This window comes from Martelella mediterranea (genome assembly GCF_004342225.1).
GTDB classification, from domain to species: domain Bacteria; phylum Pseudomonadota; class Alphaproteobacteria; order Rhizobiales; family Rhizobiaceae; genus Martelella; species Martelella mediterranea_B.
The window spans coordinates 56,951-165,251 of sequence record NZ_SMAR01000006.1; the positions used below are offsets into that span (position 1 = coordinate 56,951).

Genomic DNA, 108,301 nt, shown 5'->3' on the forward strand with positions numbered 1-108,301 from the left:
CCTTCGCCAATCCTAATTTTCTGACGGTGACCAACCTGATGAATGTTGCCACGCGGTCGGCTTTCATTGCCATTATTGCAGTTGGTGCAACGTTCGTTATCTCGTCTGGCGGACTGGATCTTTCGGTTGGTTCGATGGTTGCCTTTGTCGCCAGCCTGATGATCATGTTCATCAACACCGCCATCATTGGCGATCCTTTGATGTTGTTGATAACAGCCATGGTTCTGGCAGTACTGATTGGCGCAGCCTGCGGACTCGCCAATGGACTCATCACAACTGTCGGGCGGATTGAGCCATTCATCGCCACCTTGGGCACAATGGGCATTTATCGTGGCCTGACGACCTGGCTTTCGCAGGGTGGCGCCATCACAGTTCAGGATTTTGATGTTCAGGGGCTTTACAGACCTGTCTATTTCGGGACCGTCTTTGGTTTACCTGTTCCCGTGATTGCCATTATCGTGACAGCCTTGATCGGCGCTTTCGTACTATACCGAACGCGATACGGTCGCCATGTCATTGCTGTTGGCTCGAATGAGGAGGTCGCGCGCTATTCCGGGATCTCCGTAAAAAAGGTCAGGATCGTTGCCTATCTCATTCAGGGCGTTTGCGTTGCTGTGGCGGTATTGTTCTATGTTCCGCGTCTCGGCTCGACCTCGGCAACCACCGGCATGTTGTGGGAATTGCAGGCTATTACCGCCGTTGTGGTTGGCGGCACTGCGCTGCGGGGCGGGGTCGGCCGGATCTGGGGTACCATATGCGGCGCATTCATTCTGGAAATTGTTGGCAATATCATGCTGCTTTCAAATTTCATCAGCGAATACCTGATCGCTGCCATACAAGGTGCAATTATCATCATTGCCATGCTGGTTCAGCGTTCACTGGTTCGCAAATAGCCAGGCTTGCGGGATCAAAGAACCGCCCGCCGCCCGATGCCGGGCAAAACTGGTTCGCCACTTGGGAGGAGTGAGAATGAAACATTTTATATTGGGTGCAACACTTGCGGCCACAACAGCGCTGGCTGGTGCAGCCAACGCAGAAACTCTAACTGTCGGCGTATCCGTTCCAGCCGCCGATCACGGCTGGACGGCAGGCATTGTCTACCACGCCGAGCGTGTCGCCGAAAAGCTGATGGATGAGTATGATGATCTCAATGTCATCGTCAAAACCTCACCGGATGCCGCCAGCCAGGCCAATGCTGTTCAGGACCTTGCTGTTCAGGGGATTGATGCCCTGGTGATCCTGCCGACAAACCCTGATCCGCTGGTCAACGCCATCATGCAGGTCAAAATGCAGGGCACATTCGTAACCCTTGTTGACCGTGCACCGTCGAATAATTCAAGCGAAGTGCGTGACCTTTATGTCGCCGGCAATAATCCGGCACTGGGCGCTGTGGCCGGTGAGTATATCGCCGAAACCACGCCTGATGCAGACGTGGTTGTCATTCGCGGGCTGCCGATTCCGATTGATCAGCAGCGACAGGATGGCTTCGATTCCGCGTTGGAAGGTACAGACGTGAATGTTCTGGAAAAACAGTTCGGCAACTGGAACCGCGATGACGCCTTCCGGGTGATGCAGGACTTCCTGACCAAGTACCCCAATATCGATGTTGTCTGGGCACAGGATGACGATATGGTCGTAGGCGTTTTGCAGGCGATTGAACAATCCGGCCGCGATGACATTCAGTATGTGATTGGCGGCGCGGGTTCAAAAGACATGATCAAAAAAGTGATGGATGGCGATCCGATGATCCCGGTCGATGTCCTTTATCCACCGGCAATGATTGGTACGGCCATGGAACTGACAGTCGCGGGTATGAAGGATCAGGTTCCGATCGCCGGAAACTATATTCTGGATGCCACTCTTGTGACGCCCGAAAATGCCGAAAGCTATTACTTCCCGGATTCACCCTACTGAGCCGGTAGATCAAACCTTCGCGCCCCGCCGTTCAGGCGGGGCGTAAGCAGCTTGCTGACGGAACTATCTGGCAATACTCTCGCCAAAACTCACCATTTCGAACGCTTTCCGGGAGGATTTTATCATGAAGACAATCAAGGGACCGGCTATTTTTCTCGGTCAGTTTGCAGGCGATGAAGCACCGTTCAACAGCTGGGATGCAATCACGAAATGGGCCGCAGACTGCGGCTATAAAGGCGTTCAGGTACCCACATGGGCAAACCAGCTGATCGACCTTAAGAAGGCTGCTCAGTCGAAAGACTATTGCGATGAATTCAAAGGGCAGGCCCGCGACAATGGCGTCGAGGTAACCGAGCTCTCAACCCACCTGCAGGGCCAGCTCGTTGCAGTGCATCCGGCCTATGACGAAGCTTTCGACGGTTTTGCAGCGCCGGAAGTGCGCGGCAACCCGAAAGCCCGGCAGGAATGGGCCGTCGAACAGGTCAAAATGGCGATTTCTGCATCGCGTCACATGGGCATCAATGCGCTTGCCAGCTTTTCCGGCGCGCTGGCATGGCCATTTCTTTATCCATGGCCGCAGCGTCCTGCCGGACTGGTTGAAACGGCTTTTGCCGAACTTGCGAACCGCTGGAAACCGATCCTTGATCATGCCGACGAGAACGACGTTGATATCTGCTATGAAATTCATCCCGGTGAAGATCTCCATGATGGTGCAACCTTCGAAATGTTTCTCGACCACCTGAGGGGCCATCGCCGGGCCAACATGCTTTATGATCCGTCGCACTATGTTCTGCAGTGCCTCGATTACATCGACAATATCGACATCTACAAAGACCGGATCAAAATGTTCCACGTCAAGGATGCCGAGTTTAACCCGACGGGCAGACAGGGCGTTTATGGCGGCTATCAAAGCTGGGTGGACCGGGCCGGACGTTTCCGCTCACTCGGCGATGGCCAGGTCGATTTTTCCGCAGTCTTCTCCAAAATGGCCGCCAATGATTTCGATGGCTGGGCTGTGGTTGAATGGGAATGTTGCCTGAAACATCCTGAAGACGGGGCACGCGAAGGCGCTCAGTTTGTGCGGGATCACATCATCCGCGTGACCGAACGCGCCTTTGATGATTTTGCGGGTTCCGGCACGGATGAAGCCGCTAACCGCCGTATGCTCGGACTTTAAGGGTGACATATGATGACCATTGAAGGCAGAAATGAAACGCATGACAGCCACATCCGGCTTGGTATGGTCGGAGGCGGCTCCGGTGCCTTTATCGGTGGCGTTCACCGTATTGCCGCCCGGCTCGACGATCATTACCGGCTTGTCGCCGGGGCTTTGTCCTCGACACCGGAAAAGGCGCTTGCTTCCGGTCAGGAGCTCGGTCTCGATCCGGACCGCACCTATGGTTCATGGGAGGAGATGGCAGAGAAAGAGGCTGCCCGGGAAGACGGGATTGAAGCGGTTGCCGTCGTGACACCGAACCACATGCATTTCGCTCCCGCAAAAGCTTTTCTGGAGAAAGGCATTCATGTCATCTGCGACAAGCCGATGACAGCGACGCTGGATGAAGCGAAAACCCTGAAAACCATTGCTGACAAGGCTGACGCACTGTTCATTCTGACCCATAACTACACCGGCTATCCGATGATCAGGCAGGCCCGTGCCATGATCGCCAATGGTAACCTCGGCCCGCTCAGACTCATTCAGGCCGAATACGTGCAGGACTGGCTGACGGAACCGGTCGAACGCGAAGGCTCCAAACAGGCAGAGTGGCGCACGGATCCGAAGCGTTCCGGCGCAGGCGGCGCGATTGGCGATATCGGCACCCACGCCTTTAACCTTCTCTCATTCGTCTCCGGTGCAAAGCTTCAAAGCCTTGCGGCTGATCTCGACAGCTTTGTCGAAGGCCGGCAGCTGGACGACAATGCCCATATGATGCTGCGCTTTGAAGAAAAAGCCGGTGTGAAAGCCAAGGGCATGCTCTGGGCCAGTCAGGTCGCGCCCGGGAATGAGAACAGCCTCACGCTTCGTATTTACGGCACCAAAGGCGGGCTGGAATGGGCACAGGAACAGCCGAACCACCTGTGGTATACGCCGTTTGGCGAGCCCAAGCGCCTCCTGACCCGAAACGGCGCAGGTGCGGGCCCCGATGCTGTTCGCGTCTCCCGCGTTCCAGGCGGTCATCCGGAAGGCTATCTCGAAGGCTTCGCCAATATCTATTCCGATGCGGCTCTCGCCATTCGTGCCTTTAAAACAGGCAAGACTGACCCGGACGCCATCTGCCCGACCATTGATGATGGTGTCGCCGGCCTTGCCTTTATCGATGCCTGTGTGCGTTCTTCGCGCGAAAACGGCGCATGGGTCACGCCTGATATCTGAAGACCTTTCCCCTCTTAAGCTTCATCTGCGGCACTTCCAGCGTGCCGCAGATGATGACTGTCAAGCTGTGACGCAATTTGGCAACGGCGCAAAACCAAATACTGCAACGTTACAGTTTTGAGTTATTGCGATGTACAAACCATTCAAACTCGCATAAAAGCCATGCCCGACATGCCAGAAACCGAAAGAACGGACACTCTTGTTTCTGCCGGTTTTTTTGCGTTTTCAGAGGCTTTTCCCTCAGGAATGATGCCCGGCAAAGCCTGAGCAGAGAATAATACTGGCGACATATGATTTTGAGAAACTGAAAGAATGGCGAACCGGCGCAAAGCCCGGTCCTTTCCTTTCAGATTGGATAAAAGGAATTCGAGCATGATTGATCCCAAGGCTCTTGCCGGACGCTTTCCCAAGGACTTCATTTTCGGCACAGCGACAGCATCCTACCAGATTGAGGGTGCAGCGCGCGAAGATGGCCGCAAACCCTCGATCTGGGATGCGTTCAGCCACATGCCGGGCCGGGTCTATAACCGTGATACCGGTGATATCGCCTGCGATCACTACCACCGCGTCGAAGAAGATCTCGATCTTATGGCCTCACTTGGTGTTGAGACCTACCGGTTTTCGATTGCATGGCCACGCATCATCCCCGATGGGCGCGGACCGGTTAACGAAGCAGGTCTCGACTTTTATGACCGATTGATTGATGCCTGCAAGGCGCGCGGGATCAAGACCAACGCAACGCTCTATCACTGGGACCTGCCGCTGACGCTTGCCGGTGACGGTGGCTGGACAGTGCGGTCAACCGCTTATGCCTTCCAGCGCTATGTCCAGACGGTGATGAAACGTTTTGGCGACCGGCTCGACTTCGTCTCAACCTTCAACGAACCCTGGTGCGTGGTCTATCTCAGCCACCTTTATGGCATCCATGCTCCCGGCGAAAAGTCGATTGAGGCCTCGGTTGCTGCCCTGCACACGGTCAATCTGGCGCATGGCCTGGCGGTGGAAGCGATCCGTCAGGAAGCGCCGGATGTCGCCGTTGGCATCGTCTGTAATCATCAGGCTATTATTCCGGTGACCGACAGCGAAGAAGACAAGGCGGCCTGCGAGCGCGCCTTCCAGTTCAACAACGGCGTCTTCTTCGACCCGATCTTCAAGGGCGAATATCCGGCTGACTTCATGGCAGCCTACGGCGATATCATGCCGAAGATCGAAGATGGCGACCTGGCTCTGATCAGCCAGCCGCTCGACTGGTGGGGACTGAACTATTACAAGCCGGAGCGCTACAAGCATAATCCGGAAGCCCCCTTCCCGTCTGTGGCAGACGGGCCGGCACTGAACGACGTCTTCACCGATATCGGCTGGGAGGTTGATGCTTCAGCTCTGAAATTCCTCGTTCATCAGCTTTATGATCGCTATGAACTGCCTGACATGTACATCACCGAAAACGGTGCCTGCTACAATATGGCGCCCGTTGATGGCGTCGTCGACGACCAGCCGCGGATCGAATATCTGTCCGAACATCTGGGCGTTGTCGCCGATCTCATAGAAGCGGGCCGCCCGATCAAGGGCTATTATGCCTGGAGCCTGATGGACAATTTCGAATGGGCAGAAGGCTACAAGATGCGGTTCGGCCTCATCTATATCAATTATGAAACGCAGGAACGCACGGTCAAGAATTCCGGCAAATGGTTCAAGGCACTCGCCGAGGAATTTTTAAACGCAGAGAAGTAAGCCGCCCCAAGACGGCTTTGTCTGAACTTCAAACGCAGGCCCGTACCAAAGGTGCGGGCCGCTTTACTGGTAAATCAGGCAGAAGCGGTTTCAGCAGGAATACGCGCGATCACCTTGATTTCGAAGTCAAAACCGGAAAGCCAGGTCACCCCGAGGGCCGTCCAGCCGGGATAAGGTGGCCGGGTAAAGAATTCATCCTTGATCGGCAGGACTGCAGACAGCTGGTTTTCCGGATCCGTATGGAATGACGTCACGTCGACAACATCATCAAAGCTGCAGCCAGCGGCCTTCAGCGTCGCCTCCAGATTGGTAAAAGCACGCCTGACCTGAGCATCAAATTCCGGCTCTGCAGAACCGTCTTCCCGACTTCCGACCTGGCCGGAAACGAATAGCAGATCACCCGAACGAACGGCTGCTGAGTATTTATGTGCTTCGTAAAGCGCGTGACGGTTATCGGGGAAAATAGTTTCTCGAACGGTCATGGATATCCTTTCCTCATAATCTTCGAAAAATGCCTCAAAACGAACGATGCAAGACTTTACGTGATGGGCTACACTCAAATACGAAACGTATATTAAAATTACCGACATACAATTCGTATGTCAAATAATATACGAGGCGTATGTGAAATGGAGGTTGCCTTGGCCAAAACCCGCCTAGAAAAAATGGAGGAGAATCGTGCGAAACTGATTGCCGCTGCACGAAAAGCCTTTGCTGAGAAAGGTTATGCCGCGTCCTCAATGGACGATCTGACCGCACAGGCAGGACTGACACGCGGTGCGCTTTATCACAATTTTGGTGATAAGCGCGGTCTTCTTGCCGCGGTGGTTGACCAGATTGACACTGGGCTGGCTGAGCGCGCACGCCTTAAGGCAGCAGCAGAAACAACCAAATGGGGCGCACTGATGGCTGAAGGCGAGGCCTATATTGAAATGGCGCTGGAACCGGAGGTGCAACGCATCGTATTGCTGGATGGTCCAGCCTTCCTTGGCGACCCATCGCAATGGCCAAGCCAGAATGCCTGTCTTCAGGAAACGCATGAAGCGGTAAGAGAACTGATTGCCGAAGGCATCATGAAGCCGGTGGACGCAGCAGCAGCAGCACGGCTTCTGACAGGGGCAGCCCTGAATGCTGCACTCTGGATTGCCGCAGACAACAACCCGGATGCGCGCCTGCCGAAAGCGATTGAGGCGTTTCGCACGCTGGCCTCCGGCTTCCTGTCAGAACCGTTGCAACGCATGATCAAATAAAAAAGGAAGAACTGCGCCTGCAACTCTTCCTTCAAGCGTTAATGATCAAGCCTTTAAGTCTTTTCAAGCGAGCACGTCGCACTCAGCCGAAGACACGCCTTGGCCGAAATTGCCCTTGCGCGATTTCGCCAATCGCGATCAGGCGGCCACCAGCGGAGGCATAAGCCTCAGGCTCTTCAACGGGGGCATTCGCGCCGCGCAGGGTGATCGGGTTGCCGAGCTTGATGCGGCGGGCCTGCTCATCATTAACCGGAACATGCGGCAGGTTTACAAGCGCTTCTGACGTATCAATCAGAAACTCTTCCAGTGCTGCAAAACGTTCCTGGTCGTCTTCAATCTCTTCCAGTGCCGTCAGTTCGGAAAGCGGAACAAGCATCTCTTCGGCAAATGGCGCAACATAAGGACGGCGCAAGGCCGAGATATGGCCGAAGCAGCCAAGATCACGCCCGAAGTCTCGGGCCAGAGCACGCACATAAGTGCCTTTACCACACTCGACCTCAAACTCGGCCGAATTTTCATCCGGACAGCCCAGAAGGGTCAGTCGGTGAATTTCAACTTCACGCGTTGGAATTTCAACGGTTTCCCCTTCGCGCGCCAGATCATAGGCCCGGTTGCCATCGATCTTGATGGCAGAAAACTGCGGCGGCACCTGTTCGATCACACCAGTGTATTTCGACAGCAAAGCCTCGATCGCCTCACGGCTCGGGCGCCTATCCGATGTTTCTGTCACCTCGCCTTCAAGGTCATCGGTTGAGCGCTCTTCACCCCAGGTCACGGTAAACTCGTAGATCTTGCGGCCATCCATCACATAAGGCACGGTTTTGGTCGCATCACCAAGCGCAATCGGCAACATGCCAGAGGCCAGCGGATCAAGTGTGCCGGCGTGGCCGGCCTTCTGCGCCTTGAACAACCATTTGATCTTCGACACAGCTTCGGTCGAGCCAAAATCAACCGGCTTGTCGAGGATCATCCAGCCCGAGACCGGCCGCCCCTTGGGTTTTCTCTGCCGCGCCATCAGTTGTTGCCCTCGTCGTTGCCGTCACTATCATCTTCATCGTGATCAAGATCACGCGCCACTTCCGGTGAATGCAAAAGCTCATCAATCTTGCGGAAGTTTTCAAAGCTTGTGTCATCACGAAAACGAAGCTCGGGCATATACTTCATCTGCCGCAACTCACGAGTGATACGCCCGCGCATGAATTTCGCATGATGATTCAGTGCCTTGACCAGCTGATCATGATCCTGCTGACCCAATGGGGTTACATAAGCAGTCGCGACCTTCAGATCAGGCGACATCCGGACTTCAGAGATGGAAATGACCGTGTTTTCGATCAGCGGATCACGCACTTCACCGCGCTGCAAAACTTTGGTCAAAGCGGCGCGAACCTGTTCGCCAACGCGAAGCATGCGTTGTGAGGGCGCCGAGGAGGAAGCTCTCGTCATAATATCCTTAAATCGGTTATTTCAGTGTTTCATTGAAATCTGGCAGCACTCGGGAATTGAACCCGGCCAAACTCACTCTCGCTGGCTGGTCCTTTATCCTCTCACGTTCAGAAAATCAATGGTCAAACCTTCCCGACACAGTCGGGCAGCCATTCGCGCCTGACAACCTTCTTTACACCTGCGCCAAAAAAGATCGAACCAATACAAGCATTTGATTCAGCGCAAATCGCGATGCAAACACCTGCGCTACAAACGTTTTAAGGATAGTTGATGCCATCGCCTCCGGGCCGGTCATGAGGGAGTTTGCCGACCGTCATATGGAAATTCAAGTTTCAAAGCGCTTTACGATCTCCTCCTCCTTCAATAGCTGAAGCGCTTTGTCTGGTCGCTCCCCGCACGACCAATCTCCCTCCTCTCAATTGCGGGTAAAAACGGGTCGCATCACGCGGCCCGTTTCGTTTTTCGATGCATAAAAAGCCCCGTCACAGCCAAAGCTGTCACGGGGCTTTTCACTATCACAAACAGAAAAACCGGCCGAAACCGGTTTCTTATAATCTTCAAATTAAAGCGTGCGGGTTACATGCTCGACGCGGAAGGCCTCGATGATATCGCCCTTGCGCATATCTTCATAGTTCTCGAACGCCATACCGCATTCCTGACCGACCGGAACTTCCGAGACTTCATCCTTGAAGCGCTTCAGTGTCTTCAGCTTGCCTTCGTGGATCACAACGTTGTCGCGGATCAGACGAACACCGGCACCACGCTCGACCTTGCCTTCGGTAACCTGGCAGCCTGCGACCTTGCCGGTCTTGGAAATGTTGAACACTTCCAGGATTTCCGCATTGCCGAGGAAGGTTTCGCGGCGTTCCGGCGAGAGAAGGCCCGACATCGCTGCTTTCACATCGTCCACCAGATCGTAGATGATGTTGTAGTAGCGGATCTCGATGCCTGCCTGATCGGCAGCGCGGCGTGCCTGAGCATTGGCACGGACATTGAAGCCAATGATTGCAGCATCCGATGCTTCGGCAAGCGAGATATCCGATTCGGTGATACCGCCGGCAGCGGCATGAACGACACGAGCGCGGACTTCATCCGTACCAAGCTTTTCAAGCGCGGCATTGATGGCTTCAACAGAGCCCTGCACGTCGCCCTTGATCAGCAGCGGGAATTCCTTCAACCCGGTATCCTGCAGCTGGCTCATCATCTGTTCGAGCGAACCGCGCGAACCGGACTGACGGGCTGCCGCCTTATCGCGGGCCAGACGCTGACGATATTCGGAAACTTCACGCGCCTTGGCCTCATTTTCGACAACCGCGAAGCGATCACCCGCCGAAGGCGTGCCGCCGAGACCGAGAATTTCCACCGGCATGGACGGGCCGGCTTCCTTCACATGCTCGCCGCGGTCATTGATCAGGGCGCGGACGCGGCCCCACTGGTCACCGGCGACCAGAACCTGACCCGGCTTCAGCGTACCCTTCTGCACCAGAACGGTCGCGACCGAACCACGACCGCGGTCCAGCTGTGCCTCAATGACAACGCCTTCTGCGGTACGATCCGGGTTGGCCTTCAGGTCCAGAATTTCGGACTGCAACAGGATGGCTTCCAGAATCTTATCGAGGCCCTGACCGGTCTTGGCCGAAACTTCAACTTCAAGAACTTCACCACCCATGGATTCAACGAACACTTCATGCTGAAGCAGCTCGGTACGAACCTTCTGCGCATCGGCGGCAGGCTTATCGATCTTGTTGATCGCAACGATGATCGGAACACCGGCAGCCTTGGCGTGATTGATACTTTCAATCGTCTGCGGCATCACACTGTCATCGGCTGCAACCACCAGAATGGCAACATCGGTGACTTCGGCACCCCGTGCGCGCATCGCGGTAAAGGCCGCGTGACCGGGGGTGTCGATGAAGGTGATCTTCTGACCGTCCTGCTCGACCTGGTAGGCACCAATATGCTGGGTGATACCACCGGCCTCACCGGAAACCACATTTGCGTGACGGATCGCATCGAGAAGCGAGGTCTTACCGTGGTCAACGTGACCCATGATGGTAACAACCGGCGCACGCGATTTCAGATCAGCTTCCTCATCCTTGACATCAAAGATCCCTTCTTCAACGTCAGATTCAGCAACGCGCTTGACCGTATGGCCGAATTCGGAGGCGATCAGCTCGGCAAGATCAGCATCGATAACATCGCCGGGCTTCATCATCTGCCCTTCTTTCATCAGATACTTGATCACATCGACAGCCCGTTCAGACATGCGCTGTGAAAGCTCCTGAATCGTGATGGTTTCCGGCAGAACAACCTCGCGTGAAATCTTTTCACGCGGCTCCTGCGTCTGTGCACGGCGCATTTTCTGCTGGCGGCGGCGCATGGCAGAAAGCGAACGACCGCGTTCGTTACTACCATCGTCATCTGCAGAAACGGTTGTGACTGTCAGCTTGCCGCGACGACGTTCGCCGGCCCCTTTCGGGCGGGCAGCAGGCTTGGCAGGCGTTTCCGGACGCACGGCCTTACCACGTGCCGGGGCAGCATCATCGCCATCACGACGTGGTTTGCGGCCACGCGCAGGTGAATCATCGTCGTCCTTTTCAGCACGAGAAGCCGGGCGTACACGCGGGGCGGCACGGCCCGGTTTTTCCGAGTCAATCGGCGGCGGTGCAACAGCTGCCGGATCTTCAGGCTCCGCCTGCTTGGGCTCTGGCTTCGGCTCTTCCTTGGCCTTTGCCGCGGCTTCAGCAGCCTGTCTGGAATCTTCTTCTGCCTGGCGCTTGGCGTCTTCTTCGGCCTGACGCTTGGCTTCAGCTTCCGCCTTCTGACGTTCTTCCTCTTCACGCTTGCGCCGTTCAGCTTCTTCAACTTCACGCTGCTGCGCCATGATCAGAGCCTTGCGGCGGGCGTCCATTTCGCCTTGAGACAGGCCATGCAGGACATTACCGCCCTGACGCCCCTGCCCAGAGCCGCCGCCACGGTTCGGCTGTCCGCCGCCCCCCTGACCGCCACGCTGACGGTTCTGGCCACCGCGACCCTGACCACCACGGGCCTGACCTGAGGGGCCACCACGCGAAGGCTGCCCCTGAGGCTGGCGCTGCTGGCGTGTATTATCTTCGGTTTTGGGAGCTGGCTGCTCATTCGTGCGCGCCTGCTGCGGCTGCGGCGTAGCCGCGCTGCGCTGCTGTGCTGGAGCCGACGAAGAGGACGGCGATGAAGCCTCTTCATTCGGTTTGTGCACACGGCGCTTGCGTGTTTCGACTACGACTGCCTTGCTGCGACCGCGCCCCATATCCTGGCGCACAGTGCCCTGGCTGACACCCGACTGCTTGAGTTTCAGCGTCTTCTTGCCCGAGGGATTGAGTGTCTTGTCGTCTTTATTGTCCGTCATTCGGTTCCCGTTCCTTGGTGCGGGAACCGGCTCCCCGTCTAAGGAAGCTCGTTACCCGCAATAAAATTCATATCGTGGCGTCCGGCCAAATTCCGTGACGTCGTCATTTGTTAGTCATCGCGGCTTTTCCTTTGGCTCCGGTCTTAGACCGATACCTTTCAAGCATCATTGCGCGCTTCACTACACCCTCACCGGCCTTTCCCGCAAGCGCCGCTGCGTGTTTAAACGCATTCTCATGCAAAAGAACCTCGATTTCGTCTGTGCTGAACGGCCTGAAGGCCGGAATCGGGGATTCTTCTTCAGCCATCATCTGAAATGCCTTACGCGCCTGATCAAGCTTTCGCACCCCATCAGCCGCAGCATCAGAAGCATGAAACACCGCAAGCGCCTCACCGCTTCTGATCGCAATATCGACTTTCGAGGAGCCGGTGACAAATTCACCGGCCTTACGCGCCATATGCATCATGCCGGAAAGCTGGCGTGCAAGCAGGGTGTCCACCATGCCACCAAGCGCTGGGTTGACTTCAACCTTCTGCTTCAAAGCCCGCGCGAAATGCTTTTTGGCAACCGCCTGATCGACGGCCCAGCGTTCGGCAGTGACCCAGCATCCGCGTCCGGGCAATTCCCGTTTCAGGTCCGGTACAACGCTTCCGTCAGGCCCGACCACAAAGCGGATCAGCGTCTCCGGCGTGCCGGTCTGCCGCGTGACGATACAGGTTCTGTCGTTCATCGCCGCGTCATCCTTCATGCCGGAGCCACCCGTTTTCAAACAGAAGCCCCACCGTTGTCTTCGCTGTCAGTGGCATCACCTTCCGCACCGTCTTCAGCTTCGCCTTCTTCAGTCCCAGCATCAGCAGCAAGGTCTTCTTCGGTAATCCAGCCTGCGGCCAGACGCGCCTGAACGACCATGTTTTCGGCCTCAACGCGGGACAGCGCAAAGCTGGACAGGATACCGTCAAACCGCTTTGTCTGGCCGTTCTGGCGTTCGGTCCAGCCGACGAGGTCATCAGCGGCGCAACCGGCGAAATCTTCCATGGTCTTGATACCATCTTCGCCGAGCGCAACCATCATGGAAAGCGTCATGCCGTCAATCTGGCGCAAATCGTCGGAGACGCCCAGCGAGCGACGCTTCTCGTCAAGTTCAGCTTCCTGACGCTCAAGATATTCGCGTGCGCGGGTCTGGATTTCTTCGGCTGTTTCCTCATCAAAGCCTTCGATGGAGGAAATCTCGTCCAGTTCGACATAGGCAACTTCCTCAATCTGAGCGAAGCCTTCCGACGCCAGAACCTGGCCGACCATTTCATCAACATCAAGTGCTTCCATGAACAGCTGGCTGCGCTCGTTGAATTCCTTCTGACGACGCTCCGATTCCTCGTTTTCCGTCATGATGTCGATATCCCAGCCGGTCAGCTGCGAGGCCAGACGCACATTCTGGCCGCGACGCCCAATGGCCAGCGAAAGCTGCTCGTCGGGTACGACAACATCGATACGCTCTGCATCTTCATCAAGCACAACCTTGGCCACTTCTGCAGGCTGCAGCGCGTTGACGATGAAGGATGCCGGATCTTCCGACCACGGAATGATGTCAATCTTTTCGCCCTGAAGCTCGCCGACGACAGCCTGAACACGGGAACCGCGCATACCCACGCAAGCACCGACCGGATCAATCGACGAATCGCTGGAGATAACAGCAATCTTCGCCCGGGAACCGGGATCACGAGCAACTGACTTGATGGTGATAATGCCATCGTAGATTTCCGGCACTTCCATGGTGAACAGCTTGACCATGAACTGCGGATGCGTGCGTGAAAGGAAAATCTGCGGGCCGCGCTGTTCACGGCGCACATCATAGACATAGGCACGGATGCGGTCGCCGTAACGCGGAACTTCGCGCGGGATCATCTCATCACGACGGATGATTGCTTCGCCGCGACCGAGATCGACAATCACATTGCCGTATTCAACACGCTTGACGGTTCCGTTGACGATCTCACCGATGCGGTCCTTGTATTCGTCAAACTGCTGATCGCGCTCGGCTTCACGTACCTTCTGAACAATCACCTGCTTGGCAGATTGCGCTGCGATACGACCAAAATCCATCGGCGGCAGCGGATCGGCAATAAAGTCGCCAATCTTGGCTTCCGGATTACGATCCAATGCCAAGGTCAGGGGAATCTGGGTGTTGTAGTCTTCGGCCTCTTCAACAACCTCCAGAAGACGCTGAAGGTGAATTTCACCGGTCTTCGGGTTGATATCGGCGCGGATATTGGTGTCCGACCCATAGCGCGAACGCGCCGCCTTCTGAATGGCATCAGCCATGGCTGTCAGCACGATCTCGCGATCGATGGATTTCTCGCGCGCCACCGCATCGGCAATCTGCAACAGTTCAAGCCGGTTCGCACTTACTGCCATTGATCATACTCCGTTGTTCAAAACGAAAACCGTTCCGGTTCTCAGATGTTCACTCTTCAGCGCCGTCTTCGTCTTCCGGGCCGTTTTCATTTGCTGCACGCGCCTTGGCACGCTTGTCAGCTTTCAGGGCATCGCGGATCAGTTCATCCGTCAAAATCAGCTTGGCATCGGACACGGCTGAAAACGGGATTGTCACTTCATTCGGCTCGCCATAGGCAACACCATCACGCAGAAGCGTAAAGCCTTCCGTATCGGCTTCGATAATGCGCCCACGAAAGCGCTTGCGTTCGCCGATCAGCACTGACGTTTCGCACTTCAGCAAATGCCCTTTCCAGCGATAAAAATCCGATTTGCGTGCCATGGGCCGGTCAATACCGGGCGAGGAAACTTCAAGATGATAAGCACGGTCAATCGGATCCTCGACATCGAGAACGGGCGAAACAGCCACGGAGACTTCTTCGCAGTCTTCCACGGACATCGTTCCATCCAGCCGCTCGGCCATGATCTGCAAGGTCAGGCCGTTCTGACCCGACAACCGCACGCGCACGAGCTTGAAACCGATATCATCCAGAACCGGCTCGAGCATGTCGGCGATGCGCTTGTCGATGCCCGTTTCAACGATAATGCGTTCTTCTTTTGCCTGTTCAGCCATTGGTATCAGCGCTTGCCCCGAATGTTATCCCGGCTTCAAAGCCGTTTACGCCAACAAAAAAGAGCGGGTCCGACCGGCCCCACTCTCCATCTGACGATCAAGAATTTGAGGCCTAAATACGCTCAATGCACACGGATTGCAAGTTTTATCGCTTGCCGAATACTCTGGAGAAGTCGCCAGACCTGTCATTTCTTGTACCTGCCCGTATAGGCATTCGCTGAAAAGTCGCCATATAATGCCGCTCGGCAACGTTCAAAACGATCGGTTCCGGCACAGGCATCAGGGAGAGAAGATTCAAATGGCGTCCACTCCAACTTCGCTTTTTGCACCGCTTTCCCATAACACTTTCCGAAATGTCTGGGCAGCAGCCATAGCATCCAATCTTGGCAGCATGGTGCAAAATGTCGGCGCAGCCTGGATGATGACGTCGATTTCCAGTTCCGAAAGCATGGTCGCTCTGGTTCAGGCTTCGAACACCCTGCCGGTCATGATACTTGCGCTGATTGCAGGAGCAATTGCCGATGGTTTCAATCGCCGCAAGGTCATCCTCGGTGCGCAGTGCTTCATGTTTGTCGTGTCTGTCCTGCTGGCGCTTGCCGCCTTTGCCGGGCTGATCACACCCTGGCTGCTTTTGGGTTTCACCTTCCTGATCGGCTGCGGAAATGCTCTCAACAATCCGTCTTGGCAGGCATCGGTGGGTGATATGGTCCCACGCTCGGATCTGCCCGGTGCGGTGACTCTGAACTCCGTTGGCTTTAATATCACCCGCAGCCTCGGCCCGGCTGTCGGCGGCACGATTGTGGCCATTGGCGGTGCGGCCGCTGCATTCACCGTCAATGCCTTCAGCTATCTCGGGCTTTTGACGGTCATTTACCGATGGGATTTTCATCCACCGGAAAGCACGCTGCCGCGCGAAAAAATGACGACGGCCATTGGCGCTGGTTTGCGCTATGTCGTGATGTCACCCAACATACTGAAAGTGCTTCTGCGCGGGTTCATTTTCGGCCTGTCGTCTGTCTCCGTTCTGGCCCTTCTGCCGCTCGTCGCCCGCGATGTGATCGCAGGCGGCCCGCTGACCTTCGGTCTGATGCTCGGTGCATTCGGGATCGGCGCCATTGGCGGTGCATTTTCCAATGCCCGCATCCGCGACATGCTTTCGAATGAATGGATTGTTCGCGTCGCTTTCTTGATTTTCGCCGGCTCGGCAACAACAATTGCCTTTTCGACCTCGATGCTCCTCGACTGTATCGCGCTATTCTTTGCCGGAGCCTGCTGGGTTCTGGCGCTCTCACTGTTCAACACGGTTGTGCAGTTGACCACCCCGCGCTGGGTCGTGGGCCGGGCACTTTCGCTCTATCAAACCGCATCATTTGGCGGCATGGCCGGCGGTAGCTGGCTTTGGGGACAGGTCGCCCAGAACCACTCAATCACGATTGCCTTTGTCTCGGCGGCTGGCGTCATGCTCATCGGTGTGCTTGCGGGTCTCATCTTCAGAATGCCTGCGCTGGAAAGCCTGAATCTCGATCCACTGAACCGCTTTCAGGCTCCCGAACCGCAACTTGATGTCCTCGCGAGAAGCGGCCCGATCGTGGTTGAAACCCGCTTTATCATCGACGGCGAGGATACAGAAGAATTCCTGAAGCTTATGATCGAGCGCCGGCGCATTCGCAAACGTGACGGTGCGCGCAAGTGGGCATTGATGCGCGACATCGCCGAGCCGGACGTCTGGATCGAGACCTATCATGCCCCGACATGGGTTGACTATGTCCGGCATAACCAGCGCAGAACACAGGCAGATGCAGAAAATTTCGACCGGCTGCGCGCCCTGCATCGCGGCAAGGGGCACCCGGAAACCCATCGCATGATCGAGCGGCAGGCGATCCCGCCGCGCGATGATGTCTTCAATCGCCCGTATTATATGCATCATCAGCATCATTGATGACACGGCTTACTGCTTTTGGACGAAGGCTCCGCCGGATGCCGGCTCTTTCAGCGCCTGCCCGTCGATGAGCAGGATCCGTTTGACTGGAATCAAGGCATGCACGGACCTTTTTAAGTCTTGGTGAGGCATGCCAGCAGCAATGAACAAAACTGAATTACTGACGGTCTTCGACAAGGAATTGACGAAGCTTGGGAAAACGCTGGCCGCAGTCGACGAGCACAGTTCCGGTTTTTCCGCCCCTGACGACCCGGCCACGATCAAGGGCATCATCGCGCACAGAACCCATTGGATGGGTATGTTCCACCGTTGGTACGAAGACGGGGTTGCCGGCAGGCAAGTGTTTGTACCGACCAAAGGGTACAAGTGGAACCAGCTCAAGGCTTATAACGCCCCGATTTATGCAAAGGCCAACATCACGCCCTGGGCCGCGTTGCTTTCGGATTTCGAAACCGCCTGCGAGCATTTGCGAACGTTTATCGCGTCCCGGACCGATCACGAGCTTTACACTGACGGGGTCTACGGCTGGACCGGTAAATGGACGCTCGGCCGTTATGCAGAAGCCTCGGGACCATCGCACTTTCGCTCGGCAAACACCTATATCCGCGCGATATTGAACTCCGCGCGGTAAGCGCCGGAACCGCACCGCACGCGTCAGCCAGGATCAGCGCAGCAGTTCGTTCTTCAGCTGCGGTGTTGGCCAGCAGGTCTGGCTTACACGGTTGCGCATCTGCCAGTCGCCAATGGAGCGACGGGTCTTGAAGCCGACCAGACCGTCCGCGCCACCGGTATCATAACCCATGCCCATCAGCTTACGCTGCATATCCGCAACATCGGAGCGCAGCAATGTGCCGGTACGTTGCCAGGGCTGAACGAAGGCGCCCATTCCATACTGGATACGATCGGCCAGATTGCCGACGAAGAGTGCATAGAGATCGGAATTGTTATACTTCTTGAGGACGTAAAAATTCGGCGTAACGATAAACTCCGGGCCGTAGCGCCCCTGAGGCACCAGCATCATGCCTGGCTCACGCAATTCTTCTGCCGGAAAGGTTTTGCCGGAAACACGGTTGATCCCCTGTTTGACCCAGACAGATATCGCCCGTGCGTTGTCCGGCCCTTCCTGCGCGCAGGAAACATTCTCCGGGATCACAGCCTCATAGCCCCAGTCACGGCCGCGTTCCCAGCCGTCGCTCGCCAGATGCTTTGCAATCGTGGCCAGCGAGTCGGGCACTGAGTCCCACACATCGATCTTGCCGTCGCCGTCAAAGTCGACAGCATAGTCGAGGAAATTACTCGGCATCAGCTGCGGCTGCCCGAAAGCGCCGGCCCAGGATGCCTTGTGCTTATCCAGCGGAGCGGCACCGGACTGGATGATCTTCAGCGCGGTGATAAACTCGTGCTGGAACATCTGCTGGCGTGAGCCGGTCATAAACGCCTTGGTGCCGAGCACCTGAAGGATGTCGTATTTCTCCTCCGCCGCGCCATAGCCCATCTCACGGCCCCAGATTGCCAGAACGATACGTCCGGGAACGCCGTAGCGTGCTTCAATCTGGTCCAGAACCGGCTTGTACTGACGGTAGAGCTGACGCCCTTTGACCGCCAGATAATTCAGATTGTTCTCATTAAAGTATGGCCCGGGCTCTGAGAATTCCGGCTGTGTCTGCACACGCCGCTCCGGCGGTTTGGTTCCCGGCGGAACCAGATCCGGCAAGGACCAGTTAATCGTCAGCCCTTTTGTGGAACGATCATAGACCGAAGCGGACACACCGGACTGAAGTGCAGCGCGGCGCATATCCGTTGCCAGCCAGTTCTGAAACTGCTGCTGCACCGTCGCGCGATCATAAGCATTGGCCACATTGGAAAAACCGGCCCCCGCCGCAAAAGCGAGCATGAACGCAGCAAAGGCGCAAATCAACCGAACGGCATGAAGCGGGCGAAACCTGATCATCGAACAATCTCCTTCTCGCGCGCGATCTTCAGCAAAGATGGTTACTGAAAGATGAAGACGCAGCACCTTGAACCCGTTTCAGTTCGACTGTGGCGTTCACGCTTCGGTGAATAAAGCGGGCAGACAGACGCTTTTTCACCATTCACCGTCATACGTCTTCACTTTCCAACCGCCGGAGGATCGTCTAGGAAGAGCCGAAGACGAAGCTAGGCTTCAGCCTCGATATACCGCATCAGCGCCTTCGATGAACGCTTCTCCGTCGATTTCATAAACAGGAACATTCGAGCATATGGGTATCGGTTGGATTGAAGCTGCATTTCTTGGGCTGTTGCAGGGGCTCACTGAGTTTCTGCCGATCTCTTCGAGTGCACATCTGCGCATCGCCGGGGCATTCCTGCCGTCTGGCTCAGATCCGGGCGCAGCCTTTACCGCCATCACCCAGATCGGGACGGAAACAGCCGTTCTGGTATACTTCTGGTCGGACATCATGCGTATCGCCAGTGCCTGGCTGTCGAAAAACGCGAGGCTCGGCGATCCCAGTCGGCATGACATAGCGGATGTGCGTATGGGCTGGCTGATCATCATCGGCTCCGTTCCGATTGTGGTTCTGGGGCTGATGTATAAGGATGCGATCGAGCACTCCCTGCGCAATCTCTATATCACCGCGTCCATGCTGATCATTTTCGGCATTATCATGGGTATTGCCGACAAGATCGGGCAGAAGCGAGTAGGCCTTGAGAAACTCAGCTGGCGCGATGGCATTCTTTTCGGCTTTGCTCAGGCGATGGCCCTTATTCCCGGTGTGTCACGCTCCGGCGGCACGATCAGCGCCGGCCTGCTTTTGGGTTACACGCGCGAGGCTGCCGCCCGCTATTCCTTCCTGCTGGCTGTTCCAGCGGTATTCGGCTCCGGTTTTTATCAGCTTTTCAAAAGTATCGGCGAGGACAATCCGGTCGGCTGGGGGCCGACGGCTCTGGCGACGCTGATAGCCTTTGGCGTGGGCTATGTGGTGATCGTATTCTTCCTGCGGCTGGTCTCAACCCGGAACTATATGCCGTTCGTCTACTATCGGGTTATACTGGGTGCCGCCCTTCTGGCACTTCTTGCAACCGGCGTCATCAGCGCGGGCGGCCAGCCTGTCTGACGGGCGGTCACCCATCATTAATCCTTCTGAGGTTATAAGGACTGCAGAAACAGTCTAACCTTATGACCGAAGCCCCCGGCACCTGCTTTTCACATTCTGAGAGAGGCAGCCTGCGGCTTGATGGTTTGTTTAAACTTCGGACGATCAATGGCAACGCTTTATCACCACCCCATGTCTGCCGCATCGCGCTTTGTGCGCCTGATCATCGGCGAATACGCTTTCGAGACCGATCTGATCGAAGAGCGCCCCTGGGAAAAGCGCAAGGCATTTCTGACTGCCAATCCAGCTGGAACGCTGCCGGTTTATGTCGATGACAATATGCGCGCCCTTTGCGGTCCGTTTGTGATCTCTGAGTTCATGGATGAAACCCATGGCGTGCTTCAGCGCGAGCGACGGCTTCTGGCAGAAGAACCGTTTCAGCGCGCCGAAATTCGCAGGCTGACGGAATGGTTCCTGCTGAAACTGGAACACGATGCGACCTACCCGCTTTGCCGGGAGCGCGTGTACAAACTTCAGATGAGCAGTGAAAAAGGCGGAGGGGCCCCGGATTCCAAAATCCTGCGTGCAGCCCGCGCCAATATCCGCCCGCATATGAAATACATCGCCTGGCTGGCTGCCAATCGGGAATGGCTGGCGGGCAAGCGTATGAGCTATGCAGACCTCGCAGCAGGTGGGGCTATTTCAGTGCTGGACTATATGGGTGAGATCAACTGGGATGAGGTTCCCGCGGCCAAGGAATGGTACCAGCGGCTGAAGTCGCGCCCGGCATTCCGCCCGCTTCTGGCCGAACGGGTCCGTGGCGTTGTGCCGGTTTCTCATTATGCCGATCTGGATTTTTAGGCCTTTAAAGGCCATCTAAGAAGCGAAAACCCGACACACCAGCAAAGACATGTCTCATGAGCGAGCGTGCGGAAAAACTGAAACGCTTCTTAAAAGACGAAGCCCATGCACATGGGTTTGACGTATGCCGGATTACGCGCGCAGAAGACATGCCGGAAGCCGCCGCAGCACTGAAAAGTTCGATCTCGAACGATTATTATGGCGATATGACTTGGATGGCGGAAACCTTTGAGCGCCGCTCATCGCCGCTGAAACTCTGGCCAGAAGCCCGATCCGTCATCATGCTGGCCATGAACTATGGGCCGGAGGAAGACCCGCGCCCGCTTCTTCAAGAAAAGGATCGCGCCAATATTTCCGTATACGCGCGCAATCGCGATTATCATGATGTTATCAAAGGCAAGCTGAAACAGATGGCCGGGCGCTTTACCGCCCGCTCTGGGGCAGATGTCAAAGTGTTTGTCGACACCGCCCCGGTGATGGAAAAACCGCTGGCGGAAAAAGCCGGAATTGGCTGGCAGGGAAAACACACCAATCTTGTGAGCCGCCGGTTTGGATCATGGCTTTTCCTTGGATCCATCTTCACAAGCGAAGACCTGCCGCCGGACGATACCGAAAGGGACCATTGCGGCTCGTGCCGTGCATGTCTTGATGTGTGTCCGACGGATGCCTTTCCCGCCCCTTACAAACTCGATGCGCGGCGCTGTATTTCGTATCTGACGATTGAGTATCACGGCAAAATCCCGGTCGAATTCAGAAAGGCCATGGGCAACCGGATATATGGCTGCGACGATTGTCTGGCAGCCTGCCCCTGGAACAAGTTCGCGCAGAAATCAGCAGAAATGAAGCTGATCGCACGTGATGACCTTAAAGCACCGGATATCGCCTCATTCCTGCAACTTGATGACCCGTCTTTCCGGCGGTTCTTTTCCGGCTCGCCGATCAAGCGTATCGGCAGAAATCGGTTTGTGCGCAATTGCCTGATTGCCGCGGGAAATAGCGGCGACGCCTCTCTGGCGGCGCCCTGCAAGGACCTGCTGAACGACGACGACCCTGATGTTCGGGCCATGGCCGTCTGGGCGCTTGCCCGGCTTCTGTCTGATCGTGAGTTCGCGGCCTTGGCCAGCGAGCGCGGTTATGACAACAATGAATCCGTTGCCGAAGAGTGGAAGCGCGAGGAGGGTATGCTATGCACATGATGATTTTCGGCGCCGGATATTCCGGCAAGGCTATTGCAAAAGCGCTTGCACCTTCATCGACCAGCATTTCCGGAACAACGCGTTCGGCAGAAAACCTTAAAGCGCTTGAAAAGGATGGCATTGAACCCTTCATCTTCGACGGGGAGACGATCGAGACCGCACTTCGTCAGAAAATGAAGTCCGTCACCCATATCATCCAGTCAATTCCTCCGGGAGCGGATGGTGATCCGGTTTTGAACCGTGCAGCCGGTTCAACGCGCAAAGATTTCCCCTCACTTCAATGGATAGGATATCTTTCAACGGTCGGCGTTTATGGCGACCATGGTGGGCTATGGATCGACGAAACGACCAAGTGCAAGCCAACATCTTCGCGTTCGCGCATACGATATGAGACAGAACAGCGCTGGCTGGAAGTGGGCAGGAAGCATGGCTTGCCGGTCGCTCTCTTAAGGATTTCGGGAATTTACGGTCCGGGCCGCAACGCCTTTCGCAAATTGCAGGACGGCACAGCCCGCCGGGTTATCCGAGAAGGGCAGGTTTTCAACCGGATCCGTGTTGAAGATATTGGCTATGCGGCCGCATTTCTGGCGGAGCAGGAGTTTTGTGGGATCTACAATTTTACCGATAGCGAGCCGTCGCCACCGCAGGATGTCATTGAGGAAGCCGCACGGCTGATGGGCGTTGAGCCACCACCGGCAGTCGACTTTGAAGATGCGGACATGTCTCCAATGGCTCGCTCTTTCTGGGGCGAGAACAAGCGGGTCAGCAATACCAAAATCCGCAAACTCGGCTACGAGTTCGAATTTCCCAATTACCGGCAATCGCTGAAACAAATGTGGGATATGAAGACCTACTGACTGATCACCACGCTGCCGGGGAAAGCCATCGCATGGACACTGCAAACTTCATCGACATTTATTGTGAGCGCACCGCTGCCGGCTTCTGGAATGAACCGGTGAATGCGCTGACCAATCTTGCCTTCATCATCGCCGCCCTGCTGGCGTGGCCCACAGCATGGAAGCGTCCGCGACGCGGTATTCTGGAGCTGACGGTGATTGCACTTGTGGGCATCATCGGCGTTGGTTCTTTTCTGTTTCACACGCTGGCAACACCGCTTTCCGGCGCGCTTGATGTCATACCGATCTGGCTGTTTTTCTTCAGTTATATCCTGCTGCTGTTTGTGCGTGTCACCCATGGCAAGGTGTTCGACACGATCGGCTATATGGTGGCAACGCTCTTCGGTTTCGTTCTGATCACCTATCTCGCCAGCCTCATTGGTTCCGGTGATGGGCCTGCACCACTCAATGGCTCGCTTCAATATGCTCCGGCCATGGTTGCCATGGCGCTGGGCGCTGTTGTTGCTCTTTGGAAGAAACATCCGGCAGGACGTTATTTTGCATTCGCAACAGCGGTATTTGTCGTTTCGATCTTTTTCCGCAGTATCGATGAGGCCACCTGCTCTGCGACGGCAGGACTGGGCACACATTTCCTCTGGCACATCCTGAACGCCGTTGTGCTTGGCACACTACTTCAGGCGGCTGTGAAAACGCTGCCGCCCAGATGGCATGACATACACTGATGGCAATCAGAGTGAGAAATGCGCCGTGACCGGAACATGGTCTGAGGGTTTTTCCCAGCCACGGGCATCGGTCAGAATATCGAAGTGGCTGAAAGCCGGAACCAGATCGTCCGATGTCCAGATATGATCCAGCCGGCGACCGCGATTTGCGGCACGCCAGTCTTTTGCGCGATAACTCCACCAGGTGTAAAGCTTCTCATCTGCCGGCGTTTTAAGCCGCATGAGGTCGTTCCATCTGCCAGCCGAAACAACGGCCTTCAGACCATCCGTTTCAACCGGTGTATGGCTGACGATTTTGAGAAGCTGCTTATGCGACCAGACGTCGTTTTCCTCTGGCGCGATATTCAGGTCACCAACGAGAATGGACGATACGCCATCGCCCTGATCGGCCTTGAGCGCTTTCATTTCCTCCAGAAAATCGAGCTTGTGCCGGAATTTCGGATTGGTCTCAGGATCAGGCTCGTCACCACCTGCGGGAACATAGAAATTGTGTAGCCGGATCCGTTTGCTGCCAGCCTCAAACACAACGGAAATATGCCGCGTATCACCCATCGTGCAGTAATCGGTTGAAAAACTTTCCGTGAGTGGCAGGCGTGAGACAATCGCGACACCGTGATAGCCCTTCTGGCCGTGAACGGCGACATGCTCATATCCCAGTTCCCGAAGCGGCTTTGCCGGAAACTGGTCGTTGAGGCATTTGATCTCCTGAAGGCAGAGAATATCCGGCGCATGTTCTTCAAGGAAACGCGCAACGATCGGCATCCTGAGCCGGACCGAGTTGATATTCCATGTCGAAAGCTTCAGTTCCAAGGCCGCCACCTCCTGACTTTAAAAAAGGAAGGATCAGCCTTAGGCGATTCGCTGGTGGACTGAAAGGCCGTTCGTTACTCAGTTATCACTACCAGGGCTGGCCATGATGGCGCTGTAGTCGATGCGGAAGACCGAGCGGCCAAACTGAACGCCCGTACGCACATTGGAAAGGATCACCGTTGTATCCTTGCCCTGTGCGTCCGTGATGGTCCACTGACGCAGCTCAAACGTCTTACTGTCAAAGATCAGGGTTATCAGTTGGTCACCGAAGATCGACTTGTCACCCAGCACAATAAAGGTCAGGCCGCTGTTTTCCTGCACATCACGAACCATACGATGCTCAAGGTCGATCTTGTCCGCCAGAAGCAGGCTGAGCGGCGTGCGTGACAGAGGATAAAAGTCCCAAGTCGACAACTCGCCATTGCCAACGGCAACATTTCTGCCATCGGCAATAACCTTCAGCGTCGATGGGGGATCGTAATTGAACCGAAGCTTGCCCGGCCTTTCCAGATAGAAATTTCCAGTGGTCTGGTCGCCACGCGGGCCGAACTGCATAAAATCACCGGTCATGGTTTTGACCGAGGAAAAATGATCGGCAATTTTCTGTGCCAGCGCGCCGGAGGGCTGAATACCCGCCTGCGCCACCTGCACGGATCCATCACGTTTTGTCGGCAGAGGAACATCACCGCCTTGCTGGGCGAAACCGGAGACCGGGATAAAGAGACCGGCGAGCGCTGTCATTCCACCAGCCAGCAGGACCCGTCGGGAAAGAGCAGTGTTGCGGCGTGTTACGGTCGTCTTACTGTTATTCATCATCAACCCTTCAATGCTTTCGCATCTTTCACTCTCAGACCAAACCGGCGGTTTGATGGCGGCGTTGCATTTCACTCTAGTGTGGTGAATTTGAAATTCGCCTCATTATTGCAGCAACCTCGAATGCGAATTCCAAATTCGAAAACCACACTGGAAACATAAACTTGCTAGTCACCCTCGTTGAATCTGATGTTCGTTCAGAGCAAGCGGAACAATGAGACGAACTTCAGATTCGGGTGACTAGAGCGCCGTGCATCCATTCGGATGCACAAAGGACGCTCTACCCTATTGAAACTACGCATCGTGCTTTCCGAAAATCGATTCCGATTTTCGGGCCGATGCTGTAGATGGGACCTCAATTTGTCCCTTCAATGATATCCCGCTCCGTTGGCACCAGAATTTCACGCTTGCCTGCATGGTTCGCAGGGCCGATGACGCCTTCGTCTTCCATGCGTTCAATCAGCGTTGCCGCCCGGTTATAACCGATGCCAAGACGGCGCTGAATGTAGGAGGTCGACGCTTTACCGTCACGCAGCACGATCGCAACCGCCTGATCATACGGGTCATCAGACTTACCCAGATTGGACGCACTGCCGCCGTCACCGTCAGAGTACCCCTCCTCATCATCATCGGCAGTTACGGCATCCAGATAATCAGGCGTACCTTGAGTCTTGAGGTAGGCCACCACGTCTTCGACTTCCGGATCTGATACAAACGGACCATGCACACGCTGAATACGGCCACCACCGGCCATATGCAGCATATCCCCCATGCCCAGAAGCTGTTCAGCGCCCTGTTCTCCAAGAATCGTGCGGCTGTCGATCTTCGAAGTCACCTGGAAGGAGATACGCGTCGGGAAGTTGGCCTTGATCGTACCGGTGATAACATCGACGGACGGACGCTGCGTTGCCATGATCACATGAATGCCCGCCGCGCGTGCCATCTGCGCCAGCCGCTGGACAGCGCCTTCGATATCCTTGCCTGCGACCATCATCAGGTCGGCCATCTCGTCAATAATCACGACGATATAGGGCATCGGCTCCAGATCGAACTCTTCCGTTTCATAGATCGCCTCGCCGGTCTCACGGTCAAAGCCGGTCTGAACCGTTCTTGACAGCGTTTCGCCCTTCTCATTGGCTTGCCGGACACGATTGTTGAACCCGTCGATGTTGCGCACGCCAAGCTTGGCCATATTCTTGTAGCGCTCTTCCATCTCGCGCACGGTCCATTTCAGCGCCACAACCGCCTTTTTCGGGTCCGTTACGACCGGGGAAAGAAGATGCGGGATGCCATCATAGACGGAAAGCTCCAGCATTTTAGGATCGATCATGATCAGACGGCATTGCTCCGGTGTCATCCGGTAAAGCAGTGACAGGATCATGGTGTTGACCGCAACGGACTTACCGGAACCGGTGGTGCCGGCAATCAGCAGATGCGGCATCTTCGCAAGATCGACCGTGACCGATTCGCCGCCGATCGTCTTGCCAAGCGCCATAGCCAGTTTGGCCTTGGAATTTTCAAACCCTTCGCTGGCGATGATTTCGCGCAGGAACACGGTTTCGCGATTGGGATTAGGCAGTTCGATGCCGATGGCATTCCGGCCCGGAATAACAGCAACACGCGCCGAAATCGCGGCCATGGAACGAGCAATATCATCGGCAAGCCCGATCACGCGGGAGGATTTAATGCCCGGCGCCGGCTCGAGTTCGTAGAGCGTGACCACGGGTCCGGGGCGCACATGAATAATCTCGCCTTTGACACCAAAGTCCTGCAGCACTTTTTCAAGCGCACGGGCATTTTCTTCCAGTGTCTCCTTGGACAGCGCCTTATCGCGCGCAATCCCCTTCGGCTCGGTGAGCAATTCAACAGAGGGAATCTGAAAGCCATCTTCCGGCAGAAGTGAGGCCTGTGCATCGCGCATAACACGCGCACCGGGCCTGAGTGGCGGTGCCTGCGATGCCACGACCGGTCCACGCGTTTGCTCCTGTCGCGCCCGCGGCTGATCCAGATCCGCGCTCAAAACACCTTCCGGCAGATCGTCATCAGCACTATAGGAGAACTCATCGTCGTCATCATCCGCGCCATAATCAAAAGCAGTTGCTGACGGTGCATAATCGCTGGCAGACTGATAATCCGGATCCACAAGGCTGGGTTCGCCGCGCCGCTGCCATGGCGGAAGGTTGCTGTTGTCGTCCAGCCTGTCGAACCGCTCCTCGTTAAAATCATAAGGCTCTTCGAAATCGCCCTCTTCGTCTTCTGCACGGCGGCGGGCAAAAATATGATTCAGCCTTGCCTTCGTAATCAGCCAGAAATGCGCCATATGGCCGATCAGCGGTGCGATAGAAAACCGGCTTTCGCGCTCATCGGAAAGATCTGCAACCGATGGCACACCGATATCCTCATCATCGACGGAGCGCTTCGGTTTTTCTTCGACAATCTTCGGATACCGCACCAGCAAACCGGCTGAATAGAGCTGCAGCCAAAGCGCAGGAACGGCAAAGAGACCACCAATGACCATCGCCGCGATGCCGGACGGATACTGCCCCAGAAACAGCGCCGGAAAACGCAGAATCAGATCACCTGAAACACCGCCCAGACCATTGGGCAACGGCCATGTTGGCGGTGCGGGAAAGCAGCCAAGAACTGCGGCGGTGACCACAGCGGCACCAATCCAGGCGAAAAAGCGAGAGGGTTTACGATAAACCGGGCGACCGGTGATCAGCGCCAGAGCCCATGAGAGAACCGGCAGCAAGGCAAAGACACTGGCCAGCCCGAAAGCCTGCATGACCACATCAGCGAAATTCGCTCCGGGATAGCCCAGAACATTGGTCGGCAACCGGCCCGTTGCGTTCGAACCACTGGGGTCATCGACATTCCATGTCGCCAGCGCCGCCACGGCAAGGCAAAGCGCCAGAAACAACGCAAATCCCATCAGCGCCGCAACCTGACGGCGGAGAAACCCGGTAAACGAAAATGTTCCGTCATTCTTGTTTCCCATGCGATCCGTCGAGGCAGCCATACTCATCTCACTCATTGAAAAATCACGTTCAGACACTGCTGTGCACCGCCGGATATCCGGTCACAGAACACAGACTTCTAAAGCAACGCTAACAGCGAGGAGTTAAAACCTCTTTAACCATCCTGAACCGACGTGACAGAGCGGCAAAAACAACAAAAGCCCGGCATGGTGACCGGGCTTTCGCAGAGCCTGCAATGCAGGCGCTCAGTAAACTGGAATTACATGAATTCCGGATAGGCTTCGACACCAACTTCAGATTTGTCGAGACCATCGGCTTCTTCTTCCGGCGAAACCCGGATACCCATGATGGCTTTCAGAATGAACCAGACGATCAGCGATGCGATGAAGGTGAAGGCACCGATTGCCACGATACCGATCAGCTGAACGCCGTAGGAAGCATCGGAGTTCGTGGCAGCAACGATGAACGTGCCCCAGATACCGGCAACAAGGTGAACCGGGATCGCACCGACAACGTCATCGATCTTCAGCTTGTCAAGAAGCGGAACAACGAGGACGACGATGACGCCACCAATACCACCGATGAACAGAGCCATCGGAACAGTCGGAGTCAGCGGTTCAGCCGTGATCGAAACCAGGCCGGCCAGAGCGCCGTTGAGAACCATGGTTACGTCGACCTTCTTGTAGATGATCTGCAGCAGGATCATCGCAACAACGGCACCGGCAGCAGCGGCCAGGTTGGTGTTGACGAAGATCTTGGAGACATCACCGGCATCGGCAATCGAACCGAGCGCAAGCTGCGAACCGCCATTGAAGCCGAACCAGCCGAGCCACAGAATGAAGGTACCCAGAACGGCCAGCGGAATGTTTGAACCCGGCATCGGGTTAACCGTGCCATCCGGCGAATATTTGCCTGCACGCGGGCCAAGAACGATGGCACCGGCAAGGGCTGCCCAGCCGCCAACGGAGTGAACGAGCGTGGAGCCGGCAAAGTCGGAGAAGCCCATGCCGTCGAGCCAGCCTGCACCCCATTCCCACGAGCCGGTGATCGGGTAGAGAATACCGGTCAGAATGACGGTGAAGATGATGAACGGCCAGAACTTGATACGTTCGGCAACCGTACCGGAAACGATCGAAGCGGTGGTCGCGCAGAAAACCATCTGAAAGAACCAGTCGGAAGCGACCGAATAGCCGGCGGAGCCGTCATCAAGGCCGGGGCCCGGGAAGACGTAAGGGCCAAATGTGCCCATGAAACCGCCATCGACGCCTGAGTACATCAGGTTGTAACCGGTGAACCAGAACATGATGCCGCCTACGGAATAAAGGGCGATGTTCTTAAGCCCCTGCATGGAAGCGTTTTTCTTGCGCACCAGGCCCATTTCCAGCATGGCAAAGCCTGCGGCCATCCACATAACCAGGAAGCCGCCAATCAGAAAAAGAAGCGTATTGAAGATTTCCTGCGTGGCCGGGGATACCCCCGTCGCGGTGGTGAGATCGATGATCGTCTCCTCCTGCGCAAGCGCGGGAAGGGCAAACGAAGCTGCAGCAATCGCAGTGGCGCCCGCAAATAGTTTAAGTTTGGAAGACATAGACTGATTACCCCCTGCTGTCTTACAGCGCTTCGGAATCGGTTTCACCGGTGCGGATACGCACGGCTTGCTCGATAGAATATACGAAGATCTTTCCGTCACCGATCTGTCCGGTTTTTGCTGAAGAAGCGATTGCTTCAACCGCCTTTTCAACGACATCGGCAGAGACCGCCACTTCGATCTTCAGCTTGGGAAGAAAGCTGACGGCGTATTCCGTACCGCGGTAGATCTCGGTATGCCCCTTCTGCCGGCCGTAACCCTTCACTTCGGTCACAGTCAGGCCCTGAATGCCGACAGCCGTGAGGGCCTCACGCACCTCATCCAGCTTGAACGGCTTTATGATGGCCATCACAATTTTCATCTGGTTTCCCATCCTTTGTTTGTCCTCGGCCTTAAGAGCCGACTCTCCATACCGCCTGCAAAGGAATTCTTCAGCGGCCTAACCCCTACATACAAAGTCCGTGCCAGATTCGTTTAAAATAAACATCTTATTGATTTTATTTACTTTTTATTAGCGACACACATTTCAGGAAAAAGACTGATCTCAGTTTGGCCGCATTTCTGCGCGTTTTGCAGCAACTGCACAAAAAATATGCAAATGCCCGAATGGACCACATCTTCCGGAATCTGGCATTGCAGACACCGTCAGTCGACATTCTTCAGGTAGAAGGGACGAACATTATCGCGCTCACGGATAAGTCCCTCCTGAGCAACGGAGGCGACAAGCGCGCCATCGCGTGTAAAAATCTTTCCAAAAGCCAGACCGCGCGCATTACTGGCCGACGGACTTTCATGGACGTAGAGCAGCCAGTCGCCTGTATCGAAAGGCCGGTGAAACCAGACCGCATGATCGAGACTTGCCACCTGCACCGTATCGGAAAAGACGGAACGGCCATGCGCATAAAGCGTCGCATCCAGCAGTGTCATATCCGACATATAGGCCAGAAATGCCGTCTGATAGGCCCGGCTCTTGGGTGAATCGCCATTGGCACGCATCCAGATCGACTGAGACGTGCCGGGCGTCTTGCGCCAGAGAAAGCTCTCCATATCGACCGGACGGATTTCAATGGGCCGCTCACGCTTCCAGTAATTGCGGATCGGCGCGGGAATACGCTCGTCCTCACCGGACATATCGCTGGCACTAAGCGCTTCGGGCGGTGGCACATCGGGCATTTCCGACTGATGATCGAAACCGGTTTCTTCGCACTGGAAGGACGCCGTCATCTGAAAAATTGGCTGACCATGCTGAATGGCTCGCACGCTTCGGGTCAGAAAGCTTCGCCCGTCACGCAAACGATCCACCTGAAAGATGATCGGAACATCGGTGTCGCCCGGACGCATGAAGTAGCCATGGAGCGAATGTACGAAAAAAGAATCAGGCGCTGTTCGCTGGGCAGCAACGAGCGACTGCGCCACGACCTGCCCGCCGAACACACGCTGCCAGGTCGTTACGGGACTTTCACCGCGATAAAGATTCTGCTCAAGACGCTCCAGGTCAAGCAATTCTGCCAGAGCCTTGCCGCTTTCGCCGCCTTTGACCTGTGACATTTATCTATGTTCCCTATATATCGAACTGAGTATGGCATCGCGATATAACAGCTTTGATGCCTTCAATCGAGATCGGCGGTTTCGCGCGCCGAAACATGGCAAAGGGAGCGCAAGATGAAGGATATTATCGTTGTCGGTGGCGGCTATGTCGGCCTGTCCGTCGCGGTTGCTGTCAAAAAATCGGCGCCACACCTCGATATCGTCTTGATGGAGGCCGCTCCTGAACATGTCTGGGAGAAAGACCAGCGCGCATCTGCAGTGATCGATGCTGCGGTAAACATGCTGAAAACTCTTGGTCTGTGGGATGAAATCAAGCCGGAGGCGCAGCCGATCAACGACATGATCGTAACCGACTCAAAAACCGGCGAACCGGTCAAGCCGGTATTTCTGACCTTTGCAGACAGTCGCGAAAGCGCAAAACCGTTTGCTTATATGATACCCAATGTAGCAATGGTGCGGGCGTTGCGCCGCTCGGCAGAAGAGCTGGGCATTGAAATCCGTCATAATGCCGCCGTGACAGCCTTTTCAGATGAAGGCGGCAACGCGAAGATCACGCTGGCGGACGGCGACGTTTTTGAGACACGCCTTGTGGTCGCCTGTGACGGCGTGCGCTCGCGCCTGCGGGACATGGCTGGCATCAAAACGGTAAAATTTGACTATGGCCAGTCGGGTATTGTGACAACTGTGGAGCACGAACGCCCGCATAATGGCCGGGCAGAAGAACACTTTCTGCCAGCTGGCCCGTTCGCCATACTGCCGCTCACCGGCAATCGCTCGTCGCTGGTCTGGACCGAGCGCACCTCAGATGCCGAACGCCTGGTCAACAGCGACGACATGATTTTTGAATTCGAGCTGGAGCGGCGGTTCGGCCATCACCTTGGCAAGCTGACGCTTGCCGGGGGCCGCAAGGCGTTTCCGCTCGGCCTCACGCTGTCACGCTCATTCATTGCATCGCGTATGGCGCTTGCCGGCGATGCGGCCCACGGCATTCACCCGATTTCAGGCCAGGGCCTCAATCTCGGCTTCAAGGATGTTGCCGCACTGGCCGAGACCATCGTCGAAGCTGACCGGATGGGCCTTGATATCGGAGCTTTTGACACGCTGGAGCGCTATCAGATCTGGCGGCGCTTCGACACGGTGCGTATGGGCGCGACAACCGACATCCTGAACCGGCTGTTCTCGAATGACATCGGCCCGCTCAGACTGGCGCGCGATGTCGGCCTCGGTCTCGTTGACCGCATGCCAGGCCTCAAGCGCTACTTCATTGAAGAGGCCGCAGGACGCACCTCCCGCGAGATGCCGAAGCTTCTCGAAGGCGAATTGCTGTAGCCACCCGGTTTTCCTGCATAAAGTGAACGAAAAAGACAAGTCAGCCATCGCTTTGCCAAGGCCGTTCATAGGGTCGTGCCTGTATCGCGCACGCACGCCACCGAAGCAGATTGAGCGACACACCAAAAGTGAAGAATATTCCGTCTAGATCGTTGCGTTTTGTGGCACAGTTCAGACGATGACCTATCTCGCCCGGCAAAAGTGGCACTCGACAAAATGTCCATACTACAGACTGATATTATAGCAAAACATTCAATTTACCGTCAAAAAACTGTAGCAAAAAAGTGATAAGTGCGGCGCCTAACGTCCCGAAAAATGGGACATTTTTGACGAATTTGGTTTTCGTCTCCGGTTGCTGGCGACAGCGGCGTTCAGCATATTCCCGATGCATTTGGCCCGAAAATTCCCGAGACAAAACTTCCCTTCACAGGAGCTGATTTATGATCCGCATGCTCAAGACTTCGATCGTCGCGCTGATGGCCGCAACAGCAGCCTCCGCCGTTTCCGCCGCTGACCTTACGGTCTACAGCGCAGGCCCGAAACCCCTGTCCGCCGCACTCGCTGAAGCCTTCACCGCCAAAACCGGCATCAAGGTCAACCTGTTCCAGTCCAACTCCGGCAAGGTCATGGCCCGCTATGAGGCCGAGAAGGCCAACCCGCAGGCCGATGTGCTGATCTCCGCATCCTGGGGACACGCGATCAACCTGAGCGAAGCGGGCGATCTGCTGGCCTACACCTCGCCCAACGCAGAAACCGTTCCGGGCTCGCTGAAGACGGACGATTACGTGGCGCAGGGCGCTGCGGCCATCGCGATTGCCTACAACACCTCGATGGACCTTCCCGCGCCTGCCGAATGGAGCGACCTGACGGGCGAAGCCTATTATGACATGGTCACCATGCCCGATCCGACGGCATCCGGTTCCGCGCTGACGCTGGTTCAGGGCCTTGCCAGCCAGGATGCCGATGCAACATGGAAACTCTTTGCCGATCTGAAGGCCAACGGCATGATCATCCCCGGCGCCAATGCTGCAGCTTTGAACCCGGTTCTTTCCGGCGCACGCGGCGTTGTCTTCGGCGCAGTCGACTATATCGCACTTGGCCAGAAGGCAAAGGGCGAGGCCATCGAAGTGGTCTATCCCGAAAGCGGCACGGTGCTTGCGCCGCGCCCGATCATGATCCCCAAATCGACCGATCAGGCCGATGAAGCCAAGCAGTTCGTCGGCTTCGTGCTGTCCGACGAAGGCCAGAAGCTGGTGGCCGACCGACTGATCCTGCCGGCCCGTACGGATATCGCGGCAAAGCGCCCCGGCTGGGACGAGCTGAACCTGATCGACTTCGACTATGTTCAGGCAGCGGCTGACGCCGACGAAACCAAGGCATCTTTCAAGGCAGCGGTCGAGTAAAGGTCCGATGCCAGCCGATCAGCACCAGTCGGTGCCAAACCAGAACGGAGGCGCCATTCGCGCCTCCCTTTTTTACACGACGATGGGCATTGCCTTTCTCGTCGTCGCCCTGCCGATCATCGCTATCATCCTGTTTGCCGTCTTCCCGAAGTTCAACGAACTGTCCTTCACAGGCGCCTTCAGTAATTTCGTTCCCCATCTGGCAGACCCGCGCCTCGTGTCAGCGGTCTTCAACTCGGTCGCGCTGGCGCTTTCGGTCTGTGCCGCCTCAACCGTAATTGCACTTTTTGCAGCCCTGATCAGGGTCAAGCTCGGGCGGCGCGGCGTGGTCTGGGATGTGCTGTTCCTCATCCCCTTTCTCATTCCGCCGTTTACCGGCGCTTTTGCCTGGATCCAGCTCAGCCAGCGCAACGGCTTTCTTGAGCAGCTTTTCGGCTTCAATGTCTCCGACTTTCTGTTCAGTTTTGCCGGCATCGTCGCCGTCATGGCGCTGAACCTTTTTCCCGTCGTCTATTTCACCACATCCAGCGCGCTGCAGATCGTCGGCCAGCGTTATGAAGAGGTGGCCCGCTTTTATGGCGCCGGTGCGTTTCGCCGTCTCATACGCATCGTCCTGCCACTCATTGCCACGGCCATCGTATCCAGCAATCTTCTGGTCTTCATCCTGTCCGTGGAAGAATTCGGATCCGTCGAAATTCTCGGTCGCCGGGCCGGGCTTGATTTTGTCGTGACCTATATTCATGAAAAGCTCACAGACTGGCCCATCGACCTGCCGGGCGCTTCGGTCCTCTCGCTGATCCTGATTGCGATCGCGCTGTGCGCCTATCTGTTTCACATGCGGATGACGCAACAGGTGACGACAAGCGTCGACGAAGTGCAGGCCGAAGCGCGGCATTCGCAATGGAACCGGCTCTGGACCATTCTCGGCCACTTCGTGCTTGCAGCACTGGCCATTATTGCCGTCTTCCTGCCACTGGCCTCCATCATGGCCAGCGCGATGATGCAGCGCATGTCAGCCGGGCTTACGCTTTCAAATCTCAATTTCTCGGCCTTCGTCACGCTGTTTACCAGTCATGGCGAGGCGCAGGCGGCAATCCTGACCAGTCTGGAACTGGCCACCGTCACAGCGCTTGTGACGGTTGTGATCGGCATTCTGACCGCGTTTTTCATCGTGCGCTGGCGTAACGCGCTTTCCGGACCGCTCGATTTTCTGATGACGCTGCCGAACGCCATTCCGGCGATGACGGTGGCCGTCGGGCTGATCCTCGTCTGGAACCAGGCCTTCTGGCCGTGGACGCCGTATAACACCTGGTGGGTGATGCTCTTGGCCTATACCTGCATCATGCTGCCCTATCCGGTGCGGATGATTTCCAGCACGTTGAGGCAATTGCCAATGTCGATGCAGGATGCTGCGATTGTCTACGGCGCGACCGATCTTGGTGTAATCTGGCGCGTCAATGGCCCGGCCCTTCTCGGCGTTTCGCTGGCGTCTGGCTTCATCGTCTTCGCCATCGCCTCGCGCGAGCTTGTCACCTCGCTGTTGTTGACGCCGCCGGGCTTCCAGACGGTATCCACCTTCGTGTTCCACCAGTTCGACCAGGGCTCCGTCAATATTGCCATGGCGATGAGCATTGTCTCGGTTGTGATTTCCGGCAGTTTCATCACGCTTGGAAACTACCTCAACAGCCTTCGAAACCGGAAAGGCCAGTGACCATGATCCGTATTGAAAACCTGCAGAAAAGTTTTGGAAGCGCGCAGATCCTCAAGGGCATCGATCTCGATATCGAAGAAGGCGAGTTCGTCACGCTTCTCGGCGCCTCAGGCTGCGGCAAGTCGACCCTGCTGCGCATCATTGCCGGCCTTGAACGCGCCGGCGGCGGCACGCTCACCTATAACGGCACAGTGCTCGATGCGGCGAATGACAGAATTTTCGTGCCGACACAGGCGCGCCAGTTCGGCTTTGTCTTTCAGGATCACGCGCTCTGGCCACACCTGTCGATTGACGACAATATCGGTTTTCCGCTGCGCAGCTATGGCTGGGCCAAACCCGACATCGCCCGGCGGGTGGCCGAAGTGCTTTCAAAGGTGCAGATGTCGGACCATGCCGGAAAATATCCCCGCCAGCTCTCCGGCGGCCAGCGCCAGCGTGTCGGCATCGCGCGTGCACTGGCGCTCTCGCCGAAAGTGATTTTGCTGGACGAACCACTGGCCAGCCTCGACAGCAATCTGCGTGATGAACTCGGCCATGAAATCCGCAAGCTTGCGAAGGAGCTGGGGCTCACCTGCATCAATGTGACCCACGACCGGCGCGAGGCGCAGATCCTGTCGGATCGTATTGCGGTGATGTCATCCGGGCAGATCCAGAAGGTCGGCGCACCGCTGGAGGTGTTTACCAATCCGCAATCCGTCGACATCGCCAAATTCCTCAATGCCGGAAACATCCTGCCACGCAATGTGCTCTCGCCCGCCGAAGCTGCGAGCGACTGGATCCTGCTGCCCAGAAATGCGGTGCGGATTGTGCACGACGCGCCGGGCGATCTTTCTGCCCGGGTGCATGACATGGTGTTTATCGACGGCCGTTTTGAAGTCACCGTCGACCTCGACGGCCACAGCCTGACCTTTTATTCCGAAACCAGACCAGAACATGCAGGCCATGTTGCGCTGAGCGTTGCTCGGGAGCAGATCGTCCGTCTGGACGCCTGAAGCGAAAACGCACAATGCAGAACCTGAATGACCTGAAAATCCTCGACGCCATCGCCCAGTTCGGCTCGATCCGCAAGGCGGCCGAACACATGTCGCTGACCTCATCGGCCTTGAGCCGCAAGATCCTGGCGCTGGAGGCCCATTTCGGCGTCGACCTTTTCGAGCGCACCTCAAAGGGACTGCGCCTCAATCCGTCCGGCGAATATCTGGCCGTGCATGCCCGCGCGCAACTGGCCGAACTGGAAAAAATGCGCGGCGAGCTTCAGGCGATCCGGAAATCCACCAGCGGCCACATCCGCATCTGCGCCAGCCAGTCGGTGCTGGAAAGCTTCCTGCCCGTTCATCTGGCAAAGTTTCAGCAGAAAAACCAGAAGGTAACGGTGGCGGTCAATCACTCGTCTTCAACGCGCGCACTGACCGATCTTCAGGAGTTTCATTCAGACATCGCACTTTGCCTGAACCTCAAGGACCATGTCGACCTGTCGGTTCTGGGATCTTCCGATCAGGACATCTATGCCGTGGTTTCCCCGAACCACCCGCTTGCAGACAATGACGAAGTGAGCGTTGCAGAGATATCCCGGCACCGGATCGTGCTGCCGCCGCAGGGTTCGGGCCTGCGCCTGATGCTGGACCGGCAGGCAAATGCCGAGGGGGTCTCGTTAAGCCCGGCGGTGGAAAGCAATACCTATGCCTCCATCGCCCGCGCCTGCCGTTCCGGCGGCCTGATCACATTCGGCCTGTCGCTTTACGATCAGGGCGACGACGGCGATGTCAGGCTGTTGCGGATCAGGAAAATGAAGCCCGCGAATGTGCGGCTGGTCAAGCTCAGGGAGCGCACGCTTTCTCCGGCAGCGGCGAAACTCGCGCACTATCTGGCCAAGAGGCTTCGCAATGCGCCTCTGGACGCCGCTCCATCCGCGTAAGACAGGCACTTTCGCGCCCACAGCCCCAACTCGAAAACAAGGAAAACAAAATGACGCTTTGGGTCACCTCCGACACGCATTTCGGCGATACCGGCCTGCTGGCTTCCGGCCTTGCGGCCAACAAGACCGCACGCGCGTTCGAAACTGTCGCGGAGATGAACGAATGCATCGCCGACAATTGGAACGACCGGATTGGCGAGTACGATACTGTCTATCATCTGGGCGATGTTTTCCTGGGTGACGGCTGGAAGATGCTGAAAGGCCTTAAAGGCAAGAAACATCTCATCCTCGGCAATCACGACGACCCGACATCGCCCCACCTCACAGAGGCATTTTCCAGCATCGCCTTGTGGAAGACATTCGCCGACAGCAAAACGGTTTTGACCCACCTGCCGCTCGACCTGTCGCAGCGCAGCGGCCTCGGCCTGCGGTTCAAGCGCAATATCCACGGTCATCTCCACGAAAAGCCCTCCCCGACCCACCGCCACATCTGCACCAGCATTGAACAGACGGATTTCAGCCCGGTCAATCTTGAGGACCTTGTGTCAGACAGCCGGGGGTAATGCCTTCGAAGATGAGGTCGGCGGCCACCTGATCGCCCTCCGCGACCAGATCGACCAGCGGAATTTTCCAGTCGTCGAAGGCGGCGAAGTTCTTTTCTTCGGATGCGCGAAACCCTTCAATGCCGGGATGTGGCGTATCCACCTGATGGTATAAGCGGCAACAGCTTGACTGCCACCTCATCGAAGTGATCGTGATGCAGATGCGTCAGGATCAACGCGTCGAAATCGAAATTGGTGTCCATCCACAAAGCGACCGGGCTGACAAAAACCGAATACGCCGAGCGGTTGCGCGTGGCAAAGGCGCAGGAACAGCTGCAATTCGGCCGCCTGCCGGTAGCAGGCATCGCCTAGGAAGTCGGCTATAGCGACGCTGGCGCATTTAGAAAAATCTTCCCCTGGATCGTGGGCCTGACTCCGGGTGGATACCGGCAGCGCTTTCATGCATAAGCACCAAAACGGCAGACAGTGATCATACCACTCCGCTTCGTTGTTTTCGTATTCTGTCTTTTTGGAATTTGGTTGCGGGGGCAGGATTTGGACACTGTTTTGTTCCAGCCGTAGATTTCGTTGGCCACCACAGAATGCGTGTCCTTGATCATTTGCGAAATAGCTAAACGGGAGGCTCGACTCCATGCGTCAGTTGCCGTCGGAATACGCATCGGGGGTTGCGCCCATCCGACAGGCTCTCGATACGGGGATGTCATCCGGCGCGATACCGGGAACCAATATTCTTCAAATATTTCAATGATTATTGTGCCGTTCGGAGGCGAACGCCTATACCGATTTACAATTCAGGAAAACGCGGACATGCTCCAGGGCTGCGAAGCGGAGGTTTCGACCGGTCCTCCCCTCCATCGGCAATTCGGGGCCGGGGAAGGGCCGGCCGGCGTCGTTTCAGTGTTCGGGCTGTATCGGCTGGAACAGGGCGGTGATTTCCGCTTCGTCGAGGCTTAGGGGGCTGTCGACCGGCCCTTCGAACAGCGCATCGGCCAGCGCCTGCTTGCGCTCCTGAAGCTGGGCGATGGCCTGCTCGACCGAACCTTCTGCGATCAGCCGGTAGACGAACACGCTCTTTTGCTGGCCGATGCGGTGAACCCGGTCCATGGCCTGCCGTTCGACCGCCGGGTTCCACCACGGGTCGTAGAGGATAACGGTGTCGGCGGCGGTCAATGTCAGGCCAACGCCGCCGGCTTTCAGGCTGAGCAGGAAGATCGGGACATCGCCGGCCTGAAAACCGGTCACCACCGCATCGCGGTTGACGGTGTCGCCGGTCAGCCAGGCATGGGGCCAGCCTCTCGCCTCGATATCGGTCCTGATCAGATCCAGCATCTCGACGAACTGCGAGAATACCAGAACCCGCCGGCCTTCCGCGACGAGATCGCCGAGCAGGTCCATCAGCCGTTCGCGCTTGGCGCTCTGGTCGATGGAGGCGGCGTTGTCGTGTTTGAGCAGTTTCGGATCGCAGCAGATCTGCCGCAGTTTGAGCAGCGCATCGAGGATTGTGATGTGGCTTGCCGCCAAGCCTTTCTCGGCGATCGCCCTGCGCACACGCTCGTCCATAGCCAGCCGTATGGTCTCATAGAGCGCGACCTGTTTGTCGCCGAGGCTGACCAGTTCGGTGATTTCAGTCTTTTCCGGCAGGTCGAGCGTGACCTGCGCCTTGGTCCGCCGCAGCAGAAACGGGCGGATGCGCGCATTCAGCTCGGCCTGCGCCCTTGCATCCGCGTTTTTCTCGATCGGCAGGAGAAAGCGCGCGCGAAACGTCTTCCGGTCCCCCAGAAGGCCGGGAACCAGCCAGTCGAAAAGCGCCCAGAGGTCTGAAAGGCTGTTTTCCATCGGCGTGCCGGTGAGCGCCACGCGCATGCGGGCCCTGATGTCGCGGATCCGTTTCGCGACGGCGGATGCCGGATTCTTGACGGCCTGCGCCTCGTCGAGAATGGCGGTGTCCCACATGCGCGGCATCAATATGTCATGGTCCCGGTTGATGAGCGGATAGGTGGTGATCACAAGGTGATAGTCATCCAGGTTCTCGAAATGAGCCTTCCGCTCCGGTCCCTGAAGCACCAGGGTCTTGAGGCCGGGGGCAAACAGCGCCGCCTGTCGTCGCCATGCATGGGCGATACTGGTCGGCACCACAAGAAGGCTTGGGTGCCCGGCACCTTTATGCAGATGCCGGTCGGCCAGAAGGGCAAGCGTCTGCACGGTTTTTCCAAGCCCCATGTCATCGGCCAGAATGCCGCCAAAGCCGCTGTCGCTCAGGGCCTGAAGCCAGCCATAACCGGTTTTCTGATAGGGCCGCAATTCGGCCAGAAACGATGGCGGCGGCTCCACCTCCGGTGCACTGGCGAGCGCCTGCAGCCGCTTTCCGAGCGCGAGCAGATCCGGGCCGGCCCTGAAGCTGATGCCGCTGCCCGCAAGTGCCTCGGCGATGTCTTTCAGCCGGCCGGCCTCGGCTTTGTGGAAGCCGTCGAGCAGGCCGCTCGCCGACAGGAACACCTTCACGAGCGGCAACAACACCGAAGCATCGAGCTCGATGAACCGGCCGTCGCCAAGGCGCGGGTAGAAGGCCATGTCCTCGAGGACCGCTTCGAGTGCGGCCGAGCTGTCCTCGCCGTCGGCGTCGATAAACGAAAGCTGGTCGAGAATGCCGAGGATCAGCGGCGCGAGGTCGAGGTGCTGTTCGTCGGCATCAAGCCGCAGCCCGAGCGAAAAGCGATTGCCGCTGTTGTCGCCCGGCCGCGGGGCCGCCTCCGCGGCGATTTCGACGGGCCCTTCATAAAACCGGAACGGCCAGTCCGGATCGGTTTCAATCCGCCATCCCGCCTGTTTCAGTTCCGGCAGGGTCTGCGCCATGAACGGGAGCGGACCGAAATCGAGGCCGGCGCCATCGAGCCCGTCATCGGCCTGGTCGTCCTGAAGGAAGAACATGTCCCGCGGCCGGGCATCGGCTCCGGGGTGGATGTCATAGAGCTCGTCCGCGGTGAGCGCACCACTATCCTCGATCCGCTGGAAGGCCCGGTCTTCGGCGGCGAGGTCGCGCCTGAGCGTGACGGCTTTGCCGTCCTCAAGAAATTGCGCATCCTGCCGGTTCGAGAACGGCACGCAATGACCGTCGTAGTCGAATGCCAGCCGCAGGGCGGCAAGGCGTGTCGGTGTGGTGGCCCGGCCCCAGCCGCCATAGCGCGCCATCGCCGGCATGGTGAAAAGCCGGAGCACGGGAACCGGATCGCGTCCCTGCCGGACGTCGGCGCTGATCCGCGTGGGTGCCGGCAGTCTGATCCTTTGCAGGCCGTTCAATGCGACGGCGATCTTTTCGGCATGGGCGGCCGGGATGGCGGGCGCCTTGACAAGCAGCGACAGCGCCTCTTTTGGGCCATCGAATTCCAGCGGTCCGACTTCGCCGGAGGAGAGGTCGGCGAAGAGAGGCGGTTCGGCGCCCAGCACCTTCAGGCTGTGCCCGGCTTCATCACGGATACGGAGTTTCTGCGAACCATCGGTTTCGGTTGTCCAGTCCACAGTCGCATGACGGGCATCGGCAATCCGAAGCGCCGGACCATCGGCGGAAAACCAGCGCCCGCGCCCGGTGGCGGCGACAAGACGCAAGAGCTCGAAGATATCGCCCGGCGCCAGATTGTCATGGGATGCGGCGAAGCTCGAGGAATAGGCTTCAAGGCCGAGCAGGTTGATGCGCCGCAGGATACGCATATCCGTTTGCCGGATGAATTTCGGCGGGCCGGTGCGCAACACCCGCGCCGCGTCGTAGCGGGTGGCCCTTTCGCCGAAGCTGTCATCGCGCAGAAGGCGACCTTTCATCGTGTCGATGAAGAGCCCACCCGACGCCCGCTCCGCGACCACATAAAGCAGCCGGTCGCGCACCGTTGGCGGCCAGTCGTCCGGGTCTTCCGCGGTTTCGGTGTCTGCCTTGCGCAGGGCATCAAGCCAGAATGCCAGCGCGGGTGGCAGGCCGTGTTCCCGGCCGAGCGTTGCGGCACGCGGCTGTGCTGGCGCATGACGGGCCGCCACGGAACGGCCTTCATGGTCAATGATGACGGCGACCACATGTTTGCAGTTGTAGCCGACCGGACACGAGCAATCTCCCGAAACGGTACGGATGGCTCCGTTGTAATTGCGAGCGAGAGCAATCTCCTGAACGTAAACCTTCTGCCCGCTGCCTCTGACCGATGCGCTGATCAGAGCGCCGTCTTCATCGCTTTCGGCGGACAGAACCCGGCCCTGACGCGCATAGGCCACGCCACGCTCGAAGGTCGCGGCATCAAATAATCGTCTGATCTGTTCGTGATCGATTTGCATTGTCAAACTGGTCTGTTTCAATCACTTGATATCACGCCAAGCCGTACCGGCAACAGCCGCTGCCGCTATGATTGAACAGACTTCTGTGGTCGAACCGGGACCTTGCGCTGGATTGACGGGTAATCGCCCCGAAAAATAATGGGCTTTGCAGTGGAATTGCGCTCGCAAGGCGGGTCGGTTGAGAGGCTGATCCATAGTATCGGAACTGGCGCCGGGGTCGCCCTACCCCTTCGGAAGGTTCTGGGTGAGATGCCCGTCATGGCGAATTTCGACTTCTATGCGCTGTCCGGGGGACCACCGGTGAGGCCAGGATTGGTGCGGGACCCAGGACCGCAGGCGTCATCCATAGCCGTTGATATCTGGGCGGTTCCCATGTCCGCCTTCGGTCGTTTCATGGCCGGTATTCCATCGCCGCTGAGCATCGGCTCGGTGTCACTGGCGGACGGAACCGCCGTCAAGGGCTTTATCTGTGAAGCCGAAGCAACAGCCACCGCCAGCGAAATCACGTCCCTCGGAAGTTGGAGGCGCTTCATTGCCCTGCAAACGGTGTGCTAATAGCAAGCTCAACTATAAAAGTTGGTTTGTCTACGCCGACTCCCGCTGCGGGATGACATGGCACTCTCCACGCCAATGTTCCACAACAGGAGGTTAAGCGGCTGGCACCGCGAGTGCTGCTGCAACCTGAAGAAGTCATTGATCTCACGGCCCCAAATCGATTTTCCGATTCCCGGTGGCCCATTCAGGAGCAGAGGCGAAAAACGGAAAGCAGCCATGCCGGATCCAACAGACTGACGCATCGCCTGTCAGAAAACTTCTGTCGCCGGCGCCATCCAAGGCATTCCCGCATGAAGCGCCGCGGCAATCTCATCGGCGCGTGCCTCGCTTTCGACTTCGACTTCGACTTCGACTTCGACCACTTCCACGCCGGTATTCAGTAATTCTATAGCTTTGCGGTCATCGGTCCTCAGATGCATTATCCCGTTCCTTGATGATGGGCACTGCCCACCGCCGAATCCGCCCCCAATCATGACTTGCCACCGTCTCTTGCTGGGTGAAGCTCGTTGGTAAGCTTTTACCGACCATTGATTTTTTCAAGCGTTATAATAAGGGGTAAAACGCTCAATACCCTTATTATGACGCTTTCAAGAATCCGGAATAGACACAGGCAGGGCAGATTGTCAGTCTGCGCGAGTGAACTTCACAGTGCATTTCCGATCCTCTTGCCGTCTAGAATTTTAGTCCGAGATGAGAATTCGCGAACCTATCGCAATAGCCTCGTTCAACCGGATTGTCCAAGTCGAAATAACCATCAGGCAGCGACACTGACGGCTCCTGAACATGTCATCACCCAGGTTTCGCGCCGTGTGGGCAAGCACGCTGTCGTAGCGGCTTTCAGAGGCGATTGAAGTCGTCTGCCGTTTAGCGGGCAAAAGCAATTGCCAAGCCTCGACCTCGAGCACGGTTGCGACACGATCCAGCACATCAATAGACACGCTATAGCGGCGGCGCTCCAGCGCGCGACCAACTCCAGGGAACGGGTATACTCAACGGGCAACATGATAAATACAGGGTGGAGCGTTCCACATCGAGCAACACAGCTTCCTCAGGATCGAACCTACTGGACCGCGAGGCTCCCCGCTACCTTGCGATGCGTGATTACCAGAAGATTTTGCGCAAATACGACTTCCAAGTGTCGATGAGCGGAAAAGGAAATTGTTATGATTGCAGCAGTGGAAACCCTCTTCAAGACGATCAAGGCTGAACTATTGTGGCAGGAATCCTGACCAACACGCCGCGATGTTGAGATAGCCATCTTCGAATATATCAATGGTTTCTATAATCCGCGCAGGCGTCACTCGGCATTGGGATGGAAGAGCCCCTTGGCCTTCGAGAAAAAAGCCGCTTAAATGAGCTATTGGAGCGGCACAAAAACGTGACAGGTCCAGGTGCGGGGGCTGGATCTAATCTTCACTTGTTGCCCGAGCAAGTAAAGATGGTTGCGGGAGGCTGCAACCGCCATTACTTGCGACCTACTAACAGCCATTTTCCTATCAACGCCAAATCCAACGCGGGGAGAATGGTTGCTAAAAATAGCAGCTTTCATTCCGTCTTATTCCGAACAGCAGCGTGAGTATCGGTTACACTACAACTCAACCGCCACGTTTTCCCGGCGAAAAATCCGGCACTGCGCGCCGAACGCGGTCAGCGCAGGTTCGTTTGTCATCTATCACCTCTGACCGACCTGGAACGGGACGCAGGACATCGCCATGCAACTGCGCCCTCAGTTCCAGCCAACGCGCCTTGAGAACCTGCCAGTTGTGATCGTCGTATGTGCCACTGACGACAATAGGGTGAACCCGAATGCGGGGCGGGAGACCATCACCATGATCCCTCCATTTCCGCCATTCGCGAAGCCAAAGACTGTTCTTGCGATCCACACGCCCAATCTGCTGCTCGACAATGCCGGGATTCCACTCCGCGTGCAGTAGAATCACTGTGCGACAGGCCTCATGCAGATTGCAGCATACGCCGCGTTTGCGGTGCGGTTGCGCCTGACATCATCCTGGCGAAGTTGCCCTCGCGCCCGGAATAATCGTTCAGCCAGGCATCCAGCCGGGCTTTCTGCGTATCGTTGTTCTCTGCTTCATCATCCCCGGCAAGCTCCAGGAGCAGTTTTTCGAACAGCCCGAGCATTTCCCGCCCCGTCCAGGAAGCGCCCGCAACTTCCCGCCTGCCACCAAGTGCCTCGAGCAAAGCCCCGAATTGAAGGTCTTGTTTGCCGTCCTCATGGCGCAGAATCTCTGACAGAAATGCAGCAGCTCCTCCCTCCAGCGCAAGGTCTTCCAACTCCCGATGAAGCCGTGCGAGTTCAGCCCGGCGCTCGCTCGCCCACTCCCGATAGCGGGTTTTCAACATCATATCGATTTCGTCGACCCCACCCGCCACCGCAAGATCAGGATCCCTCATCGCCGCAATGACGGCTGCTATATTGCTTTCCCCGATCCCACTGGCAGGCCAGTGCTGTCCGTCTCGCAAACGACGCAGCATCTCACGCGCGTCCAGCAGTCTGGTCAGCACATTCATCGGCGTCAGGAACCTGCCGAAGACGAGCACTTTCTCGCCGGCCCGTGTATAGGCCTCGATTTGTCTCACAGCCGCCAGGATCGCAGGGTGGCTATAGATGTCGTTGCTCTCAGCGGTGAAAGCTTCCGTCCAAAACCCCGCCGGACCAACGAGGTTTGCATCTGTCATGCCAGAAGGGCTGTCTTCCTCATCCTCTCCAAAGCCGAACCCATACCCCTGGGCAACGGCGAGCCTGACCCGTTTCACACGCGGATCATCCTGAGGGAGTAACGACAGCGCCTCAGCCGCACAAAAGCGGCGCAACCAGTCACGGGTAAAACCCTCTGCCTCCGGTGAAACCGGGATATCGGTGACCTCACGATAATCACCATGACTGTCTTTGAAGACGCAGAATTCGGGGTCACTGCGTTTGTCCCGGCGCAGGACGTATGGTCGCAATGCTGCGCAGAACTGCCGGGCGGAGGTCTCGAATTCCCCGGTCAGCGTCTCGTCCAGTTCTTCGGTTTGAATCCGACGAACAACATTCACATAGCCGGTGATCCATTCCGTCAGCGCTGCGAGCGCAGTAATATCCTGATCGTCATCGCGACCATTGAGCCGCTCCAGCGTGTCGATCCACTGGCTGGAGTCCAGCTCGACCGGGGTGGCGGTCATGCCCAGACGAAAAGGATCATCCGCTTCCCAGCTTACCGGGCCGAGAATGCGCGAAAGGCTTGAATCTGCGCCGCGCGCCTTGTGGGCTTCGTCAACAATTATGAGATCAAACTGACCCAGGCCATAGCCGATCAGCGGCAGGATCCTGTTCTTGTAATCGTCCGCCGAAAGCCATTTCTGATCACCGTTAATGGCATCGCGCGGCAGTTCGTGGTCCAGAATCGTTTGGGCAATGTGCCGCGCCGCACGGCGACTGGCATATACATAGCCCACCTCACCCGAATGGAAATTTTCGCGCATGAAGTTGCGCCGTCGGCCGTCAATCAGGCGGGCGACGTTGGGTAAGAGTTCCCGGCGCCAGCCTCCAGCGGGGCCTTCTCCACGATTGGGAAACTGCATGTTCGCGAAGGAATGAGAGATCATTATGATCTCTTCGGCGGCCCAGCCGTTCTCCGGCAACTCACGCTGCTTGCGGCGATCCGAAAGCCACTCCTTATGGCTGTGTAACCGTCTTGCGCTCCCCTCCGCATCGGTATCGTGCAAGAAACCGGAGATGAAACCATCATAGCTGCGCAGCGGCAGCAATGTCTTGTCGTCGGCGTTGAACCGTTTCAGTTCCTGTTGCCATTGTGTCCCAAGGCCCGCGGGCAGAACAATGGCGCTGCGCCCGCCCGCCTCCCGCACCGCTGCGATCAGCGCCGCCGCAATGCGGGTCTTGCCCATACCCACCTCATCAGCCAGCAGGGCCGAGCGTTGGCCCGCCCGGATACGGCACGCTAGTTCTGTGACACTCGCCTTCTGGCCATGATCTAGCAGGGCATCATCAGACGTCCCTGCGATACGATCCAGAATGCTCGCGACCTCGTTCCAGTCCACCATCACGCGGCCTCCCGTTCCCAGAGCGATGGGTAAGCGCTGAGCTCCCACGCGACGGACACTGCCAAAAGCGCATCTCTCAATAGGTCTGGCGAAACCCCTTCCGGGCGCATACGCGGATCTGCCAGAGCAGGCAGAGGATTTGCCCTGGCGTTCCGGAAGAACTCGAGCATCGTTTTTTCGCGAGACGCGATAGCGCAAAGGTTCTGTTGCAACTCCCGACACCACCTTTGCCAGTCCCGCGGGTCCAACCTTGCCTGTGTCTCACAAAGACGCACCAGAAGTTCCATCATCCTGCGAATGGGATAGGCAGCTGGCGGAGCTTCGGTGGTATCTGAGGCGTCGGTGAGCGGCTCTTCGCCTTCCTCACCCTCATCTTCGCTGTCAGCATCACCTGGCTCGGGAAATGAGCCAAGGCTGGCAAGGATATCTTCGACCGACATATCGGAGGGGCGAGCGACAACAAGTGCTTCGGAAGAAATGACAGGCAGCCGCCAACCGCCCTCCGCGAGTGTCACAATCGCTGGAGCCGGTGCAGGCCATGGACAAGGTGTCTGGGCCTGAGCCGCATCGACACCAATCACCATCACCGATTTGTCCTCGGGGGCCGAGAGCACCCCGTCTTGCCATATAAACCACGCAACTGGCGGCTGGGTTTCTGGCTCATCGGGGCGCACTGAGAACGGCGGTGCAAAAGTCGGCCACGGAAGCGGCGGAATAGACCGTCCGCGGGCGGAGTAAAATCCGGCCACCTATCTTCCTTCTGCAATGAGCGCAGGAGGGACAGAGGATTTATACCGTGGATCTTTATCTGAAGGTTCGTCTGGCCGTCTCGGAAGGGATGAGCCGACGTCAGGCAGCCAAACACTTCAACATATCCCGCGACAGCGTAGCAAAGATGCTGACGTATTCGACGCCTCCTGGCTATCAGCGACGATCACCAGTCCGGCGGCCGAAGCTGGACGCGTTCGTTTCGACGATCGACCACTGGTTGGATGAAGACAGACACGTACCTCGCAAACAGCGCCATACGGCCAAGCGTGTGTTTGACCGGCTTCGCGACGAATGCGGGTTCACCGGCGGCTATACGATCATCAAGGATTATATCCGGGAGCGGGAACAGCGTCGCCAGGAAGTGTTCGTGCCGCTGTCGCATCCGCCCGGCCATGCGCAGGCCGATTTCGGTGAGGCGACGGTCGTGATCGGCGGTGTCGAGCAGAAAGCCCGGTTCTTTGTGCTCGATTTTCCGCATAGTGACAGCTGCTACGTGCGGGCTTATCCGGCGGCGGTGGCCGAGGCCTGGGTCGATGGCCACGTCCATGCGTTTGCGTTTTTCGGGGCCGTGCCGCAGTCGATCGTCTATGACAATGACCGCTGCCTTGTGGCGAGGATCCTGCCCGATGGCACGCGCAAGCGGGCAACACTGTTCAGCGGGTTCCTGTCCCATTATCTGATCCGGGATCGCTATGGCCGGCCCGGAAAGGGCAATGACACGGATGAGATCGAATAGCCCCTTCGACAGAAATTGTGGTATTTTCTTCAGGCCCACGGGCGACCACGTGGTGAACGGCCGGGCATGAGGTTCAAGCCCTGCGGCGCAGCCAGATCATCGTCGCTCCTCATTTGTGGCGTCCGTGGGTTTTGAGCGGGGCCCTCGTTGTCGCCATCCGTCGGTCATTCGCCTATATGCGCCTTCGGCCTGCTGAGCGCGGTTGCGCTCCTCCCGGCGACGTTGCGTGATGTTGTAGTCGTAGCCGGCACCTTTCTGGCCGCGTCTCGGCGGATGTCCGGCGCGCAGTTCGAGGTCACGCAGTTTCTTGGCATGTAGCGAGGGGCGAACCCAGCTGTAGTCTTCACCTTTGGTCAGCAGGTGCCAGATGATCACTGCCAGCTTACGGGCAACCGCCACTGCGGCAATGTGATTGCCCCGTTTGCTCCGCACGCGCTCGTAGAAGGCACGCAACGGCCCTGGACTTCGCACGGTCTGCCAGGCCGCTTCGACAAGTAGATGGCGGGCATTTGCGCGTCCGCGTTTGGTGATCCGACCATGATGGGCGGGGCCATCACTAGATTGATGGACGCTTGGATTGAGGCCGATATAGGCAACCAGCTTGTCGGGGTTGTCAAAACGTTCGATTTTGCCGATCGCCGCCATCAGTCCGACAGCAACCACCATGTCGATGCCCGGGATCGTCATCAATCGTGTCACGTTCGGATCGGACAAGGCGGCGCGTGCAATGTCACGTTCCACTCCCTTGAGTGCATCGGACTGACGGTCGTATTCCTCGACGTGCCGTTCAATGGCCTCCCGCTCGTCGTCCGGTAGATACTGGGCCCGCAGCCAGTTCCGACCCTTGCCGCCGAAGAGATCGGCAAATGGGCAGGGTGGAATCAGGTTCGCGTGCAGGATCGACTGGACGACCGATTTTAGACGGGTCCGTTGCCGGACAAGTTGCGTTCGGCGCGTCACCTGACGTCGGCGAGCCAAGGTTGCCGCGTCCGGAATCCAGACCTCCGGCAAGAAGCCGGCGGCGTAGAGTTGCGCCAGGACGCGCGCGTCGATCGCGTCAGTCTTGATCTTCGCCTTGGCGATCAGATGGACCTGCAACGGATTTGCCACGGCCACCCTTGCAACGCGCGGAGCGAGAATCTCCACAACTGCGGTCGCATTGCCGGTCGCTTCCACCACGACATGATCCGACGGCAGAAGTGTTCTGGCAAAGTCTTCCAGATGCTCCCGCGTCATTCCGATCCGGCCAAGTCGCTTGGTTTCTCCATCTTCGAGAGCCACCGCTTCGGCGAAGACGCGGTGGATATCCATGCCGATGATGCGCATATCTACCTCCTTTGCTATGTCATCCCAATTCTCAGGAGCTGGCGGGCTACACGGCAACTACGGATCCGCGCTCGCAGCGCATTCGGGTAAGCCGCAGGGGCGACCATATAAAGGCTCGGGCTCGCAGCCCATGTCTTTCGCTCGGCCTGCCCGCACTCGCGTGCTCCCGACGCCCCACATCCCGAATGGTCTCACCATAGCGCCTGCCACCGAAGTGCGGCAAAGATATCGAGGCGTCAGCGTGATCATGCCAGATAAGGGTAACGTCGAGGGTCTGGTCGGTTATGCCCGGCGTAACTTCATGGTCCCCATCCCGCAGTTTCCGACCTGGGATGCGTTCAACGCCTTTCTGGAAGAACAGTGCCGGAAGCGCCAATGTGACAGGCTGCGCGGTGAGAGCGAGACGATCGGTGAACGGCTGCTGCGCGATCTGGCTGCCATGCAGTCCTTGCCAGCGTCGCCATTTGACGCCTGCGACCAAGCCAGCGCCAGGGTCACGGCACAGTCTCTCGTTCGCTACAAGACGAACGACTATTCCGTGCCCGTCGCCTATGGCCACCAGGACGTTTGGGTCCGAGGCTATGTCGACAAGGTGGTGATCGGTTGCCGCGGCGAGGTCATCGCCCGCCATCCCAGGAGCTGGGATCGGGAGGATGTCATCTTCGACCCTGTTCATTACCTGCCGCTGATCGAGCGGAAGATCAATGCGCTGGATCAGGCAGCCCCTTTGCAGGGCTGGGATCTGCCGGAGGAATTCGCGACACTGTGCCGTCTGATGGAAGGCCGCATGGCAAAGCATGGCCGGCGAGAATACGTGCAGGTTCTTCGACTGCTGGAAAGCTTCGATATGGCCTGGCCCGGTGATCGCACCCGAACGATGAGCGGATCGACCATGAAAATCGAAATCCCGATCCCGAACATGATCAGTCTGGGCGGCATCAAGGCCTACACGGATTCGGATTACTACGACCGTGATTCGAAAGACCCCGTCAAACGTTTCCATCGCGGCCATCACAACATGACTGCAGAGGAGCGAGAGAAAGCCGCGGCCGCGATCAACGAGAACATGAAAGACGAGGATGAAAAGACACGCAAGATCGCCAACAAGATACTGGGTGCCGCCACCGCGCGGATCATGTTCGAGCCGGTTGCCGATATCGGCGATGCCGCAGCGTGGAACATCCGCACCAAGGAACTCGACGTCCTGACCGGAGCGACCGAATTCAGCTTACAAGTAGACGTAAGTGCCGAAAACGAGGAGAACAAGGCCGTCGCCAAGAAGCTGGCCCAATCCGTCCTCGACGACTGCAAAGGTGCCTCGGTCGGCGAATGATGCCTGCCGGCCCCACGGTCAGAAGCCGCACCACGACAAGACAGGAAAGAAAAAATGACGATGACCACATTTAGCCGGGTATTCATGACATTTGCCACCTTCCTGATCGTGTCTCAGGCCGCCGGAGCAGCCCCTGTTTGCGAAGGGGAATACATGTCTGCCGTCACCGGCGCGTCGCCGCCAGTTCAGGGCAAGGTCACGGGCGTGCCCAATCCCTACCGCGAACAGCCCGTCCGCATCGACGTGAAGGATTGCGGGCGCACGTTGGTGATTCATGGCGATGGGGCGATTCCTCTCAAGCAAAGCGCCAACGATCCTACGCATTATGTCGGGTCGCATCAGGGCGCACCGGCCGTGTTCGATGTCTGGAGCCCCGACCGCCTGACGGGCCAGATCCTGGTTCCGGGCTCCGACGGCGGCGTGATCTTCGAAATGACGCTTGTGGAGGGGCACACCCCCGATATGGAGGGCTGCGGCAATCCCGAGCAGACGAATACAAAATCGGACGACGACCGGCTGACCGTCGATCCCGCGCTGCGCAGCGAGGTGATCAGCATTGTCGCCGACGAGTTGGGCGTGCCAAGGGATCAGGCCGGGCGCTACATCTCGGCCTTGCGATCCGTGGCGAAAACCCGCCAGTCGGACGAGGGGATAACCGAAATTATGCCAGGTGAGCCGGGCTGTCCCATCGAATTGACCGGCGTGAAGACCTGCAAGGTCTTTCCGCCCGACACCACGACAGTCGTCGAAGTCAATCTCCTGCTCGACGAGGACGGTCGCCTGCTGCCTGTCACAACAGAAGGCTCTGCCACGCGGCGGGTCCGCGTCGACGATCCCGGCGCTACGACGGATTTCTGCGCGCCGGACGCGCCGGAGACGAAACTGCCCGAGGCCGAGAGGCGCCTCCGGTTCAAGTTCTTCGCGATCGATGAAGACGGCATCAACGATGTTCAGGCCGGTCTTTTCGACGCGGATACTGATATTTTCAAGAAGGCCCATTACGCCGAAGGGAAATACAAGGGGAGCCGGGGCCGGTCAGAAGCTGCCGGTGAAGCCTACCGGGCCATCGGATCGCCAGTAACGGGTCGGCACAAACTGCCCTGAGTGCCCCGCAATGCGCCGGGTGAAAGACTACAGAAGCGAGGGAGGATAACTCATGGATTTCGAGAAACCGGGAATAGGAGCGCAGTTTTCACAACTGGGCTACCTGCTCAAGAACACATTCACGATCATCGGTCGCGACAAGGACATCCTGTCGCCCATCATCCGGATGAGCATCTACGCCACCCTCGTGGTCGTGCTGTTCTTCGCCGGGGTCGCCGCCATCGTCGTCGGTATGGGAGGGACAGGCACCCTGCTGCTTTTGGCCATGGTCGTCGCCTTCATCTACAAGTTTTTTTACTACAACCATCAGGAATTGCGGTTGAGCCGACTGATCTATGACACGGCCTGCGGACGGGATGCGACGCTGCAGAACGTGCGCAAGGAGCTCGCCGACCTGAAAGGCCGCGCCCGGATCCTTGGGCTGATCGACATGGCGGGCGCGTGGGTGGCCATGAGGCGCGGGAACGGTGGGTTTTTCGTCCGGCTCGTTCTTGGCACACTGGTCGAGATATGGGATCTGGTGAACCATTTTCTCCTGCCCGTCTTCGCCATCGACAAGCTGAGTTTCCGCGACGGGGGCGCGCGTCTCCGCTCGCTGAAGGATCACGTCCCCGAAACACTGGTCGGTGTCTTCGGGATCGACATCATGGCCGGAGTCGTGCGCAGCGTTCTGGTGCCCCTCTATCTGATCGCGATCATCCTCGGCATCATCCTTGGCCTTGCATTCGGAGGCGTGATGCCTGCTGCGTTCTCCGCTGGCCGGCTGGGGGACCTGTTCGGCAGCATTCCAGACGCGCTGCCGTTCAACGAACAGACGCTGTTCAACTGGCTGCCGCTCTTCGTGCTTGTCTTACTAACCTTCATAGGCAACGCGATCCTCGCGCGGCTCGTGACGGCGATCAAGGTGATCTACTTCACCCTGTTTTACACGCGCATTGCCCACGTGGACGCCCTCGCCTCCGATATCCGGCATGAGCTCGACGGCTACCTGAACCTCGGGGGCGGCGACGCCTCCGCTGGAGATACGTCAGCGTCCGGTCCCGCTATGGGACAGAGTTGAAACAAGACATTTCGCGGCAAGCCTCAAATACGGATATTCGCGGGCTTCATTTGATTGCGCCAGCGCCGGGGTCGCCACGGTCATGCAGATCAAGACCATAGAACGCGAAAACAGGGAACGGGGCATGTATGATTTCCTGAAAACAGTCACAACCTTGCAGAGCTGTTCATTTATTCCTGGTTGTTTGTAAGATTGTTCCGATGTGATCGTAAACCTGCGACCTCTTGAATGGGAGATGCTGGTCGCAAGACATTATTTTGCATTTTACACCGGCGCCCCGTTCAAACGAACGGGGCGTACAGGTCGCCCAGCGTGCAACGAATATCCTCACTATAAATCGGAGCGGACGCAGGCCGAAAAACAACAACGCGAAGATCAAGGTGAGCATGGTGAGACATCGTGGGCATATTCTTTCTTCTGAACCCGCCGGATTGAAATGAGGAGTCGATACCATGCGACATATTGTGCCCATCGTACTGGCCGTGTCGCTGACCGACCAGCACCGTCGGCGTCCTGATCGCATGTCGAGGCGCGATTTCCTATCGAACTGAGAGTAATCGTCACGCGATCGTCAAGAGGAGAACCGGAAGATGAAACTGACCGCACCGAGACTGGCCCTGATGGCAATGGCTGGCACCATGGCTTCCGCCGCCCCTGTGCGGGCGGCGGACGACGTCGTCATCGTCTATGACGCCTCGGGCTCCATGTGGGGCCAGATCGACGGTACCAGCAAGATAGAGATTGCCCGCGACGTGCTGGGCGATCTCGTCGGCAAATGGGACGATGGGACAAATCTGGGCCTTGTCGCTTATGGCCATCGCAGACAGGGCGATTGCCTTGACATTGAAACGATGATCCCGCCCGGTCCGTTGGACAAGACCAGTTTTATCAAGACGGTCAACTCGATCAAGCCAGTGGGCAAGACACCTATCTCTGCATCAGTGCAACAGGCAGCCGATCTGCTGTCTTATCGCGATAATCCCGCGACGGTCGTATTGATCTCGGACGGCGTGGAAACCTGCAATGCTGATCCGTGCGCGCTTTCTGCACAGTTAGCCAAACAGGGCGTGAAGTTCACCGCTCATGTCGTCGGCTTCGATCTGAAGAAGGATGAGAACGCCAATCTTTCTTGCATCGCCGAAAATACGGGCGGCATGTTTGTCTCCGCCAGCAATGCGGCTGAATTGAACGATGCCCTGACGCAGGTGACGGAAACGATAGAAGAAGTGCCGTCGACCCCGCCAGATCCGGAGCCAGACCTGCCCGAGGTCACGCTGACCGGCCCCGAGCAGGTTACGACCGGCTCTGTCTTTGATTTCAGCTGGTCGGGCTCGATCAACGGGCGCGACTTCATCACCATCGTTCCGGCAGGTGCGGACGAAGGCACGGCAAACGATTACATCCGCGTCAAGGATGCCAGCGAAGGCCGCCTGACGGCCCCCGGCACACCCGGCCTTTACGAGTTGCGCTATGCGCTCGAACAGGGCCGCCGCACGCTGGCGAGCGTTCCGGTCGAGGTGGTCGAGGCCGAGGTCACGCTGACCGGCCCCGAGCAGGTTACGACCGGCTCCGTCTTTGATTTCAGCTGGTCGGGTTCGATCAACGGGCGCGACTTCATCACCATCGTTCCGGCAAGTGCGGACGAAGGCACGGCAAACGACTACATCCGCGTCAAGGATGCCAGCGAAGGCCGCCTGACGGCCCCCGGCACACCCGGCCTTTACGAGTTACGCTATGCGCTCGAACAGGGCCGCCGTACGCTGGCAAGCGTTCCGGTCGAGGTGGTCGAGGCCGAGGTCGGAATCGCTGGCCCCGGTACTGTGCGCGCCAAGTCGGATGTGGATGTCAGCTGGTCGGGTTCGATCAACGGGCGCGACTTTGTCACGATTGTTCCGATGGGTGCGGACGAGGGCACGGCCAACGATTACATCCGCGTCAAGGACGCCAGCGAAGGCCGCCTGACTGCTCCCGACACTCCCGGACTCTACGAGTTGCGCTATGTGCTCGAGCAGGGCCGCCGCACGTTGGCAAGCGCGCCTTTGGAAGTGGTTGGTGCCGAGGCGCCACTCGACGATGGCGCGGGTCTGTCTGTGCCGAAGACCGCTGCACCGGGCGCGACAATCAAGGTAACCTGGGCCGGGGAGAGCGACAGCACTGATCAGCGGATCGCGCTTGCCCACAAGGATCAGCCCGATTTCAGCTGGATTTCGGTGCAGAAGGTCGGTGAGCAAAAAAGCCTGGATCTGAAAATACCGAATGAGGCAGGCCTCTATGAGGTTCGGTTTCTGGACGTTTCCGGGCGTGAGGTGCTTGGACGGTCCGTGGTGAAGGTGAAATGATGATACGCCGAGCTCTTTCCGTCGCCGTCACCGCCGCCATCGTCACGGTCCCCGTCGCGTGGGCTGGAACAAACGGTCACGGCCCGGGTTCCTGGCACGTCACCGGCGTAGCGGCGGGAGATGGGCTGAACGTCCGCATGGGGCCAGGCACCGACTATCCGGTGATCGATGAATTCGCACCCGACGCGCGCGGCTTGGAGCTGATCACCTGCGTTCCCTTCTATCCGCCGCGCCACGATAAAAAGATGTCCGACGCGCAGTTGCGCGCCCTTCCGCCGCCTTGGTGCCTGATGCGCGACACCAACATGGACAGCATCGGCTGGGTGGCGCAACGCTTCATCACCGCCGACAATGCCGCGCCCGCATTGCCCGACACTTTGGGTCAATCGAACGAAGCTGACTCGCTAATGCTGTTGTCAAATCGTTTCATGGATGGCTATGAAACGCTCGACACCCTACAAGTTCTTGACCAGATTATTGCCACGCTGGAACCGGTGAATGAGCAATCCTCGCCTTTTTTACCGACCGCGCGGATCAGACCAATGACCATGGCGGTTCTGGCTCTCGAAGCCGCCGAGGGGGTGCGCGACCGGGTCCGCTACCGCATCACCTATGGAATTGAACAGTTTCCGGATCTTGCGAGCCGCGTTCCCTATCCCGTCAGCTTCATTCAGGTGGACCGTTTCAGCATGGGATCGGCCATTCGGCAGGACGCCCTCGATTCATATGGGGACGAACACGTCGGCCCTCCCGAAGCGTTCGACGTTGGCCCGCATGTGTCCTGGCGCCTGGTCACCAGACCTGTGCAGGGGGCGACGTCAGACATAATAGCTGCGGGCCGGACCGAGCTGTCCGATGCGCAGGCGCAGGATATGAGGTGTCTGAAGAGCCCTTGCCTTTCGACCGGCATAAATATTGACGGTGCCGCCCCTTGGAGCGTGGAGGAGGAAAGGCCGCTGAATGGCGAACCCGTTCCCTTTCAGTTCGCGCGCGCAGGCTTGCTGACCCCCGCGGCTGCCATAGACCAACTGGCGCTTGAGAGCAATCTTCGCGAGATGGGGAGATTTCGCGAGTCCCCCGCTTTGCCCGATCCCTTCCTTGAGGCGGTGATCGAGATCGACCTTGCGCAGGATTCCGTCCTGGATGCGGGTATGCGCCGGGGCGGGATGAAGGACGACTCGGTCGCCGCAATCTGGCGGCGTCTGATCGGCATTCCGATGGGGGAGAACGCTCAGACGCCCACGGTATACCGTGCAGAGGCTTACGAATGCCAGCGCGGCCCGAAACTTCCGCCCGATGGTGGCTTGTGCCCCTGACCGTCATTGCAAGCCAATACCGCCCTTTGCGATCAGCAGTATCGGCCCCGGAGCGCATTCAAGACGCATCACCAGGGTAGGAAAGCGCTATGACATTGAAATACTGCAAACCAATGCTGAAACACTTGATTGCGCTTGCCGGGACCACTCTGGTTGGCGCGCTCCTTGTGTCCTCCATGCCCGCTTTCGCGCAGGCGCAAGATGACGACGAACCGGGGATCAACGCGGCGACAGCCCAGGACGCCGTCATGGACCTTCTGCCTGAAATCCCCGCGGAGGTGGACCGGTCGCTGGACGACTACATTTCCGGGAATGGCCACAGTGCGGACACGCGCCGCGTCACGCTACAGAGAGGATCGGTTTAAATGGTCTGGTTGCGTAACAAGACTGAGAAAACGAGCGGACGTTCCAGCATTGCACGCGGGTTTGTCGCGGCGCTCGCCGTTTACGCATGCCTGGGCTTCGGCATCACGGCCTCTGCGCAGGACATCGGTACATACGCGTTTGTTGACGCTCGGGCGCTGAATCTGCGCGCGTCTCCGAATACCGAGGCATCTGTTATTCGTACCCTTCCCCGCAGAACGGTTGTCAGTATTCTTGAGCGCAAGGGGGATTGGGCGCGGGTCTTTGTTCAGGACAGCAATGGAGGCGCCGCCGAAGGGTGGCTGTCGACACAGTTCTTGGGCAGACCTGCGGATACAAGCGCCGGGCTCCGGTCGCGGCTGGATGAAAGATCAGCGGCAGGTCACTATCCATCCTATAACCGGGCCGGGCCGCTCAGAATCAGCAAGCTCGACTTCGACTGCCGTCGACCCCTCTTTGGCAACAGCGGCATAAGAAAATGTGGCGTAAGCGTCCGTGTCCAGCTGTCCCCCGAAGAATATGATCCCAACCGCAGTGACAGCGTGTTGATCGCATGTCGAGGCGCGATATCCTATCGGACCGAGAATGATCGTCACGCGCAGCGTATCGTTGCTGTTGAACGGCAAAGCATTGCGCGCAACGACCGATTGGGGCGCACGGTGAGGGTTAATTTCGATGTCCACTCCAACAGGAACAAGATCGTCTCGGCCCAGCTCCGGGCCTTTTCCTGTGCGCGGGATTAGGTGCCGCGCCTGCCTTGCCTTCCTCCGGTGAGCAACCCGGACACGATGATCTTTTCCATCCTGCGCTGGCGAATGTTGCGAACCCCAAATGGTTGACGCTTGAACATATAGTGGACGTCCGGCACTCGATTGGTGCCGCCTGTCGGCGCCGCAAGCTAGAGCGTCGGGCGAACAAGTGGAATCCGGTGCATAACGACGTCTTTACTGACGTGTCTTATGGGGAGAAGCGATGCAGTGCGAGGTGCTGGACGTTGAGCGACGTTGAAGCTGGATATCCTTTCGGAGGTGGGCGTGTTTGGAGCCTCGGTGACACAGGTCACGCAGCGCCAAGAGATCACGCTCTCCCAGATCTACGGCTGGCGGCGCGACTTAAAGAAGAAAGCTCTATGGTCGCCGGATCGCGGCACGGTCTTCTTGCCGGTTGATTTTGGCACACTCTCGGAGCCGGTGAGCTCGGCTGCATCGCCGCGATCGCCCACCGGTTGAGCTCCGCCTGAGCAATGGCCGCTGTCTAAGGTTTGATAGCAGCATGGACGGAGATGCGCTGACACGGCTGAACCTTATTCCGCTCTTGGCGGGAATTTTCCGACTGTTCGCTCTGCTACACATTGGACCTACGGATTGGTAAATCTTAGAAGATTCAAAAAATTGCTTCAATCCCCTACAAACGGACGGGGCATCTCCGCGGCGAATCTGACATTTTCGCCGGAAATACGGTGCAGCGGTTCGCACGAATGGCACCGACCACGAAAACAGGAGCTTTTTCCGGGATGACCTACACCAGAACGGCGATGCAGAGTCTTGTGGCGCTCGCCCTGAGCGTTTCGACTGCAGCCTCGGAGCCGCTGCCCTGCCAGGGCCGGTATCAGGCGATATCGGGCGATGTGATCATGTCATCGGCCGGCATGGTCCAGATCGATCCACGCAAACGCAACGAAGGCACCGTCGATCTGATCTATGACGGCTGCAACCGGATCGTCGTGGAAGGTCAGGGGCAGCGCATGCCCATCGTCCGGTCGGCCACCTCCGGTTGGAGCGGCACGCTGACGGGTGGCGGGGCCAAGCGCATCTACAGGTTCAACGCCCTGACGCCGCGCCATATTGACAGCTGGATGGATGCTTTCGGCGGCGGCATGATGGTGCAGCGCGGCATGAAGCTGACGCTCGTGAAAGCGACCGAACATCAGCCCGTGGATTGCATATTCGACGGCGACCGCCATGATTTCTCGCGCGAGAATTCGGCTGCGCGTTCGTTTCTGGCAGCGCGTGGGCTGACCCCGCCATCGACCGATTTCACACTGAGCGATTATTTTCGGGCCAGCCAGTTAGAAACCGACTTCATCGAAGAGACCCGAAACACCAGCTCCCTGCATCTGCGCTTTCTTCTCGGGAGTGGCAACGTGATCCTGCCCGCCACGCGCGCCGCCACGCGGTTTCGCGAAATCTGCGGCGCCGAGGAGGGTACGCTCGATCCGCCGCGCCGGATGCTTGACTTCACGATCATCGAGTTGAAGAATCCGGCGGGCGTCGAGGTGTTCGCACAGATCGTCGATATCGAGACCGGAAAAATCCTCGCCAAGCGCCGGGCTGAGGTCCCGGGGTCCGGCGATGCCGCCCTCGCGGCTGCCCTTCAGGACGGCGCGGCGCAACTGGCCGAAGACGGCTTCACGGTCGGTCCGCTGAGCGACGGGAAACTGCGCTGATCCGGTAAGGCAACAAGGCCGCACAACATTCGAGAGCAGGAGACATAAGGCGGCATCGTCAACTTAACGGAATGTGGAAGTTGATGTGTGAATAACGGGCCATGACAGGCCGTGATCCCCTTTATCGCCGCCACCGGTTTCCAGCCGAGGTGATTGCTCATGCCGTCTGGCTCTATCTTCGTTTTCCACTCAGTCTGCGCATGGTCGAAGACCTGCTGGCGGCGCGTGGGGTCATCGTTTCGCACCAGACCGTACGCCTCTGGGTGGAGAAATTCGGCAGGCATTTCGCCAATGATATCCGGAGGCGATCCGCCGGCAGGCTCGGCGACAAATGGTACCTCGATGAGGTCGTCATCTCCATTGGCGGCAAGAAACACTGGCTGTGGCGGGCTGTCGATCAGGATGGCTTCGTTCTCGACGTTCTGGTGCAAAGCCGCCGCAATGCCAAGGCCGCCAAACGCCTGATGGCCCCTGTGCATTATTGGGACATAGATTCACGGTAGGAACCTGCTGGACGGTACCAACGCGGTCGGGCAACAAGCGACGCCATCCGGGACGTCCCTGAGGCAGGTCATTGCTTCTGAAACCAGACGCTGCAGGTGGCCGACGTCACCGCGACCTATCATACCGGCACGTCGCGACCGGAGCAGAATTTCGCGCATGCGGCGACAACTGCGGAAGCATCTTCACCAGCGCCCATCACGAAGGCTGAAGCACGATTTCGCTGCCACGGACGTCCTAGATGAAAAAGGCCCGGTACGGGAGAAAGGCTGCCTTCTTGCAGAATGCTTCCGTTGGAACGGGTACTGCCTGGAATCTGGAGCCATGCGCTATCGTCTCGATATCCGATGCACCAGATGACGGAATCGATCACCCGTTTCGATCCATCGGCAAAGAATGCGAGGCGGTCTTGTGAAGAGACTAAGCGTTTCGCGACGGCTACGCCCCTTCGTTCCAAGTCGTCAAGGCTCCGATCCCTGTCAGGAAAGGGGTCCGCGCGCCGCATCACGCGTCCTATCGTCGATTCGGGCCTTGCTCTCATCAAGCCCAATGTGTGCAGCCACCACCATGTACTCTGGCCCAGAATGCGCTCGGGAAACAGACGGCGGCTGCGTCCAGCCGCAAGCACCACTTCATGGGTCAAAGCCAGCTCGGCTGCGATGTCGCGTCCGCTTGCTCCATCTCCGACAATAAGGACCATGCCAAGCGGGAGATCACTGGGATTGTGATAACTTTCCGGTGTTAGTTGCTTGACTGCGCTGTCGAAGCCGGCAGCAATCGTTGGGATTATCGGTTTCTGAAACGCACCCGTCGCGACGATCACTGCCTTCGCTACTATGTACCTGCCATCGTCGAGTTGCGCGGCGAACCGCTCATCGGCCCGGCGTTCGAGCCGAGCCACACCATTTCCGGAATGCACCGGTAGGTCGAAATGGCTGGCGTAGGTTTCGAGATAATTCGCAAACTCGTCTCGCGTTGGATAGCCTTCTGGGTCCCCATCGAGCGCAAGACCAGGCAGCGAACTAAATGCGCGCGGAGTGAACAGGGTCAGGGAATCGTAGCGATGGCGCCAACTGTCGCCGACGCGGGCATGGCGATCGACGATTTGGAATGAAAGCTCTGGTCGGGCAAGATAATAGCCGGCTGCGAGTCCCGCTTGACCCGCGCCGATCACTAGAACGTCTATTTCCTCCGAACCATGGCTCACGGATAGCTGGCGAGGGCTTCTGTTCATGCAGCCTTTGCTTTGCCTTTTACCAGAATGCTCTCCATCAGCAAAAGCCCTACCCCACAGACAATCGCCACGTCGGCAAGATTGAAGGCGGGCCAATGATAGCTGCCGATGTAAAAATCCAGGAAATCCGTCACGGCACCCTGCCGGAGCCGGTCGAGCAGATTGCCGAGCGCCCCCCCAACCACGAGCCCGAGGGCGGATGCCGTCAGGCGGCTGTCGCTTCGATGGATCCAGATAAGGAGGCCGGCGACTATAGCGAGCGGGAACGCCATCAGGAGCCAAACCGGCGCCTGGCCGAACAATCCGAAGCTCACGCCGGTGTTAAAGCCGAGCACGAGATTAAAGAAGCCGGTGACGGGAATGACCTGAGGTGGATTCATAACATGGTCCATGACCCACCACTTCGTCGCCTGATCAATGAAAAACCCGCCAAGGGCGAGTGGAAGGCCGAGCCTGAGCATGTCCGAATGTCCTTTAAACTCCGGCTTAGCCGATCCGACCGAGGGCCGGGAACGTCTGGAGCAGCCATATTGCAAAGCTAGAGAGATGGCCGGTGATCATGGCGATGCCCATCACCACCATCACCCCACCAGCGACGATTTTGAGCACCCGGCCGGTGCGGCGCATCGACATCATCCGCGCCATGAACCCGCGCATGAATAAAGCCGCCAAGATGAAAGGGAGGCCAAGGCCCAGGGAATAGACGGCGAGCAGCGTCGTTCCGCTTGCAACCGTGGCGTTGGCAGCGGAGAGGGTCAGAATCGCACCTAGCACTGGTCCGATGCAGGGAGCCCAGCCGAACGCAAAAGCGAGACCCAGGAGATAAGCGGCCCCAGCGCTTCCGCTGCCCGGATTGGCATGGAACCGGGCTTCACGATTGAGCCAGGGCATTGGTACGAGGCCGGTCGTGAATAGGCCGAAGACGATAACGATCCCTCCGCCAATCAGGTTCGCTTCGAAAAGATACATGCGCAAGAGCCGGCTCAACACGGTGGCGCTGGCCCCAAGGATGACAAACACGGTCGTGAAGCCGAGCACGAAGCAGAGGCTGAGGCCGAGAGTTCGGCCCGCTGCCCTGAATTCTGTATCGGCCGCAATTCCGTCCGGGCTAATCGTGCGGCCTGCAACGTAGGAAATATAGCCCGGCACCAGCGGCAGAACGCAGGGCGACAGGAAGGATATAACGCCAGCGGCGAAAGCCGTCGCCATTCCGATACTGGAGAACTCCATCAGCCAATCTCGCCCACTAGACGGCGGAGCTTCTGCAAGCGAATCTCACGCGGCTCGTGCATGTCGAGCGTGCCGACGAATTGGCTCTCGGCATCCATCATGTAGACGCCTGCGGTGTGATCCATCGTGTATTCGCCCCCCTCCAGAGGCACTTTTCGCGCGTAGGCCGCAAAGGCCTTCACCACGGCGTCCGTTTCCTGTCGATTTCCCCGCAATGCGAGGATGCGATCATCAAAGGCTGTCATGTATTGAGCCAGCAGCTCTTGGCTGTCTCGTTCGGGATCGACGGTGAAGAACAGTACGTTGAACTGGTCGGCCACCGGCCCGAGCTCGTTCATGAGATCGCTGAGTTCGTAGAGCGTCGTCGGACACACATCGGGACAATGGGTGAAGCCGAAGAAGGCGAGATAAGGCTTTCCAGCAAGCGCGGCATTGTCGATCGTCCCGCCTTGATGCGATGTGAGCTGGAACGGGCCGCCGATAGCTGCGATGCCTGTCGAAGACGCGACCGCCGCATTTTGCTGCTGCCAAGGCTTGGACACTGACAAGCCGATGAAAAGCCCACCGACAGCGGCGACGGCAACCCATGCAACAAGACGGAAAAGTTTGACGCCGCTCATTGGACAGCCTCTCCGTGCCCGTCATGTTCGTTCGCAAATTCCGGACGAGCACCCATGTTCTGCACAGCGAACTCAACGTCGATGGTACCGGCCTGCTCGAACACCAGTGTTGCGGCAAACCGCTCCCCTTCCTTCAAAGGACGCGATGGCTTCAAAAACATGATGTGTATACCGCCAGGTTGAAGTTCGACCGTCTTGCCAGCCCCAATTTCGATGCCATTTTGCACCGGCCTCATGCTGGCAACCCCGTCGATCACGGTCGACTCGTGGATTTCCGCCCGTTCTGACAGAGGTGATGAGATCGAAACCAGACGGTCGGCCATACCGCCATCGTTCGTTAGCGTCAGATAGCCGCCGGCTACCGGCGCGACCGGCGGAGTCGCGCGCGACCACGGATGATTGATGGTGATCGAACCGGCTTGGAAGTCGTGACCAACGGCAGGAGAGATCAATACCGCAAGGGTAAGGAAGGCGGCGGATAGGGCTCGTGAACTAATCATGTTGATTAACTTTCTCTCCAGCTTCCCCGGCCTTTTCAAGAATTTCCAAGCCGCTTCTGACAACGACAACAACCACGCCCAGGCCGATGATCAGATCCGGGTAGGGCGAATTGAAAAGGATTACGGCCAGACCCGAAAGCGCGATGGCTGAGTTCACGAGCATGTCGTTTGTCGTGAAAATCCATGAGGCTTGCAGATGCACGCCGCCTTCCCGATGAGAATTCAGGAACCACATGCAGATCATATTCGTAAGCGCGCTCGCGATTGCCACGGCAATCATGACCGGCCCTATCGGATCGGAGCCAGTGAAGAAGCGACGACCGACTTCAAATAGAAGAAGACCAGCGAAAACCATCAGAAGGATACCCGACAGCCGGGCAACTCGAACCTTCGCCGCCAAACCGCGACCTACGACGAAAAGGCTAATAGCGTAGACACCGGCATCGCCAAGATTATCGAGTGCAGAGCCCATCAATCCTGTTGACTGAGCCCACCACCCTAATCCCCCCACAATGGCTGCCTGGGCCGTATTGATCGCAAGCACCCATGCGAGCGCCCATTGTTCGCTCTTCTCGGATGAAGTGGCACTGCCCTTGGACTGATTACTCATAAATTACACCTCGGCTTTCTTGGCGAGAAGTGGAAGCCGCGACCTGCCTTCGCGCACTGCTTGGGCTCATTTGTCGCGGGTGCCGCGCCAGGTCAGCAGGCGCAGCGCATTGGCTGTAACGAGGACCGTAGCGCCCGTATCGGCGAGAATCGCCATCCAGAGCGTGGTAATGCCGAATAGAGTCGTCACGAGGAAGACGGCCTTCAGACCAAGCGCTATGGCGATATTTTGCCAAATATTGCCGAGTGTCGCCTGTGACAACCCGATGAGATCGGCAACACCCGTCACCCGGTTTCTGAGCAGCGCGGCATCTGCGGTCTCCAGAGCAACGTCGGTGCCTGCACCCATGGCAACGCCAACGGAAGCGGCTGCGAGCGCCGGCGCGTCATTGATACCGTCTCCCACCATGGCGATCGGGCCATTAGCTTTGAGGCGACCGATCTCGGCGAGCTTGGCGTCGGGCAACAATTCGGCGCTTGCCTCAAGGCCAAGATGGGCCGCAATGGCGTCGGCCGTGCGCTTGTTGTCGCCGGTCAGCATCAGTGGCCGCACACCTCGATCTGTCAGCCGCTTCACACCTTCGATAGCGTCGTCGCGCGGTTCGTCGCGCAACGCGATCAATCCCTCGATGGTCTTGCCCTTTATAAGCACGACGACCGTCTTGCCCTGGCTCTCCAGTATGGTGATCGTCTCGGCAATGTTCTCTTCGAGGGCAGCCTGTTCGGCGGCATGACGGGGAGACCCGACCGAAGCGAAGCCGTCCTTCAACCGCGCTGTGACCGCTTTGCCGGGTGTGGCAACGCCGCCCCCGAAGGTGACGGGCAGTTCGAGCCCCCGCACTATTGCCGCCTCCACGATTGCAACCCCGAGAGGATGGCTGGTGCTGCGCTCGACGGCCGCTGCAATGGCAAGGACGGCGTTCTCGTCCCCATTGATCGGCACAATGTCCGTCACCTGGGGATGGCCACGCGTCAGCGTTCCTGTCTTGTCGAAGGCAACAGTTACGACCTTACCGAGTATTTCCAGTGCCGCGCCCCCCTTAATCAGCAATCCCTGACGCGCGCCGGCGGCAAGACCCGAGGCAATAGCCGCCGGCGTGGAAATCACGAGCGCGCAGGGGCAAGCAATCAGCAACGTCGCAAGACCCCGATATACCCATGTCATCCAGTCACCGCCGAAGGCGAGCGGCGGCACCACGACGATCAGAGCCGCGACGACCATAGCGCCAGGCGTATACCAGCGGCTGAAACGGTCGATCATACGCGCCGTCGGGGCCTTTGATTCCTGAGCTTCCTCGACCATGTGGATGATGCGGGCAATGGTATTGTCGGCCGCGACATGACTGATCGACACTCGCAACTCGCCATTTGCATTGATGCTGCCGGCATAGACGTTTGCGCCGGCTTCTTTAAGCACGGGCATGGATTCGCCTGTCACGGGCGCCTCATCGACCTCAGATGCACCATCAATCACCGTGCCGTCAGACGGCACACGGTCCCCAGGCCGAACAACGACGACATCACCAATAGCCAACTCTTCGGCAGCGACCTGCTCAATGACACCATCACGCTCGCGGAACGCGACCCGGGGCACGAGATCGATCAGCGCTTCAATGCCTGCCCGCGCACGGCCTGCCGCCACGGTTTCAAGCAGCTCGCCCACTGCGAACAGGAAGATCACGACAGCAGCTTCTTCGGCCTCGCCGATGGCGACCGCGCCGAGTGCCGCGACCGTCATCAACGTCTCGATGGTGAAGGGTGAGCCGGACATCGCACCGGCGACCGCCCGCCGCGCGAACGGGATAACGCTGATCAGGGCCGCACCTGAATAGAGCCATTGCTCCCAATCCGGCAGGATACGCGCAATGGCGAAGGCAAGCATGAACAGTGCGCCGGTCAGCAGTACAAGCCGACCCTTGCTGCCTTTCCACCACGCCTCTGTGATGCGCTTCCGAGGCGGCCCCCCCTTCGTCTCAGCCTGCTCGATCACTGGCGTGTACCCGAGCGCTCGGATCTTTTGCTCAATAGTGCCGAGGGCCGTCCGGTCTTCATCGAGTTGCAATGCTAGCGTCTCGTTGGCGTAGCTGACATTGATGTCGCTAACGCCCGGCAGGCGTTGCATCGCCGTCTCGATTTTCAATGCGCACGAGGCGCAGTCCATGCCTTCTATACGCAGTCTGTAAGGGCTCGCTGCCGCCATGGTGTCACCTCGATGGTTTAATGTGACACCGCAGATAGACCCTGTAGCAACTATAGGGTCAAGAGTGGACTTCGTTTATTTGATTTCGCGCTGCGATCCACGTGCAAATTCGCGGTACAACTTCATTAAGGAGCCTTGACCCTGTAGTGGGTACAGGGTGCAGAAATAGTTGAATGCAAAGGTAAATGGAGCGAAGCGAAACGATGGCGAAAGGGAGTGCTATGACCACCGGGGCGGGCACGACTGCAAATACCTGGGCGTTCGTCTTCTCGGCATGGCTCATTGCGCTTGCCGCCTCGCTCAGCGCTCTCTTCATTGGTGAGGTCATGGGACAGACGCCGTGCAATCTGTGCTGGCATCAGCGCGCTTTCATGTTTCCGCTGGCGGTCATTCTGGCTGTCGCTAGCTTTCGAGGTGATGCCAGCGTTTCCCGGTACGGACTTCCACTGGCTGCCCTAGGTGCCGCCATCGCTGCATTCCACTCCCTCCTTTATGCGAGGATCCTTCCAGCAGCCATCGAGCCTTGTACACAAGACGGCCCGTCATGTTCTGGCGTCGAGATGACGGTCCTTGGCATTTTGCCGCTCCCTTACCTATCGCTCGCCGCCTTTGGGAGCATCGCTCTTCTTCTCGTTCTCGCGCACCGGAGACGTTCAACATGACCAGACGGTCCATCGTACTTCTCACTGGCCTTGTCGCACTGATTGTCTTTGCAGGCGGTGCCTTTATCTACGACCGGTACGGCGGCCTCTCGGCACAGCCCGTTGCACCGGCGCAAGGTGATGCGTTGGTCAGGGCGCATTCACCCGTAATCGGCCCAGCGGATGCGCCGGTGACGATCGTGGAATTCTTTGATCCGTCCTGCGAGGCGTGCCGAGCTTTCTATCCAGCCGTTAAGCAGATCATGGCGAATTTCCCTGCCGAGACGCGCCTGGTCATCCGATACGCGCCCTTCCATGACGGATCTGACGAAGCCGTCAGGATTCTGGAAACAGCCCGTCTTCAGGACAGATACGAACCGATACTGGAAGCCCTGCTGGCGCGACAGCCGGAATGGGCCGTGCATGGTGCACCCGATCTCGAGAAAGCCTGGGAAATCGTGGCGGCGGCTGGGTTGGATGTTGAGCAGGCACGGCGTGAGATGTCCTCGGCCGAGATTGACGCCGTTCTTGAGCAGGATATGGCCGATGTTCAGAGCAATAATGTGCGCCAGACACCGACCTTTTTCGTGAATGGCAGGCCGCTGGAATCCTTCGGACCGCAGCAACTCCACGACCTGGTGCGTGAAGAGGTGGAGAGCGCCAGAGCGGCGCACTAGGCGAGCCATCGAGATCGACAAACGTCCAAATAGAACCTACATGACCCTGTATACGCTATAGGGTCATAAAATGAACTCTTCAATTCTGACGATCGGTCATCTTGCAAGGCAAACCGGTACCAAGGTCGAAACGATCCGCTTTTACGAGAAGAACGGTCTACTGCCCGAGCCCTCGCGTACCGAAGGCAATTATCGGGCGTACGAGCCAGACCATCTGAACCGGCTGAGCTTTATCCGCCGGGCACGTGACCTGGGCTTCTCGCTCGACCAGATCAGAGCGCTTCTCACGCTATCCGACAATCGCGGACAATCCTGCGCAGCAGTTGATGCCATCGCTAGCGAACATCGTGCAGAGGTCGAAAAGAAGATCACTGATCTCATGGCGCTCAAGGCCGAACTCGACAGAATGATCGACCAGTGCGAGTGCGGCATCGTCGACGATTGCCGGATCATTGAAACCCTGTCGCCGAAATGATCGGAGGTCCATGCAGCTTTGCCGACGATCCATGTCTTGATCGACTGCAATTGGTAGGTCGTTCGACATCTTCCGCTTGGAAGGGTTGGCTGCTGAAAGCGGCCTTTCCGCTTTCCACCCCATGGAGGTCATCGGATCCAAGTCATGCCAAGGCCTCATGGGCTTCCCGCTGACGATATTCGGCAACGATTCTTGAGACGGTTGGCTCGCTCACGTCATAGAGCCGCGCCATCTCGGCGCCGGACTTGCGCCCCGCAACAACGGATTCGGCGATCTCACGCCGTTTCTTATCGTCAAGTTTGCGCCGCCGACCACCGAGCCGCCCTTCCAACCGCGCCTGCGCTAGCCCTGCGCTAGTCCGCTCGCGGATCATGGCGCGCTCGAACTCGGCGAATGAGCCGACCATCTGCATCATCATGCGGCCTGCCGGTGTCGTCGTGTCGATCGCTTCGGTCAGCGACCGGAAGCCGGCCCCCGCCGCTTCGATCTTTTCCATCAAGTGCAGCAGGTCTTTCAGGCTTCGCGAAAGCCGGTCGAGCTTCCAGACAACAACGACATCGCCATCCCGTAGCTGGCCGATCATCTCCTGGAGCCTCGGCCGGTCCCATCGCCCGCCGCTGGCGGATTCTTCGAAGACGCGTTTACAACCCGCTGCCGTCAGCGCGCGCAACTGTGCTGCGTTCGACTGGTCGTCCCCCTTCGACACGCGAGCATAGCCGATCAAATAAGGTGCGGTGCTCAATTCGATCCTTTCACAAACGGCCGTCTACGGAAGCAGGATGACCATGACCGCAAATCAAGGCTCAATGCCTTTCACAATCCTCTTGCAAAACTGTATCAAAAGGCAAGTGATTTTTGAAAGGGATAACCGATGCCAGCACGCATTTACATGACCGGCCCTCAGCGCGACGCTTTGTTGGCGCTGCCCGAAGACGAGACGACGGTCGTCCGCCATCACAGTCTGGACGTAAACGACCTAGCTGCCATCAACAGCGCCCGCACGCCTGAGACCCGGCTTGGCTATGCTTTGCAGCTTTGCTGTCTGCGTTATCCGGGGAGGCATCTCCGACGCGGCGAATTGCTGCCCGCTGTCATGCTCGACCATATCGCTGAGCAGATCGGGATCGATGCAGAAGTGATCGGCGGTTTCGCACGACGGACGCCCACACGCTACGATCAGCTTCTCGCGATCAAGGCGCGTTTCGGGTTCACCGACCTCACCAAGCCGATGCGCGCAACGCTTCGAGCGTGGCTGGAAGCCGAAGCTGTCGGCCTGACCAACGGACGCGTCTTGTTGGGCAACTTCCTCGACGAACTGCGCTTCCGTAAGATAGTCATTTCCGGAATCACCGTGGTCGAGCGCATGGCCGCCGAAGCGATGCACGCGGCCGAAAACCGGATCATCGCCGACATCGACAATCGTCTCGATCCGGCCACCCATAGCCGACTTGACGCGCTTATCGCCGAGAAAACGCACGATAGGCAAAGCCGATTTTCCTGGCTACGGGAACCCACCCCGCGCGTCGCCTCTGCCTCGCTCGTCGGTATTCTTGACAAGATCGCACTGGTTCGCGGCATCAGGACGCCCGCCATCGATAGACGATACGAACCCCGAATGGAGCAATTTGCGCGCGAAGGGGTCCGCTACACCGCGCAGGCATTCCAGCAGATGGGGTCGGCGCGGCGGCATGTTATTCTTGTGGCGACGCTGCGCGAGTTTGAGGCCACGCTGACTGACACAGCTATCGGTATGTTCGACTCGCTCATCGGGCGAGCGCATCTGCGTGCCCGCAAACGCCTTGAACAGACGGTTGCCGCTTCTGCCGACCAGGGCCGCGACCGATTAATCCGTGTCGCCGACGTGCTTGAGGCGGTCAGCAAAGCCGCACGCGCCGGCGGCGATATTGCAGCAGCGGTCGCAGCGGTCGCCTCGCTCGATACGATCGATGCCGACGCTGCTCTTCTCCGGCGAACCACGAGGCCGGGACGAGATAATGCCATCAGTGAAATCGGGCCAGAATATCGGACGTTCAAGCGGGCGGGGCCGCGCTTCCTGAAAGCGTTCACGTTCGAGGGTCGCAAGGGTACCGCGCCGCTCCGTGCAGCGATGGCGATCCTGGCCGAACTCGATGGCGACTGGCGCACGGCGCTCCCTGATGGCTTGCCGCTCGGGCATATCGAGCGGCGATGGCAGCGCTATGTCGTCACGGACGACAAGATCGACCGAACCCATTGGGAGCTGGCGACCTATTCCGCGTTGGCTGGAGCACTGGCGGCGGGCGACATCTGGGTGCCAACCTCCCGACTGCACCGCTCTCTGGAAACGCTGCTTTCACCGAGTACGGATCCGGTCCCGGCACAGGTCTCCGATATTCCTGATCCTCATGTGTGGCTCGATGCCCGCGCGGCCGAACTGGATACTGCGCTGCTCAAGGTATCAGGGGGGCTGACCAGCGGCGATCCCGCGCTGTTTTCCGGTGACCGACTGCGGTTTCCGAAAGAGCCGAAAACCGATCTTGCCGAACGCGACGATGGCAGACAGTTCGTCCGGACCTGCTACAATCTCGTGCCGACGACGCGCATCACCGATGTTTTGTCTCAGGTCGAACGTTGGACCGGTTTCACCAGCCATTTCGGTCATGTCTCGACCGGGTTGCCGCCCAGCGATGAACGATCCTTTCTCGCAGCTATGATTGCGGAAGCGACGAACCTCGGCCTGTCACGGATGGCTGAGGTCTGCGGCGTGGCATCGCGGCGCACGCTCCTGCGCATGCAGACGTGGCACATGCGTGAAGAGACGTTTCGCGCCGCGCTCGGCTGTCTGACCGACGCCATACAGGCCGAACCAATGGCGGCCTGGTTCGGTGAGGGCTGGCGCGCCTCTGCCGATGGGCAGGCTTATTATCTTGGTGGCGCCGGGGAGGCTGGCGGTCAGGTCAACGCGCATTACGGCCGCGACCCGATCGTCAAAATCTACACCACCATCACCGACCGCTACGCACCGCTCCATCAAACCGTGATCCGCGGGCACTGCCGGCGAAGCGATCCATGCCCTCGACGGCATTCTCGGCCACGAAAGCAACGCCAACCTTTCCGCGCTGCACGTCGATGGCGGCGGCGTCTCCGATATCGTGTTTGCGGTCATGGACCTGCTCGGGCTTGATTTTGAGCCACGTATTCCGCGCCTCTCCGATCGCCGCCTCTATTCCTTCGAGCCGCCCAAGCGTTACGGACGCCTCGCGCCGCTGTTCGGGAACAGGCTCAACCGCGATCTGATCGTCAATCACTGGCCCGACATTCATCGCGTCATTAGGGCGATGCGCGACCGAACCATCACCCCATCGCTGATCCTGAAAAAGCTCTCAGCCTACCGGCAACAAAACAGCCTTGCCGCTGCCCTTCGCGAGGTCGGCCGTATCGAGCGCACACTCTTCACATTGCGATGGTTCAAGGATCCGGCGCTTCGCCAGCTTGTCACGGGTGAACTCAATAAGGGCGAAGCGCGAAACAGTCTGGCGCGCGCGGTTGCGTTCCACCGGCTCGGCCGCTTCCGGGATCGCGGTATCGAAAATCAGCAAATGCGAGCGGCAGCACTCAATCTCGTCACCGCCGCAATCATCCTGTTCAACTGCCGCTATCTCGACCGCGCCGTGAGTGAACTTGGAAGTCGCGGAGTGAAAATTGATCCCGCTCTACTCTCGCAGCTTTCACCTTTGGGCTGGGACCGGATCAACCTCACCGGCGATTATGTCTGGTCAGACGGCATTGAACTCGATGCCGACGGACTCATGCCCCTTCGAATCCCCGATAGCTACCGTGAATCTATGTCCCGATAATGCACAGAGGCCCGATGGCGCCGAACCCGTCGCCTTCGTTCTGGAACACGTCCGGCGTGGCCGTGGGAAGGACTTCCTCTTCCTCGGGTTGGGACATGAGATAGAGCAACGCACCGCCCGCGCCGATCACGAGGACGACGACCAAAGCGAGCAGCGGTGAGCGCCGTGGGGCAGGGGGCGAACCAGCGCCCTTGCCTTGTTCTAGAGCAGCGAGGCGTTTGTCGAGGTCTGCGTTTCCAGTATCGCTCATGAGCCTACCCCCGCAGGTGGGGTGGCCTCGATGCAGACCACCTCCTCCCCGATCCGCAGCACCCATTGTCGGTTCACGCCTGAAACCCGGATCACGCTGTCCTCGGTGGCTTGCGTGTTGACCGTGCGCTCACGGCCATTGGCGTAGCGGAAGATCGCAGGCACCGGCGCGTTCCGCGGAAATTCGAAATACGTAAACGTCCCGTCATCCCAGACACGGGTGGGGGTGAACTCGGTCCGCGCGCTGGCACCGTAATTATAGTTCGGCGCTTGGGCCGCGATGGCACGTGTGGGCCGCGTATTGTCTTCGGGGTAGCGGAACTGGACCACGTAAAAGGTCGGACTGCGGGTCTCCTCGACGTTGAAGTAATAACTGCGCCTGTTCGTGTAGACGGTCACATTGGTATGCACCCCGCGCGCCACCGGCTTGATCGCGAAGGCCTGACCCCCGGGTACGCCGTCGATCTCGAAGCCTTCCGTGTCGCCCGCAATGATCGAGCGGATGCTCTCGCCTTCCCCGAACTCGACCGTGGTCACATGGGTGAGCGACACGCTGAGCCGGTAGACCTGACCTTCTTGATATGTTGCCAGCCGCACCCGATTGTCATTGGGCCCGCCACGCGGGATGGCTTCGGCGAAAGCAAGGCCGGGCAACAGGGCAATCAGCAATATCAAAAGTCGAGCAGGGAACAAATTCAGTTCTCCAATCTATCGGAGCGGATGGAATATTCGAGGACCGTGAAGCCGAAGGGGTTGGTCCAGACCTCATCGATGGAGCGGCGGGTCTCGGGGCGGAACTCGAAGAGAAGCGTGGCGGTGAAGAGGCCTGTCTGGACGCCATTGATGGAGGTCAGGCGCTTGCGCAGGCGGACGGTGGCGCGGTTGGTGCCGATCCGGTTGATGCTGAGGATTTCCACATCGAGCCGGGCATTGGGGCCATAGACCGTCGGCGGATAATTCTCGTTGGCGCTGTTCCAGATCTGGCGCAGCCCGCTCTCGGCAGCCCCGTCAGAGCGACGCAGTACGCTTCGGATGCGCAGATCATTGTCGAGCTGGTTATAGACCTCGCGGTCGGTCACGTAGCGGAAGACCTCCGCCTCGATGATCGCCTGGTTGGCGGTCACCGAGGAGGCGCCCACCGAGGCTTCGGGGAGTGCAAAGCCGGTGGCGGGATCATAGGGCACGACCACAGGCGGCGGATCGACATCGAGGATCGCGACAGCCGCCGCGCTCAGGCATCCGAGAATGCCGAAGATGAGCCCGATGAGCCCAAGGCGCTGCCAGAGCCGTTCGCGGCGCAAGGCGCCGTAGACCAGTTCTTCTTCGATGATTTCTTGTTCACTCGCCACCTGTCACAACCCTTGATCAGTCTGCCCGCAGGTCCGGCAGCGTGAAGTCCATAAACCGCTGCTCCTCGGCGATGGTTGCGGCATCGATCACGCCGCCTGTGCCGTCGCCCACGGTCTGCACCGCTTCGAGCTGCCACATGGCCACGAGCGCGATCGCCAGTTCCGCCGTCACGCGCGTGTTGAGATCGATGCTTTCCTTCAGTTCATCCATGTCATCGATCAGCCCGACCAGCCTGTCGACGCGTTCCAGCGATTGGCCTGCGTCTTCATAACTGTTCTGGGCAGCTGCCGAGACGAGCGCGCCGGTCGTCGCTTGCGTCGCCACACGATTGGCCCCGGGATTTCCGCTGGTGGCCATTTCCGAGAGCGTGTCCTCGTCGAAGCCGAGATCGGCCAGCACCCGGTCCATCTGGGTTTCAATCTCGCCTGCGCCGGACCCGGAAAGTCCGGAGAAATCGCCCGTCTTGATGGCCTCAATCGTCGCAAGGATGTCGCCGAATTCCTGATCGAGCAGTCCGTTCAGCTCGTCTTCCATTTCCGTGCGGATGATCTCCGGCAGTTCGGCAAGACGGGTGAGCGCCTCATAGGTTCGTTGCAGCTCCGCGAGTTGATCCGTGAGTGTGGCAAGCTGTTCGCGGAGCTGCGTCAGCTGCTCGTTTTGCAGGATCTCGTCTTCGACCATCTGCCGGAGCTGCTGGATGTTTTGCGCGATGTTCTGGGTATCGACGACGGGCACGCCTTGCGCGAGGGCAGGGGATAGGGCGCCAAGATGCAGACCAACCCCAAGTGTCGTGGCCAAAGCTGTCCTCAAGAGCAGATGTCCCATCATTCAATCTCCCTGATCGTAAAATCCATGAACGCGCCCTCGGCCATGCGGGCGCTGGCCTGGGCCAGTTCCTCGGCGGAGAGGGCGCGGGTCCGCGCCGCCTTAAGCCGGATGCGAGCGGCGACGAGACGCACGAGTTCGGCCCGGGCATAGGTGTTGAGCGCGACGCTTTCCTGCACATCCTCTGTCTCGGAAATCCGCTCGACGATGTCTGCAATACGCAGGGCGGCCTGTCGGATTGCGGCGGGCGCGTTGTTGCCATAATAGGCCGCGCCATGCCCGGTGATCGAGAGGTTGGCATTGGCCAGAAGCGCGGGGTCGATCGTGCCGAGCGCCTCGATCCCGCCGATGCGGCTTAGGTAGAGATTGTAGCGTTCAGGAATGACCTGGACGTAGTGCTGGGTCTCGGCAAAGGGCGGGACACCGCCATATTCAAAGACCCGGCCGGGGCCGGCATTATAGGCCGCGAGCGCGTTGATGATATTGCCGTCGAAGGTGTTCAGTTGCGTTGCGAGATAGCGCGCGCCGCCATGCACCTGCAGGTAAGGGCTGTCATAGTATTCCGGGTTGATGCCGAGATCGCTGGCGGTCCCGGGCATGATCTGGGTGAGACCGAAGGCCCCGACAGGCGAGCGCGCACCGATGGTGAAGCGGCTTTCCTGCCAGATGAGCGCCTGCAACAACGCGCGCCATTGAACCGGGGAGAGACCCGCACGGCCCACGCCCGCAAAGCCGCTGGTCTCCTGAGCCACGCGGATGATGAGATGCTCGATGTTTTCCGCCGCATCCCCGAACATCCGCGCGCCGCCGGGATTGGGATCAATGTCACCCGTGCCATAGACCGCCTCGACAGAGCGGGCTGGATCGCCACTGCCGCTTTCCAAGCCCGAGACCATCACCGGCAGTCCCTGACCGCCGAAGCTTGTCTGGGCATCGAGGATGCGCTGGAGTGTGGCCAATTGCTCGCGTTCGATCTCGGCAATGAGTTCGCGCACCGAAAGCTTGTCCGCCTGGATCGCAAGGTCGGTCTCGCGGTCGCCGGTCTCGACGATATCGCGCGCGGTCAGCCCGCTGTCATTGGTCGGCACACCTTGGGCGAAGCCGAGACCGGGCAGCAGGCAAAGCGCCAGGATATGGGGCAGCCTAGACTTCAATGTCGGCCTCCGGCGCGCCGAGGGGCGTGAAGCTGCAATCTGGCGCGACGGGGGCCGTCGAGGCCAGGAAGGTGAAGCAATTGGCGTGCGGCTCCTGGTACTGGGCGCAGGAGGCCAGCGCGCCGAGCGACGTCACAGCTAGAAGAATACGAATCATGAAAGCCTCCAAAAGTCTTGGCGGTCGCGGTAATCGGCGCCCACGAGCGCCTCGCCTTTTTCCATGCCGCCGAGGATGGTGAGATTGGGCCCGAGGGCGCTTAGATCGGCATCAATGACGATCGAGCCCTGGTCGTCGCGGATGAGGGCCAAGCGGCTGTCGCTGCCGGTGTTGAGAAGCACATCGAGTTCCTTCTCATAGAGGTTCAGCATCGCGTAGTCGGCCGCATGGGCGCGGATGTTCGGAAGCAGGATTTGCGTCGGCACGGCCTCGACGATGGTCTTGCCGGTCCGGGTGCGCTCGAGCTGGCTGGCGTATTGCGTCATCATCACCGCGCCGGTGTTCTGCTTGCGCGCGGTCACAAGCCAGTTCGACAGCCGCTCGGCGAAATACGCGTTGTCGAGCGCCTTCCAGGCCTCGTCGATCACGATGATGGTGGGGCGGCGGTCCTCGATCTCGCGCTCGACCCGGCGGAAGAGATAGGAGAGGACCGCCATCCGCTCCTTCTCGGCCTCGCTGTCGAGAATGCCGGTGAGATCGAAGCCGACCACATCCCCCTCGAGTGAGAAGGTGTCTTCCAGAGTCGGCCCGAAGATCCAGCCGTAGCGGCCCTCTTCGGTCCACTCGATCAGGCGCTGGTGCAGATCGCCGCCATCATCGGTGGGCACAAAAAGAGATGCGAAGTCGCGCCAGTTTCGCAAGGCTGGGTTCGTGGCCTGCGCATTCTGGCGCACGACCTCTTGGATGCGGTTGGTCTGTGCCGGGGTCAGCGGCTTGTCGGCGCGGTGAAGGAGCGTTGCGAGCCAATCCGAAAGCCAGGCGGTGCCGCGCGCATCTGTCTCGGTCCAAAGCGGGTTGAGGCCTGTGGGCTGCCCGGCCTTTAATGACGCATAGCGCCCGCCATTGGCGCGGACCGCCATCTCCATACCGAGACGGTAATCGAAGACGAAGATCCGCGCCCCTGCTCGACGGGCTTGCGTCATGAGGAATGCGGAAAGCACCGATTTGCCCGACCCGGGCCGGCCCATGATCAGGGTATGCCCGCTGGTCGGTTCTTTGTCGGGCGATCCCTGCTCGTGATAGGAAAACCGGTAGGCGCTTTGTTCGGGCGTGGGCAGGTAGGTGATGACGCGGCCCCAAGGGGTTTTCTGAGCAGACTTGCCAAGCTGTGTCCGGTGAAATGCCGCGAAATCCGCGAAGTTGCGATTGGTGATCGCACTGGCGCGCACGCGCTTGGGCTGGTTGCCAGGATGCTGGCTGAGGTAATGCGCTTTGGCCGCAATCCTCTCACCGATCATCTTCACCCCTTCCGCGGCGGCGGCATTCACGATCTCGGCGCTCAGCGTCTGCAATTCGTCCAGCGTGTCGCAGAAGAGCGTCACGACCATATGGTGCTCGCCGAAGCTCTGGCGCTTGGCCTCGAGATCATCGGCGGCGATGTCGAGCGCTTCCATGAGCGACAGGGCCGCGTCCTGGGAAGCCTGCATCTGGCGCTTTTGCCGCTTGATACGCCCCGCCATGAGGTTCGAATTGATCGGCGTGAAAGAATGCGTGACGATCATGTCGACCGGCAGGTTCAGCATGTCGAACATCGTGCAGGTCGTGGCCTCGGAATATTCCCCGATGGTGAAGCTCTTGCCGTAGCGATGTCCCACGACGCCTTCAGAGAGCTCGAAGTGATCTCCCTGAAACGTCACGCGAGTATTGGCGACATTGAAAGACAGAAAGCCGTAGGTATTGGCCGGATAGAGCGGCAGTTCCTGGCCGGTATTGAGCGCCCCCAGAAAGCCGATCAACTCACCGCCCTTAGCCGAAAGCACGCGCGGATTCAGCTCCGTCAGGCCAGACAGGAACACGTTCACGGCCTCGCCCAATCGGCGAAGGCGCTTTTCGGTCGCTTCCTTGAGGCGATCCGGCGCGCTGCGGTTCAGGAATCGCAGGACGCTTTTTGGAGGCGGGCGATGGATGATCGTAAGGGTGAGCGTCTTGTCGCGCAGCCCGCTGGTCTCTAGCTTCTTGGCTCTGCCTCAATCTGTGTGGCAGAACGGTAGCATTCTCGCCCGCAACAATTCTGGACCAGCCCGGCCGTACATGGCGCGTTTGAGGGTTTTCAGGCGGTTGATCTGACCTTCCGCCTGGCCGTTGCTCCAAGGCATCTCGATTGCGTTTTTGACCGCATCGAAGTCCCGGTTCAAGGTGCGGGCGAAGCGCATGATGGGCGCCAGGTTGGTTTCGATCGCGTCGTCGATCCATGCAGGGAGCGGGTCTGCTTGGCGGCCACGCATGATACCGTTGAACCGCATGGCGAGGCTGCGCATCGTTGCGAAGGCGGGAGAGCCGGTCTTGAGCGTGTCGACTTTCCGCGCCTGATCCGGGGTGAACTTTCCGCGCGGCTTGATGCACAGCGCGGCCGCGATGACCGGGGAGATCGCGTGCCCAGTTTCCGGGTCTCGGACTGGCTTAAGGATTTCGTGCTCTACCTTGGGGTCGCTCGCTTGCTGTTCGGCTCTGCGCCAACCCGCCAGCAGCCGCTGCAAATGCGACTGACTCCCCTCGTAACCACGCTCTTGGATCATATGGAACAGGGCGCTGCCAGTTCGAATGCCCTCCTTCCAGCTTTGGCTCAGGAACTCTTCAAAGTACCACGGCGAAGTTGGTTTCAAAGCGGCCCGCCTGCGGTCCGGTGGTGTTTCGAACTGCAGCCATTTCGCGATGCTACGACGCGGGAACCCTGTTCGTCGCCCGATCTCGCTGCAGGAAAGCCCTTGATTTCGGAGTGCATGAATGGTGGCGAAAATCTCTTCCCGAGACGTCCTGTGCGCAAGGCGTGACTTCAGAAGGTTGCCGGCGGCGGTGATGTTGTCGGCGTCGGACAGCAGCGCCCTGCCGGTCGCACGGCCATGAAGGTTCATTTGCTCCTCTATGGCCTGCCGCAGGTTTTGTACGATATGGAACCGGTCAGCGACTTGCTTCGCCTGCGGTGCCCCTTGCCGTGCGGCCTGGGCGTAAAGACCGCAGCGATCTCTACTGATCACTTCCACCTCGGGATGTCGCTTCAGCCAGTTGGTGCAGGTGACGACATCTCGATCCTCGAGAACATCGATGACCACGCGCCGCTCCAGATCGACAATGATCGTGCCGTAGGTCTGCGACTTCCGCCAGCTCCAGTCGTCGATCCCGATGACTGTCGGCGGCGCGGCGGTGTCTTGAGCACGCTTCTTCAACTGCCTGAGCACTGTGTCATCGCTGATCCCAAGGCCCAAACGGTGCAAGAGCCGCTCGGCCGGCCGCCCGCCGGTCGCATGCCCAAGATGGCTGACAATCCCCCCGACACGCGAGGTGCGCCGCGCATAAGGACGCGCAATCGAGGCGATCTGGTCCGAGAACGTCCGACGTGGGCAAGCGGGCGTCAAACATTGCCAACGGCAAACCCAGAGAGCCACCGTAACCCCGTCTCCATGGGCGGGGTAATCCTGCAGCCGCCGACGCCGCCATCCGTGACGTCGGCGTGAATGCAATCCACAGTCCGGGCAAATGCCGTTTGGTGTCAGACTGCCCGATACAATCCACCCGCCGGAATCACTTCGCTCGACGCTTTGAACCGAAACTTCGCCCCCGGGCGACCAATGGTGCTTCGAACTCACAATTATCCCTCCTGAATTTTCCAGTTTCAGGATAGTTGCGCCACACAAAGTGAGGCAGAGCCGATTAAAGGGCAACGCGACAGCGGGTTTGACATCTGCCCGCCTTCTGGCGCATAGGGTCGACATCACGCTGTCGGATGGACGACGGGTCGTTGTCGAAGGGTCGACGGCGCTGTCATCGGTTGTCGGCCTCGTGCAGGGTCTGATGGCATGATCCCGGTTCCGAGCAATACGCGGGTGTGGCTCGCGGCCTCTCCCACGGGTGCGGCGGCACGTCGGGGCGCTGGTCGGGGTCGCCCGCGTGCGCCGCCCGGCGGATCGCCTCTAGCGGGTCGTCCCCAGCCACCGTTTCACCGCGCTCGAACAGACGCGACCCCAGAGGCGACCCCTGCCACCAGACCGTACCGCGCGGGGCGGGAAGCTGGGCGTGCAGCCGCTCCAGCGCGCGCTTGTGCGCCGGCGCCACCTCTCCGGCCACCAGCAGCACGCGGGCGTGGCGCGGACTGTCCACCAGCCGCAGGCCGGGCCGGCGGCGCAGCGTCTCGACCCGCGCAAGACCCCGTGCGCCGACGACCGGAAAGACCGGTACCTCGGCCCGGCGCGCCAGCGCGGTGAGCAGCCTCATTGCCACCGGAACACCCCCTCGCGCCAGCCGTAGAGGATGCCGAGGAACATCCCCATCTCCGCCAGCGCCTTCGCCCCGGTCTCCACATAGGCCACGGCCTACGGATACATGAACATCATCTCCATCTCGAACGCGATGAAGAGCAGCGTCATCGGATAATAGCGCACATGGAACCGCTGCCAGGCATGGGCTTCCGGCTGGCCGCCCCCGAGAAAGGCCGCGCGCCCTGGCCATGTCGCTCCGTCCTGCGACCCGATCCGCTGCACCGCGAGCGCAAAGGCCACGGCGAACAGCACAAGAATGAGTGGCATCGCAATCTCGGTCATCGTGCTGTCCTCCTTCACATCCCATGCGGCGTTTTTCCCGACGCTTTACCACCCTTTTCGCGAAGGATCATATCCTGCTGCAATCGCGCCTGCCTGCGCCAACCCGAAGCAACGCTCACGCCGCACAACGGTAGAAGCCGCGGAAGCCGGCGGTCAGGCCCGCGTCCAGCTCCAGCGTCAGGTCGGCTTCCTGCATGGTTCCGCCCGCGTTCAGGGCACCGCCACCCGGTGCGCTTACATGCATGGCAAGGCCGTCGGCGCGCGGCGCGGCGCCGGTCGCGATGTCGCCGTCCGAGGAAACGTCGAGGCGCACCAGATCGCCGCTGAGTTTCACCAGGCCGGCCATCCCGTCGCCAACCGAACCGATCGCCAGAACCGCGGGACTGTCCGAGGTATAGGCGAAGGTGCAGATGGGGCCATCGGGGAACAGGCGGGCGATGTCCGCTTCCGTCATGAACCCTGGATCGAGAACCGCGATATTGGCCGTGGAAAGCGCCTGCTCCAGGTTCATCACGTCCCCGGCGGGTGCTTCTTGCGATCCCGACACCACGCCCGACGCCTCGATCTCGTCGACGAGATAACGCATCTCGGCGATTTCCTTGTCCTGGGCATAGACGATTTCATCGGCCAGCTTGCGCACGCGGACATCCTCGATATTGGCCCGGCTCGACGTCATGATGGCGATGGAATGATGCGGGATCATCGCGCGCATGAAGCTGGTATCGCCCACCGTCACCTGGCTGCGCACCAGCCAGAGCGAGGCGGCGAAGGCAAGGACCGCGCCCGCGAAGATCGCGGCATTGATCGCCTTGCTGGAATACATCGACAACATGAATCCGAGCATGATGAAGGCCATTGTCGCGCCCATCAGGACCGCCATGTAGGCTCGCGTCTCCGACCAGAAGACATGCGCCCAGAGGTAGGTATTGAGATACATCAGAATGAACATCACGACCGTCGAGGTCGCGATCATTGCGGCAAATCTCCAATATGACATGAGTGACCTTTCAGATTCGCGTTAAAACAAGGTAACGACCTTCCAGCGCTGGAGGGTTCCCAAGCTTTGGAAAGTCCAGATATGCGGCAGGCGTCAGGAATGGCGTCTGGTCGTGACCAGAAAGATGGTCGAAGCCGAACAGCTGATCAGCAAGAAACCGTTCAGCGCCTCAATCCCCGCCAGAAAGCGCAGATGACCTGTCGGATAGATGTCGCCCAGCCCAAGGGAAGAATAATTCACCACTGAGAAATAGAACACATCCATGAACGAGTTCACGTCAGATTGCGCAAAACCGCCAATGCCCGTCGATTCGCCGATAAAGAAGCCGACCGCGTAGAGCCCTGCCTCGGCAATATGCGCGGCCGCCAGGACGTAAAGGGCGATCAACAGTGCACCTGTGCCGGTGATGTGCTTCCGGTCGGTAAGGTGCATGGCGAATGCCATCGCACGCGCATGCAGGCCGCCGCACAATCCGAAAAGAATGATGGCCAGCCCTGCAGCCAGTGTCATACGCGACTGTCCCTCTTAACCGGCTTCATTCAGCAGAGCGATTTCTTCCTCTTTCGCTGCAAGATCGGCCAGGATAGGGCAGTCGGGCCGGTGGTCTCCGGCGCAGGCATCGACGAGATGCGCAAGCGTCGCGCGCATCTCCGTCAACTCCGCGATCTTCCGGTCAATCCGATCAAGCTGCACTTCGGCGATCTGTTTGACCTCGGAGCTGGTGCGGTCGTCGTCCTCGTAGAGCTTCAGGAGATTGCGGCAATCCTCGATGCTGAAGCCGAGCGCGCGGGCGCGCCCGAGGAATGCCAGCTTGTGCACGTCGCGGTCGCGAAAGCTGCGATAGCCGTTGGCGCTGCGCAGCGGCTTGACCAGCCCGATATCCTCGTAATAGCGGATTGTCTTGGCCGGCAGGCCGGAGCGTTCCGCGACATCTCCGATGTTCATCTCAAAATCCTCCTTATTCGGCAGGGGCGGGGTAAAGGTTGGCGGCCGGGCGGACCGACCTCGTCTCGTCCATTGCGGGGGACACACGGCGGAGCCTGAGCGCGTTGGTCAGCACGAAGACCGAGGACAGCGCCATCGCGCCCGCGGCCAGAACCGGCGACAGCAACAGGCCGAACAGTGGATAGAGCACACCCGCCGCCACCGGGATCAGCGCCACGTTATAGCCAAAGGCCCAGAACAGGTTCTGGCGGATATTGCGCATGGTGCGGGTGGACACCTGATAGGCATTCACCACGCCGCGCAGATCGCCCGACATCAGCACCACATCGGCCGACTCAATCGCCACATCGGTTCCGGTGCCGATGGCGATGCCCACATCCGCATGCGCAAGCGCCGGCGCGTCGTTGATGCCGTCGCCGACGAAGGCCACCTGCCGCCCGCCTTTCCGCAGATCGTCCAGCGCCGCGACCTTGCCATCGGGCAGAACGCCCGCGATCACCTGGTCGATACCGGTTTCCCTTGCAATCGCCTCCGCCGTCTCGCGCTTGTCGCCGGTGATCATGGCGATCTTCAGTCCCAGATCGTGCAGCGCACCGATGGCCGCCGCGCTGGAAGGCTTCACCGGGTCAGCCACCGCGATCACCGCGGCCACCCGCCCGTCGATGGCGGCAAAGAGCGCGGTGCGCCCCTGTTCGGCGAGGCGCGTTTCCGCCTCGGCGAGGGCACCAAGTTCCAACCCTTCGCGGGTCATCAGCCGGTCGGCCCCGACCAGGACATCGCGCCCGGCGACATGCGCGCGGACGCCGTGGCCGGTAATCGACTCGAAGCTCTCCACCTCATGCCGCGCCACGTTTTCGGCCCGGGCCGCGCGGACGATGGCATCGGCAATGGGATGTTCCGACTGCGCCTCGACCGCAGCGACCAGTGCCAGAACTTCGGTCCGGACGAACCCGCCCGACAGCACCATGTCGGTCAGCTCCGGACGGCCTTCGGTGACGGTGCCGGTCTTGTCGACGGCCACGACGCCGATGCCGGACAATTGCTGCAGCGCGTCTCCCTTCCGAAACAGCACGCCCATCTCGGCGGCCCGTCCGGTGCCGACCATGATCGAGGTCGGCGTGGCCAGACCCATCGCGCAGGGGCAGGCGATGATCAGCACCGACACCCCGGCCACCAGCGCATAGGACAGCGCGGGCGAGGGGCCGACGACCAGCCAGACCAGAACCGTCAGCGCCGCGAAGGCCATCACCGCAGGCACGAACCACAGCGTGATCCGGTCGACCATGCCCTGGATCGGCAGCTTGGCGCCCTGCGCCTGTTCGACCATGCGGATGATCTGCGCCAGCGTGGTATCGGCGCCGACGCGCGTGGCGCGGAACTGGAAGGCGCCGGTGCCATTGACCGTGCCGCCCGTGACCGGATCGCCGGTGCCCTTGGCCACCGGCACCGGCTCGCCGGTAATCATGCTTTCATCGACATGGGCGCTGCCGTCGGTCACTTCTCCGTCCACTGCAATCCGCTCGCCGGGACGCACGACGAGGATGTCGCCCGCGCGGATCCTCTCGATCGCCACGTCCTGCGCCTCACCGTCAACGAGAACCCGCGCGGTGCGCGCCTGAAGCCCCAGCAGTTTCTGGATCGCGGCGCCGGTGCGGCCCTTGGCGCGCGCCTCCATCCAGCGGCCCAGCAGGATCAGCACCACGATCACCGCCGCCGCCTCGAAATAGACGGCGCGCGAGCCTTCGGGCAGCAGTGCGGGCGCGAAGAGGGCCACCAGCGAAAAGAGATAGGCCGCCGAGGTGCCGACCGCGACGAGGCTGTTCATGTCCGGCGCGCCCTTGAAGAGCGCCGGGAAGCCCCTGGTGTAGAAGGCACGCCCCGGCCAGGCCAGCACGATGGTGGTCAGCACGAACTGGATCATCCAGCTTGTCTGATGGCCGATGGTGCGCCCGATCAGGTCATGCGCACCCGGCACGACATGCGCGCCCATTTCCAGAAGGAAGACGGGAAGGGCAAAGGCGGCGGCCAGCGCGGTTTTTCGCGCCATCGCCTTGGCCTCGCTGTCCTTGCGGGCGCTGCGATCCTCCGAGGCGGTGTCCTCTGCGGGCTCCGCAGGGTAGCCTGCGTCCTCGGCCGCCTTCAGCAAATCCGCAAGCTCCACCGCCCCTTCGGCATAGGTCACGGTCGCGGTTTCCGAGGCGAGGTTGACTTTGACCTCCAGCACACCGGGTACCGCCGCCAGCGCCTTGTCCACGCGCCCCACGCAGGAGGCGCAGGACATCGACGCCACGTTCAGACGCACATCCTGGGTCCGTGCCGGATAACCCGCCTCATCCAGCGCTGTCATGACGTCGGAGATCCGCTCGGGCGCATCGATCTGCGCCTGCGCGGTCTCATTGGCGAGGTTCACATGGACGTCATCGACGCCCGGCAGCGCGGACAGGGTCCGCTCGACCCGTCCGATACATGAAGCGCAAGACATGTTCTGCACGGAAAGCCGAAGGGTTTGCGAATCTGGCATGGCGGACTCCTGTCTGGATTTGTCCGAAAGATAGGGGTTCCACCTAATGGAAGGTCAATAGGGTTCAAAAATATTCCATTCCGTCCTTGACCTTCCTGCGGTGGAAGACCTCACCTGAACTGGAATTCGAAGGAGATAGGCATGACCAGATTGAGCGTACCGGACATGAGCTGCGGGCACTGCACCGCTGCAATCGAGAAGGCGATCAAGGCAATTGATCCAACCGCCAGGGTTTCCTGTGACCTTGGGGCGCATATTGTCGAGGTGGAGAGCTTTCTAAGCGAGCGGGCCGTGTCCGAAGCAATTCGCGATGCCGGCTATGATGCAAAAACACCGGCAGCGACCTGATACGAAAGCGACCTGATACGAAAAATGGCGCCGGCGGGTCCGGCGCCATTCCAACATCTGATCTGGCGAGCGAGATCAGTCGCTTTCCCGTGTCTTGTCGACCAGAGCCTCCAGTTGATCCTGTTCGACAAAGCCGGGCACGAGGTCGTCTCCGATCACGAAAGACGGTGTTCCGTTAAAGCCGAGCGCCTGGGACAGGCGCATCGACTCGTCGATATGCTCCTGCACTTCGGGTTCGTCCATATCGGTACGAAGTCGTTTGACGTCGAGCCCGATCTCCTCGGCCAGGCGCATGACCGATGCTTCCTCGGCACGTTCTTCCATACCCATCAGCGCCCAGTGAAACTCCTCGTATTTGTCCTGTTCCCTCGCGGCCAGGGCGGCTTTGGCCGCGAAGACAGACCCTTCGCTGAGAATGGGCCATTCGCGATAGACGAGCCGGACATCCTGGTCGGCATCGAGCAGCCCCTGAACCTCGGACATGGCCCGTCTGCAGTAGGGACAGTTGTAGTCGAAGAATTCCACGACCGTGACATCGCCGTCGGGATTTCCGAGGACCGGCGCGTTCGGATCATGTTCGAGCGACTGGCGCTGGTTCTTCAGAACGTCGGCAGCTGCGTCTGCCTGCGTAGCCGCCTGCTGCTGTTCGAGCAACTGCACGGCTTCCATGATGATCTGCGGGTTTTCCCGGATCGCTTCCAGCGCCAGTTCCTTGATCCGAGCATCGCTCAGATCTTGCGCGAAGCCGGCAATCGGCGCGATAGCCAGACCAAGCGCCAGGGCTGTGGTTTTCATCGGGTGCATTGTCAATTTCCTTCTCTCTGGGCTTCGGCGGCGCTGCGTTCGGCCTGAATCTGCCGTTGCCGATCCGGCCATGTGGATTTGATATAGGCGAGGATATTCCAGATCTGATCGTCGGTCAGTTGGTCGCCGAAACCGGGCATGCCGCTTTCAAAATCGACGCCCTGTGCGGCGAGGGCCGCCTTGCCGCCGAGCTTGGTGTAGTCGAAGAGCACGCTGTCAGAATGGTGCCATGTATGACCCGTTTCGTCATGCGGTGGGGCGGGCAACACGCCAGCCGGGCCCGGTGAATGCCAGTCGGGCTGACCCTCGAGATTCGCGCCGTGGCAGGAGGCGCAGTAGCCCTGGTAGAGGTCCTCGCCCTGCGCCAGATCGAAGTCTTCCGGAGCAGCACTGGTTTGGGTGCCGGCCTGCGTCATGAGCCAGGCACCTGCTGCCGCACCGGACACCAGAATGACGGTCAGGATCAGGTATTTCCGCATCATGTCACCTCGAGCCACGTCATCATGCCCGAAGCCGCATGGCTCAGCATATGACAGTGAAACAGCCATTTTCCCGGGTTGTCGGCGACAAAGGCAATGGTCCGGGTCTCGCCGCCGAACATCAGCAGCGTATCGCGGAAGGGACCAAGGGCCGCGTCCTTGGTCACCTCGCGGAAATGCATCCCGTGCAGGTGCATTGCATGGGGGAAGGACGTGTCGTTGTAGATTTCCAGCTTGATCGTCTCACCCACGGGCACGCTCACGAGCGGGGTGTCGGTCATCCCGATCGTCCCGTTGAAGGACCAGAACTGGTTTGCCTCGACCAACTGGCGAAAGCTCTTGCGTTCGCCGTCGAGGGTGGCGGCATCGAGTGTGCCCATTGCCCCGCCCTGCATATTGAGCCGCGCCGTTACCGCTTTTTCCATGCCGGATATGTCCATGCGTGGGTTCGGGGGCAGGGGATGTGGCGACCCGCGCCGCGCCGCCGCCGCGCGGCCCGATACCGGAAACGCCACCTGTGAGACGCCCTCCTGATCCTCGACGCGCACAAGATGCGCTGTCTCGCCCGACGCCGCTGTGACGTCCACGATCAGATCGGCGCGCTGGCCCGGCCCAATGATCAGCACCTCACTTACTGGCTTGGGCTCGGACAGCGGCATGCCATCAAGGGCCACGGTCCAGCCTTCCATCCCGAAAATCGAAAGAACGAATATCCGGGCGTTGGCGGCATTGATCAGCCGCAGCCGCAGGCGTTCGTTCTGCTTCACGTCCAGCGACAGATCAAAGCGCCCGTTGGTGGCGATGAAGTTGCCGCGCCGCCCGGCATGGCTGCGATCATGGCGTGACGTGAAGTCGGGGTCGATCTGTGCCGTTTCGGGATCGAGAAGCCAGTCGTCGAGGATCAATACCTCCTCGCGGTCGATATCCGGCGCCTCGGGCTCTTCCACGATCAGCGCACCATAGAGTCCGCGCGCGACCTGCTCGGTTGACCGGTTGTGCGCGTGATACCAGTAGGTGCCGGCGTCCGGCACCACGAAATCATAGTCGAAACCCTGTCCCGGTTCGACAGCTGGCTGCGTCAGCCCGGGAACCCCGTCCATCGCGTTGTCGATGCGGATCCCGTGCCAATGAACCGAACTTGCCTGCGGCAGTTCGTTCAGGAACGATCTCTGGATGCGGGCGCCTTGAGCCATCCGCAACTCGGGTCCCGGCATCGCGCCGTCATAGCCCCAGATTTCAGTCTTGGGATAGGTTGGGGGTGCAAGTTGGACGCGCGCGGGCCGGGCCTTGAGTTCGGCAAAGCGTGGCGTTGCAGCACGCGCCAGGGCCGGAACGGCCAGAGCCGCAATCGTCGCCGCGCCCTGCTCAAGAAATTCTCGCCGTGTCGTCATCTTTTCCGTGTCCTTGAAATGTGCGGGGCGATACGCCGCCCCGCCCGTGTCAATCGATGGTTTTGCCGATACTCGGCGTCCCCGCCAAAGCCCTGCCTTCCGGTACATCGCTGTCGAGAAGATAGATCGCCATCGCTTTCAAATCGGACTTTGAGAGGAACCGCGTTCCGTTCTGGACAACCTCACCCATGCTGCCGCCGAACACGTCTCCTGACGGGGTAACACCACTTTGCAGAGCATATGACAGATTGGCGACGGTCCATCCGCGATCTGCCAGATCGTCGGACAGGATTGATGGTGCCTTGTTTCCACCGGGCAGGTCGTCGTTGCCGGCAAAAACGGCATCTGGCATCCGGCCGCCCGCGAGGTTCCGACCGGTGTGACAGGCCCCGCAATGGGCGGCGCCGCGCACGAGTTGCCGGCCGCGGTTCCAGTCGACGCTCTTTCCTTCCACCGGTTCGGTCTGCGGATCATGCATGAAAAGCGCACGCCATAGTTTCAGGCCCCAGCGTTGGTTGAACGGGAAACCGACATCGTGCGGTGGTGCGGGGTTGGTTACCGGTGCGACGGTCTGGAATGCTGCCCACATATCGGCGACGTCCTGATCGGAAAAATCCGCATAGAACGGATAGGTGAATGCCGGAAACAAGGGCTCGCCATCGGGCGAAACGCCCTGCCTGACAGTCATCGCGAAGTCAGACAGGCTCCAGTCTCCGATGCCGTGCTCGGGATCGGTGGTTATGTTCGGCGGGTAGAAGACGCCAAACGGGGTTTCGAGCGGGGCACCGCCCGCCAGCGGAGCGCCGCCATCCTCGAAATTCGTGTGACAGGCGATGCAACCGCTCGCGCGCGCCAGATAGGCACCGCGCTGGACATCGCCGGTCAACTCGATCTCGGCGGGCGGTCGGCCAATCGGCCAAACCACCAACGCCGCGATTGCCGCCGTGCCGGAAAGGGCAAGGACGGCAACACCTGCAAGAACCCGCCTCATGTCATTTCACCTTCGCGCGGAAGCGGGTGTGACAGGACGAACAGGTGTCGCTGACCTTCGCGAAAACCGCGTTGGCGGGCATCTCGGCCAGTTCTTCGCGCCCCATCGTGTCATCGGCCATCATGTCACCACTGCCCATCATCGAGTTGGCTCCCATCATGTCGGAGCCGCCCATCATGGCGCTTGTATTCGACTTGGTGTCCGACTGACTTGCGGGTGCGTTGTCAGCGGCAAGAGCCAGGCCTTCGGCGTATCTGTGCAACTCCTCGGCCAGGCCTGCAAAGCTCTCCCAATCGTTCCATATGGCGTCTTTCGCGACCGATGGCATGCCTGCGCTGCCGTCCGGGAACAGACGGGTCATGGCATCGCCAGCGTGCATGCCGATGGTTTCCGCAGCGTGCCGCACGGTATCAGCATCATACCCCGTCTCGCCGCTCATCATCGGGGCGACCGTGTTTCACGGCCTTGCCCATTGCCGACATCGCGTCCATGCGCTCCTTCACGATACCGGTCGCGCCGCTATGGGCGAGCGCCGCCGATGCCACGCCGACAAGCACGGCGGAAGTGATAATCCCTGTAGGTTTCATGTCATTGTCCTTCAAATCCTGATTTCGAGACGGGTCCGATCACGTGAGGAGGCCGGACCTTCGTGGTCGCGGCACGCCTGACGGGGTGTGCGCGCTCTGAATCCACCGTGATCGCCGCAAGTGCGCAGTCAATTCCCGGATGGCAATGTCCGAATGCCTCCTGGATGACAGTATGATCTTCGCCATGATCATCGTCGACCACGGCGTGCGTTGAGCTTGTCGCGGCGGGAGCAGAAGAATGGGCTTCAGCGCCCTGAGGGGTCAAGCCGAATGCGAAAAGCGCGCAGAGAATCATCGCGCGTAGCAAGCCGACAGGTTCGATTTTGCGTCTTTCGTTCAAAAGATGCCGTTTTCCTTCTGAAGCTCACGAATGTAACGCGTGATCATTTTCACGTCGCCATCGGTCACACCCTCCACCGCCGGCATGTTGCCGAAGTTCCAGTGATGCGCACGGACGCCGTTTTTTGCCGCGAGGACGAATGCCATGTCGGAGTGATGGTTTGGCTCATAGGTCTTGTGTACAAGCGGTGGGGCGACGCCGTTCTGGCCCGCCGCATTCGCACCATGACACTCGGCGCATTTGGCGTCGAACGCCCGCTTTCCGATCTGCGCGTCCGCCGACAGTTCGGCGGGAAGCGCCACCTCGACGATCGGTGCGCCCTCGGCCAGGGTGCTGGTATCGGGCGGAATCATCGAATGGCCCGTGCCTTGCGTCGCCCGTTGCGTCGCATTCCAGTAGACCGCAAACCCCCCGACGAGAAAGAAGGCGACGATCGCCAGCAATGTCTTGTTCATACTTTTCTTGCCCCTCGCAACCGAATGCTTCGGTCAAATAAGTTTGACCTGTGTACCAACCGGCGATCTGTCGAAAACCCCGACAATTTGTTCGTTATAAAGGCCGATACAGCCATTCGACGATTTGCGACCGATCTTGCGCGTGTCGTTGGTGCCGTGAATGCGATAGTACTGCCAACTCAGGTGCATGGCACGAATACCCAGCGGATTGTCCGGCCCGGGCGCCACATAGCGCGGCAGCGTCGGATCGCGCTCGATCATCGAGGGTGTCGGCGCCCAATCGGGGGCCTCATCCTTGAAGACCACTTCGGTATAACCGCGGCGCGTCAGCTCGTCGGACAACGGCACCGAGGTGGGATAGATACGCATCTCCCCATCGGCAGTCCAATGCTGGAGCACCCTGGTGTTCGTGTCCGAGAGCAGGATGCCTTTGCCAAGGCTGTCGAAGTGATCCTGCCAAGCGTGTAGCCGGAAGGAAGACATGTTGCGCCTCACCACGGACGCTTCCTCCGCCCGAAGGAGTGTTGGGGTCGCCAGCGCGATAACACCGCTGGCACCCGCCGCCAGAAATCCGCGCCGGTTGAGGGGCTTTTCGCCATTTTTTATCATAACCTGCTCTCACATCTATTTCTTGCCTGTTTTAGCGGGATAAACCACCTTCCAGCACCGGAAGGTCAAGCAGATGCCCCCTGACAAGACCGTGATTTTTGTATCGGTTTGTATCGTTGACCTTCCGGCGCAGGAAGGCTTTAGCCCATCTCCTGTATGCTTGGAGATGCAACGAAAATGAATGAATCTGAAACTCCTGTTGAGAAATCGAGCACGATGCCGGTGATGAAATACGCCATGTGGGCCTGCTGCGCGGTAATGCTGCTTCCAATCGCAGCGTTCGTGATGACGGGGGGACTTGCGGGCGGATTGACCTCCGGGCTCTACGTCTTCGCACCTCTGCTTTTGTGCGTCGCCGCACATTTGATCATGCATCAGATGATGGGAAAATCATGCCATGATACGAAGAGCGAGCGGACCGATGATGTTGCGATCCAGGTGGATCAAAAAGTAGCCGCCAATTAGGCCGGGGTGAGATTGGGTATCGTTCGCCGTCTTCTGCCGCTTTGGGCGATGCTCTTACTTGGCGCCTGCGCCCAGACCATCGCGCAATGCGAGCGAAGCGGTGATGTCCGGCTCTCTTCGAGCGGTCAGGTGGCCGACCTGCCTGCAGGTTGTGAGGTAAAGGAAATAACGGGCAGTGGGCTGGCAGTGCTTGAATGTCGGGACGGCAGGGAGGGCTTCGCCTTCGCTTTGGAATAGTTGTGAAGGTGACGGGATATGATTGAAGGACGGCGGAATACATTGGCAGTTCTTGCGACTGTTGCGGCCGCCTACGCCGGGTTTTGGTATTTTCCGGAACTCGGTTCGACCGAACTCAACTTCGAGGACGTTCAATACCCGCGGGGCTTTCGCAGGCTGTCCGCCAGCGAAAGCTCGAGCGGCTTCGATCTCTTCATCGGAATGAACGCCATGGGTCCGGATAGTCTGGCGGATGCCGAAGCGCGGGTCAGGGCAGATATCTGCGGTGCGCTCTACGGCGATGACCTGTCTGCAACACAGCGCGTTCCGGTGGCGTTTTTTACAGAGTATTATTGCCCTTATTGCCGTGTTCAGACCAGGACGCTTGCGGCGCTCGATGCACGTCCCGACAGCAACCTGCGTGCCATCTGGCACGAATTGCCGCTTCTCGGGCAATCGTCGGAGGTCGCGGCCAAGGCGGCGCTGGCGGCGAAACGCCAGGGTGCCTATGTCGCATTTCATGAACGGCTCATGAAATCCTCGTTTGTGGCGACACCGGAATATTTACAGGCTTTGGCGCGAGACATCGGTGTCGATCACCAACGCCTGATTACCGACATGCGAAGCGCCCCTGTTACCGAAGAATTGGAAAACAGTGCTGCTCTCGCACGGGTATTCGGCATTTTTGGAACGCCCGCCCTGATAATCGGGCGAACGATCATCCAGGGCCAGATCGATGAGAAGACCATTCTGCGTGTTGCCGAGATGGAAATCGAGGAAGATTGGACGTCCCAGTGTCAGACAGCGTGATGAACAAATTCTCGCGGCTTTTCGTCGCAAAGCTGATTCTGCTGGTCTGCCTCGGTTTTCTCGGCGCGGGGCTGGCCAGTATGTCGAACGCCGCCGAATCCGGGAGCTTTTCCAACCCGGCTCTCGAGGCGCGTCTGATCGCAGCCGAAAACGGAGTCGGCCCGAACGCGACGTCCCTGTCCGCCGGGCTGCATCTGGAGTTGGGCGAGGGCTGGAAGACCTATTGGCGGTCCCCGGGCGAGGTCGGCATCCCGCCCTCGATCGACTGGGCGGGATCGGAGAATGTGGAAGAGGTCGAATTGCTCTGGCCCGCCCCGGAACGGTTCACGGCCTTCGGGATCGAGAATTTCGGATATCACGACGAGGTCGTATTTCCGCTGCGTATCGCATTGTCCGACCCCGGCGCGCCGGTGCGATTGAACGCCAATGTCACGCTTCTGACCTGCTCGACCGTTTGCGTCCCGCAGGAGTTCACACTGACCCTGTCGCTGCCACGAGCCAGCGGAATCGACGCGGATGCGGCGGCGCTCATCTCGGCCTATGCCGAAAAGGTGCCGGAGGAGGGGGCTGAGAGCGGTATCTCGATCCAGTCGGCCTATCTCGACCCGGACATGACCGCCCTGACGCTGGTCGCACACAGTGAGCGTCCCTTCGCGGGCCCGGATGTCTTTCCCGAACTGGGCGCGGGCACGGCATTCGGCAAGCCGGATATTCGTCTGGGCGACGGGGGCCGTCTGCTCTGGGCCCGATTGCCCGTTCTGAGCGCGGCCGCGGATCTGCCCGATCTGCGGATCACCGTGACCGATGGCGACCGTGCGGCCAGCCTGTTCACGGAGTTGGCCGATGCAGCACCGCAGCCGCCCTTCGCCCTGGACCGCGTGCTGCCGGGTCTGGCGGAACTGGCCTGGATCGCCGCAATCGCCTTCCTCGGCGGTCTTGTCCTGGCCGTGTTTTCCGCCAACCTTTTCGGGGCATTCGAAATCGAGCTGCCGTCTTCCTTGCAGACCCGGCTCGCCCGCGCCGGCGGTGGCAAAGGCTATAGCGGCGACTTTGCGACAGGTGCCTTTGCCGCCATCCTCGCGACACCCTGTTCGGCGCCGTTCCTGGGCACGGCTGTTGCCTTTGCGCTGGCCGGGCGGCTGCTCGATATCGCGGTGATCTTCACGGCCCTGGGGATCGGTCTGGCCTTGCCCTATCTCATCGTTGCCGCGTTTCCGGCGGCGATCTCGCGCCTGCCGAAACCGGGCCGCTGGATGCTGTGGCTGAAGATCCTGCTGGGGCTGGCATTGGCGGGCACAGCCGGCTGGCTGTTCTGGGTGCTGATCGGTGTCGGTGGCATGACGTCCGCGCTTGCGGTTCTGACAGCCAGCGCAGTCCTCGTCGTGATTCTGTCTTTCAGTCGCCTGGCCGCAGGTGCTCGCTTGTCCGGGGCTGCGGCCACGGGCGCGTTGGCCATCTTCCTGGCGGGATTCCTTTCTGCGGCCGGCACGCCGAACGCCAAGCCGGCGACGGACTGGGCCGCATTCGACCGTCGAGAAATTCCGAAGCTCGTGTCGCGCGGAGAGGTGGTTTTCGTGGATGTGACCGCCGATTGGTGTCTCACCTGCAAGGCCAACAAGGCGCTCGTGCTTGACCGCGCGCCGGTTCGAACGGCCCTTCGCGCGCCGGGCGTGACGGCGATGCAGGCCGATTGGACCCGGCCCGACGAGGCAATCTCGCGCTATCTGGAGACCTTCGACCGCTACGGTATTCCGTTCAACGCTGTCTATGGACCCGGCGCTCCCGAGGGTATCGTCCTGCCCGAGCTCCTGTCGTCCGAAGCGGTTCTATCAGCGCTCGAGAAGGCGGCGGAGCGCGCGGTGGCGTCGGGCGGATAGGGCGCGCTCTTCATGTGGGGAGGCATCAATAAACTGCCACGGAAAGGAGGTTCGATGAGTTCCGAAACAGAATTCCATATTCGTGGACACGGATCGCACATGCCGACAAGCGGGCGGGGTATGGTCATCTCGGCCTGGCTGACCGGCGTCTATTTCATCATTGAGCTTGGTATCGGGCTCTGGACCGGATCGATCGCTGTCCTGTCGGATGCATTCCACACGTTTTCCGCCGTGGGCGGAATCCTCGTCGCCGTGGGCGCGGCCCGGCTTTCCCGGCGGCCTGCCGATGCAACATTCAGCTTTGGCTGGTACCGCTCCGAAATCCTCGGCGCGCTGGTGAATGGCGGGTTCCTGGCCGGAATGGCCTTCGTCGTTATCTATATGGCCGCGATGCGGCTGAACGCGCCCATCGACCTGCCGACAGGGCCAATGCTGCTTGCTGCAGCCGGGGGTCTTGTGACGGAGTTCATTTCGCTTGGCCTCATCTGGAAACAGAGCCGGAGCGACATGAACGTGCGCGGCGCGCTCTGGCACATCATCCAGACCTTCGTGGGCAGCCTGCTCATCATCGTCACGGCGCTGGTGATCCGCTTTACCGGTTTCCTGATGATCGACCCACTTCTGGGCATGGCTTTCGGCTTCGTGCTGCTCTGGGCCAGCTGGGGCATCCTGCGGGATGCGGCGCGGCTCTTGATGGAGGCAGCGCCGAGCGAGATAGATTTGAACTCGGTGATCGCGGATCTGGAAGCGCTCGACGGTGTGCACGACGCGCATCATGTCCACGCATGGACATTGACCAGCGGGCGGAACGTGTTTTCGGCGCACCTTCGCGTGGGTGACGGCGTGGACCCGCAGGCGGTGCAACGACGGGCGCACCGCTTGCTGCGCCGCGATCACGGCTTCTTCTTCGTAACGCTCCAGACTGAAACCGAGTGTCTGGACGAGTCGGGTGCCGAGACGATCGATATCACCTCGGGCCATCAGGTCGGCCATGTCTGACGGTTCGCTCCGCTTGTGGCTGGCACGCAAGCTGATCGGGCGCATCGTCGCCCGGGCGGCGGGGCGCGGCCTTGCCACGCGCGGCCTGCGCGACACGGAGGGGTGCGAGATCCGTTGGCTGACGCCCGAAATCGAGGCATTCGTGGTGGCGATGACCGCGGAAACCGTCCGCCTTCGCCCCCATGCGCAGCAGGCAGAGCTTCCGACTTTCGGTAGCCGGCTGATGGTGGAAATGGCGATCTGGACGATTGCAGCCGACCGCAGCCTGCGCGCTTGTGGCATCGCGCCCGAGACCGCGCGACAGGTGGTCGCCGATCTCGGCTGGGACATCTACCGGCGGATGCTGGCGCTCAGCGCATTGCCCGTGCGCCTGCTCACCCGCGATTCCGGCCGTCGGCTGCGCTGGACCATCCGCGCGCTGCTGGTGTTTCCCTTCGCGCCCTCCGGTGCGCCGGGTTACGCCGTTCGGGTCAGCCGGGACGGGGACGACCTGTTCACGCATTTCACCCATTGCCCGCCGCAGAGCTTCGTGCGCCGCATCGCCCGGGCGGAGGACGATCCTGAGTCGCTGGAGTCGTTCCGGCAGAGCTGCTGCCGCTACGACTGGCCCGGTGCCGACGTCATCGCCGGGGATGGCCAGCGCGGTCACTATCGCCGCCGGCGTACTCTGTCCCATGGCGACCCGGTCTGCGACATGTGCTGGATCGGGAACGCGAGCCGCGACGCAATAAGTGGCCAGGAGGACCGCGACGAGCCGGCGGCGTCCTGAGAGCGTGAACGAGAGAGGATCAGAACCGACCCATGCGCACCATCCTGTTACTGCTTCTCATCACCTTCTCGGAGGCGACAATCGGCGTCTTCGTCAAGCTGACAGGCGGTCTGATCCCGATCCACACGGTGAATTTCTACGCCATCCTCACGGCCGCGCTGTTCCTCATGATTCTGATGCCGTTCGCAACCGGGAACCCGCTTCGCGTTCCGTGGAAGAACCTCAAGGACACCGCCATCATCGGTATGCTGATCGCCACCCAGATCAGCGTCTTCAATTACGCCATGACCCTGGTGCCGATTGCCAACGCGGTCATTTTCTGGAGTATCGCGCCGTTCTTCACCTTCATATTCTCGGCGCTGTTTCTCGATGAGAAAGCAAGCTGGGGTCACTACCTGACCTTCGCGGTCGCCATCATGGGCATTGTTCTCGCGAAACCGCTGGAGGGCGGATACATGGTCGGAAATCTTGTCGCGCTTGCCGATGGGGCGATCTATGCCGCGATGATCACCTACATGCGCCACGAAGGCAAATCCGAGACCGGTAACGACATCGCCTGGTCCATGCTTGTTGCCGCCCTCGTGCTGTCGCCGGTGCTGGTGATCTTCGGACCCGGCGACATCATGGCAATGACAGTCAATGAGCGGATCGGCATTGCTGCTCCGGCCGGGCTCTGGGCGCTGATGCTGGGACTGGTCTCTACCGGGTTCGCCTATTTCGGCATCTCGCTTGTGCTGAAGACGCTGAACGCCAACGTCTATTCGCTGGTCGACATCATCGTATCGCCGGTGGTTGCGGCAACGCTGGGCTTTCTCGTATTCGGAGAGGTCCCGGCGACGGGCATGATCTATGGCGGCGCGTTGCTTCTGACGGCCGGGTTCGTCCTGACCCGTCTGACCACCCGGGACGATCCAAACCTTGCGGCGCATCCCTGTCAGTGCACCTGATCGCATTGGCAGGGAAACCATAGCGCTGTTTCGGCCTCAGCCGGGCAGCTCTGACATCGCCTGCCGGATTTCCTGCGCACGCGGGTCGTCGGGAGGCAGGGTCTCGGCGAGCCTGTTGGCGGTCAGATATGCCTCCCGCGCCTTCGCCGCCTCACCGAGGACGCGATAGGCGTTGCCCAGTCGCATCCAGCCATCCAGGTCATCAGGGTCGTCCCGCAGCCGCTCGGCCAGCCGCTCAACCATCGAGCGAATAAAGGCGGCCCTGTCGTCCTCGCTCATGTCCGCTGCGGCGGCGACATCGCCCGCGGTGGGGCCCGGCGTATCGCCGCCAGCCGTGGGCGCGAATGCCGCGAGGCTGACCGGCTCGCGGCCGAGCGTCTCGCCGATGCTGTTGGCCTGCGCGACGAACGCCTCCATCCAGGGCGCGGGGCCATTGGCCGCGTCCAGCCGGGCAATCAGCAGATCGTGGGCCTCCGCGCCGTCGCCCGCCTGATCGAGCGCGATGGCCTCGTAGTACGTGGCCGCCGGATTGGACGGATCCATGTCGCGTGCCCGTCCGATGGCCGCGCGGGCCGCGGGCGTCACGATCCCGTCATCCGCGGCGATCAGCGCCTCGGCGTATTGCGACAGGATGGCCGAACTGGCATCCGGGCGCTCGGTCACGTTCTCCATGGCGGATACCGCATCCCTGTAGCGGCCCATGCGCATGTAGGTTTGGCCAAGCAACATCCACCCCTCGGTCGGGCCACCGCCCGGATCGCTTTGCAGGCGCTCCAGCAAACGTACCGTCAACCCGGCGATTTCAACCTGCTGGTTTCGCTCCGCCTCACGCTCGGCGAACGCGATGCTCGGCATGTCGGGCGATCCCAGTTGCAGGTAGAGCGCTGCCGCGGCCACAGGCACCGTCAAGGCGGTCGCCCAGACGACGACGCCGGCGGAGCGACCCGACATGGCCGGCCGCGCGCGTTGGCCTTTCCGTTCCAGCGACAGGATACGCCGCTTGATCTCGATCCGGGCGGCGCGGGCTTCCTCCGGCGAGATCAGGCCGCGTTCCGCATCGGCGTCCACCTCCCGCAGCTGATCGGAGAGGATGGAAATGGAGCCGTCGGTTCGGTCGGAAACCTTCGATCCGAAGGACCGCAGTGGAAGCAGCAGGAAACCTGCGGCAAGCAGCGCCAGAAACGCAAAGACAATCCAGAGCATCACGGCTCATTCCTTTCGCGCTGCGCCAACAGTTCGGAAACCCGGCGCTCTTCTTCGGCGCTCAGGCCTGCCTTCGCCTTGCGCCGACCGGACCTGGCAAGGACCGCGACCACACCGCCGGCCCCCAGCAAAAAGAGTGCGAGCGGCGTCAACCAAAGAGCATAGGTTTCCGGTTTGAATGGCGGTTTCAACAGGACATAATCGCCATAGCGCGCCTGAATGTAATCCAGCACCTGCTGATCGGTGTCTCCGGCAACCAGCCTTTCACGGACCAGCAGCCGCAGATCGCGCGCAACGCCCGCGTTCGAGCTGTCGATGTCCTGGTTCTGGCAGACCACACAGCGCAAGTCTTTGGAGATCTCTCTCGCACGGGTCTCAAGGATCGGATCAGCCAGCATTTCGTCGGGTTCGACGGCATGGGAGGCAAGCGGCAAGGCGATCACGATCAGGATCGTCAGCACGACAATTCGGATCATGTTCCCGCTCCTGTTGCAGCACGTGCCTGCGCGAGCGCGGTTGCGAACTTCTCTTCCGCCTCTGCGCCGACGACCGGGCCGACATAGCGGAAAAGAACCGTGCCGTTGCCCGAGACGATGAAGGTTTCCGGCACGCCTGAAATGCCCCACTCGATCCCGGCGCGGCCGTTCAGATCGGATCCGATCCGCTCATAGGGGTTGCCCAGGTTCTCCAGCCAGGCGCGCGCGTCCTCGGGCTTGTCCTTGTAGTTGATGCCCATGAGTCGCACGCCGCCCTGTTCGACCATTCGGGTCAGGACCGCATGTTCGGCCCGGCAGGGGACGCACCAGGAGGCGAAGACATTGACCACGACCGGCGCAGGATTGTCCGTCAGGTCCGCCCGTGACAGGCCGGGCACACCCACGTGATCCACCGGCGCCAGATCGAATTCCGGTGCCGGCTGAGAGATCAGCACCGACGGGATCGCGTTCGGGTCGCGGCTTGGATTGAGGCCTCAGAGAAAGAAACCGCCGACAATCAGCGCAATCAGGATCGGCAGGGCGGCGAGGGCTCGGGTCATGGACTTACTCCGCCGGCGTTGCTTGTGGTTTCGGAATAGTAGCGCGGCGCGGCGCACCGACCCGCAGGCGCCGATCCGAAAGCGACAGACCGCCGCCCAGCACCAGAAGCGCCGCCCCGATCCAGATGAAATTGACCAGCGGCTCGTAGAGGATTCGCAAGGTCCAGGCCCCAGATTGCGCCGCGCCCTCCGCGGCCGGCTCGGCCAGCGAGGCGTAGAGGTCGCCCGCCAGCGTCGAGCGGATGGCAGATTCGGTGGTCGTGCTCTGGGCGACCGGATAGAAACGGCGCTCGGGGTAGAGTGTCGTGACGGGTGCACCATCGCGCGTGACCACCAGCGTGCCGCGGTCGGCGACATAGTTCGGACCCTGCACCCTTTGGACACCGTCGAAGCGCACGTCGAAACCTGCGATCTCGGTCACGGCGCCGGATTGGACGAAAACAATTTTCTCGGATTTCCAGGCGCTCGACCCGACGAAGCCGAAGACCGCCACGGCAAGTCCCGCGTGTGCCAGCGTCATGCCGTGGGCCGCGCGGGGCAGGTTGCGCGCCCTCCGAACAGCCTGCGCGAACGGCACATCGAAGATGTCTGATCCGGGCCGCCCATTCCCGCAATGTCGCCAGAAGGAGCCAGGTGGCTATCGCGATTGGAAGATAGGCCAGGGCGGGCCCGCCCTCGGTCAGGTACCAGACCGCAAGTGCGGCCAGCCCTGACAGCAGCGCGACAAAGCGCAGGCGCTGGAATACCCCCTTCAGGTCGGCGCGTTTCCACGACAGGAGCGGCCCGACGGCCATGATCGCCAGCAACGGCAGCATGATCGGTATGAAGGACGCGTTGAAGAACGGTGGTCCGACCGAAATCTTCTGATCGGCCAGGGCTTCGGTGAACAGCGGATAGAGCGTGCCGACCAGCACGGTTCCGGTGGCCACGACCAGCAGCAGGTTGTTGATCAAGAGGCCACCCTCGCGACTGATCGGCGCGAAGAGGCCGCCGCCTTCCATCGACGGGGCGCGCCAAGCATAGAGCGCGAGCGAGCCGCCGATGGAGAGGCCCAGCAGGCCGAGAATGTAGAGGCCTCGTTCGGGATCGACGGCGAAGGCGTGGACGGATGTCAGAAGGCCCGACCGGACGATGAACGTGCCCAGCAGAGACAGCGAGAATGTCAGGATGGCCAGCAGGATCGTCCAGCTTTTGAAGGCATCGCGCTTTTCGGTGACGATGGCCGAATGCAACAGCGCCGTGCCCAGAAGCCAGGGCATGAAGCTGACATTCTCCACCGGATCCCAGAACCACCAACCGCCCCAGCCCAGTTCGTAGTAGGCCCACCATGATCCGAGCGCGATGCCCGCCGTCAGGCTCATCCAAGCCGCCAGCGTCCACGGCCTGACCCAGCGGGCCCAGGCCGCGTCGACACGGCCCTCGATCAGTGCGGCAACCGCGAAGGAGAAGACGATCGAGAACCCGACATACCCGAAATAGAGAAGCGGCGGATGCATCGCCAGCCCCACATCCTGCAGCAGCGGATTGAGGTCGTTGCCATCCAGCGGCGGCGGGAACACACGTTCGAACGGGTTGGAGGTCAGCAGCAGGAAGGATAGGAATCCCGTGCTGATCCAGGCTTGCACGGACAGGGTCCGCGCCTTCAGCGCATCGGGAATGTTCGTCCCGAGCAGGGCGACACCTGCGCCGAAAGCCGCGAGGATCAGCACCCAGAGCAGCAGAGACCCCTCATGGCTTCCCCAGGTCCCTGCGATCTTGTAGAGCATCGGCTTGAGCGAATGCGAGTTCTCGACGACATTCGCCACCGTGAAATCGCTGACCATGAAGGAGCGCATGAGGGCGGCGAACGCGATACCGATGAAAACCAGCTGAGCGAGCGCCGATGTCCGCGCACTCCGCATCCAGACCAGATCGCCGCGCGAGGCGCCGAGGATCGGTAGAACGCTTTGCACCAGGGCAATGATCAGCGCCAGTGCCAGCGCGAATTGTCCGATTTCAGGTGTCATGTCGATTCCTCGTCAATCTCTCGTTTTGGCGGTGCATGCCGCCTTCCCGGACTGGAACGTCAAGTCCGGTATCGGCACCCGGTCTCACATTGCCGTTAGTTGGATCATTGCCGTTTACCCGGTCCGGCCTACGGCATTACGGCGAACTGATGGGCGGTACTGTTCGTGGCAATCGTCTGGCGAAGCTCCAGCGTCTCGGGATCGAGAATCCACAGTTCCGGCTTGCCGGCACTGCTCACCAGCAAGGCATCCTCAACGCGCGCCATGTGGTAAGGTTCAGGTCCGACGTTGACTTCCAGGCGTTCACCGGTCGACCGGTCGACACGCACAACGAGATTGCGTTCACGCGCGCTCGACCAGATCGCGTCCGGGTCAACCGCTACGCCATGCAATTCTCCGCCGATGTCGAACCTGTCGAGGATCTCGCCGCTGTCGGCATCGACGATGGAAACGGTTCCGTTGTCGGATTCGCTGACGATCAGTTGACGGGTATCGGCATCGAGCTGGATGTGCTTGGGTGGCCCCTGCAGCTTGAAATTTCGCGTCACGATCCCGTCCTCCGGATCAAGCACACTGATCGTTGCGTTGCCGGCGTTGGAGACAAGGAAGTTTCCGGTCTTCGGATCGGCGACCGCATATTCCGGAATCGGGCCGGTGGCGACCGTCGCGGTGACCTGGCCACTCTCAAGGTCAATTACCGAAACAGCATCGAGCCCGGGGTGGGTCACGGCGGCAAACCGTTCATCCGACGAAATCCCGACATGGTGAACGATGCCCGGCACCTCGATTCGGCGCCGAATTTCGCGACTGTCAGCGTCAACCAGCGTTACCAGACTTACCGCGTCCGGCTTGGCCGTGTTTCCACCCCCGTGATGGGCCGCGTGCTCCTCTTCCGAGACGGCGGCCGGCTTGGCCACATCGCCGGGTGTGGATTCCGACAGGCTGCCGGCCACCAGTATGCCCCGTTCGGGCGCACCGGCGAGACCGTGGACGTTATCGAGCCCTTCGATGCGACCCATCTCATTGAAGGATCGATCCAGATGAAGCACTGTTCCGAGCTCGCCTTCGGGGATGTAGACGTCGGCAATCGCGGCGCTGCCGGTCATCAAGACCGCACTGAGTGTCAGGGTCGTGATGCGCATGATGTATTTCCTTTCATGGGTGTAATTGCGTCTATCGAGAACGTACGGACGGGATTGCGACTATCAAGACAGCCTCGCGGCCTTTCATGTAAGCGTTTGTCGCAATGCCGGAGCCTGTTACAGTGAGAGACAATTTTTTCGTGTAAAGACGGGCAAACACCGACGTGCCGGGCTGACGAGGACTCCGACCGGCACTTTCAGTACCGGTCCGGTTCCGTACACATCATCGTTTTCGGGCCTCCAGTTTGGCCAGCCGCCGCTCGAATTCATCCTCGTCGATTTCGCCGCGGGCATAGCGTTCACGAAGGACATCCATCGCAGTCTGACCATTCCCGGTGTCGGAGCGGTTGGAAAAGCCGCGAACCGCAAGAAAAATCAGACCGATGATAAGTGCCCAGAAAATCACCATCATCAGGCCTCCAAAGATACCGTGCCCACCCCACATCATGTGGCCGGAGCCATCGTAGATATCGGCCATGCCCGGCGTTGCGACGAAGAGGAGCGATCCTGCAGAGATGACTGAGCCGTTGAGTTTCATGTCGTTGTCCTTTCCTGTTTCAGGGGTTCCGGTCCCAGCGGCAGCGTCACGGTCGCCACGAGGCCGCCTTCTGCCCGGTTGGTGAGGCCAATGTCCCCGCCATGCGCCCGGACGATCGTCCGGGCGATGGACAGTCCAAGTCCGGTGCCGCCGGTCTCTCTCGAGCGGGATTTCTCAAGCCTGAAATAGGGCTCGAAGACCTGTTCAAGCTCGCCGTCCGGTATACCGGGGCCATTGTCAGCGACGCGGATAATGGCGTGATCGTCCTCGCGTCCATAGCTGACATCAACCATTCCGCCATAGCGTTCGGCATTGTCGATGAGGTTGCGAAGCGCGCGCCGGACTGATTGCGACCGCAAGCGCAGGTGAATGGTTTCGCCCTCCTTCAGAGAAAAACCGTTCAGCATATCGGCGCGGAGTTGACCCAGAAACGCGCCCATTTCGACGGTCTCGTAGTCTTCCGAGCTTGTGATCCCGCGCGCGAAGGAAAGCGTCGAGTCCACCATCTCCTGCATCTCCTCGATTGAGGTTATGAGGCTGTCGCGTGTTTCCCGCTCGTCGACCATCTCCGAGCGAACGCGGAGTGCCGTGAGAGGCGAGCGCAGGTCATGTCCAAGGGCCGCGAGAAGCCGGGTCCGGTCCGCGAGGAAGCGGGTCAGCCGGGCCTGCATCCGGTTGAATGTCCGGGTCAGGTCGCGCACCTCGGCGGGTCCGATCAAGGGCAGTGGTCTGACATTTTCGCCGCGCCCGAGACTGTCGGCGGCACGGGACACGCGCAAGAGCGGGCCAGTCAGACGGGTCAGAAGAAACCAGCAGGCGGCAACAAGAATAATGGCAGCCGTGAGCCCGAAGCTCAGGAAAGAGGCCCAGGGCCATTGCAGGGGCGGGCGCTCGAACCGCGTGCCGACATTGAGCCACTGTCCGCCCGTCAGGGCGATGGACAGCTGCATCTCGATGGCCGACAGATCGCCCCGCATCATCGCCAGATGCATTTCCGCCATCTCGGGCGCCATATGCGGCATCGGAAGGATGCCGTGATCGACCTCGTGCACCTCCACGCGAATTTCACGGTTGTCCTTGGCTCCGAGAAGACCACGCACTCTTGCCTCGATAGCACCGCTGTCCGCGTGGCTGTCGTGATCGACGGTCGGTGTATCAGACAGGTCAAAGCGCACCAGCGGTGAATTCGCCGCGCGCAGAATGGCCGGTTCCAGCGTTGCCGGCGCTTCCTCGATCAACCGCGCGACGTTCGCGGCCCGCCCCGCTGCCTCGAAGCCGAGCGCGGCCCGCACGGCCAGGCCGCGCTCGTCAACGAACAACCAGAGGCTGACCGCTTGGGCGGCGGCGAGTGCCGCGATGATTAACAGGACCAGTTGGCCGCGCAGACTGTCAAAGAAGCGCCACATCAATCCAACTCCGTCACATCGGCGGCAAGGCAATATCCGCCACCGCGCACGGTCGTGATCAGCCGGGGCCTGGATGGATCGGCCTCGATCTTTCTGCGAAGGCGGCTGATCTGATTGTCGATCGTCCGATCGAGCGGGGAGGCCGCGCGCCCTGCAGTGAGATCGAGAAGCTGATCACGGTTGAGGACGAGGCGGGGCCGTTCGAGCAAGACAACCAGAAGCTTGAGTTCCGAACCGGTGAGATCGATTTGCGCACCGTTTTCATCGGTCAACAACCGGCTGTCGGTATCGAGAGTCCATTGTGCGAATGCGATGCGTCTTCCCGAGAGTTTTCCGGCATAGGTCTCGGGCAGGGATGAACGCCGCAGGATGGCCTTGATCCGCGCAAGCAGCTCTCGCGGATTGAATGGTTTGGCCAGATAGTCGTCCGCGCCGATTTCGAGCCCGACGATGCGATCCGTCTCTTCGCCAAGCGCCGTCAGCATCAGGATCGGTACGCCACCCGTGGATGACAGACGGCGGCAGACCGACAGCCCGTCCTCGCCGGGCATCATGACATCCAGAACGATCAGATCGTACTGACCCATCGCGAGCTTGGCGTCCATCTCGACCGCATCCCGCGCCGAGGTCGCACGCAGGCCGTTCTTCTCCAGATAGCGCGAAACCGAGTCTCGGATTTCGCGATGATCGTCGACGACGAGGATATGAGGCTGATCGTTCATGTTCTTCCTTCTAACGGTTGCCGCATTGGTTTCCCGAAGAGATTTGTCACGAAATGTAACAGGGGCGGCGCTTGTGACACGGCGATACAATACCGTTGTTTCCTCGCATTTCATCACGGCCTAACGCTGCCATATGAAATCTATCGAAACCGAAACATGAGGAGATAACGATGACCCGCAAAACCCTGCTCGCAGCGACCGTTTTGGCCGCAACTGCAATCGGAGGAGCCGCGATCGCGGATTCCAATCACGGACATGGGGGCCAGTCCGGCCCGAAGGATCGCGCTGGCATGATGCAGGGCGGTTCCGGAATGATGGGCAACATGGGCGGCATGTCCGATATGATGGGCATGATGAAGCGCATGCACGGCCAGATGATGGGCGGCGGCATGATGGGCGGAATGGGTCCGATGGGCGGCGGAATGATGCAGATGTTCGACGCTGACGGCGACGGCACGGTGACGCCCGAGGAAATGCGCGCCGGACTGCAGGCCAAGCTGACCGAATACGACAGCGACGGTGACGGCACCCTGTCTATCGAGGAATTCGAGGCGCTGCACAGCGCGATGATCCGCGAGATGATGGTGGATCGCTTCCAGCATCTGGATGCCGATGGCGACGGCGCCATCACAGCCGAAGAAATGGCGGCGCCGGCCGACAAGATGGAGCGCATGCAGAAGATGCGCGACGCAATGGGGCAGATGCAGCCCGGCGAGAGCCCCGGCATGGGCGACGGCGACATGATGAACAACGATTGAGCGCTTTCGGGCGTCGGCCTATGGGCCGACGCTCGTATCCGGCACCGAGGCACGGTTTGCGAAACGGTGCTGACCTTCCCCTGCTTTGACGGAGGCAGACCTCATGAGCCTTGAAATGATGACCGTTTTGCTGGTTCTCGCGACAACTGCGATCATGCGGGGACGGCTCAAACCGATCAGGCAGTCGTTCGAATAACCGAAGGAGATTGAAATGAATTATACCTATGACCGCTCACTCATAGGCGTCAGCATCGACGACGCGGAAATGCGCGTTCGCGCCGCCCTAGCTGATCGGGGTTTCGGTGTTCTTACCGAAATCGACGTCAAGATGACGATGAAGCAGAAGATCGACGTCGATATGGACGGCTATCGCATCCTTGGCGCCTGCAATCCGCAAATGGCCCACAAGGCGATCGGGATCGAACCGCGCGTGGGCGCGATGTTGCCATGCAACGTTATCCTGCGCGAAACGGACGGCGGCACCGAGATCAGCGCCATCGATCCGGTGGCGTCAATGCAGGCAATCGACAACGATCAGCTCCATGAAGTCGCGTGCGAGGTGCGCGACATGCTGCGCGAGGCCGTCGATGCTGCATGATCGCCATATCGTTGACCTTCCGGTCACTGGAGGGCGTATGCATCGGGGAATCGGGTTCGAACCCCAGTAACCGGGAGACAAGGCGGTATGGTGGCTGACAGCATCCAGGATACAGAAGAATCCCCAACCTTCGGCGAGGGCTTCTGGGGGCCTGGCGCTGTGGGTGCCGTCTTGTTTCTGATCGCCGCTCCGGTGCATCTACTGGTGCCCCATCAGATATCGGTGGCGATCGCCGCGGTAACGTTGGCGCTGATCGGCGGAGCCTACATCGGATTTGGTGCGACCGCCAATTCGCTGAAACGCTTTTTGGCGGAACTGGCGGTCGCAGCCCTGTTCGCGGCGACCGCGTTGGCCGGATTGCTCTGGGCTCCATTGGCCTTGCCTGTCGGGTTCGCCGCACATGCCGCGTGGGATCTTCTGCATCACAACAGGGTGTTCGGCGCGCCGGTCCCGCGATGGTACATTCCGTTCTGCGTCGTCTTCGAGCTGTTGGCGGCAGCTTTTCTCTTCGTGCTGTATGTGCCGTGAGGCCGGGAATACCACGGTTCGTGTTCGGGCGAACCGCACAATTGGTTGCTGCGGCACTGCTAATCTTCGCCATCGTCGCCCTGGCCTTGGGTCCGCTCGCCGACGTCATCGAGAGCTTCGACGGCGAGAGAATCTCCGGCTGGATCGAGGCTGCCGGCATATGGGGACCGGTCCTCATCGTCTCGCTCATGACGATCGCGATCGTCGCGACGCCTATTCCGAGCGCACCGATCGCATTGGCGGCCGGTGCCGCCTACGGGCATACTTTGGGGACCGTTTACATCGTTGCCGGAGCCGAACTCGGCGCACTTGTCGCATTCGGATTGGCGAGGGTCCTCGGGCGCGACGTGCTCGTCGGATGGCTTGGCTGTTGATTTCTGCTGAGAGGTGACCCTGTAGGCTTCTAAATTTTCACTGAGAATTGACCCATGTGAACACATTGCCCTGACGGATTCGGTCGGGGAGATATGGAGTGATTGACATGGGATTTTTGAGTGTTGTCCGACGCTGGGCATTACGTGACAAAATGCCAATCCGCGAGATTTCAAGGCGCACCGGCCTGTCTCGCAACACCATTAGAAAGTACCTGCGCGAGGGCGCGGTGGAGCCGAAGTTCAAGACGCCATCGCGGCCGAGCAAGCTGGATCCGTATGCGGATCGGTTGTCCGCTTGTTTGTTGGCGCAGGCACGCAAGCCGCGCAAAGAACATCGAACTGTGAAGCAGATGCATGCTGACCTGGTGAAGCTTGGCTATGAAGGCTCGTACGG

General features: G+C 59.5%; 102 protein-coding genes and 7 pseudogenes (1 of these 109 only partly in view). 50 read left to right on the plus strand and 59 right to left on the minus strand.

Annotated features, from left to right (window positions below):
• From EDC90_RS05895 to EDC90_RS05910, 4 genes are all read left to right on the plus strand, one after another.
• Nucleotides 1-893, plus strand: the 3' portion of a protein-coding gene (locus EDC90_RS05895) for an ABC transporter permease (protein WP_132309561.1). 109 nt of this gene lie to the left of the window's left edge; only the last 893 of its 1,002 coding nucleotides appear in the window; the start codon falls outside the window, past its left edge; the stop codon is at nt 891-893.
• A gap of 76 nt (nt 894-969) precedes the next feature.
• Nucleotides 970-1,914, plus strand: coding sequence for a substrate-binding domain-containing protein (locus EDC90_RS05900; protein ID WP_132309563.1), 945 nt, complete (start codon nt 970-972; stop codon nt 1,912-1,914).
• A 124-nt stretch (nt 1,915-2,038) separates the two neighbouring features.
• On the plus strand, nt 2,039-3,091 hold the full coding sequence (locus tag EDC90_RS05905; RefSeq protein ID WP_132309565.1) for a sugar phosphate isomerase/epimerase family protein: 1,053 nt from the start codon (nt 2,039-2,041) through the stop codon (nt 3,089-3,091).
• 12 nt (nt 3,092-3,103) lie between these two features.
• Entirely contained in the window at nt 3,104-4,288 is a 1,185-nt protein-coding gene (locus EDC90_RS05910; RefSeq protein ID WP_132309667.1) for a Gfo/Idh/MocA family protein, read from the plus strand.
• Between the two features lie 143 nt (nt 4,289-4,431).
• Here EDC90_RS05910 and EDC90_RS05915 read toward each other — a convergent pair whose 3' ends face one another.
• Complete coding sequence (locus tag EDC90_RS05915) at nt 4,432-4,662, minus strand: hypothetical protein (RefSeq protein ID WP_132309567.1); 231 nt, start codon at nt 4,660-4,662, stop codon at nt 4,432-4,434.
• Here EDC90_RS05915 and EDC90_RS05920 point away from each other — a divergent pair.
• Nucleotides 4,661-6,019 (plus strand): GH1 family beta-glucosidase, encoded by a 1,359-nt coding sequence (locus EDC90_RS05920; RefSeq protein WP_132309569.1) that lies wholly within the window; start codon nt 4,661-4,663, stop codon nt 6,017-6,019. The two genes, EDC90_RS05915 and EDC90_RS05920, sit on opposite strands and share 2 nt — an antisense overlap.
• A gap of 74 nt (nt 6,020-6,093) precedes the next feature.
• On the opposite strand, the gene EDC90_RS05925 is transcribed toward EDC90_RS05920, so the two are convergent.
• The gene (locus EDC90_RS05925; RefSeq protein WP_132309571.1) at nt 6,094-6,501 is read right to left on the minus strand and encodes a RidA family protein; all 408 of its coding nucleotides are present in this window, start codon (nt 6,499-6,501) and stop codon (nt 6,094-6,096) included.
• A 159-nt stretch (nt 6,502-6,660) separates the two neighbouring features.
• On the opposite strand from EDC90_RS05925, the gene EDC90_RS05930 reads away from it, so the two are divergent.
• The gene (locus EDC90_RS05930) at nt 6,661-7,269 is read left to right on the plus strand and encodes a TetR/AcrR family transcriptional regulator (RefSeq protein ID WP_132309573.1); all 609 of its coding nucleotides are present in this window, start codon (nt 6,661-6,663) and stop codon (nt 7,267-7,269) included.
• Between the two features lie 82 nt (nt 7,270-7,351).
• Here the strand turns inward: EDC90_RS05930 and truB are convergent, their stop codons facing one another.
• From truB to rimP, 6 genes are all read right to left on the minus strand, one after another.
• Entirely contained in the window at nt 7,352-8,284 is a 933-nt protein-coding gene (gene truB / locus EDC90_RS05935) for a tRNA pseudouridine(55) synthase TruB (protein ID WP_132309575.1), read from the minus strand.
• A complete protein-coding gene (gene rbfA / locus EDC90_RS05940) occupies nt 8,284-8,712 on the minus strand; it encodes a 30S ribosome-binding factor RbfA (RefSeq protein ID WP_132309577.1) in 429 nt (142 codons plus the stop codon). The genes truB and rbfA overlap by 1 nt, the downstream gene beginning before the upstream one ends.
• Before the next feature lie 562 nt (nt 8,713-9,274).
• Complete coding sequence (gene infB, locus EDC90_RS05945) at nt 9,275-12,100, minus strand: translation initiation factor IF-2 (protein WP_132309579.1); 2,826 nt, start codon at nt 12,098-12,100, stop codon at nt 9,275-9,277.
• A 103-nt stretch (nt 12,101-12,203) separates the two neighbouring features.
• Entirely contained in the window at nt 12,204-12,848 is a 645-nt protein-coding gene (locus EDC90_RS05950) for an RNA-binding protein (RefSeq protein WP_132309581.1), read from the minus strand.
• Nucleotides 12,849-12,865: 17 nt separating this feature from the next.
• Nucleotides 12,866-14,512 (minus strand): transcription termination factor NusA, encoded by a 1,647-nt coding sequence (gene nusA, locus EDC90_RS05955; protein ID WP_132309583.1) that lies wholly within the window; start codon nt 14,510-14,512, stop codon nt 12,866-12,868.
• Nucleotides 14,513-14,561: 49 nt separating this feature from the next.
• On the minus strand, nt 14,562-15,164 hold the full coding sequence (gene rimP / locus EDC90_RS05960; protein WP_132309585.1) for a ribosome maturation factor RimP: 603 nt from the start codon (nt 15,162-15,164) through the stop codon (nt 14,562-14,564).
• A 298-nt stretch (nt 15,165-15,462) separates the two neighbouring features.
• On the opposite strand from rimP, the gene EDC90_RS05965 reads away from it, so the two are divergent.
• Entirely contained in the window at nt 15,463-17,103 is a 1,641-nt protein-coding gene (locus tag EDC90_RS05965) for an MFS transporter (protein WP_132309587.1), read from the plus strand.
• Nucleotides 17,104-17,245: 142 nt separating this feature from the next.
• The gene (locus EDC90_RS05970) at nt 17,246-17,734 is read left to right on the plus strand and encodes a ClbS/DfsB family four-helix bundle protein (protein WP_165972752.1); all 489 of its coding nucleotides are present in this window, start codon (nt 17,246-17,248) and stop codon (nt 17,732-17,734) included.
• 33 nt (nt 17,735-17,767) lie between these two features.
• Here EDC90_RS05970 and EDC90_RS05975 read toward each other — a convergent pair whose 3' ends face one another.
• Nucleotides 17,768-19,054, minus strand: a complete 1,287-nt coding sequence (locus EDC90_RS05975; RefSeq protein WP_132309591.1) for a lytic murein transglycosylase — start codon at nt 19,052-19,054, stop codon at nt 17,768-17,770.
• 289 nt (nt 19,055-19,343) lie between these two features.
• Between EDC90_RS05975 and EDC90_RS05980 the strand changes: the two genes are divergently transcribed.
• From EDC90_RS05980 to EDC90_RS06000, 5 genes are all read left to right on the plus strand, one after another.
• Complete coding sequence (locus tag EDC90_RS05980; RefSeq protein WP_132309593.1) at nt 19,344-20,198, plus strand: undecaprenyl-diphosphate phosphatase; 855 nt, start codon at nt 19,344-19,346, stop codon at nt 20,196-20,198.
• A gap of 147 nt (nt 20,199-20,345) precedes the next feature.
• Nucleotides 20,346-21,038, plus strand: a complete 693-nt coding sequence (locus EDC90_RS05985) for a glutathione S-transferase family protein (RefSeq protein WP_132309595.1) — start codon at nt 20,346-20,348, stop codon at nt 21,036-21,038.
• Nucleotides 21,039-21,094: 56 nt separating this feature from the next.
• Nucleotides 21,095-22,234, plus strand: a complete 1,140-nt coding sequence (gene queG, locus EDC90_RS05990; protein ID WP_132309597.1) for a tRNA epoxyqueuosine(34) reductase QueG — start codon at nt 21,095-21,097, stop codon at nt 22,232-22,234.
• A complete protein-coding gene (locus EDC90_RS05995; protein WP_132309599.1) occupies nt 22,225-23,091 on the plus strand; it encodes an SDR family oxidoreductase in 867 nt (288 codons plus the stop codon). The genes queG and EDC90_RS05995 overlap by 10 nt, the downstream gene beginning before the upstream one ends.
• Nucleotides 23,092-23,123: 32 nt before the next feature.
• On the plus strand, nt 23,124-23,813 hold the full coding sequence (locus tag EDC90_RS06000; RefSeq protein ID WP_132309601.1) for a ceramidase domain-containing protein: 690 nt from the start codon (nt 23,124-23,126) through the stop codon (nt 23,811-23,813).
• A gap of 6 nt (nt 23,814-23,819) precedes the next feature.
• Here the strand turns inward: EDC90_RS06000 and xth are convergent, their stop codons facing one another.
• The 6 genes from xth to tesB form a co-directional block, all read right to left on the minus strand.
• Entirely contained in the window at nt 23,820-24,623 is an 804-nt protein-coding gene (xth, locus tag EDC90_RS06005; protein ID WP_132309603.1) for an exodeoxyribonuclease III, read from the minus strand.
• Between the two features lie 78 nt (nt 24,624-24,701).
• Complete coding sequence (locus EDC90_RS06010) at nt 24,702-25,436, minus strand: outer-membrane lipoprotein carrier protein LolA (protein ID WP_165972758.1); 735 nt, start codon at nt 25,434-25,436, stop codon at nt 24,702-24,704.
• Nucleotides 25,437-25,791: 355 nt separating this feature from the next.
• Nucleotides 25,792-28,455 carry an FtsK/SpoIIIE family DNA translocase gene (locus EDC90_RS06015; protein WP_132309671.1) on the minus strand — a complete coding sequence of 888 codons (2,664 nt, stop codon included), beginning with the start codon at nt 28,453-28,455 and terminating at the stop codon, nt 25,792-25,794.
• A gap of 218 nt (nt 28,456-28,673) precedes the next feature.
• The gene (gene amt / locus EDC90_RS06020; protein WP_132309605.1) at nt 28,674-30,002 is read right to left on the minus strand and encodes an ammonium transporter; all 1,329 of its coding nucleotides are present in this window, start codon (nt 30,000-30,002) and stop codon (nt 28,674-28,676) included.
• A 22-nt stretch (nt 30,003-30,024) separates the two neighbouring features.
• The gene (locus EDC90_RS06025) at nt 30,025-30,375 is read right to left on the minus strand and encodes a P-II family nitrogen regulator (RefSeq protein ID WP_165972753.1); all 351 of its coding nucleotides are present in this window, start codon (nt 30,373-30,375) and stop codon (nt 30,025-30,027) included.
• A gap of 272 nt (nt 30,376-30,647) precedes the next feature.
• Nucleotides 30,648-31,550 carry an acyl-CoA thioesterase II gene (gene tesB / locus EDC90_RS06030; protein WP_132309609.1) on the minus strand — a complete coding sequence of 301 codons (903 nt, stop codon included), beginning with the start codon at nt 31,548-31,550 and terminating at the stop codon, nt 30,648-30,650.
• Between the two features lie 111 nt (nt 31,551-31,661).
• Here tesB and EDC90_RS06035 point away from each other — a divergent pair.
• The 6 genes and pseudogenes from EDC90_RS06035 to EDC90_RS06060 form a co-directional block, all read left to right on the plus strand.
• A pseudogene (locus tag EDC90_RS06035) lies at nt 31,662-32,879 on the plus strand (ubiquinone biosynthesis hydroxylase); the annotation flags it as partial.
• Between the two features lie 440 nt (nt 32,880-33,319).
• Nucleotides 33,320-34,282 (plus strand): ABC transporter substrate-binding protein, encoded by a 963-nt coding sequence (locus tag EDC90_RS06040; protein ID WP_207903852.1) that lies wholly within the window; start codon nt 33,320-33,322, stop codon nt 34,280-34,282.
• Between the two features lie 7 nt (nt 34,283-34,289).
• Nucleotides 34,290-35,993 (plus strand): ABC transporter permease, encoded by a 1,704-nt coding sequence (locus tag EDC90_RS06045; RefSeq protein ID WP_165972754.1) that lies wholly within the window; start codon nt 34,290-34,292, stop codon nt 35,991-35,993.
• A gap of 2 nt (nt 35,994-35,995) precedes the next feature.
• Nucleotides 35,996-36,985, plus strand: a complete 990-nt coding sequence (locus EDC90_RS06050; RefSeq protein WP_207903853.1) for an ABC transporter ATP-binding protein — start codon at nt 35,996-35,998, stop codon at nt 36,983-36,985.
• A 14-nt stretch (nt 36,986-36,999) separates the two neighbouring features.
• A complete protein-coding gene (locus tag EDC90_RS06055; protein WP_132309613.1) occupies nt 37,000-37,908 on the plus strand; it encodes a LysR family transcriptional regulator in 909 nt (302 codons plus the stop codon).
• Nucleotides 37,909-37,958: 50 nt separating this feature from the next.
• A complete protein-coding gene (locus EDC90_RS06060; protein WP_132309614.1) occupies nt 37,959-38,471 on the plus strand; it encodes a metallophosphoesterase in 513 nt (170 codons plus the stop codon).
• Here the strand turns inward: EDC90_RS06060 and EDC90_RS06065 are convergent.
• Nucleotides 38,434-38,613, minus strand: a complete 180-nt coding sequence (locus EDC90_RS06065; RefSeq protein ID WP_207903854.1) for an ester cyclase — start codon at nt 38,611-38,613, stop codon at nt 38,434-38,436. The two genes, EDC90_RS06060 and EDC90_RS06065, sit on opposite strands and share 38 nt — an antisense overlap.
• 752 nt (nt 38,614-39,365) lie before the next feature.
• Entirely contained in the window at nt 39,366-42,803 is a 3,438-nt protein-coding gene (locus EDC90_RS06080; protein ID WP_132309617.1) for a DEAD/DEAH box helicase, read from the minus strand.
• Between the two features lie 237 nt (nt 42,804-43,040).
• Here EDC90_RS06080 and EDC90_RS06085 point away from each other — a divergent pair, with 237 nt between their 5' ends.
• Nucleotides 43,041-43,337 (plus strand): allophanate hydrolase-related protein, encoded by a 297-nt coding sequence (locus EDC90_RS06085; protein WP_132309619.1) that lies wholly within the window; start codon nt 43,041-43,043, stop codon nt 43,335-43,337.
• A 248-nt stretch (nt 43,338-43,585) separates the two neighbouring features.
• Here EDC90_RS06085 and EDC90_RS20835 read toward each other — a convergent pair whose 3' ends face one another.
• On the minus strand, nt 43,586-43,756 hold the full coding sequence (locus EDC90_RS20835; RefSeq protein WP_165972755.1) for a hypothetical protein: 171 nt from the start codon (nt 43,754-43,756) through the stop codon (nt 43,586-43,588).
• A 680-nt stretch (nt 43,757-44,436) separates the two neighbouring features.
• Between EDC90_RS20835 and EDC90_RS21180 the strand changes: the two are divergent.
• Nucleotides 44,437-44,689 (plus strand): annotated as a pseudogene (locus tag EDC90_RS21180) (IS3 family transposase); the annotation flags it as partial.
• Between the two features lie 360 nt (nt 44,690-45,049).
• Entirely contained in the window at nt 45,050-45,271 is a 222-nt protein-coding gene (locus EDC90_RS21050) for a hypothetical protein (RefSeq protein ID WP_207903855.1), read from the plus strand.
• A 19-nt stretch (nt 45,272-45,290) separates the two neighbouring features.
• On the opposite strand, the gene EDC90_RS06090 is transcribed toward EDC90_RS21050, so the two are convergent.
• Together EDC90_RS06090 and EDC90_RS06095 are read right to left on the minus strand one after the other, a co-directional pair.
• Nucleotides 45,291-47,399: a DEAD/DEAH box helicase family protein gene (locus tag EDC90_RS06090; RefSeq protein ID WP_207903856.1), complete on the minus strand. Its 2,109-nt coding sequence runs from the start codon at nt 47,397-47,399 to the stop codon at nt 45,291-45,293.
• Nucleotides 47,399-48,148, minus strand: coding sequence for a hypothetical protein (locus EDC90_RS06095; protein ID WP_245510958.1), 750 nt, complete (start codon nt 48,146-48,148; stop codon nt 47,399-47,401). The genes EDC90_RS06090 and EDC90_RS06095 overlap by 1 nt, the downstream gene beginning before the upstream one ends.
• Nucleotides 48,149-48,195: 47 nt before the next feature.
• Here EDC90_RS06095 and istA point away from each other — a divergent pair.
• Nucleotides 48,196-48,903: pseudogene (gene istA, locus EDC90_RS06100) on the plus strand (IS21 family transposase); the annotation flags it as partial.
• 99 nt (nt 48,904-49,002) lie between these two features.
• Here the strand turns inward: istA and EDC90_RS06105 are convergent.
• Nucleotides 49,003-50,232, minus strand: a complete 1,230-nt coding sequence (locus tag EDC90_RS06105) for an IS110 family transposase (RefSeq protein ID WP_132309621.1) — start codon at nt 50,230-50,232, stop codon at nt 49,003-49,005.
• A 253-nt stretch (nt 50,233-50,485) separates the two neighbouring features.
• On the opposite strand from EDC90_RS06105, the pseudogene EDC90_RS06110 reads away from it, so the two are divergent.
• From EDC90_RS06110 to EDC90_RS06155, 10 genes and pseudogenes are all read left to right on the plus strand, one after another.
• A pseudogene (locus tag EDC90_RS06110) lies at nt 50,486-51,085 on the plus strand (Mu transposase domain-containing protein); the annotation flags it as partial.
• Between the two features lie 534 nt (nt 51,086-51,619).
• Nucleotides 51,620-52,669: a hypothetical protein gene (locus tag EDC90_RS06115; protein ID WP_132309623.1), complete on the plus strand. Its 1,050-nt coding sequence runs from the start codon at nt 51,620-51,622 to the stop codon at nt 52,667-52,669.
• A gap of 52 nt (nt 52,670-52,721) precedes the next feature.
• Entirely contained in the window at nt 52,722-53,729 is a 1,008-nt protein-coding gene (locus EDC90_RS06120; protein WP_132309625.1) for a hypothetical protein, read from the plus strand.
• 590 nt (nt 53,730-54,319) lie between these two features.
• A complete protein-coding gene (locus tag EDC90_RS06125; RefSeq protein ID WP_132309627.1) occupies nt 54,320-56,068 on the plus strand; it encodes a vWA domain-containing protein in 1,749 nt (582 codons plus the stop codon).
• Nucleotides 56,065-57,384: an SH3 domain-containing protein gene (locus EDC90_RS06130; protein WP_132309629.1), complete on the plus strand. Its 1,320-nt coding sequence runs from the start codon at nt 56,065-56,067 to the stop codon at nt 57,382-57,384. The genes EDC90_RS06125 and EDC90_RS06130 overlap by 4 nt, the downstream gene beginning before the upstream one ends.
• A gap of 89 nt (nt 57,385-57,473) precedes the next feature.
• Nucleotides 57,474-57,749: a hypothetical protein gene (locus EDC90_RS06135; protein ID WP_132309631.1), complete on the plus strand. Its 276-nt coding sequence runs from the start codon at nt 57,474-57,476 to the stop codon at nt 57,747-57,749.
• A complete protein-coding gene (locus EDC90_RS06140) occupies nt 57,750-58,490 on the plus strand; it encodes an SH3 domain-containing protein (protein ID WP_132309633.1) in 741 nt (246 codons plus the stop codon). It abuts the gene before it with no gap.
• Nucleotides 58,491-58,751: 261 nt separating this feature from the next.
• The gene (locus EDC90_RS06145; protein ID WP_132309635.1) at nt 58,752-58,976 is read left to right on the plus strand and encodes a hypothetical protein; all 225 of its coding nucleotides are present in this window, start codon (nt 58,752-58,754) and stop codon (nt 58,974-58,976) included.
• A gap of 284 nt (nt 58,977-59,260) precedes the next feature.
• Nucleotides 59,261-60,193: a hypothetical protein gene (locus EDC90_RS06150; protein ID WP_132309637.1), complete on the plus strand. Its 933-nt coding sequence runs from the start codon at nt 59,261-59,263 to the stop codon at nt 60,191-60,193.
• Between the two features lie 101 nt (nt 60,194-60,294).
• Nucleotides 60,295-60,660, plus strand: a pseudogene (locus EDC90_RS06155) (IS6 family transposase); the annotation flags it as partial.
• Nucleotides 60,661-60,815: 155 nt separating this feature from the next.
• Here the strand turns inward: EDC90_RS06155 and EDC90_RS06160 are convergent.
• From EDC90_RS06160 to EDC90_RS06190, 7 genes are all read right to left on the minus strand, one after another.
• Nucleotides 60,816-61,928 carry a flavin-containing monooxygenase gene (locus EDC90_RS06160; RefSeq protein ID WP_024706425.1) on the minus strand — a complete coding sequence of 371 codons (1,113 nt, stop codon included), beginning with the start codon at nt 61,926-61,928 and terminating at the stop codon, nt 60,816-60,818.
• Complete coding sequence (lspA, locus tag EDC90_RS06165; RefSeq protein WP_009452631.1) at nt 61,925-62,389, minus strand: signal peptidase II; 465 nt, start codon at nt 62,387-62,389, stop codon at nt 61,925-61,927. Before lspA ends, EDC90_RS06160 begins: the two co-directional genes overlap by 4 nt.
• Before the next feature lie 25 nt (nt 62,390-62,414).
• A complete protein-coding gene (locus EDC90_RS06170; protein ID WP_018065777.1) occupies nt 62,415-63,158 on the minus strand; it encodes a cytochrome c biogenesis CcdA family protein in 744 nt (247 codons plus the stop codon).
• Entirely contained in the window at nt 63,158-63,778 is a 621-nt protein-coding gene (locus EDC90_RS06175; RefSeq protein ID WP_009452629.1) for an SCO family protein, read from the minus strand. The genes EDC90_RS06170 and EDC90_RS06175 overlap by 1 nt, the downstream gene beginning before the upstream one ends.
• Nucleotides 63,775-64,278: a copper chaperone PCu(A)C gene (locus EDC90_RS06180; protein ID WP_009452628.1), complete on the minus strand. Its 504-nt coding sequence runs from the start codon at nt 64,276-64,278 to the stop codon at nt 63,775-63,777. The genes EDC90_RS06175 and EDC90_RS06180 overlap by 4 nt, the downstream gene beginning before the upstream one ends.
• Nucleotides 64,271-64,888 carry a cation transporter gene (locus tag EDC90_RS06185; RefSeq protein WP_018065776.1) on the minus strand — a complete coding sequence of 206 codons (618 nt, stop codon included), beginning with the start codon at nt 64,886-64,888 and terminating at the stop codon, nt 64,271-64,273. The genes EDC90_RS06180 and EDC90_RS06185 overlap by 8 nt, the downstream gene beginning before the upstream one ends.
• A gap of 66 nt (nt 64,889-64,954) precedes the next feature.
• A complete protein-coding gene (locus tag EDC90_RS06190; protein WP_132309639.1) occupies nt 64,955-67,087 on the minus strand; it encodes a heavy metal translocating P-type ATPase in 2,133 nt (710 codons plus the stop codon).
• Between the two features lie 203 nt (nt 67,088-67,290).
• On the opposite strand from EDC90_RS06190, the gene EDC90_RS06195 reads away from it, so the two are divergent.
• The 3 genes from EDC90_RS06195 to EDC90_RS06205 all read left to right on the plus strand — a co-directional run bounded on the left by EDC90_RS06195 (nt 67,291) and on the right by EDC90_RS06205 (nt 68,880).
• A complete protein-coding gene (locus EDC90_RS06195; protein ID WP_245510959.1) occupies nt 67,291-67,749 on the plus strand; it encodes a disulfide bond formation protein B in 459 nt (152 codons plus the stop codon).
• Complete coding sequence (locus EDC90_RS06200; RefSeq protein ID WP_028793180.1) at nt 67,746-68,405, plus strand: DsbA family protein; 660 nt, start codon at nt 67,746-67,748, stop codon at nt 68,403-68,405. The genes EDC90_RS06195 and EDC90_RS06200 overlap by 4 nt, the downstream gene beginning before the upstream one ends.
• Before the next feature lie 70 nt (nt 68,406-68,475).
• Nucleotides 68,476-68,880 (plus strand): MerR family transcriptional regulator, encoded by a 405-nt coding sequence (locus tag EDC90_RS06205; protein WP_009452623.1) that lies wholly within the window; start codon nt 68,476-68,478, stop codon nt 68,878-68,880.
• A gap of 142 nt (nt 68,881-69,022) precedes the next feature.
• On the opposite strand, the gene EDC90_RS06210 is transcribed toward EDC90_RS06205, so the two are convergent.
• Entirely contained in the window at nt 69,023-69,622 is a 600-nt protein-coding gene (locus EDC90_RS06210) for a recombinase family protein (protein WP_009452622.1), read from the minus strand.
• 129 nt (nt 69,623-69,751) lie between these two features.
• On the opposite strand from EDC90_RS06210, the gene EDC90_RS06215 reads away from it, so the two are divergent.
• A complete protein-coding gene (locus tag EDC90_RS06215; protein WP_281015394.1) occupies nt 69,752-72,043 on the plus strand; it encodes a Tn3 family transposase in 2,292 nt (763 codons plus the stop codon).
• A complete protein-coding gene (locus tag EDC90_RS21420; RefSeq protein WP_281015395.1) occupies nt 71,943-72,716 on the plus strand; it encodes a Tn3 family transposase in 774 nt (257 codons plus the stop codon). Before EDC90_RS06215 ends, EDC90_RS21420 begins: the two co-directional genes overlap by 101 nt.
• Here the strand turns inward: EDC90_RS21420 and EDC90_RS06220 are convergent.
• The 14 genes from EDC90_RS06220 to EDC90_RS06285 form a co-directional block, all read right to left on the minus strand.
• The gene (locus EDC90_RS06220; protein ID WP_207903857.1) at nt 72,703-72,966 is read right to left on the minus strand and encodes a hypothetical protein; all 264 of its coding nucleotides are present in this window, start codon (nt 72,964-72,966) and stop codon (nt 72,703-72,705) included. The two genes, EDC90_RS21420 and EDC90_RS06220, sit on opposite strands and share 14 nt — an antisense overlap.
• On the minus strand, nt 72,963-73,658 hold the full coding sequence (locus EDC90_RS06225; RefSeq protein WP_132309641.1) for a TrbG/VirB9 family P-type conjugative transfer protein: 696 nt from the start codon (nt 73,656-73,658) through the stop codon (nt 72,963-72,965). The genes EDC90_RS06220 and EDC90_RS06225 overlap by 4 nt, the downstream gene beginning before the upstream one ends.
• Before the next feature lie 2 nt (nt 73,659-73,660).
• Nucleotides 73,661-74,314: a virB8 family protein gene (locus EDC90_RS06230; protein ID WP_132309643.1), complete on the minus strand. Its 654-nt coding sequence runs from the start codon at nt 74,312-74,314 to the stop codon at nt 73,661-73,663.
• Nucleotides 74,315-74,330: 16 nt separating this feature from the next.
• Entirely contained in the window at nt 74,331-75,143 is an 813-nt protein-coding gene (locus tag EDC90_RS06235) for a type IV secretion system protein (RefSeq protein WP_245510960.1), read from the minus strand.
• Nucleotides 75,140-76,294, minus strand: a complete 1,155-nt coding sequence (locus EDC90_RS06240; protein WP_207903858.1) for a lytic transglycosylase domain-containing protein — start codon at nt 76,292-76,294, stop codon at nt 75,140-75,142. Before EDC90_RS06240 ends, EDC90_RS06235 begins: the two co-directional genes overlap by 4 nt.
• Nucleotides 76,284-76,451 carry a hypothetical protein gene (locus EDC90_RS20840; protein ID WP_165972756.1) on the minus strand — a complete coding sequence of 56 codons (168 nt, stop codon included), beginning with the start codon at nt 76,449-76,451 and terminating at the stop codon, nt 76,284-76,286. The genes EDC90_RS06240 and EDC90_RS20840 overlap by 11 nt, the downstream gene beginning before the upstream one ends.
• Nucleotides 76,448-78,313 carry a VirB4 family type IV secretion system protein gene (locus EDC90_RS06245; protein WP_245510961.1) on the minus strand — a complete coding sequence of 622 codons (1,866 nt, stop codon included), beginning with the start codon at nt 78,311-78,313 and terminating at the stop codon, nt 76,448-76,450. The genes EDC90_RS20840 and EDC90_RS06245 overlap by 4 nt, the downstream gene beginning before the upstream one ends.
• Nucleotides 78,314-78,478: 165 nt before the next feature.
• Nucleotides 78,479-80,095 (minus strand): ISL3 family transposase, encoded by a 1,617-nt coding sequence (locus EDC90_RS06250; protein ID WP_418287803.1) that lies wholly within the window; start codon nt 80,093-80,095, stop codon nt 78,479-78,481.
• A 175-nt stretch (nt 80,096-80,270) separates the two neighbouring features.
• A complete protein-coding gene (locus EDC90_RS06260; protein WP_108693293.1) occupies nt 80,271-80,720 on the minus strand; it encodes a hypothetical protein in 450 nt (149 codons plus the stop codon).
• A 98-nt stretch (nt 80,721-80,818) separates the two neighbouring features.
• Nucleotides 80,819-81,046 carry an NADH-quinone oxidoreductase subunit A gene (locus tag EDC90_RS06265; protein WP_207768750.1) on the minus strand — a complete coding sequence of 76 codons (228 nt, stop codon included), beginning with the start codon at nt 81,044-81,046 and terminating at the stop codon, nt 80,819-80,821.
• 115 nt (nt 81,047-81,161) lie between these two features.
• Nucleotides 81,162-82,019, minus strand: coding sequence for a DUF305 domain-containing protein (locus EDC90_RS06270; RefSeq protein ID WP_132309645.1), 858 nt, complete (start codon nt 82,017-82,019; stop codon nt 81,162-81,164).
• Between the two features lie 117 nt (nt 82,020-82,136).
• Nucleotides 82,137-82,553 carry an ion channel gene (locus EDC90_RS06275; RefSeq protein WP_018065825.1) on the minus strand — a complete coding sequence of 139 codons (417 nt, stop codon included), beginning with the start codon at nt 82,551-82,553 and terminating at the stop codon, nt 82,137-82,139.
• A 15-nt stretch (nt 82,554-82,568) separates the two neighbouring features.
• Complete coding sequence (cueR, locus tag EDC90_RS06280; protein ID WP_018065824.1) at nt 82,569-82,988, minus strand: Cu(I)-responsive transcriptional regulator; 420 nt, start codon at nt 82,986-82,988, stop codon at nt 82,569-82,571.
• A 13-nt stretch (nt 82,989-83,001) separates the two neighbouring features.
• Nucleotides 83,002-85,509, minus strand: a complete 2,508-nt coding sequence (locus EDC90_RS06285) for a heavy metal translocating P-type ATPase (protein WP_132309647.1) — start codon at nt 85,507-85,509, stop codon at nt 83,002-83,004.
• A gap of 141 nt (nt 85,510-85,650) precedes the next feature.
• Between EDC90_RS06285 and EDC90_RS06290 the strand changes: the two genes are divergently transcribed.
• Nucleotides 85,651-85,857, plus strand: coding sequence for a heavy-metal-associated domain-containing protein (locus EDC90_RS06290; RefSeq protein WP_018065822.1), 207 nt, complete (start codon nt 85,651-85,653; stop codon nt 85,855-85,857).
• A 75-nt stretch (nt 85,858-85,932) separates the two neighbouring features.
• Here the strand turns inward: EDC90_RS06290 and EDC90_RS06295 are convergent, their stop codons facing one another.
• The 8 genes from EDC90_RS06295 to EDC90_RS06325 form a co-directional block, all read right to left on the minus strand.
• Nucleotides 85,933-86,661: a DsbA family protein gene (locus EDC90_RS06295; RefSeq protein WP_018065821.1), complete on the minus strand. Its 729-nt coding sequence runs from the start codon at nt 86,659-86,661 to the stop codon at nt 85,933-85,935.
• A 2-nt stretch (nt 86,662-86,663) separates the two neighbouring features.
• Nucleotides 86,664-87,143, minus strand: coding sequence for a c-type cytochrome (locus EDC90_RS06300; RefSeq protein ID WP_018065820.1), 480 nt, complete (start codon nt 87,141-87,143; stop codon nt 86,664-86,666).
• Nucleotides 87,140-88,531, minus strand: a complete 1,392-nt coding sequence (locus EDC90_RS06305) for a multicopper oxidase family protein (protein ID WP_018065819.1) — start codon at nt 88,529-88,531, stop codon at nt 87,140-87,142. The genes EDC90_RS06300 and EDC90_RS06305 overlap by 4 nt, the downstream gene beginning before the upstream one ends.
• 49 nt (nt 88,532-88,580) lie before the next feature.
• Nucleotides 88,581-89,522: a cytochrome c gene (locus EDC90_RS06310; protein WP_018065818.1), complete on the minus strand. Its 942-nt coding sequence runs from the start codon at nt 89,520-89,522 to the stop codon at nt 88,581-88,583.
• A 1-nt stretch (nt 89,523) separates the two neighbouring features.
• Complete coding sequence (locus tag EDC90_RS06315; RefSeq protein ID WP_207903859.1) at nt 89,524-89,964, minus strand: cytochrome c; 441 nt, start codon at nt 89,962-89,964, stop codon at nt 89,524-89,526.
• The gene (locus EDC90_RS21055; RefSeq protein WP_207903860.1) at nt 89,939-90,109 is read right to left on the minus strand and encodes a hypothetical protein; all 171 of its coding nucleotides are present in this window, start codon (nt 90,107-90,109) and stop codon (nt 89,939-89,941) included. Before EDC90_RS21055 ends, EDC90_RS06315 begins: the two co-directional genes overlap by 26 nt.
• 336 nt (nt 90,110-90,445) lie before the next feature.
• Nucleotides 90,446-90,904 carry a c-type cytochrome gene (locus EDC90_RS06320; RefSeq protein WP_018065817.1) on the minus strand — a complete coding sequence of 153 codons (459 nt, stop codon included), beginning with the start codon at nt 90,902-90,904 and terminating at the stop codon, nt 90,446-90,448.
• A gap of 33 nt (nt 90,905-90,937) precedes the next feature.
• On the minus strand, nt 90,938-91,513 hold the full coding sequence (locus EDC90_RS06325; protein ID WP_018065816.1) for a L,D-transpeptidase: 576 nt from the start codon (nt 91,511-91,513) through the stop codon (nt 90,938-90,940).
• Between the two features lie 177 nt (nt 91,514-91,690).
• Between EDC90_RS06325 and EDC90_RS06330 the strand changes: the two genes are divergently transcribed.
• From EDC90_RS06330 to EDC90_RS06355, 6 genes are all read left to right on the plus strand, one after another.
• Nucleotides 91,691-91,978: a DUF2933 domain-containing protein gene (locus tag EDC90_RS06330; RefSeq protein ID WP_207903861.1), complete on the plus strand. Its 288-nt coding sequence runs from the start codon at nt 91,691-91,693 to the stop codon at nt 91,976-91,978.
• Nucleotides 91,979-92,233: 255 nt separating this feature from the next.
• Complete coding sequence (locus EDC90_RS06335) at nt 92,234-93,004, plus strand: DsbA family protein (protein ID WP_018065813.1); 771 nt, start codon at nt 92,234-92,236, stop codon at nt 93,002-93,004.
• Nucleotides 93,004-94,881 (plus strand): protein-disulfide reductase DsbD family protein, encoded by a 1,878-nt coding sequence (locus EDC90_RS06340; protein WP_132309649.1) that lies wholly within the window; start codon nt 93,004-93,006, stop codon nt 94,879-94,881. Before EDC90_RS06335 ends, EDC90_RS06340 begins: the two co-directional genes overlap by 1 nt.
• Before the next feature lie 54 nt (nt 94,882-94,935).
• Nucleotides 94,936-95,880 carry a cation diffusion facilitator family transporter gene (locus EDC90_RS06345; protein ID WP_051085131.1) on the plus strand — a complete coding sequence of 315 codons (945 nt, stop codon included), beginning with the start codon at nt 94,936-94,938 and terminating at the stop codon, nt 95,878-95,880.
• Entirely contained in the window at nt 95,873-96,649 is a 777-nt protein-coding gene (locus EDC90_RS06350; protein WP_132309651.1) for a hypothetical protein, read from the plus strand. Before EDC90_RS06345 ends, EDC90_RS06350 begins: the two co-directional genes overlap by 8 nt.
• A gap of 32 nt (nt 96,650-96,681) precedes the next feature.
• Complete coding sequence (locus EDC90_RS06355) at nt 96,682-97,596, plus strand: EamA family transporter (protein ID WP_018065809.1); 915 nt, start codon at nt 96,682-96,684, stop codon at nt 97,594-97,596.
• A 36-nt stretch (nt 97,597-97,632) separates the two neighbouring features.
• Here EDC90_RS06355 and ccmI read toward each other — a convergent pair whose 3' ends face one another.
• The 8 genes and pseudogenes from ccmI to EDC90_RS06395 form a co-directional block, all read right to left on the minus strand.
• Entirely contained in the window at nt 97,633-98,799 is a 1,167-nt protein-coding gene (gene ccmI, locus EDC90_RS06360) for a c-type cytochrome biogenesis protein CcmI (RefSeq protein WP_018065808.1), read from the minus strand.
• A complete protein-coding gene (locus EDC90_RS06365; protein ID WP_018065807.1) occupies nt 98,799-99,275 on the minus strand; it encodes a cytochrome c-type biogenesis protein in 477 nt (158 codons plus the stop codon). Before EDC90_RS06365 ends, ccmI begins: the two co-directional genes overlap by 1 nt.
• A pseudogene (locus EDC90_RS06370) lies at nt 99,272-99,742 on the minus strand (DsbE family thiol:disulfide interchange protein); the annotation flags it as partial. The pseudogene EDC90_RS06370 and the gene EDC90_RS06365, both read right to left, overlap by 4 nt.
• A gap of 97 nt (nt 99,743-99,839) precedes the next feature.
• Nucleotides 99,840-101,841: pseudogene (locus EDC90_RS06375) on the minus strand (heme lyase CcmF/NrfE family subunit).
• Nucleotides 101,842-101,969: 128 nt separating this feature from the next.
• Nucleotides 101,970-102,983, minus strand: coding sequence for a hypothetical protein (locus tag EDC90_RS06380; RefSeq protein WP_018065804.1), 1,014 nt, complete (start codon nt 102,981-102,983; stop codon nt 101,970-101,972).
• A gap of 223 nt (nt 102,984-103,206) precedes the next feature.
• Entirely contained in the window at nt 103,207-103,521 is a 315-nt protein-coding gene (locus EDC90_RS06385) for an SHOCT domain-containing protein (RefSeq protein WP_018065803.1), read from the minus strand.
• A complete protein-coding gene (locus EDC90_RS06390; RefSeq protein WP_018065802.1) occupies nt 103,518-104,927 on the minus strand; it encodes an ATP-binding protein in 1,410 nt (469 codons plus the stop codon). The genes EDC90_RS06385 and EDC90_RS06390 overlap by 4 nt, the downstream gene beginning before the upstream one ends.
• The gene (locus EDC90_RS06395; protein ID WP_018065801.1) at nt 104,927-105,649 is read right to left on the minus strand and encodes a response regulator; all 723 of its coding nucleotides are present in this window, start codon (nt 105,647-105,649) and stop codon (nt 104,927-104,929) included. Before EDC90_RS06395 ends, EDC90_RS06390 begins: the two co-directional genes overlap by 1 nt.
• A gap of 170 nt (nt 105,650-105,819) precedes the next feature.
• Between EDC90_RS06395 and EDC90_RS06400 the strand changes: the two genes are divergently transcribed.
• The 5 genes from EDC90_RS06400 to EDC90_RS06420 all read left to right on the plus strand — a co-directional run.
• Entirely contained in the window at nt 105,820-106,407 is a 588-nt protein-coding gene (locus EDC90_RS06400; RefSeq protein ID WP_018065800.1) for an EF-hand domain-containing protein, read from the plus strand.
• Between the two features lie 211 nt (nt 106,408-106,618).
• Nucleotides 106,619-107,005, plus strand: a complete 387-nt coding sequence (locus EDC90_RS06405) for a DUF302 domain-containing protein (protein ID WP_018065798.1) — start codon at nt 106,619-106,621, stop codon at nt 107,003-107,005.
• 87 nt (nt 107,006-107,092) lie between these two features.
• On the plus strand, nt 107,093-107,533 hold the full coding sequence (locus EDC90_RS06410; RefSeq protein WP_018065797.1) for a DUF6010 family protein: 441 nt from the start codon (nt 107,093-107,095) through the stop codon (nt 107,531-107,533).
• A gap of 41 nt (nt 107,534-107,574) precedes the next feature.
• Nucleotides 107,575-107,907: a hypothetical protein gene (locus tag EDC90_RS06415; protein WP_207903863.1), complete on the plus strand. Its 333-nt coding sequence runs from the start codon at nt 107,575-107,577 to the stop codon at nt 107,905-107,907.
• A 107-nt stretch (nt 107,908-108,014) separates the two neighbouring features.
• The coding region (locus tag EDC90_RS06420; RefSeq protein WP_245510963.1) for a MerR family transcriptional regulator at nt 108,015-108,301 on the plus strand (287 nt) is incomplete at its 3' end.

What these genes read in the sequence shown, in the direction of transcription:
- EDC90_RS05980 (WP_132309593.1), top strand. Translation starts at nt 19,344, where the DNA reads ATGGGTATCGGTTGGATTGAAGCTGCATTTCTTGGGCTGTTGCAGGGG.
- EDC90_RS06150 (WP_132309637.1), top strand. Translation starts at nt 59,261, where the DNA reads ATGACCTACACCAGAACGGCGATGCAGAGTCTTGTGGCGCTCGCCCTG.
- EDC90_RS06235 (WP_245510960.1), bottom strand. Translation starts at nt 75,143, where the DNA reads ATGATGGGACATCTGCTCTTGAGGACAGCTTTGGCCACGACACTTGGG.
- EDC90_RS06205 (WP_009452623.1), top strand. Translation starts at nt 68,476, where the DNA reads ATGAACTCTTCAATTCTGACGATCGGTCATCTTGCAAGGCAAACCGGT.
- EDC90_RS06300 (WP_018065820.1), bottom strand. Translation starts at nt 87,143, where the DNA reads ATGATGCGGAAATACCTGATCCTGACCGTCATTCTGGTGTCCGGTGCG.
- EDC90_RS05915 (WP_132309567.1), bottom strand. Translation starts at nt 4,662, where the DNA reads ATGCTCGAATTCCTTTTATCCAATCTGAAAGGAAAGGACCGGGCTTTG.
- EDC90_RS06305 (WP_018065819.1), bottom strand. Translation starts at nt 88,531, where the DNA reads ATGACGACACGGCGAGAATTTCTTGAGCAGGGCGCGGCGACGATTGCG.
- EDC90_RS06330 (WP_207903861.1), top strand. Translation starts at nt 91,691, where the DNA reads ATGAATGAATCTGAAACTCCTGTTGAGAAATCGAGCACGATGCCGGTG.
- EDC90_RS06115 (WP_132309623.1), top strand. Translation starts at nt 51,620, where the DNA reads ATGACGATGACCACATTTAGCCGGGTATTCATGACATTTGCCACCTTC.
- EDC90_RS06405 (WP_018065798.1), top strand. Translation starts at nt 106,619, where the DNA reads ATGAATTATACCTATGACCGCTCACTCATAGGCGTCAGCATCGACGAC.
- EDC90_RS06055 (WP_132309613.1), top strand. Translation starts at nt 37,000, where the DNA reads ATGCAGAACCTGAATGACCTGAAAATCCTCGACGCCATCGCCCAGTTC.
- EDC90_RS06175 (WP_009452629.1), bottom strand. Translation starts at nt 63,778, where the DNA reads ATGAGCGGCGTCAAACTTTTCCGTCTTGTTGCATGGGTTGCCGTCGCC.
- EDC90_RS06105 (WP_132309621.1), bottom strand. Translation starts at nt 50,232, where the DNA reads ATGCGCATCATCGGCATGGATATCCACCGCGTCTTCGCCGAAGCGGTG.
- EDC90_RS06390 (WP_018065802.1), bottom strand. Translation starts at nt 104,927, where the DNA reads ATGTGGCGCTTCTTTGACAGTCTGCGCGGCCAACTGGTCCTGTTAATC.
- EDC90_RS05965 (WP_132309587.1), top strand. Translation starts at nt 15,463, where the DNA reads ATGGCGTCCACTCCAACTTCGCTTTTTGCACCGCTTTCCCATAACACT.
- EDC90_RS06335 (WP_018065813.1), top strand. Translation starts at nt 92,234, where the DNA reads ATGATTGAAGGACGGCGGAATACATTGGCAGTTCTTGCGACTGTTGCG.
- amt (WP_132309605.1), bottom strand. Translation starts at nt 30,002, where the DNA reads ATGTCTTCCAAACTTAAACTATTTGCGGGCGCCACTGCGATTGCTGCA.
- EDC90_RS05950 (WP_132309581.1), bottom strand. Translation starts at nt 12,848, where the DNA reads ATGAAGGATGACGCGGCGATGAACGACAGAACCTGTATCGTCACGCGG.
- EDC90_RS06355 (WP_018065809.1), top strand. Translation starts at nt 96,682, where the DNA reads ATGCGCACCATCCTGTTACTGCTTCTCATCACCTTCTCGGAGGCGACA.
- lspA (WP_009452631.1), bottom strand. Translation starts at nt 62,389, where the DNA reads ATGCTCAGGCTCGGCCTTCCACTCGCCCTTGGCGGGTTTTTCATTGAT.
- ccmI (WP_018065808.1), bottom strand. Translation starts at nt 98,799, where the DNA reads ATGCTCTGGATTGTCTTTGCGTTTCTGGCGCTGCTTGCCGCAGGTTTC.
- infB (WP_132309579.1), bottom strand. Translation starts at nt 12,100, where the DNA reads ATGACGGACAATAAAGACGACAAGACACTCAATCCCTCGGGCAAGAAG.
- EDC90_RS06385 (WP_018065803.1), bottom strand. Translation starts at nt 103,521, where the DNA reads ATGAAACTCAACGGCTCAGTCATCTCTGCAGGATCGCTCCTCTTCGTC.
- EDC90_RS06130 (WP_132309629.1), top strand. Translation starts at nt 56,065, where the DNA reads ATGATGATACGCCGAGCTCTTTCCGTCGCCGTCACCGCCGCCATCGTC.
- rimP (WP_132309585.1), bottom strand. Translation starts at nt 15,164, where the DNA reads ATGGCTGAACAGGCAAAAGAAGAACGCATTATCGTTGAAACGGGCATC.
- EDC90_RS06040 (WP_207903852.1), top strand. Translation starts at nt 33,320, where the DNA reads ATGATCCGCATGCTCAAGACTTCGATCGTCGCGCTGATGGCCGCAACA.
- EDC90_RS05975 (WP_132309591.1), bottom strand. Translation starts at nt 19,054, where the DNA reads ATGATCAGGTTTCGCCCGCTTCATGCCGTTCGGTTGATTTGCGCCTTT.
- EDC90_RS06275 (WP_018065825.1), bottom strand. Translation starts at nt 82,553, where the DNA reads ATGACACTGGCTGCAGGGCTGGCCATCATTCTTTTCGGATTGTGCGGC.
- EDC90_RS06170 (WP_018065777.1), bottom strand. Translation starts at nt 63,158, where the DNA reads ATGGAGTTCTCCAGTATCGGAATGGCGACGGCTTTCGCCGCTGGCGTT.
- EDC90_RS06285 (WP_132309647.1), bottom strand. Translation starts at nt 85,509, where the DNA reads ATGCCAGATTCGCAAACCCTTCGGCTTTCCGTGCAGAACATGTCTTGC.
- EDC90_RS06090 (WP_207903856.1), bottom strand. Translation starts at nt 47,399, where the DNA reads ATGGTGGACTGGAACGAGGTCGCGAGCATTCTGGATCGTATCGCAGGG.
- EDC90_RS06045 (WP_165972754.1), top strand. Translation starts at nt 34,290, where the DNA reads ATGCCAGCCGATCAGCACCAGTCGGTGCCAAACCAGAACGGAGGCGCC.
- EDC90_RS05920 (WP_132309569.1), top strand. Translation starts at nt 4,661, where the DNA reads ATGATTGATCCCAAGGCTCTTGCCGGACGCTTTCCCAAGGACTTCATT.
- EDC90_RS20840 (WP_165972756.1), bottom strand. Translation starts at nt 76,451, where the DNA reads ATGATTCGTATTCTTCTAGCTGTGACGTCGCTCGGCGCGCTGGCCTCC.
- EDC90_RS06180 (WP_009452628.1), bottom strand. Translation starts at nt 64,278, where the DNA reads ATGATTAGTTCACGAGCCCTATCCGCCGCCTTCCTTACCCTTGCGGTA.
- EDC90_RS05985 (WP_132309595.1), top strand. Translation starts at nt 20,346, where the DNA reads ATGGCAACGCTTTATCACCACCCCATGTCTGCCGCATCGCGCTTTGTG.
- EDC90_RS06220 (WP_207903857.1), bottom strand. Translation starts at nt 72,966, where the DNA reads ATGAGCGATACTGGAAACGCAGACCTCGACAAACGCCTCGCTGCTCTA.
- nusA (WP_132309583.1), bottom strand. Translation starts at nt 14,512, where the DNA reads ATGGCAGTAAGTGCGAACCGGCTTGAACTGTTGCAGATTGCCGATGCG.
- EDC90_RS06365 (WP_018065807.1), bottom strand. Translation starts at nt 99,275, where the DNA reads ATGATCCGAATTGTCGTGCTGACGATCCTGATCGTGATCGCCTTGCCG.
- EDC90_RS05995 (WP_132309599.1), top strand. Translation starts at nt 22,225, where the DNA reads ATGCACATGATGATTTTCGGCGCCGGATATTCCGGCAAGGCTATTGCA.
- EDC90_RS05900 (WP_132309563.1), top strand. Translation starts at nt 970, where the DNA reads ATGAAACATTTTATATTGGGTGCAACACTTGCGGCCACAACAGCGCTG.
- EDC90_RS06000 (WP_132309601.1), top strand. Translation starts at nt 23,124, where the DNA reads ATGGACACTGCAAACTTCATCGACATTTATTGTGAGCGCACCGCTGCC.
- EDC90_RS21050 (WP_207903855.1), top strand. Translation starts at nt 45,050, where the DNA reads ATGCAACTGCGCCCTCAGTTCCAGCCAACGCGCCTTGAGAACCTGCCA.
- truB (WP_132309575.1), bottom strand. Translation starts at nt 8,284, where the DNA reads ATGGCGCGGCAGAGAAAACCCAAGGGGCGGCCGGTCTCGGGCTGGATG.
- EDC90_RS05910 (WP_132309667.1), top strand. Translation starts at nt 3,104, where the DNA reads ATGACCATTGAAGGCAGAAATGAAACGCATGACAGCCACATCCGGCTT.
- EDC90_RS06315 (WP_207903859.1), bottom strand. Translation starts at nt 89,964, where the DNA reads ATGATGAGCGGCGAGACGGGGTATGATGCTGATACCGTGCGGCACGCT.
- EDC90_RS06160 (WP_024706425.1), bottom strand. Translation starts at nt 61,928, where the DNA reads ATGAACAGAAGCCCTCGCCAGCTATCCGTGAGCCATGGTTCGGAGGAA.
- EDC90_RS06270 (WP_132309645.1), bottom strand. Translation starts at nt 82,019, where the DNA reads ATGATCGCGACCTCGACGGTCGTGATGTTCATTCTGATGTATCTCAAT.
- EDC90_RS06015 (WP_132309671.1), bottom strand. Translation starts at nt 28,455, where the DNA reads ATGGCTGCCTCGACGGATCGCATGGGAAACAAGAATGACGGAACATTT.
- EDC90_RS06395 (WP_018065801.1), bottom strand. Translation starts at nt 105,649, where the DNA reads ATGAACGATCAGCCTCATATCCTCGTCGTCGACGATCATCGCGAAATC.
- EDC90_RS05905 (WP_132309565.1), top strand. Translation starts at nt 2,039, where the DNA reads ATGAAGACAATCAAGGGACCGGCTATTTTTCTCGGTCAGTTTGCAGGC.
- EDC90_RS06190 (WP_132309639.1), bottom strand. Translation starts at nt 67,087, where the DNA reads ATGGCGGCAGCGAGCCCTTACAGACTGCGTATAGAAGGCATGGACTGC.
- EDC90_RS06295 (WP_018065821.1), bottom strand. Translation starts at nt 86,661, where the DNA reads ATGCACCCGATGAAAACCACAGCCCTGGCGCTTGGTCTGGCTATCGCG.
- cueR (WP_018065824.1), bottom strand. Translation starts at nt 82,988, where the DNA reads ATGAACATCGGAGATGTCGCGGAACGCTCCGGCCTGCCGGCCAAGACA.
- EDC90_RS06125 (WP_132309627.1), top strand. Translation starts at nt 54,320, where the DNA reads ATGAAACTGACCGCACCGAGACTGGCCCTGATGGCAATGGCTGGCACC.
- EDC90_RS06195 (WP_245510959.1), top strand. Translation starts at nt 67,291, where the DNA reads ATGGCGAAAGGGAGTGCTATGACCACCGGGGCGGGCACGACTGCAAAT.
- EDC90_RS06340 (WP_132309649.1), top strand. Translation starts at nt 93,004, where the DNA reads ATGAACAAATTCTCGCGGCTTTTCGTCGCAAAGCTGATTCTGCTGGTC.
- EDC90_RS21055 (WP_207903860.1), bottom strand. Translation starts at nt 90,109, where the DNA reads ATGAAACCTACAGGGATTATCACTTCCGCCGTGCTTGTCGGCGTGGCA.
- queG (WP_132309597.1), top strand. Translation starts at nt 21,095, where the DNA reads ATGAGCGAGCGTGCGGAAAAACTGAAACGCTTCTTAAAAGACGAAGCC.
- EDC90_RS06380 (WP_018065804.1), bottom strand. Translation starts at nt 102,983, where the DNA reads ATGCGCATCACGACCCTGACACTCAGTGCGGTCTTGATGACCGGCAGC.
- EDC90_RS06010 (WP_165972758.1), bottom strand. Translation starts at nt 25,436, where the DNA reads ATGAATAACAGTAAGACGACCGTAACACGCCGCAACACTGCTCTTTCC.
- EDC90_RS06050 (WP_207903853.1), top strand. Translation starts at nt 35,996, where the DNA reads ATGATCCGTATTGAAAACCTGCAGAAAAGTTTTGGAAGCGCGCAGATC.
- EDC90_RS06325 (WP_018065816.1), bottom strand. Translation starts at nt 91,513, where the DNA reads ATGATAAAAAATGGCGAAAAGCCCCTCAACCGGCGCGGATTTCTGGCG.
- EDC90_RS06400 (WP_018065800.1), top strand. Translation starts at nt 105,820, where the DNA reads ATGACCCGCAAAACCCTGCTCGCAGCGACCGTTTTGGCCGCAACTGCA.
- EDC90_RS20835 (WP_165972755.1), bottom strand. Translation starts at nt 43,756, where the DNA reads ATGCATCTGAGGACCGATGACCGCAAAGCTATAGAATTACTGAATACC.
- EDC90_RS06260 (WP_108693293.1), bottom strand. Translation starts at nt 80,720, where the DNA reads ATGAGGCTGCTCACCGCGCTGGCGCGCCGGGCCGAGGTACCGGTCTTT.
- EDC90_RS06265 (WP_207768750.1), bottom strand. Translation starts at nt 81,046, where the DNA reads ATGACCGAGATTGCGATGCCACTCATTCTTGTGCTGTTCGCCGTGGCC.
- EDC90_RS06310 (WP_018065818.1), bottom strand. Translation starts at nt 89,522, where the DNA reads ATGAGGCGGGTTCTTGCAGGTGTTGCCGTCCTTGCCCTTTCCGGCACG.
- EDC90_RS06025 (WP_165972753.1), bottom strand. Translation starts at nt 30,375, where the DNA reads ATGGGAAACCAGATGAAAATTGTGATGGCCATCATAAAGCCGTTCAAG.
- tesB (WP_132309609.1), bottom strand. Translation starts at nt 31,550, where the DNA reads ATGTCACAGGTCAAAGGCGGCGAAAGCGGCAAGGCTCTGGCAGAATTG.
- EDC90_RS06350 (WP_132309651.1), top strand. Translation starts at nt 95,873, where the DNA reads ATGTCTGACGGTTCGCTCCGCTTGTGGCTGGCACGCAAGCTGATCGGG.
- EDC90_RS06320 (WP_018065817.1), bottom strand. Translation starts at nt 90,904, where the DNA reads ATGAACAAGACATTGCTGGCGATCGTCGCCTTCTTTCTCGTCGGGGGG.
- EDC90_RS06345 (WP_051085131.1), top strand. Translation starts at nt 94,936, where the DNA reads ATGAGTTCCGAAACAGAATTCCATATTCGTGGACACGGATCGCACATG.
- EDC90_RS06200 (WP_028793180.1), top strand. Translation starts at nt 67,746, where the DNA reads ATGACCAGACGGTCCATCGTACTTCTCACTGGCCTTGTCGCACTGATT.
- EDC90_RS06290 (WP_018065822.1), top strand. Translation starts at nt 85,651, where the DNA reads ATGACCAGATTGAGCGTACCGGACATGAGCTGCGGGCACTGCACCGCT.
- EDC90_RS06410 (WP_018065797.1), top strand. Translation starts at nt 107,093, where the DNA reads ATGGTGGCTGACAGCATCCAGGATACAGAAGAATCCCCAACCTTCGGC.
- EDC90_RS06120 (WP_132309625.1), top strand. Translation starts at nt 52,722, where the DNA reads ATGGATTTCGAGAAACCGGGAATAGGAGCGCAGTTTTCACAACTGGGC.
- EDC90_RS06140 (WP_132309633.1), top strand. Translation starts at nt 57,750, where the DNA reads ATGGTCTGGTTGCGTAACAAGACTGAGAAAACGAGCGGACGTTCCAGC.
- EDC90_RS06085 (WP_132309619.1), top strand. Translation starts at nt 43,041, where the DNA reads ATGGCGAATTTCGACTTCTATGCGCTGTCCGGGGGACCACCGGTGAGG.
- EDC90_RS05925 (WP_132309571.1), bottom strand. Translation starts at nt 6,501, where the DNA reads ATGACCGTTCGAGAAACTATTTTCCCCGATAACCGTCACGCGCTTTAC.
- EDC90_RS06135 (WP_132309631.1), top strand. Translation starts at nt 57,474, where the DNA reads ATGACATTGAAATACTGCAAACCAATGCTGAAACACTTGATTGCGCTT.
- EDC90_RS06215 (WP_281015394.1), top strand. Translation starts at nt 69,752, where the DNA reads ATGCCAGCACGCATTTACATGACCGGCCCTCAGCGCGACGCTTTGTTG.
- rbfA (WP_132309577.1), bottom strand. Translation starts at nt 8,712, where the DNA reads ATGACGAGAGCTTCCTCCTCGGCGCCCTCACAACGCATGCTTCGCGTT.
- EDC90_RS05970 (WP_165972752.1), top strand. Translation starts at nt 17,246, where the DNA reads ATGAACAAAACTGAATTACTGACGGTCTTCGACAAGGAATTGACGAAG.
- EDC90_RS06060 (WP_132309614.1), top strand. Translation starts at nt 37,959, where the DNA reads ATGACGCTTTGGGTCACCTCCGACACGCATTTCGGCGATACCGGCCTG.
- EDC90_RS06185 (WP_018065776.1), bottom strand. Translation starts at nt 64,888, where the DNA reads ATGAGTAATCAGTCCAAGGGCAGTGCCACTTCATCCGAGAAGAGCGAA.